The 100,060-nt window shown below is 69.0% G+C and carries 96 protein-coding genes and 1 tRNA gene (1 of these 97 only partly in view); 52 read left to right on the plus strand and 45 right to left on the minus strand.

All coding sequences use genetic code 11. The annotated features are described in order from the left end of the window. The 3 genes from LK09_RS17590 to LK09_RS21635 all read right to left on the minus strand — a co-directional run. Positions 1–131 carry the beginning of a hypothetical protein gene (locus LK09_RS17590; RefSeq protein WP_156138884.1) on the minus strand. 583 nt of this gene lie to the left of the window's left edge, so the window shows 131 of its 714 coding nt (coding positions 1–131); its start codon is at positions 129–131; its stop codon lies off the left edge, out of view. 334 nt (positions 132–465) lie between these two features. Next, positions 466–1,698 carry a serine/threonine-protein kinase gene (locus LK09_RS17595; protein WP_231563141.1) on the minus strand — a complete coding sequence of 411 codons (1,233 nt, stop codon included), beginning with the start codon at positions 1,696–1,698 and terminating at the stop codon, positions 466–468. After that, complete coding sequence (locus LK09_RS21635) at positions 1,695–2,279, minus strand: hypothetical protein (protein ID WP_156138885.1); 585 nt, start codon at positions 2,277–2,279, stop codon at positions 1,695–1,697. The genes LK09_RS17595 and LK09_RS21635 overlap by 4 nt, the downstream gene beginning before the upstream one ends. Before the next feature lie 156 nt (positions 2,280–2,435). On the opposite strand from LK09_RS21635, the gene LK09_RS17605 reads away from it, so the two are divergent. The 3 genes from LK09_RS17605 (at position 2,436) to LK09_RS17615 (ending at position 6,347) form a co-directional block, all read left to right on the plus strand. After that, positions 2,436–3,641, plus strand: coding sequence for a tyrosine-type recombinase/integrase (locus LK09_RS17605; RefSeq protein ID WP_039402507.1), 1,206 nt, complete (start codon positions 2,436–2,438; stop codon positions 3,639–3,641). 201 nt (positions 3,642–3,842) lie between these two features. Then, a complete protein-coding gene (locus tag LK09_RS17610; protein WP_039402509.1) occupies positions 3,843–5,111 on the plus strand; it encodes an IS256 family transposase in 1,269 nt (422 codons plus the stop codon). A gap of 210 nt (positions 5,112–5,321) precedes the next feature. Further along, complete coding sequence (locus LK09_RS17615) at positions 5,322–6,347, plus strand: Shedu immune nuclease family protein (protein WP_039402512.1); 1,026 nt, start codon at positions 5,322–5,324, stop codon at positions 6,345–6,347. A gap of 118 nt (positions 6,348–6,465) precedes the next feature. Here LK09_RS17615 and LK09_RS21215 read toward each other — a convergent pair whose 3' ends face one another. Then, a complete protein-coding gene (locus LK09_RS21215; protein ID WP_082008362.1) occupies positions 6,466–6,873 on the minus strand; it encodes a (deoxy)nucleoside triphosphate pyrophosphohydrolase in 408 nt (135 codons plus the stop codon). 94 nt (positions 6,874–6,967) lie between these two features. Here LK09_RS21215 and LK09_RS17620 point away from each other — a divergent pair, with 94 nt between their 5' ends. Further along, complete coding sequence (locus tag LK09_RS17620) at positions 6,968–7,912, plus strand: thymidylate synthase (RefSeq protein ID WP_039402514.1); 945 nt, start codon at positions 6,968–6,970, stop codon at positions 7,910–7,912. Then, on the plus strand, positions 7,913–8,845 hold the full coding sequence (locus LK09_RS21640; protein WP_156138886.1) for an alpha-glutamyl/putrescinyl thymine pyrophosphorylase clade 3 protein: 933 nt from the start codon (positions 7,913–7,915) through the stop codon (positions 8,843–8,845). Here the strand turns inward: LK09_RS21640 and LK09_RS17625 are convergent. Together LK09_RS17625 and LK09_RS17630 are read right to left on the minus strand one after the other, a co-directional pair. Then, positions 8,829–9,935 (minus strand): ImmA/IrrE family metallo-endopeptidase, encoded by a 1,107-nt coding sequence (locus LK09_RS17625; RefSeq protein ID WP_039402516.1) that lies wholly within the window; start codon positions 9,933–9,935, stop codon positions 8,829–8,831. The two genes, LK09_RS21640 and LK09_RS17625, sit on opposite strands and share 17 nt — an antisense overlap. After that, a complete protein-coding gene (locus tag LK09_RS17630) occupies positions 9,932–10,249 on the minus strand; it encodes a hypothetical protein (RefSeq protein ID WP_039402518.1) in 318 nt (105 codons plus the stop codon). The genes LK09_RS17625 and LK09_RS17630 overlap by 4 nt, the downstream gene beginning before the upstream one ends. Before the next feature lie 307 nt (positions 10,250–10,556). Here LK09_RS17630 and LK09_RS21645 point away from each other — a divergent pair, with 307 nt between their 5' ends. From LK09_RS21645 to LK09_RS17655, 5 genes are all read left to right on the plus strand, one after another. Next, on the plus strand, positions 10,557–10,703 hold the full coding sequence (locus tag LK09_RS21645; RefSeq protein ID WP_156138887.1) for a hypothetical protein: 147 nt from the start codon (positions 10,557–10,559) through the stop codon (positions 10,701–10,703). 777 nt (positions 10,704–11,480) lie between these two features. Continuing rightward, positions 11,481–12,104, plus strand: coding sequence for a hypothetical protein (locus LK09_RS17640; RefSeq protein ID WP_156138888.1), 624 nt, complete (start codon positions 11,481–11,483; stop codon positions 12,102–12,104). 51 nt (positions 12,105–12,155) lie between these two features. Continuing rightward, positions 12,156–12,374 (plus strand): MerR family transcriptional regulator, encoded by a 219-nt coding sequence (locus LK09_RS17645; protein WP_156138889.1) that lies wholly within the window; start codon positions 12,156–12,158, stop codon positions 12,372–12,374. Positions 12,375–12,537: 163 nt separating this feature from the next. Continuing rightward, positions 12,538–14,490 (plus strand): type I restriction-modification system subunit M, encoded by a 1,953-nt coding sequence (locus tag LK09_RS17650; protein ID WP_039402524.1) that lies wholly within the window; start codon positions 12,538–12,540, stop codon positions 14,488–14,490. Next, the gene (locus LK09_RS17655) at positions 14,490–15,716 is read left to right on the plus strand and encodes a restriction endonuclease subunit S domain-containing protein (RefSeq protein ID WP_407939198.1); all 1,227 of its coding nucleotides are present in this window, start codon (positions 14,490–14,492) and stop codon (positions 15,714–15,716) included. Before LK09_RS17650 ends, LK09_RS17655 begins: the two co-directional genes overlap by 1 nt. 109 nt (positions 15,717–15,825) lie before the next feature. Here LK09_RS17655 and LK09_RS17660 read toward each other — a convergent pair whose 3' ends face one another. Then, entirely contained in the window at positions 15,826–16,005 is a 180-nt protein-coding gene (locus tag LK09_RS17660; RefSeq protein WP_039402527.1) for a hypothetical protein, read from the minus strand. Between the two features lie 89 nt (positions 16,006–16,094). Here LK09_RS17660 and LK09_RS17665 point away from each other — a divergent pair, with 89 nt between their 5' ends. The 4 genes from LK09_RS17665 to LK09_RS20945 all read left to right on the plus strand — a co-directional run bounded on the left by LK09_RS17665 (position 16,095) and on the right by LK09_RS20945 (position 23,174). Next, positions 16,095–19,199 carry a type I restriction endonuclease subunit R gene (locus tag LK09_RS17665; RefSeq protein ID WP_052226974.1) on the plus strand — a complete coding sequence of 1,035 codons (3,105 nt, stop codon included), beginning with the start codon at positions 16,095–16,097 and terminating at the stop codon, positions 19,197–19,199. Positions 19,200–19,430: 231 nt separating this feature from the next. Beyond that, positions 19,431–21,953 carry an HsdM family class I SAM-dependent methyltransferase gene (locus LK09_RS21220; RefSeq protein WP_197061097.1) on the plus strand — a complete coding sequence of 841 codons (2,523 nt, stop codon included), beginning with the start codon at positions 19,431–19,433 and terminating at the stop codon, positions 21,951–21,953. 298 nt (positions 21,954–22,251) lie between these two features. Further along, positions 22,252–22,325: transfer RNA gene (locus tag LK09_RS17675), tRNA-Gly, on the plus strand. 156 nt (positions 22,326–22,481) lie between these two features. Continuing rightward, positions 22,482–23,174 carry a M23 family metallopeptidase gene (locus LK09_RS20945; protein WP_197061098.1) on the plus strand — a complete coding sequence of 231 codons (693 nt, stop codon included), beginning with the start codon at positions 22,482–22,484 and terminating at the stop codon, positions 23,172–23,174. 36 nt (positions 23,175–23,210) lie between these two features. Here the strand turns inward: LK09_RS20945 and LK09_RS17685 are convergent, their stop codons facing one another. Further along, a complete protein-coding gene (locus LK09_RS17685) occupies positions 23,211–24,113 on the minus strand; it encodes an alpha/beta hydrolase (protein ID WP_039402530.1) in 903 nt (300 codons plus the stop codon). A gap of 235 nt (positions 24,114–24,348) precedes the next feature. Between LK09_RS17685 and LK09_RS17690 the strand changes: the two genes are divergently transcribed. Then, the gene (locus LK09_RS17690) at positions 24,349–26,121 is read left to right on the plus strand and encodes a glycosyltransferase (protein WP_197061099.1); all 1,773 of its coding nucleotides are present in this window, start codon (positions 24,349–24,351) and stop codon (positions 26,119–26,121) included. A gap of 6 nt (positions 26,122–26,127) precedes the next feature. On the opposite strand, the gene LK09_RS17695 is transcribed toward LK09_RS17690, so the two are convergent. The 3 genes from LK09_RS17695 to LK09_RS17705 all read right to left on the minus strand — a co-directional run bounded on the left by LK09_RS17695 (position 26,128) and on the right by LK09_RS17705 (position 30,052). Continuing rightward, a complete protein-coding gene (locus LK09_RS17695; protein ID WP_039402531.1) occupies positions 26,128–27,078 on the minus strand; it encodes a cytochrome c oxidase assembly protein in 951 nt (316 codons plus the stop codon). 93 nt (positions 27,079–27,171) lie between these two features. Further along, positions 27,172–28,971, minus strand: coding sequence for a glycoside hydrolase family 2 protein (locus LK09_RS17700; RefSeq protein ID WP_039402669.1), 1,800 nt, complete (start codon positions 28,969–28,971; stop codon positions 27,172–27,174). A gap of 76 nt (positions 28,972–29,047) precedes the next feature. After that, positions 29,048–30,052, minus strand: a complete 1,005-nt coding sequence (locus tag LK09_RS17705) for a LacI family DNA-binding transcriptional regulator (protein WP_082008366.1) — start codon at positions 30,050–30,052, stop codon at positions 29,048–29,050. A 157-nt stretch (positions 30,053–30,209) separates the two neighbouring features. On the opposite strand from LK09_RS17705, the gene LK09_RS17710 reads away from it, so the two are divergent. Genes LK09_RS17710 through LK09_RS17725 form a run of 4 tightly spaced genes read left to right on the plus strand, consistent with a single transcriptional unit; the run spans position 30,210 to position 34,300 of the window. Beyond that, a complete protein-coding gene (locus LK09_RS17710) occupies positions 30,210–31,517 on the plus strand; it encodes an ABC transporter substrate-binding protein (protein ID WP_039402533.1) in 1,308 nt (435 codons plus the stop codon). Then, the gene (locus LK09_RS17715; RefSeq protein WP_039402535.1) at positions 31,507–32,484 is read left to right on the plus strand and encodes a carbohydrate ABC transporter permease; all 978 of its coding nucleotides are present in this window, start codon (positions 31,507–31,509) and stop codon (positions 32,482–32,484) included. Before LK09_RS17710 ends, LK09_RS17715 begins: the two co-directional genes overlap by 11 nt. After that, positions 32,481–33,344, plus strand: a complete 864-nt coding sequence (locus LK09_RS17720) for a carbohydrate ABC transporter permease (protein ID WP_039402536.1) — start codon at positions 32,481–32,483, stop codon at positions 33,342–33,344. The genes LK09_RS17715 and LK09_RS17720 overlap by 4 nt, the downstream gene beginning before the upstream one ends. Further along, positions 33,344–34,300, plus strand: a complete 957-nt coding sequence (locus LK09_RS17725; protein ID WP_052226958.1) for a glycoside hydrolase family 43 protein — start codon at positions 33,344–33,346, stop codon at positions 34,298–34,300. The genes LK09_RS17720 and LK09_RS17725 overlap by 1 nt, the downstream gene beginning before the upstream one ends. A gap of 42 nt (positions 34,301–34,342) precedes the next feature. On the opposite strand, the gene LK09_RS20950 is transcribed toward LK09_RS17725, so the two are convergent. From LK09_RS20950 to LK09_RS17760, 7 genes are all read right to left on the minus strand, one after another. Beyond that, positions 34,343–35,314, minus strand: a complete 972-nt coding sequence (locus LK09_RS20950; RefSeq protein ID WP_052226959.1) for a hypothetical protein — start codon at positions 35,312–35,314, stop codon at positions 34,343–34,345. Positions 35,315–35,316: 2 nt separating this feature from the next. Next, positions 35,317–35,601: a WXG100 family type VII secretion target gene (locus LK09_RS17735; RefSeq protein ID WP_039402538.1), complete on the minus strand. Its 285-nt coding sequence runs from the start codon at positions 35,599–35,601 to the stop codon at positions 35,317–35,319. Beyond that, the gene (locus LK09_RS17740; protein ID WP_039402540.1) at positions 35,598–36,317 is read right to left on the minus strand and encodes a hypothetical protein; all 720 of its coding nucleotides are present in this window, start codon (positions 36,315–36,317) and stop codon (positions 35,598–35,600) included. Before LK09_RS17740 ends, LK09_RS17735 begins: the two co-directional genes overlap by 4 nt. After that, entirely contained in the window at positions 36,314–36,547 is a 234-nt protein-coding gene (locus LK09_RS17745) for a hypothetical protein (RefSeq protein WP_039402542.1), read from the minus strand. Before LK09_RS17745 ends, LK09_RS17740 begins: the two co-directional genes overlap by 4 nt. Positions 36,548–36,698: 151 nt before the next feature. Continuing rightward, positions 36,699–37,421: a hypothetical protein gene (locus LK09_RS20955; RefSeq protein WP_052226960.1), complete on the minus strand. Its 723-nt coding sequence runs from the start codon at positions 37,419–37,421 to the stop codon at positions 36,699–36,701. Between the two features lie 224 nt (positions 37,422–37,645). Further along, positions 37,646–38,923 carry a putative T7SS-secreted protein gene (locus LK09_RS17755; protein WP_039402543.1) on the minus strand — a complete coding sequence of 426 codons (1,278 nt, stop codon included), beginning with the start codon at positions 38,921–38,923 and terminating at the stop codon, positions 37,646–37,648. Continuing rightward, the gene (locus tag LK09_RS17760) at positions 38,920–39,210 is read right to left on the minus strand and encodes a hypothetical protein (protein WP_039402545.1); all 291 of its coding nucleotides are present in this window, start codon (positions 39,208–39,210) and stop codon (positions 38,920–38,922) included. The genes LK09_RS17755 and LK09_RS17760 overlap by 4 nt, the downstream gene beginning before the upstream one ends. Before the next feature lie 371 nt (positions 39,211–39,581). On the opposite strand from LK09_RS17760, the gene LK09_RS17765 reads away from it, so the two are divergent. After that, positions 39,582–39,827, plus strand: coding sequence for a hypothetical protein (locus LK09_RS17765; protein WP_039402547.1), 246 nt, complete (start codon positions 39,582–39,584; stop codon positions 39,825–39,827). 309 nt (positions 39,828–40,136) lie between these two features. On the opposite strand, the gene LK09_RS17770 is transcribed toward LK09_RS17765, so the two are convergent. Next, positions 40,137–40,727 (minus strand): TetR/AcrR family transcriptional regulator, encoded by a 591-nt coding sequence (locus LK09_RS17770; RefSeq protein WP_039402550.1) that lies wholly within the window; start codon positions 40,725–40,727, stop codon positions 40,137–40,139. A gap of 98 nt (positions 40,728–40,825) precedes the next feature. On the opposite strand from LK09_RS17770, the gene LK09_RS17775 reads away from it, so the two are divergent. The 3 genes from LK09_RS17775 to LK09_RS17785 are packed head-to-tail and all read left to right on the plus strand — an operon-like array spanning position 40,826 to position 42,764. Then, positions 40,826–41,422, plus strand: coding sequence for a DUF6230 family protein (locus tag LK09_RS17775; protein WP_039402552.1), 597 nt, complete (start codon positions 40,826–40,828; stop codon positions 41,420–41,422). Further along, a complete protein-coding gene (locus LK09_RS20960; protein ID WP_052226961.1) occupies positions 41,413–42,012 on the plus strand; it encodes a DUF6114 domain-containing protein in 600 nt (199 codons plus the stop codon). Before LK09_RS17775 ends, LK09_RS20960 begins: the two co-directional genes overlap by 10 nt. Continuing rightward, the gene (locus LK09_RS17785) at positions 42,009–42,764 is read left to right on the plus strand and encodes a hypothetical protein (protein ID WP_039402553.1); all 756 of its coding nucleotides are present in this window, start codon (positions 42,009–42,011) and stop codon (positions 42,762–42,764) included. Before LK09_RS20960 ends, LK09_RS17785 begins: the two co-directional genes overlap by 4 nt. A 9-nt stretch (positions 42,765–42,773) precedes the next feature. Here the strand turns inward: LK09_RS17785 and LK09_RS17790 are convergent, their stop codons facing one another. The 3 genes from LK09_RS17790 to LK09_RS17800 form a co-directional block, all read right to left on the minus strand. Continuing rightward, positions 42,774–43,526 (minus strand): DUF5808 domain-containing protein, encoded by a 753-nt coding sequence (locus LK09_RS17790; RefSeq protein ID WP_197061100.1) that lies wholly within the window; start codon positions 43,524–43,526, stop codon positions 42,774–42,776. Positions 43,527–43,650: 124 nt separating this feature from the next. Beyond that, positions 43,651–44,262, minus strand: coding sequence for a GNAT family N-acetyltransferase (locus tag LK09_RS17795; protein WP_039402557.1), 612 nt, complete (start codon positions 44,260–44,262; stop codon positions 43,651–43,653). Next, entirely contained in the window at positions 44,259–44,792 is a 534-nt protein-coding gene (locus tag LK09_RS17800) for a GNAT family N-acetyltransferase (RefSeq protein WP_082008368.1), read from the minus strand. The genes LK09_RS17795 and LK09_RS17800 overlap by 4 nt, the downstream gene beginning before the upstream one ends. 30 nt (positions 44,793–44,822) lie before the next feature. Between LK09_RS17800 and LK09_RS17805 the strand changes: the two genes are divergently transcribed. Both LK09_RS17805 and LK09_RS17810 read left to right on the plus strand, forming a co-directional pair. Next, on the plus strand, positions 44,823–45,272 hold the full coding sequence (locus LK09_RS17805) for a GNAT family N-acetyltransferase (RefSeq protein WP_039402559.1): 450 nt from the start codon (positions 44,823–44,825) through the stop codon (positions 45,270–45,272). A 54-nt stretch (positions 45,273–45,326) separates the two neighbouring features. Continuing rightward, positions 45,327–46,025 carry a hypothetical protein gene (locus LK09_RS17810; protein WP_039402561.1) on the plus strand — a complete coding sequence of 233 codons (699 nt, stop codon included), beginning with the start codon at positions 45,327–45,329 and terminating at the stop codon, positions 46,023–46,025. A gap of 264 nt (positions 46,026–46,289) precedes the next feature. Here the strand turns inward: LK09_RS17810 and LK09_RS17815 are convergent, their stop codons facing one another. Both LK09_RS17815 and LK09_RS17820 read right to left on the minus strand, forming a co-directional pair. After that, positions 46,290–47,498: a metallophosphoesterase family protein gene (locus LK09_RS17815; RefSeq protein WP_039402563.1), complete on the minus strand. Its 1,209-nt coding sequence runs from the start codon at positions 47,496–47,498 to the stop codon at positions 46,290–46,292. A gap of 114 nt (positions 47,499–47,612) precedes the next feature. Then, a complete protein-coding gene (locus LK09_RS17820; protein ID WP_039402565.1) occupies positions 47,613–48,545 on the minus strand; it encodes a LysR family transcriptional regulator in 933 nt (310 codons plus the stop codon). 180 nt (positions 48,546–48,725) lie between these two features. On the opposite strand from LK09_RS17820, the gene LK09_RS17825 reads away from it, so the two are divergent. Together LK09_RS17825 and dcd are read left to right on the plus strand one after the other, a co-directional pair. After that, positions 48,726–49,769 carry a YeiH family protein gene (locus LK09_RS17825; RefSeq protein ID WP_052226962.1) on the plus strand — a complete coding sequence of 348 codons (1,044 nt, stop codon included), beginning with the start codon at positions 48,726–48,728 and terminating at the stop codon, positions 49,767–49,769. Positions 49,770–49,930: 161 nt separating this feature from the next. Continuing rightward, positions 49,931–50,536, plus strand: coding sequence for a dCTP deaminase (dcd, locus tag LK09_RS17830; protein WP_039402567.1), 606 nt, complete (start codon positions 49,931–49,933; stop codon positions 50,534–50,536). A gap of 81 nt (positions 50,537–50,617) precedes the next feature. Here dcd and LK09_RS17835 read toward each other — a convergent pair whose 3' ends face one another. Both LK09_RS17835 and LK09_RS17840 read right to left on the minus strand, forming a co-directional pair. Then, the gene (locus LK09_RS17835) at positions 50,618–51,427 is read right to left on the minus strand and encodes an ABC transporter ATP-binding protein (RefSeq protein ID WP_039402569.1); all 810 of its coding nucleotides are present in this window, start codon (positions 51,425–51,427) and stop codon (positions 50,618–50,620) included. Next, positions 51,424–52,131 carry a FadR/GntR family transcriptional regulator gene (locus LK09_RS17840; RefSeq protein ID WP_039402571.1) on the minus strand — a complete coding sequence of 236 codons (708 nt, stop codon included), beginning with the start codon at positions 52,129–52,131 and terminating at the stop codon, positions 51,424–51,426. The genes LK09_RS17835 and LK09_RS17840 overlap by 4 nt, the downstream gene beginning before the upstream one ends. A gap of 161 nt (positions 52,132–52,292) precedes the next feature. Here LK09_RS17840 and LK09_RS17845 point away from each other — a divergent pair, with 161 nt between their 5' ends. After that, the gene (locus LK09_RS17845; protein ID WP_039402572.1) at positions 52,293–53,747 is read left to right on the plus strand and encodes a 2-isopropylmalate synthase; all 1,455 of its coding nucleotides are present in this window, start codon (positions 52,293–52,295) and stop codon (positions 53,745–53,747) included. Between the two features lie 61 nt (positions 53,748–53,808). Here LK09_RS17845 and LK09_RS17850 read toward each other — a convergent pair whose 3' ends face one another. The 10 genes from LK09_RS17850 to LK09_RS17895 all read right to left on the minus strand — a co-directional run bounded on the left by LK09_RS17850 (position 53,809) and on the right by LK09_RS17895 (position 64,995). Further along, the gene (locus tag LK09_RS17850) at positions 53,809–54,780 is read right to left on the minus strand and encodes an NAD(P)/FAD-dependent oxidoreductase (protein WP_082008369.1); all 972 of its coding nucleotides are present in this window, start codon (positions 54,778–54,780) and stop codon (positions 53,809–53,811) included. 12 nt (positions 54,781–54,792) lie between these two features. Continuing rightward, positions 54,793–56,241: an FAD-dependent oxidoreductase gene (locus LK09_RS17855; protein ID WP_039402574.1), complete on the minus strand. Its 1,449-nt coding sequence runs from the start codon at positions 56,239–56,241 to the stop codon at positions 54,793–54,795. Then, positions 56,238–57,011, minus strand: a complete 774-nt coding sequence (cobA, locus tag LK09_RS17860; protein ID WP_039402577.1) for a uroporphyrinogen-III C-methyltransferase — start codon at positions 57,009–57,011, stop codon at positions 56,238–56,240. Before cobA ends, LK09_RS17855 begins: the two co-directional genes overlap by 4 nt. After that, positions 57,008–58,009: an ABC transporter permease gene (locus tag LK09_RS17865; RefSeq protein ID WP_082008370.1), complete on the minus strand. Its 1,002-nt coding sequence runs from the start codon at positions 58,007–58,009 to the stop codon at positions 57,008–57,010. Before LK09_RS17865 ends, cobA begins: the two co-directional genes overlap by 4 nt. Further along, positions 57,999–58,802, minus strand: coding sequence for an ABC transporter ATP-binding protein (locus LK09_RS17870; protein ID WP_052226963.1), 804 nt, complete (start codon positions 58,800–58,802; stop codon positions 57,999–58,001). The genes LK09_RS17865 and LK09_RS17870 overlap by 11 nt, the downstream gene beginning before the upstream one ends. Positions 58,803–58,810: 8 nt before the next feature. Further along, complete coding sequence (locus LK09_RS17875) at positions 58,811–59,878, minus strand: ABC transporter substrate-binding protein (protein ID WP_039402578.1); 1,068 nt, start codon at positions 59,876–59,878, stop codon at positions 58,811–58,813. Positions 59,879–60,213: 335 nt separating this feature from the next. Beyond that, the gene (locus LK09_RS17880; RefSeq protein WP_039402580.1) at positions 60,214–61,500 is read right to left on the minus strand and encodes a sulfate adenylyltransferase subunit 1; all 1,287 of its coding nucleotides are present in this window, start codon (positions 61,498–61,500) and stop codon (positions 60,214–60,216) included. Between the two features lie 113 nt (positions 61,501–61,613). Next, positions 61,614–62,567, minus strand: a complete 954-nt coding sequence (gene cysD / locus LK09_RS17885; RefSeq protein WP_039402582.1) for a sulfate adenylyltransferase subunit CysD — start codon at positions 62,565–62,567, stop codon at positions 61,614–61,616. Next, positions 62,564–63,310, minus strand: coding sequence for a phosphoadenylyl-sulfate reductase (locus LK09_RS17890; protein ID WP_039402691.1), 747 nt, complete (start codon positions 63,308–63,310; stop codon positions 62,564–62,566). Before LK09_RS17890 ends, cysD begins: the two co-directional genes overlap by 4 nt. A gap of 50 nt (positions 63,311–63,360) precedes the next feature. Beyond that, positions 63,361–64,995, minus strand: coding sequence for a nitrite/sulfite reductase (locus tag LK09_RS17895; protein ID WP_231563145.1), 1,635 nt, complete (start codon positions 64,993–64,995; stop codon positions 63,361–63,363). A 467-nt stretch (positions 64,996–65,462) separates the two neighbouring features. Between LK09_RS17895 and LK09_RS17900 the strand changes: the two genes are divergently transcribed. The 4 genes from LK09_RS17900 to LK09_RS17915 all read left to right on the plus strand — a co-directional run bounded on the left by LK09_RS17900 (position 65,463) and on the right by LK09_RS17915 (position 69,598). Then, positions 65,463–66,179: a hypothetical protein gene (locus LK09_RS17900; protein WP_156138894.1), complete on the plus strand. Its 717-nt coding sequence runs from the start codon at positions 65,463–65,465 to the stop codon at positions 66,177–66,179. A gap of 4 nt (positions 66,180–66,183) precedes the next feature. Beyond that, a complete protein-coding gene (locus LK09_RS20965) occupies positions 66,184–68,196 on the plus strand; it encodes a sensor histidine kinase (RefSeq protein WP_052226965.1) in 2,013 nt (670 codons plus the stop codon). Beyond that, entirely contained in the window at positions 68,193–68,798 is a 606-nt protein-coding gene (locus tag LK09_RS17910; RefSeq protein ID WP_197061101.1) for a response regulator, read from the plus strand. Before LK09_RS20965 ends, LK09_RS17910 begins: the two co-directional genes overlap by 4 nt. A 542-nt stretch (positions 68,799–69,340) precedes the next feature. After that, positions 69,341–69,598 (plus strand): hypothetical protein, encoded by a 258-nt coding sequence (locus LK09_RS17915; RefSeq protein ID WP_156138895.1) that lies wholly within the window; start codon positions 69,341–69,343, stop codon positions 69,596–69,598. A gap of 64 nt (positions 69,599–69,662) precedes the next feature. Here the strand turns inward: LK09_RS17915 and LK09_RS17920 are convergent, their stop codons facing one another. Beyond that, positions 69,663–71,006 (minus strand): non-ribosomal peptide synthetase family protein, encoded by a 1,344-nt coding sequence (locus tag LK09_RS17920; RefSeq protein WP_052226966.1) that lies wholly within the window; start codon positions 71,004–71,006, stop codon positions 69,663–69,665. A 103-nt stretch (positions 71,007–71,109) separates the two neighbouring features. On the opposite strand from LK09_RS17920, the gene LK09_RS17925 reads away from it, so the two are divergent. The 3 genes from LK09_RS17925 to LK09_RS17935 all read left to right on the plus strand — a co-directional run bounded on the left by LK09_RS17925 (position 71,110) and on the right by LK09_RS17935 (position 74,307). Continuing rightward, entirely contained in the window at positions 71,110–71,895 is a 786-nt protein-coding gene (locus tag LK09_RS17925; protein WP_039402591.1) for an alpha/beta fold hydrolase, read from the plus strand. 133 nt (positions 71,896–72,028) lie between these two features. After that, entirely contained in the window at positions 72,029–73,297 is a 1,269-nt protein-coding gene (locus LK09_RS17930) for an FAD-dependent oxidoreductase (RefSeq protein WP_156138896.1), read from the plus strand. Positions 73,298–73,797: 500 nt separating this feature from the next. Next, positions 73,798–74,307 carry a hypothetical protein gene (locus tag LK09_RS17935; RefSeq protein WP_156138897.1) on the plus strand — a complete coding sequence of 170 codons (510 nt, stop codon included), beginning with the start codon at positions 73,798–73,800 and terminating at the stop codon, positions 74,305–74,307. 98 nt (positions 74,308–74,405) lie between these two features. Here LK09_RS17935 and LK09_RS17940 read toward each other — a convergent pair whose 3' ends face one another. Continuing rightward, positions 74,406–74,996, minus strand: a complete 591-nt coding sequence (locus LK09_RS17940) for a TetR/AcrR family transcriptional regulator (RefSeq protein WP_039402596.1) — start codon at positions 74,994–74,996, stop codon at positions 74,406–74,408. Positions 74,997–75,216: 220 nt separating this feature from the next. Here LK09_RS17940 and LK09_RS17945 point away from each other — a divergent pair, with 220 nt between their 5' ends. The 8 genes from LK09_RS17945 (at position 75,217) to LK09_RS17980 (ending at position 84,930) form a co-directional block, all read left to right on the plus strand. Next, positions 75,217–75,888 carry a sugar phosphate isomerase/epimerase family protein gene (locus LK09_RS17945; protein ID WP_331454275.1) on the plus strand — a complete coding sequence of 224 codons (672 nt, stop codon included), beginning with the start codon at positions 75,217–75,219 and terminating at the stop codon, positions 75,886–75,888. Further along, on the plus strand, positions 75,888–77,039 hold the full coding sequence (locus LK09_RS17950) for a Gfo/Idh/MocA family protein (protein WP_039402598.1): 1,152 nt from the start codon (positions 75,888–75,890) through the stop codon (positions 77,037–77,039). Before LK09_RS17945 ends, LK09_RS17950 begins: the two co-directional genes overlap by 1 nt. Further along, positions 77,032–78,120, plus strand: coding sequence for a Gfo/Idh/MocA family protein (locus LK09_RS17955; protein ID WP_039402600.1), 1,089 nt, complete (start codon positions 77,032–77,034; stop codon positions 78,118–78,120). The genes LK09_RS17950 and LK09_RS17955 overlap by 8 nt, the downstream gene beginning before the upstream one ends. Further along, on the plus strand, positions 78,117–79,130 hold the full coding sequence (locus LK09_RS17960) for a sugar phosphate isomerase/epimerase family protein (protein WP_039402602.1): 1,014 nt from the start codon (positions 78,117–78,119) through the stop codon (positions 79,128–79,130). The genes LK09_RS17955 and LK09_RS17960 overlap by 4 nt, the downstream gene beginning before the upstream one ends. A 153-nt stretch (positions 79,131–79,283) precedes the next feature. Further along, complete coding sequence (locus LK09_RS17965) at positions 79,284–80,276, plus strand: ABC transporter ATP-binding protein (protein WP_039402604.1); 993 nt, start codon at positions 79,284–79,286, stop codon at positions 80,274–80,276. Beyond that, positions 80,273–81,313 (plus strand): ABC transporter permease, encoded by a 1,041-nt coding sequence (locus LK09_RS17970; protein ID WP_039402606.1) that lies wholly within the window; start codon positions 80,273–80,275, stop codon positions 81,311–81,313. The genes LK09_RS17965 and LK09_RS17970 overlap by 4 nt, the downstream gene beginning before the upstream one ends. Positions 81,314–81,432: 119 nt before the next feature. Next, the gene (locus tag LK09_RS17975; RefSeq protein WP_039402607.1) at positions 81,433–82,716 is read left to right on the plus strand and encodes a M18 family aminopeptidase; all 1,284 of its coding nucleotides are present in this window, start codon (positions 81,433–81,435) and stop codon (positions 82,714–82,716) included. 168 nt (positions 82,717–82,884) lie between these two features. Then, the gene (locus LK09_RS17980) at positions 82,885–84,930 is read left to right on the plus strand and encodes a PKD domain-containing protein (protein WP_039402609.1); all 2,046 of its coding nucleotides are present in this window, start codon (positions 82,885–82,887) and stop codon (positions 84,928–84,930) included. 63 nt (positions 84,931–84,993) lie between these two features. On the opposite strand, the gene LK09_RS17985 is transcribed toward LK09_RS17980, so the two are convergent. Together LK09_RS17985 and LK09_RS17990 are read right to left on the minus strand one after the other, a co-directional pair. Beyond that, positions 84,994–85,677, minus strand: coding sequence for a sirohydrochlorin chelatase (locus LK09_RS17985; protein WP_039402612.1), 684 nt, complete (start codon positions 85,675–85,677; stop codon positions 84,994–84,996). A 121-nt stretch (positions 85,678–85,798) separates the two neighbouring features. Then, entirely contained in the window at positions 85,799–86,332 is a 534-nt protein-coding gene (locus LK09_RS17990; protein WP_052226967.1) for a hypothetical protein, read from the minus strand. A 98-nt stretch (positions 86,333–86,430) separates the two neighbouring features. Here LK09_RS17990 and LK09_RS17995 point away from each other — a divergent pair, with 98 nt between their 5' ends. Next, positions 86,431–87,012, plus strand: a complete 582-nt coding sequence (locus LK09_RS17995; RefSeq protein ID WP_231563143.1) for a MarR family winged helix-turn-helix transcriptional regulator — start codon at positions 86,431–86,433, stop codon at positions 87,010–87,012. Between the two features lie 6 nt (positions 87,013–87,018). Here the strand turns inward: LK09_RS17995 and LK09_RS18000 are convergent, their stop codons facing one another. Together LK09_RS18000 and LK09_RS18005 are read right to left on the minus strand one after the other, a co-directional pair. Further along, positions 87,019–88,341: an MFS transporter gene (locus LK09_RS18000; RefSeq protein ID WP_039402614.1), complete on the minus strand. Its 1,323-nt coding sequence runs from the start codon at positions 88,339–88,341 to the stop codon at positions 87,019–87,021. 35 nt (positions 88,342–88,376) lie between these two features. Further along, positions 88,377–88,619, minus strand: coding sequence for a hypothetical protein (locus LK09_RS18005; protein WP_156138898.1), 243 nt, complete (start codon positions 88,617–88,619; stop codon positions 88,377–88,379). A gap of 150 nt (positions 88,620–88,769) precedes the next feature. Here LK09_RS18005 and LK09_RS18010 point away from each other — a divergent pair, with 150 nt between their 5' ends. The 6 genes from LK09_RS18010 to LK09_RS18035 all read left to right on the plus strand — a co-directional run bounded on the left by LK09_RS18010 (position 88,770) and on the right by LK09_RS18035 (position 95,234). Continuing rightward, positions 88,770–89,888: a class I SAM-dependent methyltransferase gene (locus LK09_RS18010; protein WP_039402705.1), complete on the plus strand. Its 1,119-nt coding sequence runs from the start codon at positions 88,770–88,772 to the stop codon at positions 89,886–89,888. 155 nt (positions 89,889–90,043) lie between these two features. Further along, the gene (gene dnaK / locus LK09_RS18015; protein WP_039402618.1) at positions 90,044–91,921 is read left to right on the plus strand and encodes a molecular chaperone DnaK; all 1,878 of its coding nucleotides are present in this window, start codon (positions 90,044–90,046) and stop codon (positions 91,919–91,921) included. A 2-nt stretch (positions 91,922–91,923) separates the two neighbouring features. After that, positions 91,924–92,553: a nucleotide exchange factor GrpE gene (locus LK09_RS18020; protein ID WP_039402620.1), complete on the plus strand. Its 630-nt coding sequence runs from the start codon at positions 91,924–91,926 to the stop codon at positions 92,551–92,553. Between the two features lie 9 nt (positions 92,554–92,562). Continuing rightward, a complete protein-coding gene (locus LK09_RS18025) occupies positions 92,563–93,546 on the plus strand; it encodes a DnaJ C-terminal domain-containing protein (RefSeq protein ID WP_039402622.1) in 984 nt (327 codons plus the stop codon). Positions 93,547–93,714: 168 nt separating this feature from the next. Then, on the plus strand, positions 93,715–94,218 hold the full coding sequence (locus LK09_RS18030; RefSeq protein ID WP_052226968.1) for a heat shock protein transcriptional repressor HspR: 504 nt from the start codon (positions 93,715–93,717) through the stop codon (positions 94,216–94,218). A 47-nt stretch (positions 94,219–94,265) separates the two neighbouring features. Continuing rightward, entirely contained in the window at positions 94,266–95,234 is a 969-nt protein-coding gene (locus tag LK09_RS18035) for a DUF389 domain-containing protein (protein WP_052226969.1), read from the plus strand. Between the two features lie 15 nt (positions 95,235–95,249). Here LK09_RS18035 and cls read toward each other — a convergent pair whose 3' ends face one another. From cls to LK09_RS18050, 3 genes are all read right to left on the minus strand, one after another. Next, a complete protein-coding gene (gene cls / locus LK09_RS18040; RefSeq protein ID WP_039402626.1) occupies positions 95,250–96,722 on the minus strand; it encodes a cardiolipin synthase in 1,473 nt (490 codons plus the stop codon). Between the two features lie 42 nt (positions 96,723–96,764). Then, positions 96,765–97,274 (minus strand): FHA domain-containing protein, encoded by a 510-nt coding sequence (locus LK09_RS18045; RefSeq protein ID WP_082008373.1) that lies wholly within the window; start codon positions 97,272–97,274, stop codon positions 96,765–96,767. Positions 97,275–97,390: 116 nt separating this feature from the next. After that, on the minus strand, positions 97,391–97,840 hold the full coding sequence (locus LK09_RS18050) for a MarR family winged helix-turn-helix transcriptional regulator (RefSeq protein WP_039402628.1): 450 nt from the start codon (positions 97,838–97,840) through the stop codon (positions 97,391–97,393). Between the two features lie 130 nt (positions 97,841–97,970). On the opposite strand from LK09_RS18050, the gene LK09_RS18055 reads away from it, so the two are divergent. Together LK09_RS18055 and LK09_RS18060 are read left to right on the plus strand one after the other, a co-directional pair. Then, on the plus strand, positions 97,971–99,161 hold the full coding sequence (locus LK09_RS18055) for an MFS transporter (RefSeq protein ID WP_039402630.1): 1,191 nt from the start codon (positions 97,971–97,973) through the stop codon (positions 99,159–99,161). A gap of 36 nt (positions 99,162–99,197) precedes the next feature. Further along, positions 99,198–100,022 carry an aldo/keto reductase gene (locus LK09_RS18060; RefSeq protein ID WP_039402632.1) on the plus strand — a complete coding sequence of 275 codons (825 nt, stop codon included), beginning with the start codon at positions 99,198–99,200 and terminating at the stop codon, positions 100,020–100,022. Positions 100,023–100,060: the final 38 nt, after the last annotated feature.

The following is a 100,060-nucleotide window of genomic DNA, read 5'->3' on the forward strand; positions in this document are numbered from 1 at the left end:
GGCGTGAGTGCATCCTGACCGGCCGCGTAGACGCCAACCGCGACCTTCGATTCGACCGAATGGCTCGATGGTCGCGCTCCACCCGTGGGTACCGCTATCGTGCTGCATCCCGCGAGGGTCAGCGTCGCCACGGAACCAACGGCAACCGCCAGAGCGCGTTTCCAGGCGATGGCCCCTTTCGCTGATCCGGACGCACTTTTCGTTGATGTAGTCATGAGACTGTCGTACGCCGCGCCGTGGCTGTATGGCGGAAGATACGGCGAGATTGAGTAGTCAGATCGGAGTTTTGAGTAGAGGTTGTGCAATCTTTGTGCAAGGGAGCTTGGCTTGTGTGGGTCGGGGCTTTCGTCGTTGCCGCAGACGGCGCCGCGCGCGGAACGGCGGCGGTCGCGAGCCGTGCCGAGCCCTGGTTGCGAGTCGCCTCGACGATGTAGCGGAGCCCACGCGACGAGCGTCGCCGACGGTTCAGGGGCTGGTCGTCGTGGAGACCTGGTGCTCGAGCTGTTGCAGGTGCTCGCCCAACTGGCCGCTGACTGCGGGATAGCTGCCGACCGGGTCGGGGACGCGCTGCGTGCTGCCGGGAATCGCGACCAGGGCGATGACGATGGCAGTCGCCGCGGCGAGCCCGACCCCGATGACCACTGCGACGGTTCTCGAGCGCTTGCGCGTCCGGGGCTGGGCCTGCTGGTCCAGCAGGGTCTGCGCCGGAATCGGCGGCTTGGGCGGAAGAGGCGGGGCCGCGGCGGCCGGCAGGACCTTGGTCGCGGCCGCCGTTTGCGGGCCCAGGGGCTCGGTCATCGCAACTGTGCGCGTTCCATCGGGTGCCTCGGAGCGGGCACCGGGAGAGATGCTCGTCGCGTCAGCCGAAATCTGGGCCAGGCGAGCGCTGACCTCGTCCGCCGTTGGGCGGCCTGCGGGGTCACGTGCGGTCATCCGCTGCAGAAGCTCGCTCCACGCCGGGCCGAGTCGCGCGGGAATCACCGGATCGCGCGCGAGTCGTGCGCTTGCTGCCTCCACGGCGGTTCCGGGGAATTCGCAGTGCCCCGTCAGCAGTTCCAGCAGGACGAGCCCGAGGGAGTAGACGTCGGTCGCGGAATTGAGGGGCCGCCCGACGGCCTGCTCCGGGCTCATGTAGCTCGCTGTCCCGATGACGGAGCCGGTCGCGGTCAGTTTCGACGCGTCGACGAGGCGCGCGATGCCGAGGTCGGTGAGCTTGGCCGTGACTGCGTGACTCGACGCCGGCAGCAGGATGTTTGCGGGCTTCACGTCGCGGTGGATCACCCCCTGACTGTGGATATACGCCAGTGCGCGCGATAGGTCCGCCCCGGCCGCCGCGACGCCGGCGGGATCGATCGGGCCGTCCTGCAGCCGCCGCCGAGCGTCCGTGCCGGCGACGAACTCGAGGACCAGCACGACTCGGCCGTCCGCATCGCTCGTCGAGTCGAACAGCGTCACGAGGCAAGGATGAGAGAGCCGCGCCAGAAGGCGAACCTCCCCGTGCTGGCGAGCCAGGTGCTCCGCCGACCCGTTCCCGGCACGGAAGATCTTCAGCGCCACTTCGCGGCCCAAGGTCTCGTCGGTCGCCCGATAGACCTCGGCCATTCCGCCCTGACCGATCGGCTCCACCAGCCGGTATCGACCGGCGACCAGGCGTTCAGCGCCGGACGAGCCCATCGGAACTGCGTTGGTCCCCGTCATCCGCCGCCGCCGTTGCCGTCTTCGCCGTTGCCCTGTTTGCCGCCCCGCTTCTTCTCGTCTTGGTGGTGTTGCTGCTGCTGCTGTTGCTGCTGCTGGAGGTCCTGGATCTGCTGTTGCAGACGAGCCTTCGCGGCTTCATCCTGCAGCTGCGTGAGATCCGCACGGATCGTCGTGATGGACGCCGCGATCGCATCGTGCCGGGTGCGACTGATCTCGCCCTGCCGCACAGCCTCATTGTTCAGGCGTTCGAGCTCAGTGAGCTTCTGCTGCGCGGCGGCGAGGTCATGCGTGCCGGCGGCCTGCGCCACCGCGAACACCCCGTTCTGCAGCTTCGCGGCTGTCTCCCTGGAGTACGACTCGCCGCTCGCGCAACCACTGAGTGACAGGGCGAGCGCAAGCGCGCCGGCGATCGCCCATCGGGGTCTCATCCTGATCGCTCTCCGCTCCGTCTGGCCGACATCACCACCATCAACGGTAACGCTGACGATGCGGACACCGAGCTCGATAAAGGGGATCGGCATCGGCCTGGCGAGTATGGACGAGACGCCGCAAACCACGACGTCCTCGGGGCTGTCGTTCAATGGCAGAACTTCTACTTCCCAACTCTGTCAGCCATTTCTCGGAGGCTTCAAATTCCGCGGAATTCCGCGGTTTTTGGCACCGGGATCGCACGAAGCGCTACCGCACGGCACAGTCATGTGTATACCGTTGTGTACACCTGATGTGAGGAAGCGATCATGCCGAAGAGTCGCGAGCACGGCCAGGGCGCGTTGTACTGGGTCGAGTCCCGCAAGATGTGGAGAGCGGTGCTCGACGTGGGCTTCGACCCGGTCACGGGGAAGCGGCTGCAGAAGGCTCGCATGTCCAAGACCAAGGACGGTGCGGTCAAGAAGCTCAACACGATGCTTCGCGAGCGCGACACCCAGGGCACGGTGCTCGATCGATCGACGCACATCGCAGAGTTGGCTGCCAAGTGGCTCGCGGATGCGTCGACGCGGACGAAGCCGCACACCATCAAGACCTACCGGTCGAATCTGAAGGCGAATGTGCTGCCGTCGCTGGGTCGTCGCATCGCAGCAGACCTGACGCCTGCGGACGTGCGGCGCATGCACGCCGCGATCCGTGCGCGAGGTCTCGGAGATTCGACGGTCTTGAGTGCGCACCGGACGCTGGTGAGCGTTCTCGAGTACGGGCGAGCGGAGCGGATCATCGCCGAGAATGTGGCCAGGCTCGCGCCGCCCCGACGCACGGGCGGCCGACGGGCACGGTCGTCGCTCACGAGGGAGGAAGCGAAGGCTCTACTGGCGGTCGGCGATGCGCGGTGGACGCTTGCCCTGCTCACTGGGCTGCGGAGCGGGGAGGCGCGCGCGTTGCGGTGGGAGGACATCGATTTGGATGCCGGTGTCGCCGAGATCTCGTGGTCGCTCGCCGAGGGCACGTTCGAGCATGGCTGCAGCGGCAGGTGTGGGAAGAAGACCGCGGGCGGGTGCCCGCTTCGGCGTCTCGAGTTGGCGGCGGGCCTCGAGTGGGTTCAGTTGGAAGGGCGTCACGTTCTCGTCCGACCGAAGAACGGCACGGCCCGGCAGGTCCCGCTCACGACCGCTGCGGTCGCGCAGTTGCGCAAGCTCCGCGAAGAGGATGCCGGCTTGAACCCGCACGGGTTGGTGTGGCATCGTCCCGACGGGGCCGCGAGCACCAACGTCGACGACAACCTCGCCCTTCGTGCCGCGCTCAGCCTCGCGGGTATCGACCAGCCCCGGGCGACCACCCACTGGCTTCGCCACACGTACGTGACCTTGTCCGAGCACGCCGGAATCCCGTGGGCTGCCTACTCGGGCGTCAGCGGGCACAGTAGCCCCGAAGCGTCCGATCCATATCGGCACACGCTGACCGCCGAAGGGCGGCGAGCGGTTGAGCATCTCGCGAACTGGGTGGATGGCTAGGCGCCAACAAGCTGCGGAGGGCAAGAAACCGTGCAAGCCGTATCCGCATTGTTGACCTCGTCGCGCGCCCTGAGAACATCTACGAGGGTGAGTCCCATAGCGTGGTGTTACTTCCCGCGGGGTTCTCGTCGTCGTAGACGTTGAAGGGCCACCGTGGGAGACCCAGTTGTTTCCGGCAAGAAGCAAAGCAGAGATCCCACGATGACCCATACCCAGTCTGCCCTGGCGACCCTCATTTCCGAAGTCCTCGCCGAGCCCGAACTCGCGCATTCCGACGTGTTCCGGCGGATGCTGCAGGCCGGCTTGCAGGACCTGATCGACGCGGAAGCGACCGTGAAGATCGGCGCCGGTCCGCACGAACGCACCCCGGAGCGGACCACGCGCCGCAACGGCACCCGTCCGAAGGTCCTCGCGACCCCGGCCGGGGAAGTCGACCTCGCCATCCCGAAGCTGCGGGAGGGATCGTTCTTCCCCTCGCTGTTGCACCCCCGCCGCCGAGTCGACCGGGCCCTCTACGCGGTGATCTGCCAGGCCTGGATCGACGGCGTCTCGACCCGAAAGGTCGACCAGCTCGTGCGGGCGTTGGGCAACGACTCCGGTATCAGCCGGTCGACGGTGTCGCGGATCTGCTCCGAGATCGACGACGGCGTGCAGGAGTTCCTGCACCGCCGGATCGATCACACCGGGTTCCCGTACCTGTTCCTCGACGCCACCTACCTCGACGTCCGGATCCGGGGCCGGGTCGTGTCCCAGGCCCTGGTCGTCGCGACCGGGGTGTCCGGTGACGGGCGGCGGGAGATCCTTGGGATGGCGCTCGGGGACGCGGAGACCACGGACTTCTGGACCGAGTTCCTCCGCTCGCTGCGCGAGCGCGGCCTGAAGGTCGCGACCGACACCGATCCGCTCGGGGTGGCCCTGGTCACCAGTGATGCGCATGCCGGGATCAAGGCCGCGGTGAAGGCGATCCTGCCGGGCGCGGGGTGGCAGCGCTGCCGGGTCCATTTCGCGCGCAACATCACCCAGCGCCTCGGCTCTGCCCGCTCCAAACCGGTGAACGCGTTGATCTCCACGATCTTCGCGCAGACCACGACCGAGGCCGTGACCGGGCAATACCGGCAAGTCGTGGAGAGCCTTCGCGGCTCGTTCCCTGAGATCGCGGCCATGCTCGAGACCGCCGAACCCGACTTGACCGGGTTCGCGGCTCTGCCTCGCGAGCACTGGCAGAAGGTCTGGTCGAACAACCCCATCGAACGCCTCAACCGTGAGATCAAACGCCGCGCCGACGTCGTGCAGATCTTCCCCGACCGCGACAGCGTGACCCGCCTCATCGGCGCGGTCCTGCAAGAACAACACGAGGAATGGCAATACGGCGAACGCCGCTACCTCTCCGACACCTCGATGCGGAAACTCACCCATGTCCTCCACGAGCACACCGAGAGCCCCACCCTCGGCCTGCTCCTGACCGCCTGACAACCACCCATCACGGAGCAACCGGAGTTACACCACCACACGGGACTTGACCATCTACGAACGCTCGCTCTGCGCGGCAGACCGCGTCGTGGGCATTCCTGCGCAGGTATGGCGAGGCGACGCGACGCGCCGGCCGCTCCCGTTGTCGACACGCTACATGCTTGTGCTCCATGCTGATCATCTGAGCATGAATGGCGAGGTTCGGGAGACATGCAGGGATTTGACGTCGAGGACTACTTCACAGCGGAACTGATTGAGGGTCTTGCCGGGGAACTCGCGGCGCTTTTCGCCGCGGACAGCAGAAGCGGTATTGATTCGGTCGATGGGATCCTCGCACAGCGCGCCTCCGAGCCCCATTCGCGGCACTACATCTATGCCATCGCAGCCGATGCCTACCGGATGGCAGGAGTCGACGGTGTGCGAGCGTTGGCGTCTCAGGTGCGCAGCAACACGCGCGGCACGGCCCGCGCCTACTGCCTGCGGGCGCTCTGGCGCCTCGCCAACGGTAACCTTCCTCGCGTATTTAGCAAGATAGTCCGCGCGCCTGTCGCCCCCGAGGTCCAGGCGGCTTCTCACGTTGCGATCAGCGACCTCGTGGTGGATTCTCTTGGTGATCTGGAGCTCGCTCGTACGTTCTGGGGGGAGTTCAGCAGGACCGATCTTGGAGCGGATCCTCCGCTAGCTCTGTTCTACGTCAAGCTTGCTGGCGAGTCACAGTTCACACTGACCGACAAACTCGTCACGGACCTTGAGTACCTCATCTCGCAGGACCTTCCGGAGGCTGAATATCAGGGCTTTCTGACCAGCAACCCGAGCCTGCTCGACGTCACCGCGGCCGAAGTGCGTCCGCTTGCACCACTGGGCCTCGAGTTCAAGACCGACTTTGTACTCCGTCGCCACGACGGCCGATACATCGTTGTTGAGATCGAGAAGCCTCAAGATCGGCTGTTTACGAAGGGGGCGGACTTCACGAAGGAGTTCACCCACGCCGTTGGTCAGGTCCTGGACTTCCAGCAATGGGTGGCCGAGAACAATCCGTACGCCGCCAAGCACTTTCCGGGGATCACCACCCCGGACGGCATTGTGATCTTGGGGCGAAGGTCAGAACTGGACGAACGCCGAACTCGAAAACTTGAGCGCTGGCAATTCAATAGCCGCGCAATCGAGGTACTGACATTCGATGATCTCGCCGTGCGAGCACGCTACGTCTTAGGCAGCCTTCGCTCTAGCCCCTGAGGGTTCTCCTTGCGCATGCACCTCAAATAGCGACCAGCCACGTAGCGTTGCCCAGCGCTGTGTCTCACGAGCTTGACAAGGAATGGATTTGCCACCGCAGCCGGCCGCCAGAGGCTGGTCATGTCTCCAGCGATTGAAGGTATCGGACGGCTGCCCAATCTGCGGGCGCCCAGTCCAACGTCGGCAATGCGGAGACCGATACCCATCGCATGGCGTCGTGGTCCGTGCTGCGATCGGGCGGGGTGGAACCGAGAAATGCCCGAAAGCAGGTGAGTCGGATCGCGAGGCCCTCCGCGGTGGTTACGTCTGTTGTTAGCTCCTCGCCAACCTCTATCTGCACGTCAAGTTCTTCACGGATCTCACGGACGAGTGCCTCGCTCAGGGATTCACCGGGCTCTAGCTTGCCTCCAGGAAACTCCCACCGTCCACCGAATGACTTGTCGGCATTGCGTCTGCAAGCGAGAACCTCGTCGCCCCTGGTGATCACCGCGGCGACGACGCGGACTGGGTGGTCTGTGCTGGCCATGGACACACTCTAGACACGGTGCACGTCTGATCTCAGGTTGCGCTGCAGACCATCACGAGTCCCATAGGCTTCAACGGGGGAGAGGTGCGCTGGGATGCTTCTGGTTGAGGAGGACTCGGTCGACGACGTGTTGCAGGTCGTGCTTAATCATCTCCTGCGCGCCGGCTCTCGCATCGAACCCAGCAAAGGGCCAGCGAGCGAGCAAGTCGGCGCGGCGATCGAGTTAAGGAACCCTCGTGCGCGGCTGAGTCGGAGTCATAGGCGCAGCCCGATCTTCAGCGCGCTCGGGGAGTGGCTCTGGTACCTGTCGGGTACGGATGAAGTCGGGCCGATCGCGCATTACATCCCGATGTATCTGAAGTTTGCGGTCGAGGGCAGAGTTGAGGGAGCATACGGCCCCCGGCTTTTTGGCGCGGACGACCGGTTGGCAGAGGTCATCAAGAGGCTTCGCGATAAACAGGATAGCCGTCAGGCGGTCATTCAAGTGTTTGCACAGTCAGATCTGTCAAATCAACGGGATATTCCATGTACGACGACACTTCAGTTCCTGCTCCGCGACGGGTTGCTCCACCTGGCTGCCACGATGCGCTCCAACGATGCCTATCGTGGACTGCCCCATGACATTTTCGCCTTCACGATGATTCAAGAGATGGTCGCAAGGAATGTCGGTGTCGAGGTTGGCACCTATCTACACTTCGTCGGAAGCCTTCATCTCTATGACTCGGACGCGGACGCTGCAGCAGCTTTCCTGGACGAAGGCTGGCACAACCTAAAGCCCATGCCCGCAATGCCCGATGGGGATCCTGCGGGCGGCGTGCGCTGGATCATCGAAGTCGAGGAACGTATTCGCCTTGGCGACCCGAGCGCACCCACGCTCGCAGACCTCGGCGAGCACCCGTACTGGGACGACCTCGCCAGGGTGTTGCTGGCATTTCCGGAGAAATCCGGGTCGGGCCTGCGGCGAATCAGGGAGAGTTTCGACGATCCGTTCTACGAAATCTACATTAACGATCGACACGCCCGCTTCGAGGAGGACTAGTTGCGATCAAACTACGAGGATGATGCGCGGCGCATCTCGGCCGCGTTCGAACGATATGAGGCCCAGGTGGGGCCACTTCCCGGCATCGCCGAGCCTGAGTACCGCGCCTCCCTAATTGAGCAGATCATCGACTCTGAGCAGCGCGTCCGCTATTTTGATTTGCTTCAATCCCGCCCCTTGGGCGCGGCAAGTGCTGATCCCCACGACGACGCATTCGACCCGATCAAAGCCTCGATCGTCAGCAGGAATCGCGGTGACATTGATGAAGCAATTTGGCTTGCATACTTGTTCGTCCATTTCGGGCGTCACCGCCGTGCAGGTTGGCGCTATGTGAGGGACGTATATGGGGCACTGGGTGAAGAACCATGGACGTGGGAGCGAACGTCGAACGACATCACATCCTTCAGGTATTGGCTCGACGATCATCAGGATGACCTGCGACGGGACACGGGGCCTCACGGTTTTGGCAACCACAGGAAGTACGAGAGTCTAAAGGCTTGGACATCCACAGGAACCGGCGAGGCCTTCGATAGCTACATCAACTGGGTTCACGCGGCCGGTGGTGACCATGCGACGAGGCTTTCAACATTCGCCGGAGCATCGCCTGAAGCGCGATTCGATGAGATGTACCGATCTCTTGATCAGGTTAAACGACTCGGTCGCATTGGCCGCTTCGATTATCTAATGACGCTCAAGAAGCTCCGACTCGCCGACATTGTGCCCCCGCACTCCTATCTCGTCGGTGCGAGCGGACCGCTTACCGGGGCCCGTCTCTTGTTCACCGCTGGGGGCGGCAATGAGCTAGGCGCTGGCGTCGCGCAAGCGAAGCTGAGTGAATTCTCGAGACTAACTGGCTTGACACCGGATGTCATGGAAGATGCAGTCTGCAACTGGCAGAAGAGCCCGACCGCGTACGTCAGGTTTTCAGGGTAGAACTATCCCACCGGTAGCGTCGCTTGAGCGTGTTGAGCTGGTTGTACTGAAGCGCGCCCGTGTGCTGCAACTGTCCGACAACGATGCCAGGGGCTACTCCGACTCGGGACGCGAGGCGAAGCACGTCCCGCTTCGTCGGCCCGCGCCCGCGCAGGAGCCCGACAAGTTCACCGACGCCTCCCGGCACTAGCGCCTCGAGCGCGAAGTTGTCTGCTTCCTGCTCGACAGCAGCACCGCCGTCGGCGTCGACGCCAACACCAAAGTCGTCGACATACGTTTCATCCACGCCATGTAAGAGCAAGTGCCCAATTTCATGGAATACCGTAAACCAGAGGTGATCGTCGCTGAGATGTCTCGCCGTCAATGCGATCACCCGTCGCCCGTCGTGGCCAGTGAACGCGGCACCACTGAGAGCCGCTCCCTTTGGGGGCCGAACGAGTACGATCGCAACACCCGCCCGGGCGCCGATCGCCTGGAGTTCGGGGAGGAATACTGAAGGGTCGGGCACTTTCGTGAGGGCGCGTATTTCGTCGATTTGATCCCTCAACGCGGGTGCCGACCACTCGTCCAGATGGACCTGGGAGGCGTCAAGTTGAGCCTTTCGGAGCCAGACGGCGAGCGTGAGGCTGTCTGACGAGTATGTGTCCGATGCGCGGTAGTGAGAACCGCGCGTCGCAAGCGCCACACGAGTTGCCGCGTCCTCCGCATTCTTAGCCCCGAGGAACTGGAGTCCCAGCTTCGCCTGCTCGCGCCATGAGTCGCTTTTCTCAATCCAGCCAAGCTGAATCATCTGCGTGATCGGCATCTGCTGGGTTAACGCATCGGCAGACAGGCTGAACAAGCTTTCGCGGTACTGATGTTCGCGAGTCAGCCAAAAGCTCGCCGAGCCTCCAAGGCAGCCGGCGAGCAACGCCGCTAGCTCGGCGGTGAGTTCCGACTCACCACGTATCAGACGGCGGGTCGCGGGGTCCCCAATGCCCAGTCGATCCGCGAGGTCGTCAACAGTCCAACCGCGGCGCTGAAGGATGGCCAGAATCGAGTCGCCAGGGGCGGAGGCCCACCGCGGTTCGAACGTGCTCGCAACTGTCACGCTTCCCCCCTGCGCTCAATGGAGTCCAACCGGATTCGGTACTGTCCCATCCTCGCACCGTCGCCAGTGGCGCCCGGGCCCTGAACCTGCGCCAACCGTGCCACGATGTGCCACCTGTCGTTGACTTCGACACACACTCTTGCTGGATCCTCCGCAGACAATTCAATGCCGATCGGGATCTCGCCCAAGGTGTCTGCCGCGAGCAACTCGGCGAGGCGAGCCTTCAGGTCAATTACATCATCGGCTCCGAGCTGGTCGGTCTGCGGATCGATGCAGAACTCGCGAAGCTGTCGGGTGCTAAAGCTCAGTTCCATAGTCGCGCCAGTCTCTGAAGCGGAGAGAGCCGGCTGAGCTGTGCCCCTCGAAGCCGAAGGCTGTGCCCGACAGACTAGCGGTGGATGGACGGTGCGGCGCGTCACCTGTCATGGTCGGCGCGTCGACCTCGCTGTACTCCTCCCGAAGCGAGAGGTTTCCGCCCACCCAAGCGTTCGACTGGCGTGGTGCCACTCGCCATCGGGAAAGGGGCGCTGAGTGCATCGGTCATCGATTGCTCATCCGCTTCATGAGCGCTTGTCTGCTCAGCCTTGTTCGCGCGCTGAGCATGGCCCAGGTTTGACCCCGATGGTGGAGCCAGAGGACGAGCTCGTCCCGCTGCTGCAGAAGCTTGGTTTCCTCCCGATGGAGCTTCTCGAGATCGCGCGACAGAGCACCGAGGCGGTCGAGGGCGGCCGCATCGCCGCCCCATCTCTGTATCAAGCGGCGGTCTAGCGCGTCGAGTTCCTCGGCACTGCGATGGGCTTGGTCCTCCTGCTCACGCGCTTCAGCCCGGCGCACCTCCGCGGCCTTGCGCTTCAGTTGTTGCCTGCCCCTGACCATGTAACGAGGTTGTCACGCGATGCCGGTCCTTTCAAGGGATCGGGGCGCGTCGCTTCGGAGTGCCTGCGTGCATTGACCTTCTCGCCCCTCCCTCTCGATCTTCATGTCTCATCTCGTTCCGTTGCGTCATTCCGTCCGCTCGATAGCTCGTCCCTTCGCTTGTCTCGTTCTCTCGTTGCCCTGGCCTCCTTCGTCTCGTCTTTAGTGGGGGACATGCACTCCGCAGCGAGTGACCGCGGCCGTGTCGAGGATTGCGACCAGGGCGATGCGCAGACCTGAGGGGCCGCCGGGCTGTGTCTTTCCCAACGAAGTTGGCGGCATCGACTTCACGTACCGCGCGCGCGGGGTTGAAGGCGCGATGGCGAGGAAGTGTCGTGGTCTTCTTCCCGCGCGGTCCTTTCGGTAGCTGCCGGGTTACGCCTCCGCGTACGGCGGTCAAGGGTGCGGCGCAGCCGCATCGCGAAGCGACGCGTCAGCGCCCTTGAGGGCCGGTAGTGGCCGCGTACGCTCTCGGCTCCGAAATACCGCGTGCGAGACGTGGTCGGAGTTGGAGATCGGGAGGGTCGACGGCCCGTGTCGCGGCTAAGCATTGACAGGGTCAGCTCCACGCCTTACTCTGACAATATTCAGCACTAACGGAAGTTTGACGCGATAAGGCAGACTGAGGCGGTGAAGCTCGATGTCCGGACTCCTGAAGGCAACCCAGTGGAGCGTCACGACGCGAGCCGCCGCATCGGCGCCGCGCTGTGGATCGTCCCCCGCTATCGGGTCATCGCGGAGGACGAGCACACCGGCCTCGGCAGCACGCTCGACGTCGAGTATGACGCAATCGAAGGCCGCTTCGTCGTCCGGCAGGCTGGCACGTACTCCCTCTCCGGAGGAGAGATCACCGGAACTGAGTTGCGCCGGGTGCGGCTCGCCGAGATTGTTCAGGCCGCATCCCCGCACTGTGTCGCATTCGCGCTCGATGACGAAGACCTGTTCGTCACAGCTGCCGAGCTGGCGTCGTCCGAAGGACGGATGCTCCCGACTTGGCTCACCAATACGCTCGCCGCAGCACCAAGGCGGGGGAATCTCTCTGAGTCCGCGCGCGCCGAGGCTCGGGAAGCCAGGCTGGATGCCGTCCAACTCGTCTACGGCGTCGCCGTCCTCACGGGACAACCGCCGGCCAAAGCCATCGAGCGCGAGCTCAACGTTGCACCCCGCACCGCGGCCCAGTGGATCCGAGCGGCGCGGGATGCCGGACGACTCGAGGGTCTGGGCTATCCGATGGGCCGACCGGCGCGCCCCTGAGGCGCCCAGGACGATCTCCCGCGTCCCGGATTCACCCGCGGAGGTGTCGCGATGACTGACTCGGTTGTACTCCCCAGCCAGCTCGTAGCCGTGGATCACGCCACGGCCGCGGCGATCCTCGGAATCAGTCCGTCACGCCTGCGTCACCACGTTCGTCTCGGCGACGTAACCCCCCACTTCACCGGCACGAAGCCGCTGTACGCGATCTCGGAGCTCGAGCGATTCGTCGAGGATCTGCCGACGCACCCTGGGCATCTGCCGGTCGTCTGAAGGGTGAACTGTTGAGCTGCCAGTAGTCGCGTCGTGACGGGTATGGGCTGGACAGCTACCCATGCTCGCTCCCCCGCGGACGTCCCCGGGTGGCTGGATGCGCTGAGACGTCTACGCGCCGAGAATAGGATTCCCTTACGCGCAGTCGAGGAGCAGCAAGGTCTTGAGCAACAACCACGCCACGTTCATCTGGTCAATCGCCGATCTGCTGCGAGGCAGCTTCAAGGCGCACCAGTACGGCGACATCATCCTGCCGTTCACAGTCCTGCGGCGCCTCGATGCCGTGCTGGCGCCGACCAAGCAGGCGGTGTTCGCGGCGGTCGAGCAGGCGACCAACGACGGCATCCCGGTCCGCGCATCGCTGTTGCGCAACAAGGCTCGCCACGAGTACTCGTTCTGGAACGAGTCGAAGTTCGAGCTCAAGACCGCGCTCGGCGACTCAGAGAACCTCGCGGCGAACCTGCTCGACTACGTCACCGGGTTCTCCGAGAACGTCAAGGACATCTTCGACAAGTACAAGATCGCCGAGCGGATCGCTGAACTCGATGAGCACGACCTCCTGTTCCTCGTCACCCAGCGGTTCGCGGCGGTCGATCTGTCGCCGGCGGCGGTGCCGAACGAAGAGATGGGTCACATCTTCGAGGAGCTGATCCGCAAGTTCGCCGAGGCGTCGAACGAGACCGCTGGTGAGCACTTCACCCCGCGCGACGTGATCGAGCTGATGGTCGACATCCTCCTCGCCCCCGAGTCCGACACCCTCTCGAAGGCGAACGTGGTGCGGTCGGTGTATGACCCGACGGCCGGCACGGGCGGGATGCTGTCGGTGGCCGAAGACCACATCACCAGCGCGAACCCCTCCGCGACGCTGACGCTCGCGGGGCAGGAGATCAACCCGCAGTCGTACGCGATCTGCAAAGCAGACATGACGGTGAAGGGCCAGTCGGTCGACGCGATCTTCTTCGGCGACACCCTGACCCATGACGGCCATGCCGGCAAGACGTTCAATTACGGGCTGTCAAACCCGCCATTCGGAGTGGACTGGAAAAAGCAACAGAAGGCCGTCACAGAGGAGCACCAGGTACGCGGGTACGCGGGCCGGTTCGGGCCGGGTCTGCCGCGTGTGTCGGACGGGTCGATGCTGTTCCTGCTGCACCTGATCTCCAAGATGCGCACCGCCGAAGACGGTGGTGGACGGGCGGCGATCGTCCTCAATGGCAGCCCCCTGTTCACCGGCGGCGCCGGTTCGGGGGAGTCGAACATCCGCAAGTGGGTGCTCGAACGAGACCTGCTCGAAGCGATCATCGCGCTGCCGACTGACATGTTCTATAACACGGGCATCGCCACTTACGTCTGGGTGCTGTCGACCAAGAAGTCCACCGACCGGGTCGGACGGGTGCAGCTGATCGACGGGTCGAAGTTGTTCCGTAAGATGCGCAAGGGGCTCGGCTCGAAACGCAACGAGCTCGGCCCCAACAACATCGCCAAGATGGTGCGCTTGTATGTGGGCGAAGTGGATGCCGTCCGCTCGAGGATCTTCGCCACCACCGACTTCTTCTACCGCACGATCACCGTCGAACGCCCTCTGCGGTTGAACTGGGCGCTCACGCCGGAACGCCTCGCCGTCGCGGCAGAGTCGAAGCCCCTCGCGAACAGCGACCTGTCCCCGCTGATCGCGGTCGTTGAGCGAGCGCAGCGAGGCGAAACGCCTACGACGGACCTCCCCGCGTTCCGCAAACGCGTCTCCGCCTTGCTCGTCGAGTCAGGCGCTTTGCTCACCGCAGCCCAGATGAAGGCCCTGCTCGTAGGCCTGTCCGAGCGTGACGAAACGGCTCCGATCGTGCTCGACGCAAGGAAGAACCACGAACCCGACCCGTCCCTCCGCGAAACCGAAAACGTGCCCTGGGATGAAGACATCCACGCGTACTTCGATCGCGAAGTGAAGCCGTTCGCCCCCGACGCCTGGATTGACGAGACCAAGACCAAGGAAGGCTGCGAGATCCCCTTCACCCGCCACTTCTACCAGTTCGTGCCGCCCCGCTCGCTCGAGGAGATCGACGACGACCTAGAGGCCGTGCTCGGCCGCATCCGTGCTCGGCTCGAGGCGGTGAGGGTGTGATGGAGAATCGTGCGCATTGGCCTACGCGCAAACTGAAGACGGCGGTACGACTAATCACCGATCGTGCCGCCGGCGATGAATGGAAGGTCGGGCTCGAGAACATCGAGGGATGGACAGGTAGTCTGATCTCGGCCGACGGGTCGTTTGAAGGGGCTGGCATCGCCTTCAGGATCGGCGATGTACTTTTCGGAAAGCTCCGTCCGTACTTGGCCAAGGCATGGGTTGCCGATCGACCAGGGGCTGCCGTCGGTGACTTCCTCGTTCTGCGGCCAAGCCACGAACTCGACTCACGCTTCTTGGCAAACAGTCTTCTCATTCCTGAGCAAATCGAATCGATCACGAGCTCGGTCTACGGCGCAAAGATGCCACGAGCGAATTGGGACTTCATCCGCGAGCTTGAGATCTCCTTGCCGCCTCTCGCTGTTCAGCACGCCGTGGTCTGTGGTCTGGAGCGGGAAACGGCGGAGATCGACGCGTTCATCGCGGATCAGGAGGATCTCATCTCGCTCCTCACTGAGCGGCGAGCCGCGACGATCACCCGCGCGGTCACCAAGGGCCTTGACCCCGCCGTTCGGATGAAGGACAGCGGATTGCATTTCGCCGGGATTATTCCCTGTACCTGGGCGGTGGTCAAGCTTAAGCGTCTAGGTTCGATTCGGTATGGTATCGGCGAACCGCCGCCGTACGTGGGTGACGGCACGCCGCTAATCCGCGCGACCAATGTCTCCGAGGGTCATATTTCGGGGGATCGTATGGTCTTCGTCGACCCGAGTGATATTCCGCAACAGCGGATTTTGTGGCTTGAGTACGGGGACATTATCGTAGTACGTTCCGGTGCTCTGACGGGCGATTCCGCCCTCGTTCCATCGCAATATGCGCGCTCCATCGCTGGCTTCGACATGGTCTTCCGTGCCTCAGCTGGAGTGGAGCCGCGTTTCATTCAATACGCCCTTCTTTCTACCTACGTGAGGATGGCACAGCTCGAAGTCGCTAGCGCTCGGGCCGCGCAGCCTCACCTGAACGCGCAGGAGCTTGGCGACGCACTCATAGCGGTTGGCTCATTCGAGGATCAACGTGCTATTGCTGACTACCTCGACCGCGAGACGGCCGAGCTGGACGCTGCAATCGCAGACGCCCGTGAGGCGATCGCCCTGTCGCGTGAGCGTCGCGGCGCGCTGATCTCGGCGGCGGTGACGGGCAAGATCGACGTCCGCGGCGCAGCCTGAGCGAAGTCCTCCGCGTCAGGCTGCAGAGGTTGAGTCCAACTGAAGGCCGAGCGCCTCGACGACTTAGAGGTCGTGGCGAAGCTGGAGCCTGCCGTCGCGACAGAGCGCCTCATAAAGGCCCCCTCAGCACATGCCGGTACGGCGCGAATTCGTTGGGGCTGCCTGACGGGGCGGTGGTTCCGAGCGCGCTGCCCACGGCGATCGGGCCGGTCGTGTCGTCGAGGTAGGCGGTGGCATCCTCGATGTCGGTGAGGTAGTCGGCCGCCGTCTTATCACCGCCGTGATGCACAGCGGGCGAGCGCGTTCCCGATATGTTGGCCGAAGGTGGCTGACTTCTGCTCGCGAGGATGAAGCCTGCGATAGCGAAAGATGGGGACCGTGGGGATTCAGCACGAGGATGCTTTCGAGACCGGGCTATGCGAGTACCTGGCTGCGCATGGCTGGGAGTACTCGCCGAACGATGACGGGTACGACCGGGAGCGGGCGCTGTTCCCGGCCGATGTGTTCGCGTGGTTGGAGGCGACGCAGCCCGAGCAGCTCGCCAAGCTGGTGAAACCGGAGGCATCCGAGGCATCCCGTGAGCTCGGCCGCAAGCAGATCCTCGACCGGATCGTGGCAGCGCAGACCGCGGATCCGATGAACGCTGGCGGCACTTTGAACGTGTTGCGCAAGCCGGTCGGCGTGCTAAACGCGAAGTTCATCCTGTTTCAGGCGCGGCCGGCGACGTCGCTAAACGCGAAGACCATGGAGTGGTTCGCGGTGAACCGTTTGCGAGTGATGCGGCAGGTGGAGTACTCCGGGAAGAACGGCAACCGGATCGATCTGGTGCTCTTCGTCAACGGTATCCCGGTCACGACGATCGAGTTGAAGACCGACCTAGTGCAGAACCTCGCCGCCGGGCTGAAGCAGTACGCGCACGACCGCAAGCCCGAGGGGGAGCCGCTCCTCACGTTCGGTCGGGGCGCGCTGGTGCATTTCGTCGTCACGAACGAGGAAGTGCACATGACGACGAAGCTCGACGGGTCAAACACCCGCTTTCTGCCGTTCAACCGTGGCAACAACAACGGGGCCGGCAACGCAGCCATCCCGGGCACAAGCCCGACGGCGTACTTCTGGGAAGAGATCCTCGAACGAGAAACGTGGCTCGACCTCGTGGGCAGGTTCCTGCATTTCCGATTCGAGGAGAAGACCGACCCGATCGACGGGAAGAAGTCGTACGCCCGGTCGCTGCGGTTCCCTCGCTATCACCAGTGGCGGGCGGTCACGAAGCTCGAGCGTGCGGTTCTCGTGGAGGGGCCGGGCCACAACTATCTGATCCAGCACTCGGCCGGGTCGGGCAAGACCGACTCGATCGCCTGGACCGCGCACCGGATGGCGCAACTGCACCACCCCGGCGGGGCGAAGATGTTCGAGGGTGTGATCGTGGTGTCCGACCGACAGGTGCTCGACGGGCAGCTGCAGAAAGCAGTCGAGCAGCTGGAGACCACGGCGGGCGTGTTCCAGGCGATCACCCGCGGCGGTGAAGCATCCAAATCCGCACAGCTCGCCGACGCGCTGCTGGCCGGCAAGCAGATCATCGGGGTGACACTGCAGACCTTCCCGCACGCGCTGACCACCATCGAGAACAATGCTGGGCTTGCGGGCCGGCGATACGCGGTCATCGCCGACGAGGCGCATTCGTCGCAGACCGGTGAGGCGGCGGCATCCCTCAAGCAGGTCCTCACCGCGGGTGCGAAGACCGAAGATGACGCGAATGCCGGGGATGACGCATCCATCGATGTCGAAGACGTGCTCGCTGATGTGATGGCCCGCAAGGTGGGCGTCGGCACGATCTCGTTTTTCGCGTTCACTGCGACGCCGAAGGGCAAGACGGTCGAACTTTTCGGACGCGAGGACGTGACCGGGCAGAAGCGCGAGTTTGACCTGTACTCGATGAAGCAGGCGATCGAAGAGGGGTTCATCCTCGACGTGCTGAAGAACTACCTGCCCTACGATCTCGCGTTCAGCCTCGCGCACACCGATTCGGCGACCGGGCTCGACGTCGAGATCGACACCGCCAAGGCGGGCAGTGAGGTGATGCGGTGGGTGCGGCTGCACCCGACGAACATCGCGCAGAAGGTCGCGATCATCGTCGAGCACTTCCGCAGCAATGTCCGCAGCGAGCTCGGCGGACGAGCGAAGGCGATGGTCGTCACCGGGTCACGCAAGGAAGCCGTGCGGTACAAGCTCGCGATCGACGCGTACCTGAAGGAGCAGAAACTCGACAAGCAGCTCGGCGCACTCGTTGCGTTCTCGGGATCGGTGAACGATCTGGATTCGGGGCCCGAGGAGTTCACCGAGGCGTCGATGAACCCGGGGCTGAAGGGCCGGGCGTTGGAGGCCGCGTTCGCTGGCGACGAATTCCAGGTGATGATCGTTGCTAACAAGTTCCAGACAGGGTTCGACCAGCCGCTGCTGGTCGGCATGTACGTCGACAAAAAGCTGTCGGGCATCACTGCGGTTCAGACCCTCTCACGGCTGAACCGTGTGATCCCTGGCAAGGAGAACACGTACATCATCGACTTCGTCAACGACCCCGCTGAGATCCTGGCCGCTTTCCAGACATACTACGAAGATGCCGAGCTGACCAAGCCGAGCGACCCGAACATTATCCACGACATGCTCGGCAAGCTGCGCGCGATGAACATCATCGACGCCCACGATGTGGATGCGGTGGTCGATGCGTGGCTCACGAAGTCCAGTCATAACGCTCTGTACTCGCACATCAAGGCTTCGCGAGATGTGTTCTGGGATCGGTGGCGTGCCGCCGTCGACGACGGCGACGAGTTGGAGAGGGGTCGGCTGGAGGAGTTCCGCGGCACGGTGTTCGCGTTCGTTCGCGCGTACGACTTCCTGTCGCAGATCATGGACTACGGCGACACCGAGATCGAGAAGTGGGCGATCTTCTTGCGGGTGTACCGACGCGCGATCGAACGCGACGAACCCGACGCCGCCGCGATCAACACCGACGACATCGTGCTTACCCATTACCGGCTGCGCAAGCTCGACGCCCAGAGTCTTGGACTCACACCTGGTGCCTCGGGAGAGCTGGCGGGGATCACGGCGGCGGGGTCGGCCCAGCCGCGGGAGGCGAAGTACGGGCTGCTTCAGGACGTGCTCGACAAGATCAACGCATTGTTCGCCGGTACTGACGTCGATGAGGTCAACGGCGTTAGCGCGGCCGAGACGATCCTGCGGCACGTGGTGGACAACCAGAAGATCCAGGCCGAAGCGATGGCGAACACCCCAATCGACTTCGTGAGCTCGCCGACGATCGTGGCGGAGTTGGAAGATGTCATGTACGCGTCGGCTGCCGGTCACAGCAACGCGATGAAGTCGCTGCTGCAGAAGAGCGATTTCGCCGGAATCGTGGACGTGCTCGTGGCGATGGGGCTGTACGAGAAGACCCGGGCGGAGGCGGAGCGGATGGCTGCGGCAGGGTAATCACGTGCCGGCCGGTGGTCGTGGCGAAGAACACAGCCAGCTTGCAGGCGCTGTTCTGGTTCGCGAAAGTCTCTTCTCCCAGTACGCTCTGTCTGCGGGACCGTGCGCGTCCATTCGACAGGAACGAGTTGACCTGGCTCATCGGTCAGTACCTCGACTGGTCGCGCCGACTGTGCACAGTTGAAGAGGTGGACACCGATGAAGTCGAAGCCTCGGAGGGGGACGATTCCAATGGCGGCGACGAATACTCAACACCCGGCGATCGAGCATCTGCTCTCTGACGCGCGGAGCGATCCGCATCCGGGAAACGAGACGGATCGATTCGCCGGAGAGCACACGACGAGCCTCTCTCTAGCGCGCGCCCTCGCCGTCGGCGCCCTCAGCCGAATGGACCCGGGCATGTCGTCTGTCGACGTCTGGGATCCGGCCGCCGGCACTGGCTTCGCGGGATCCCTTCTCCTTGAGGCCCTGCGATCGGCAGGCATGCAGACGCGCTACCGCGGACAGGACATCAATCAGGCCGCAGTCGAGCAGAGCAGGCAACGCTTCGACGCTGACCCTGATGTCGCGATCGCCTTCGGCGATACGCTGACGCACGACGCCTTCGAGGACTTCACCGCCGACCTCGTCATCGTTGACGCGCCCTGGGGCATGGCCTGGGGGCCGTCGGCGCCGGCCGTAGAGGCCCGGCAGCGCGCCGGTGCTTTCGGGTTCGGCCTCCCGCAGCGCTCAGACAGCACCTGGCTGTTCATCTCGTTGGCCCTTGAGAAGCTGCGCCCAGCTGACCAAGGGGGTGGACGTGTCGCCGCGCTGGTGAACCCCGGCGCACTCAGCTCTGGCGGCAGCACCGCTGAGGTGAGACGACGGATCGTCGACGCGGGGCTTCTCGAGTCAGTCACCCGTCTTCCTGAGGGCCTCGCGCCGAACACGGCGATACCCCTCTACCTCCTTACCTTTACCAACAGAGCCAGCGATCTCCACCGGGGCAAGGCGATGGTCGCCGACCTGCAGACGATGTTCACGACGGAGCGCCGCCGCAGGTCGATTCCGATCGAGGCGTTCCACGAGCTCGAGTCCGGGCTCAGGACGATGCGGCCGGGCCCCCGTAATCGCACGGTCAGTACCCGCCAGTTCGTCCGCCGAGACGCCAAGTTGTCGCGCGTAACGCACGAGGGCCGCCGGCTCTCATGGCGGGTCACCACGCACGGCGACACTGCGATCGACGTAGCGTTTCTGCAGAAGCGCTACGGCTCGGACATCCTCGTGTCTGTGGATGAGGAGGCGCGTGAGACCGTCGATCTCGATCCCAGCCGCATCTTCGGGGACGACTCGCGCGAACTGCTGCGAGACATGGCCTCGAAAGGCTGGCCGAGCCGACGTCTGAGCAGTCTTCTCGCGCGAGAGCCCGAGGCCCTGACGGACGCGTCTGGCGAACAAGGTCACCGCGAGTTGTTCGTGCCCACATCTTGGGGCGGCCGAGCTGCCACCGACGCGTCCGACATGAATGCTGGCGGACGGGTCTTGGCGATCCAGCTCGACGACGACGCGCTCCACCCTCCATTCATCGCCGCGTGGCTCAACTCGGAGCAGGGCGTCGCCGGTCGGCTCCGCGCAATCGATGGCAGCAGTTCCGGTCACCACGTCAAGATGTTGCGGTCGGACCCTAACTCGTTGATGAGGTGGGCCGATGAGCTCGTCGTGCCGGTGCCGGACCTCAGCGTTCAACTGGCGCTCGCTTCGGCGGACGAGCAGCTCAGCTCGTTCCAAGCGGAGCTGACCACGCAACGCTCGAGCATCTGGTCGTCTCCGGAGAGCGCTCAGGAGGTAGTGGGCAAGGTCGCGGGCGCGTTCGACGACTCACTGACCGCCTGGCTCGACCAGCTGCCGTACCCCATCGCCTCGGCGCTGTGGACCGCCGAGACGGCCGCATCAGCGGGGGAGCGGCAGCGCGCCTACATCCATGCGTGGGAGGCCATCGTGACCTTCCACGCGACAGTTCTGCTCTCCGCGACTCGCAGCGATCCGGGCAGCAACAGCGAGACCGAGGCGGCGATCCGCCAGACCCTACAAGAGCAGCACCTAGGCATCGAGAGAGCGTCGTTCGGCACGTGGGTCGTTATCGCAGAGAAGGCGTCGAAGAATCTGCGCTCCGCGCTCGAGAACGGTGACGCCGACGACGTCGCCCGCGTCCGACGTGCGTTCGGCGACCTCAGCCGCACTGGAATCGAGCGGCTGATCTCGAAGGATGTCGTCAAGAAGTTCAACGAGCTGAACGTCAAGCGCAACCGATGGCTCGGTCACACGGGATTCACGTCCGAGGAGGAGTGGGGAGCGCAAGTTGACTCGCTCGTGTCAGACCTCAGGGAACTCAGGGGGATCCTCGGGAACGTGTGGTCGCAGCTCCTGCTCGTCCGTCCCGGAAGCGCAAGGCGCGGACGCGACGGCCTCGTCCAGACTGCAGAGGTCGCTGTCGGGACTCGCTCGCCGTTCGCAACGCGCGCCTTCGCCGTGGGTGATCACATGTTCGACGGCGAGCTCTACCTCGTGCGGGACGGATCGCAGACGCCCCTGCGCCTCGGACACTTCGTGCAGCTGCGCGCAGCTCCGAGCAGTGCCCAGTTCACGACATACTTCTACAACCGCATCGAGGGCAGCCGCGTGCGGATGGTCAGTTATCAGTACGGACCGGAGAGTGAAGTGCAGGACGATGTGGAGAGCTTCCGAGCCGAGTTCGGCGACCTGTCGGCTTCTTGATCGACAGGCGGTCTAGCTTCGCTGGCTACTCTCGAATGCAGGGCGCTCGTGCCTTCATCGACGCGTTCGCTCGACGCGATCGTGGGTGACAACCCGCCGAATAGATCGAGCGTTTCCTGTCGAACCACGAGACTCGACCAGGCCGTCGCGACCGCGGCGAAGCACCGATTCAGGACAACCCCAATCTCCCGGCTAGTATGGACGAGACGCCGCATTCCACGGCATCACCCAAATGTGAACACTGATGTGTACACCGAACCTTGATGGGATCCCCGGATCCCAGTCGTTTCAAGGCATCGGGGCTGTAGTTCAATGGCAGAACTTCTGCTTCCCAAGCAGACAGCGCGGGTTCGATTCCCGTCAGCCCCTCCAAAGCCCAGACGCGCGGCCCGGCCGCACGGCTGGGCTTTCGTCTTTCTCGCCGGGCGTTGTATCAACCACGCCCGGGCGGTGCTCTTCAGTGCAGTTCCAGCAACTCGCGGCACACCCATGTCGCACTGCGGACCCATGCATTCGAAGGAGACGATCATGGGAAAGTACACGCTCCCCAGCGCCACCGTCGCCAGCTCCTGGCTGGGCCACCGCCACCGCACACCGCCGAGCCGCGAACCGGGCACGGACTTCGCAGTCGCGTTCGGAACCGTCGTGGTCGCCCCGTTCGCCGGAGTCGTGCGATCCATCCACACCGGCACCGACGGCGCAGCCGGCCGATTCGTCGGCATCGAGCTCGCCGACCGGAACTTCTTCCGCGCCCTGCACCTGTCGTCGATCTCGGTGACGGTCGGCCAGCATGTCACCCAGGGGCATGAGATCGGGCGCTCCGGGGCATCCGGATTCGGGTCGGACCACCACTACGGACCGCACGTGCATGAGTCACTGTGGGTCGGAACCGACCCGATCACGGCCGGATTCGCGGCCACCACCGACATCGTCGCCTTCTCCGCGCAGCACGGCGGCGGGGCGAAGCCGGCCTCCGCACCGCACCTGAAGCCGACCCAGCGCCGCGCCAAGGCCCTCGTGAACCGTCGTGCGAAGCCCACCGCCCTGTCGACGCTTCTGCCCGGCCCGTTGCCCAAGGGGACGATCGGCAACTTCGTCGGGTTCCGGCACGGGCAGAAGGTGGAGGGCAACGACGTCTGGTTCAAAGGAATCAGCGGCAACTGGTTCTGGTCGGGCGGGTTCGAGGGCGGAGCGAACACTGCCGGGCTGAAGCCCGTGTGACAGCCGAGGGATGCCGGTACCGGCATCCCTGCCGCCTCACCTGTGCAGAGCGTCGGCCAGGAAACGGAGATGGGCGGGGGCTTCGCGGCGCCAGAAGGCCATGTCGTGCCCGCCGGCTTCGAAACCTCCGGCCGGCGCCTCGGGGAACCCGGCGACATACGTGCGCACCGCCGTTTGAAATCCGTCGCCGGTGCCGCAGTCGATCCGCACCGGGATGCCGGTCAGCCGCTCCTGCCGCCCGTACGGTGTGTTCGCGGCGTAGTCGGCGGCATCGTCGAAGGCGATGCTCGCGGCCGCCCCCGCGGTGGTCCAGAGCGCCGGGCTCAGCGCCGAGACCGCACGCACCCGGTCGGCGCCCAGCGTCCATCCGAACCGCAGCGCGCCGTACCCGCCCATCGAATACCCGGTGAAGGCCAACCGGCCGGTGTCGAATCCCATCCGCGACACGAGCGGCAGCAACTCTTTCATCACCATTCCGGCGGGATCGTCGCCGTCGCGCCGTGGATGCCAGTACCTGTCGCCGCCGTCGACCGACACGATCGCGAACGGCTTGCCGCCGGCATCCAGATGGGCGGCGAGGAAGCGGTCGAGGCCGAGCTCCTGACCGAACAGCGACGCGTGCGTGCCGCCGTACCCGTGCAGGGCGACCACGACGGGAAGGTCTTTCGCCCCCACGGGCGCCGCGACGGCCCAGCCGGTGCGGATGCCGCCGCGCGCCGCAGACCGGAACGAGCCCGAGACGACGGGGACGCCGCCGACGTGCGGGATGGTTCCCGCCGGTCCGTCGAGCCCGAGCACGCGATACAGGGTGGTGCGGCCGGGAAGGAGTCCGGCGTTCACGGCTTCCGCGGCTCCACCGAGCGCGAGGACCGACGCCCCGGCGGTGAGGAAGGCGCGCCGCGTCACGATCGCCGCACGAGATCGCGTAGGTGTGCTCACAGCCACCGATCATGACCGAAGACGCTGGGCGATGGCCCTGCACAGATTTTTCGGATCACTACTCAATTCGGGCAGATCGACTACTCAATCGCCGCCGAACGCCGATTCGCCGGAGTGCGCGCTGGCAACGTGGTGGTCGCGGCTCTGCATCCCGATGGGCCGGGACTGCGCTCGGGATGCAGAGCCGCTCGCGGCTTGTCCGCCGGTGAATTGGGGCTCACACGAGATCGGACGAATGGCTGTGGACGGCGACCGCACGCAACCGCAACCCACGCGGCGCGGAGAGCGCAATGCGAACCCGCAGGCCAGGGCGCAGCGCGCCAGGGCGCGGGAGTGGGAGCGGGAGTACATCGATCTCGCCCGGCATCCCGCCGACGCCTCGCTCGCCGAAGGGCTCGAACCGGACGACATCGCCGGTCGCGGGTGGGTGCCGTGGCAGCGCACCGACGAGGGGCTCGTGATCGCCGTGTCGGCCGAGCCGTCGCCGGCTCTCGTTCGCAGCGCGGAACGCATCCTCGACGAGCCCGTCGCCGACTGCGTCGTCTCGACCGACCAGGGCGTCGACGAGGCGGTGACGCGCGCCCTCGGTCCGGTCATCGCCGGCGAGGCGGCGGACGGCTTCGCGGATGCGTACCCCGGCGAATCGGCCCGCTCCGGCCTGCGGGTCTGGCAGCGTCTCCTGCCGCTGATCGTCGTGTGCGTGATGGCTGCCGGGTTCTTCGCCGGCCCCGGCATCGGCGTGATGGTGCTGCTCATCGCCGTCAACGCTGCGCTCTTCGGGCTGATCGCCCTGAAGGTCTCGGCGGCGGCCGCGGCGATCGGCAGCGCCCGCGCGTCCGGTACCGAGCCGAACGCGGCATCCGACTCGATGACGGATGCCGACGCCGACGCCCTCCCGATGTACACGGTGCTCGTGCCCGTCTACCGCGAGGCGAACATCGTGCATACGCTGCTTCGCAACATCGAGCACCTCGACTACCCGCGCAGCAAGCTCGACGTGCTCCTGCTCATGGAGGAGGACGACCACGAGACGCAGCAGGCCGTGCGCGACGGGGAGATCCCCGACTGCGTGCGGGTGCTCGTCGTCCCCGGCGGATCACCGCAGACCAAGCCACGTGCCTGCAATTACGGACTCCGCTTCGCACGCGGAAAGTACGTGGTCATCTTCGACGCCGAAGACCGCCCCGAGAGGGGGCAGCTGCGCGCAGCCGTCGCCGCGTTCGAGCGGCCACGCCGGCCTGCCGAACGCGAGATCGGCGCGCTCCAGTGCCGCCTGCACTACTTCAACGCCCGTCACAACGCCCTGACGCGCCTGTTCGCTGTCGAGTACTCGTTCTGGTTCGACGCGATGCTGCCGGGACTGCAGCGCATGGGCCTGCCGATCCCGCTCGGCGGCACGTCGAACCACTTCCGCACCGAGCTGCTCCGCGAGATCGGCGGGTGGGATGCCTACAACGTCACCGAGGATGCCGACCTCGGACTGCGCATCGCGTCGCGCGGCTACCAGGTCGACATCCTGCCGTCCGCGACGTGGGAGGAAGCGTGTTCGCAGGTGCGCGCCTGGATCAAGCAGCGCACCCGCTGGATCAAGGGCTACATGATGACGTCCGCAGTGAACACCCGGCGGCCGATCGCGTGGCTGCGCCGCAACGGCCTGCGCGCGCTGCCCTCGCTCGTGTTACTGATGGCCGGAACGCCGTTCGCGTTCCTCGCGTATCCCGTGCTGCTGCTGGTTTCTGCCGTGCTCCTCATCCCCCCGGTGGGCGCCGCGGTCGGGCTGCCGGACTGGTTCACCGTCACGGCGATCTCGGTGGCGATCGGCTCGCAGGTGCTGATGACCGTGGTGAGCATGATCAGCGCGTGGCGCCGATACGACGCGAAAGTCGCTCTGTTCGCCCTGCTCTCGCCCTTGTACTGGCTGATGCACTCCATCGCCGCGTACCGGGCGCTGTGGCAGGTCTACTCCTCTCCGTTCCACTGGGAGAAGACCCCGCACGGGCTCAGCTGAGCGCGGTCAGGTGTCGGTCTGACCCAGTCGCGTCAGGTACGCGTTGTAGGCATCCAGTTCGGGATCGCCGTGAGCATCCGCGTACCGGCCCGCCGCCGCCGCCCGCGCCGTGTCGTCGCGGAACCAGCGGTGCATGACGTACAGGAGAACGAGCAACGTCGGCGCTTCCCCGTACGACCAGGCGAGGCCGCCGGCGAGCCGCTGGTCTGCGATCGGGTCGAGGCCGAGCGCGATCGTCGGCGCCGAGAACGCGTCGACGAGCACGGTGGTGGCCATCATCAGGAGCACGCCGAAGAAGACGTGCAGAGCGGCCTCCGCGAAGATGTCGACCGCGCGCCCGGCATGCGTGAGCCGAACCGGCACCGGATCCGAGGTCAGGACGGGAATCGTGAACAGGATGCCCGCGGTGAGGAACGCGACCTCGAGGGCGATGTGCCCGGCCGTCGTGGTGAGGATCCTGTCGGCGAGACCCGCGAGGTAGAGCCCGTAGTACGCGGCGAGCGAGAGCGGCAGCGCGAACCACGGGCTCAGCACCCATCGGGCGGCCCGGCTGCGCAGGCCCCCGTGCGCGGCACGCAGAACCGCCCTGCCGAGACCTCGGTGCGGGGTGGCGCGCAGCAGCAAGGTGCCGGGCGACCCGAGCACGAGCAGCGGAGGGATGAGCATCATCAGCGTGAGCTGCTGGAACATGAACACGGACAGCAGGGCGTACCCGTACGACTCCAGGCCGAGCCCGGTGGTCGCGGCCAGGGCGAGGCATCCGAGCAGGAAGCAGGCGCTCCGCCAGACCGGCCAGCGTCGTCGCTGCATCCAGAGCCGCGTCGCCCCCGCCGCGTACGCGGCGGCGAGCACCGATGCGACGAGCGGCAGCAAAGGGAAAAGCCCGGGTGCGAGGGTGAGCAGGTCCGGCAGGGTGGGCGGGCCTTGAGGCAGCCAGACGCCGTCGAACGTCTTCAACGCTCGCTCCCGACCGGATCCTCCCGGTGAAGCGGCGTGATGCTCATGGCCCTTCCAGGATAACGAGCAGCCTGGGAAGACGCCCGGACGGGATCAGCCGAGGATGATCTCCCGCAGCTGCTCCATCGGGATCTTCGGCTCGCGGTCCGCGCGCAGCAGCCCGTTGGTCTCCTGCAGGGTGTCGGTGAGCTGCGTGTAGCAGAAGCCCGCGAGGGCGGTGCTGGCGTGCACCGCAGCGAGGAGCCCGGCGAGGCGCTCCCGGAAGTCGTCGCCGGTCGTGGCGGCCGAGTAGCCCCAGGCGCCGGCAACGGCATCCACCTCGAATGACACTCCGCCGAACTCGGTGAGCATCACCGGGGCGTCGGTCACGTCGCCGTCGAGGATGAGGCGCCGCCCGGCCGGGCCGATGCCGTCGATCATCGTGTCGATGGCGGCGCGATCCGCATAGCGGGGGCCGAGCACGCGGGGGTCGGCCTCGTAGTCGTGGATGGCGACGATGTCGGTGTCGACCTGCTCCCAGCCGTCGTTGGAGACCACCGGCCGGGTCGGGTCGAGCGCCTTGGTCAGCGCGACCAGCGACCGTGCGAACTCCCGCATCCGGCTGTCGTGGGCGATGTGCTGCACGCCCCAGCTCTCGTTGAGCGGCACCCAGGTCACCACGGACGGGTGCGAGAAGTCGCGCCGCACGATCTCGAGCCACTCGCGGGTGGTGCGCTCGACCGACGTCGGTGAGAACGTGAAGCTCGCCGGCGCCTCGCCCCACACGAGCAGCCCGAGGCGATCGGCCCAGTACAGGAAGCGCGGGTCCTCGAACTTCTGGTGGATGCGGGCCGCGTTGAAGCCGAGGTCCTTGATGAGCTGCACCTCGGTGCGCAGCGCCTCGTGCGAGGGCGCCGCGAGGTGCGACTCCGGCCAGTACCCCTGGCTGAGCACCGAGCGCACGAAGTACGGACGATCGTTGAGCAGGAAGCGCCCGCGATCGACCGTGGCGGTGCGGATGCCGAGATACGAACCGACGCGGTCGTCGGCGACCTCGACGACGGCGTCGATGAGCCGCGGATGCTCGGGCGACCAGAGGAACTCCTCGTACGCCTGCCCGTTGAGCAGATCGCGCACGCACAGCGTGACGTCGATCTCAGCGGTGGACACGGACGTCGTGACGCTGCCGAGCGGCTGCCCCTCGAACTCGAGACGCACGGTGGCCTCCACCGGGGCATCCGGCGTGCGTGAGAGTGCGATCCGGGCGTGCACCGAGGCGCTCACCGGGTCGGTCGTCCAGTGGACCGTCTCGATGCTCACCGCCGGCACGGACTCGAGCCACACCGGCTGCCAGATGCCGCTCGTGCGGTGGTACCAGATGACGTGCGGGAGCTCCCGCCAGTCCTGCTTGCCGCGCGGCTGCGCGACGTCGGCCGGATCGTCCTCGGTGCGCACCACGATGCGGTGCTCGTCGCCGTCGCCGAGCGCGTCGGTGAGGTCCACGGAGAACGGGGTGTGCCCGCCTTCGTGCGAGCCGACCAGCGACCCGTCGACCCACACCCGGCACCGGTAGTCGACGGCGCCGAACCGGAGCATCAGACGTCTGCCCGCGGCGTGCCCGGATTCGCGGAGCTCGCGCTCGCCGAACGTGCGGGCGTACCACGCGACGCGGTGGTGGGTGGTGTCGCCGACGCCGGAGGCCGACGACTCGGGCGGGAAGGGGACGATGATCGTGCCGCCGAAGCCGCGCCCGCGCGCCCAGCCGTCCGCGATGCCGACGTCACCGTCGTCGAACGCGAACTCCCACGGCCCGGTCAGGTCCGCCCACGCCGAGCGCAGCAGCTGGGGCCGGGGGTGGATGCCGTCCTGCCGGCTCGCCGTCGGCAGCGGGAGGCACACGTCGTCGTCGATCATGACGACAAGCATGCACCAAAATTCCAGCGCTGTAAATCCGGATCCCTCCGGGGCGCTCTCCCTACGGGCGCTATCTCTACGGGGCGCTCTCGCGAAGGACGAGGCCATGCGGGGCGATGCGGTGGCGGCCCATCCCGTCGAATCCCGCCATCCGCTCGAACAGCATGTCGAGCGCCTGCGAAGCCAGGGCATCCAGATCGGGCGCGACGGACGTGAGGCTCGGGAACATCATTCCGGCGAGGCGGATGTCGTCCCACCCGGTGACGGCGACGTCTTCGGGGATCCGCAGCCCGCGCTCGTGCAGGGCCCGGAGGGCGCCGATCGCCGCGAGGTCGTCGCGGCACACGAGCGCGTCGAACGACGCGCCGCGGTCCAGGGCCGCCCCGACGGCGGCGGCCGCGTCGGCCGCCGAGATGGAGGCCGAGGGGAACAGCAGCCCGGCATCCGGCTGGAGCCCCGCCTCTTCGAGTGCGGACTGATAGCCCATGATGCGCTGGCGCGACGTCTCGGACAGCGCGGGCTCCTCGTGCCCGACGAAGCCGATGCGGCGGCGCCCTGCGGCGATCAGATGGCGGGTGACTTCGGCCGCGGCCGCCACGTTGTCGATCATGACGCGGTCCACCGTCAACGGGGCCGCGGTCTCGCCGAGCAGCACGATCGGCAGGTCGGAGCGGTGGCGCGCGATCTCCGTCGAGCTCATCACGCTGGGCTGGAACAGCATCCCGTCGACGAGGCCCGCCTCAGAACTGGCGAGGATGCCGCGCTCGCCGTCGAGGGTGGCATCCGTCTCCTCGAGCAGCACGCGATAACCGCGCGCCTCGGCGGCACGCGAGACCACGCGGGCGAGTTCGGCGAAGTAGGGGATGCCGACATCGGCGAACGCCAGGGTGAGGAGGCCGGTCTTGCCGGTGGCGAGGCGCCGCCCCATCATGTTCGGCCGGTAGCCCAGCTCATCGATGGCGCGCTGCACGCGCTCGCGGGTGCGGGCCGAGACGTGCGGGTAGTCCCGGACGACGTTGGAGACGGTCTTCATCGAGACGCCGGCGTGCTCGGCGACATCCTGCAGGCGTACACCGCTCATCTGATCCGCCCGCCCGCCGTCACACCCATGCCATGACAGTAATACCCCGTTCGATCCGCCGGCGCCACCCCCTTGACACAAAAATTCCAGCGCTGTAAATTCTGGGATCGTTGTCGAACACAGCCGACGACTCCCACACCTCAAAGGAGAGCAACGCATGAAGAAGGCACTGGCACGGGGGCTCGGGCTCGGGCTCGCCGTCGTGGTCGGCCTCGGGCTGGCCGGCTGCGCCGGATCCGGTTCGAGCGGCGGCGGCGACGTCGGCAGCGGCGGCAAGTACACCGGCCCCAAGGTCGAGATCACCTTCTGGAACGGCTGGACGGGCGGTGCCGCGCCGGTGCTCGTTCCCAAGATGATCCAGAAGTTCAACTCCGAGCACAAGAACATCGTCGTCAAGGACGTCCCGCAGCAGTGGGCCGACATCGGCGCGAAGATGCCGCTGGCCATCAAGGCCGGCAAGGGACCGGACGTCGCCGTGCTGCACGGTGACGACCTCGCCACCTACGCCGCGCAGCACCTGCTGCTGAAGGCCGACACGATCGTCAAGTCGCTCGGCTACACCGCCGACGGCTTCCCGCCCGGCGTCTACGACAAGGGCAACTACAAGGGCGCCCAGTACGCGGTGCCGTGGAGCGTCACCCCGCTCGGACTGTTCGTCAACAAGGACGTGGCATCCAAGGGCGGCGTCTCCCAGGTGCCCACCGACCAGACCTCGTACGCGGCGGCGCTGAACAAGCTCAAGGGCGCCGGCGTTCAGGGCGAGTGGGTCGACGGCTACGTGTTCACGGGTACGTTCGAGTTCGAGAGCCTCGTCTGGCAGTTCGGCGGCGACCTCTACAACAAGGACGTCAGCAAGGCCACGTTCAATTCGGATGCCGGCGTGAAGGCGCTCACCTGGATGAACGACCTCATCTCGAAGGGCTACAGCCCCAAGAACGTCGCGCAGGACGGCAACATCAAGGCGCTGCTGGCCGGCCAGACCGCCTACAACTGGAACGGCGTCTGGCAGACCACCAACGACGCGTTCAAGGGCCTGAACTGGGAGGCCGCGCCGGTGCCGCAGATCGGTTCGCAGAAGGCGGTCTGGTCGAGCTCGACGCACTGGGTGTTCCCCGCCAACAAGGGGCAGGACAAGAACAAGACCGCCGCGGCGGCCACGTTCGTCAAGTGGATGAACGACAACTCGGCCGACTGGGCCTCGACCGGTGAGCTGCCCGCCGACAACACGGTGCGCAACGCGCCGTCGATGGTGCAGAAGTACCCGAACCTGAAGCCGTTCATCGACGAGCTGCCGTACGCCCACTACGAGACGGTCTCGCCCGGCATCAACGAGGCGAACGCGCTCATCACCACGGCGATCAACGAGGCTCTCACCGGCAAGAAGTCGCCGAAGCAGGCTCTGGACGACGCGGCCTCGCAGGCCGACCAGATCCTCACGCAGAACCAGGCCAAGTATGGCGGTTGACACCGCCGTCGGCACCGCGGTCGCCCCCCAGCCCTCCGGGGCCGGGGGGCGCACCCGGCGTCGGTCGGCGGCCACCCGCCGACGGACGCTCATGGCCTACGTCTTCCTGGCGCCGTTCCTGGTCCTGTTCCTGACATTCGTGGTCGCTCCGGCGGTCTTCGGCCTGTGGATCAGCGTGACCGACTGGAGCCCGTTCCGAGACGTCCAGCACTTCGTCGGGCTGCAGAACTACATCGCGCTGTTCACGCCCGGATCGGCGACGTCGGGCGACTTCTGGCAGTCGATGGGCGCCACCGGCATCTTCGTGATCGCCAGCGTCCCCTTCCTCGTGGTCGTGCCGCTGCTGATCGCGATCCTGCTCAACCAGCGGATCCGGGCGGCCACCGCCTTCCGCACCGTGTTCTTCGCCCCGTACGTGCTCGGCGTCGCCGTGGTCGGCGTGATCTGGGGGTACATCCTCGACACGCAGTCCGGCATCCTGAACCACGTCCTCGCCGCGATCGGGCTGCCGGGCGACATCCCGTGGCTCGTGAACGTGCCCTGGGTCTGGATCTCCCTGGTCGGCGTCACGGTGTGGTGGACGATGGGCCTGAACACCGTGATCTTCCTCGCCGGACTCAAGGGCATCAACGGCGACCTCTACGAGGCGGCCTCGCTCGACGGCGCCGGGGTCGTGCGCTCGTTCTGGAACGTAACCATCCCCGGGCTGCGCTCGGTGATGCTGTTCATCACGACGACGACGATCCTGGCGTCGGCGAACATGTTCGGGCAGTCCTTCATCCTCACCCGCGGCGGCCCCGGCAACGCGACCCGCACCGCGATCATGTACATCGCCGATCAAGGTCTGTCGCAGAACAACATGGCTCCGGCATCCGCCATGAGCTACATCCTGTTCGCCTTCCTGGCGATCGTCAGCGTGATCAACTTCCGCCTGCAGCGGGAGCGAGCAGACAAGGCCCTGACATGACCACCCTCGCCCCCTCCACCGCCCACCGCCGGCCGTCGCGCCGCCGCGTCACCTCGACCGCCGTGCTCTACGCCGTGCTGATCGTGCTGGCGCTCGTCATCCTGCTTCCCCTGCTGTGGACCGTGATGACATCGTTCAAGACGGATGCGGATGCCGTCCGCAACCCGTACTCGCTGCCGCACCCGGTCAGCATCGACGCGTACACGACGCTCGCCAGCGGGCAGCAGCCGATCTTCCTGTGGCTGTGGAACAGCTTCGCGGCGGCGACGATCCAGACGATCCTGATCCTCGTCACGGCATCCATGGGCGCGTACGCGCTGGCCCGGATGGACTTCGCCGGCAAGAAGATCATCTTCGGCGTGATCATCTCGACGCTGCTCGTGCCGCCGGTGGTGTTCCTGATCCCGAACTACCTGATCGTGCAGAATCTGGGATGGCTCGACACCCTCCTGGCGATCACCGTTCCGGGCGCCGCGGGCGCGTTCGGCATCTTCTTCCTGCGGCAGTTCTTCGTGGGACTGCCGGTGGAGATCGAGGAGGCGGCGCGCATCGACGGCGCCGGTGACTTCCGCATCTTCCTGCAGGTGGTGCTGCCGCTGGCCCGGCCCGCGCTCGCGACCCTCGCGGTGCTGTCGTTCCTGAACAACTGGAACGACTTCCTGTGGCCGGTGTACGTGCTGCTCTCGCCCGAGAACATGACGCTGCAGCCGGGACTTGCGATGCTGCAGGGCGCGTACCGCACCCACTTCGCGATCGTGATGGCCGGCGCGGTGATCGCCTCGGTGCCGGTGCTGGTGATCTTCGGATTCGCGCAGCGGCAGATCGTCGACTCGGTGGCCGGCGCCGCCGTGAAGGGATGATGCGTCGGCGGGTCGGCGCCGTCGCGGTGCTGGCGTGCGTGGTCGTGCTGCTGGGCGGATGCGCGGGCTCTCGGCCGGGGGTCGGTGCTTCGCCGTCGGGTGGCTCCGCGGCATCCTTCGTGATCGACGCGGACTTCCCGGATCCTGACGTGCTGAGGACGGATGTCGAGTACGTCGCGTACGCGACCGGGACGTACGGGGTGAACCTGCAGAGTGCAACGAGCCCGGACCTGACGTCGTGGACGGTGTCGGGGGAGGACCCGCTGCCGAAACTGCCGGCCTGGGCATCCACCGGGCGCACATGGGCGCCGGACGTCTCGGAGATCGGCGGACGTACCGTCATGTACTTCGCCGCCGAGCACACGGGCTCCGGCAAGCAGTGCATCGGGGTCGCGACGAGCCCCTCGCCGACCGGGGCGTTCACGCCGGCCGGGGGAGCGCCGCTGGTGTGTCCGCTCGCCCAGGGAGGGGCGATCGATCCCAGCACGTTCGTGGACGGCGACGGCTCGCGGTACCTGCTGTGGAAGACCGACGGCAACTGCTGCGGACTCGACACCTGGATCGAGATCGCGCGGCTGTCGGATGACGGACTCTCGCTGGTCGGGCCGGTGCACCGGCTCATCGACCGGTCGCTGCCGTGGGAGGGGAACCTCGTCGAGGCGCCGACCCTGGTGAAGCACGGCGGCCGGTACGCCCTCTTCTATTCTGCGAACGATTACTCCGGCGACCACTACGCGATCGGCGTCGCCTGGGCCGACTCCCTGTTCGGGCCATACCGCAAGCAGGCGCAGCCGGTGCTGTCGACGGCGCTGAGCCACGGGCGCTATCGCGGCCCCGGCGGACAGGACGTGGTGGGCGACACCCTGGTGTTCCACTCGTGGGACGAGCAGTACATCTACCGCGGGATGAACACCGCCCGGATCACGTGGGGCGCGAAGCAGGTTCGTGCGGGCTGAGCTTGTCGAAGCCCATGACCGGGGGGTTGCCCTTCGACAGGCTCAGGGCGCCTGGTCGGGTAGTCCGCGGGGCTCGGAGAGTTCGGTGGAGAGGTCGAGTTCCCGGCGCGAGTACGCATCGGGGACCTCGCCGGTCCGGTAGTAGGTGTCGAAGATGGCGGCGGCTTCGTCGGCCGTGAACACCTCGTTGGAGAACACGCGCACGGCACGTTTGGAGTTGATGGGGATCAGGACGGTGGGGCCGCTGTCCGGGCTGTCGCGATGTCCGAGTGTGAACAGGCGTCCTGATCCGTCGGCGGCGGGGACGGCGAATTCGATGGTCATCTGGTCCTCGGAGCCGCCGGCCTGGATGAAGTAGCCGTCGTGGTCGCGCAGGTCGTCCGGGTTGGTCATCCGCCAGATGGAGTACGTGTACCGGCGTTTCCCGTCGGCCTGGTGCAGGATCTCCGACAAGTGCTCGGCGATCGGCTTCCCCCGACCGGTGAGGTAACCGTACTCACCCCCGTTGAAGCTCTCCGCATGCGACCACAGCGGCGCTACCCGGACGGTGTCCGCGGGGTCGCTCCCACGCAGCTGGTACGGCTGGGCGACGGCGTTGGTGAGGTAGTACGTGTAGAAGATCGCCGCTGCCTCGTCGGCGGTGAAGACCTCGTTGGAGAACACCCGCACCGCGGCCGTGTCTCCGACACGAACCTCGATGCGGCCACCGTCATTCGTGCCGGGCTGACCCACGACATGCAGGCGGACCGCGCCGTCAGCGCAGCGCAGCGTCACCGTGATCACCAGCGCCCCGGCTGACCCGGACGCCTCGATGAACAGCTCGCTCCGGTCCCTCGCACGCACCGCGCTGCTCTCCGGATTCGTCACTCGCCACATCGTGTACGTGAAGTCGTCCCGCCCGTTCAGTCCCCCCAGCACCACCCCGAAGTGATCCGGAATCGGGTGGAAGGTGTCCGTGACGTACCCGGTCATGGTTCGGTCGAAGGTCTCGGCGTGCGTTCCGTGAATCCGCATGATTACATCCAGACGTTCGCGGCTCGGGCGGAGGTTTCCAGGGAGATCTGGTTGGCGGTGTTCAGTCGTCGGGTGGCGTCGGCGAGGGCGTCCTTCATCCGGGTCAGTGCGGTGGTCCATTGCCGGTGGGCGTGGTCGTAGGCGGTGCGGGCTGCGCCGTCCCAGCCGTCGCGAAGCCGAGAGGCTTCGTCATCGAGGGTGGCGAGCTGGTCTTCGAGATTCCGCACAGTCAGGGCGAGGATGCTGACGAGCTCGGCGACCGAGGCATGACTGATCCGGATCCTCATCGCGGCTCGGAGAGTTCGATGGAGAGGTCGAGTTCGCGGCGGCTGTAGGTGTCGGGGATCTCGCCGGTGCGGTAGTAGGTGTCGAAGATGGCGGCGGCCTCGTCGGCGGTGAACTCCTCGTTGGAGAACACGCGCACGGCACGTTTGGAGTTGATGGGGATCAGGACGGTGGGGCCGCTGTCCGGGCTGTCGCGATGTCCGAGTGTGAACAGGCGTCCTGATCCGTCGGCGGCGGGGATCGCGAACTCGATGGTCATCTGCTGGGCGGAGCCGCCTGCCTGGATGAAGTACCCGTCGTGGTCGCGCAGGTCGTCCGGGTTGGTCATCCGCCAGATCGAGTACGTGTACCGGCGTTTCCCGTCGGCCTGGTGCAGGATCTCCGACAGATGCTCGGCGATCGGTTTCCCTCGACCGGTGAGGTACTTGTACTCGCCGCCGTTGTAGCTCTCCGCATGCGACCACAGCGGGGGGACTCGGACGGTGTCCGCGGGTTCGCTCGCCCGTAGCTGGTAGGGCTGGGCGATCTGATCGGTGAGGTAGTAGGTGTAGAAGATCGCCGCTGCCTCGTCGGCGGTGAAGACCTCGTTCGAGAAGACCCGCACGGCGGCCGTGTCTCCGACGCGAACCTCGATGCGGCCACCGTCATTCGCACCGGAACGACCCACGACATATGGGTGGACCGCGCCGTCGGGTCCGCGCAGCGTCACCGTGATCACCAGCGCCTCAGCTGACCGGACGCTTCGATGAACAGCTCGTTCCGGTCCCTCGCGCGCACCACGCTGCTCTCCGGATTCGTCACTCGCGACATCGTGTACGTGAATCGGTGGATGCCGTCTCGCAGGCTCAACACTCGGCGCAGTTGGTCAGGAATCGGCGCGATCCTGTCCGTAATGTAGCCGGTCAGGCTTCCGTCGAAGCTCTCCGCGTGTGTTCCGTGAATCGTCATGGGGTCTCCTTAACTCACCATCCGTCTGTTCGAGGAATTCGACCACGGTGCCGGGAGGGCCGCGTTGACGCCTGTTCTTGCGGGCTGAGCTTGTCGAAGCCCATGACCCGGGGGTTGCCCTTCGACAGGCTCAGGGCGCCTGGTCGGGAAGTCATCGTGGCTCCGACAGCTCGGTGGACAGGTCGAGTTCGCGGCGCGTGTAGGTGTCGGGGATCTCGCCGGTGCGGTAGTAGGTGTCGAAGATGGCGGCGGCCTCGTCGGCGGTGAACACCTCGTTGGAGAACACGCGCACGGCACGCTTCGAGTTGATAGGGATCAGGACGGTGGGTTCGCCGGCCGGGGTGCCGCGGTGTCCGAGTGTGAAGAGGCGTCCTGATCCCTCGGCGGCGGGGACGGCGAACTCGATGGTCAGTTGCCGGGCGGAGCCGCCGGCCTGGATGAAGTACCCGTCGTGGTCACGCAAGTCGTCCGGGTTGGTCATCCGCCAGATCGAGTACGTGTACCGGCGCTTTCCGTCGGCCTCATGCAGGATCTCCGACAAGTGTTCCGGGATCGATTTCCCTCGGCCGGTGAGGTACCGGTACTCACCCCCGTTGAAGCTCTCCGCATGCGACCAGGGCAATGGAACTCGAAACACATCTTCGGGATTCGTCTCGCGCAGCTGGTAGGGCTGGGCGACCGCGTTCGTGAGGTAGTAGGTGTAGAAGATCGCCGCTGCTTCGTCGAGTCCGAACACCTCGTTCGGTGACACGAGGGTGGCTTGCCCTGGTCCGATGGGGATCGTGACCGGGGACCCCGCGTGGGCGCCGGGCCGCCCCACCGTGTACAGGCGGAGCGTGCCGTGCGGGTCCGGCTGACGCACCCGGATCGTCATGGCGTCTGCGGTACCCAACGCCTCGAGATAGACCTCCACAACAGCGTTTGGATGAACGACGGATGCCGAAGGGTCCGGTGTCGGCCAGATCCTGTAAGTCGCCTCTTCCAGTCCGTCCAGGTTGCTGAGCAGCACACGGAGCTCGTCTGGGATCGGGTAGAAAGCATCCGTCACAAAGCCGTACGAACCGTACGGTGTCCTCTGCGCGTGCGAATGCTGAGTGCTCATTTCAGTAACTCCTTGACGACCTTCGTGATACTGATGCGCTCACCGTTCAGCGTCGCACGAGCGGGCGTACCCGCGTTGACAGCATCGTCGAACTCCCGTTGCGTGCTCGACGATGAGCTGTATCGCTCGACCGCGGAACCGGACTTCACCTCGACCGCCGTGTAGGTTCCATCCGGGTTCTTGAAGAGCCCGTCATAGTACCGACCACCCGCCTGAGGCGATCCATCGAAGTTCGCTCGCACCTTGTTCCGGATCACCTTAACCTTGCGGGCCCGAGCGACATTTTCCAGACCTTCCTTCTCTTTGTCCTCCCACGGCTTCTTCTCCTGCCCTTTGGCCCAGTGGCCGCGTTCGTCTCGGCCGTCGCCGCGGTCGATGCCGTGGTTCCGCTCGGCTTCGCTGAGCCAGCGGCCGGTCGCGTCACCGATCATCCCGGCGCCGGCGGCGGCGAGGCCCGCGCCTTGGGCGGCGGCGGGGATGCCGGCGAGGGCACCGGCGCCCGTCACCGACACACCGCCCCCGCCGACGGTGACCGCGGCGCCGCCCACGACGAGGGCGGCCCCGCCGAGCAGTTCGAGGAGGATGTCGGGATGCTGACCGAGCGTCCTCGCTGCGGTGGAGAGGAAATCCATGAGCGACTGGAACGGCTGCACCACGACGTCGACGAACAGCCGCGTCGCCGTCGCCTGGACGGCGGACTGCCGCTCCGTCTGCGTCAACGGCATCTTCGCGGCCGCGGCGGCCTCGTCCAGAGCTGCCGTGCAGTCGCGGGCGAACACGTCCAGCGTCATCCGGGCGTGGAAGAGCACATCGCGTGCGGCCTGGTGCGCCGTCCCGGACGGGTCCTGGAAGGGCACGTCCAGGGTGAGGCTCCGCATCCCCTGCCCGGCCCTCAGGCGGCGCACCTGCTCCTGGTGCGCAGCCATCGCCGCTATGCCCAGCGCCTCGGCCTCGTCCCACATCGTGATGGCCCGGTCGGCTTCGTGCTGAGCCCACTCCAGCGCGTCCGCGTAGGTGTACAGGGCGTGCGCCCCCGCAGTGAGATGCTCGCCGGTGTGCTGCCAGTGCAGCAACTGCCTGTCATAGCGGGCCAGGTACCGGTCGTAGGCGTGCCCCTTCCACGACCCGTCGTCGTCCAACTTCGACAGATCGGCGCGGACCGACTCCGAGGCGTGAGCGCGCGACTTCCATTCCTCCGCCGCCGCCCGAATGCTCGACACCGACCCGGGGACGAGGTCGACAGGGTCACGGGTCTGCCCGAGCTCCCACGTCATGACGACCAGATCTCGCCGTCGAGTTCGGCCTTGGCCGCGTTCTGTCCCTCCTCGAAGAGGCGCGCGGTCGTGTCCAGCCTCCGGGCGAAGTCGTCGATGTCATCCACGCGATCGGTCAATCCCTGCGACCACGCCGTGCTGAACCGGTGCGCCGCCGCGCTAACGCCACGGTCCCCGACCGAGGAGGGGCAGGCGATCCGGATCGAGCCGAACCGGTTGGCGGCAGCTCGCGCGTCGCGCGCCATGGTGCGCAGGACGTCGGTGTCGACCTCGTAGTCAGGATCCAACGAAGACCCCGAACCGATCGCCCGAACAGGGCCGGATGCCAGCGGGCCGGGTGGCCGAAGGAGTGGTCATCGCCTGTCCGATCGCGTCATTCGGAATTCACGTCGGCGCGTCTTTCTGCGAACTCCGACTCATCCGTTCTAACAGGCTCGAAACAGCGACCGTGACCTCTCTCCGCACAGATGCATTCGGCCCTATTGCAGCGGTGCATGCTTCGCATCCGTCCCTTTCCGCGATCAATTCGGGATTGCCGCGGATCACGGTGAATTGGCGCTCGATAAAGGAGGTTGCACCGCCTTGCGTGAATGCACAGAAATCAATGGCGGGAATGTCATCCCCACGCGAGTCGGCCGGCGCGCGTAATGTGAGTCGCATGGTCGATCCACACGGCGGTCCGCGAGACGAGGACGAGCGCATCCCGTTCGAGCCCTCGTCGACACGCGAGCCGTATCTGGACATCGTGGCGCCGCGCCTCGACAGGGTGTCGCCGCGGATCTTCAAGCCGAGGACTTACGAGGGGCGCAGAGCCATCCGCGGGCTCGGTGTCCTCCTGGCGGTGATCGCCGTCGCGGCGGTCATCATCATCGTCGTCGGGCTGACGATCCAGCTGCTCGCCTGACGTCCGCACGAGGCGGCGCGGGGGTGTTGCCCTTCGCTCCCCACGCCCCCTCCACGCATCGCTTCGCGCTGCGCGGAGCCTCCGGGCGCTTGGCCCCAGGCTCAGGGCGCTGGGTTCGCGGGGGAGTTGCCCTTCGCTCCCCACGCCCCCTCCACGCATCGCTTCGCGCTGCGCGGAGCCTCCGGGCGCGTGGCCCCAGGCTCAGGGCGCTGGGTTCGCGGGGGAGTTGCCCTTCGACGGGCTCAGGGCGCCGGTTTCGCGGGGGAGTTGCCCTTCGACAGGCTCAGGGCGCTCGTTTCGCGGGGCGACTCAGCGGGGAACCGCGGCGACCACTCCCGCGGCGGACTGCTCCAGGAACGCGACGACTTCCTCGACGGGGCGGTCGCCGTCGACGACGAGTTCGACGAGCACCTCCTCGGTGAACCCGACCCAGGCGCGCAAGCCGATCCGCAGCAGCTCGGTGTCGGGGATCCCGAGTTCGAGGTAGACGTCGATGATGCGCTGCGCGTTCGCGGCGCGGGACTCCTCGAGGACGGTGCGCACCGCGGCATCCCCGCTGGCGACGCCGCGCACGAGCGAATAGAACGTGCCGCGGTGGTCGCGGACGAACTCCACGATGCGGGTCAGGGTGTCGCGGATGCGCTCGACCGGTGGCAGCTCGGGGCGCGGCTCGCTCGCGACGAGCAGGCTGTCGCGCGCGGCCCCGACGACGTCGCGGTGCAGCCCCTGCCGCGAGCCGAAGTAATGGAAGACGAGCGCCCGCGAGACGCCCGCCTGTGCCGAGAGCTCCTCCATCGTGAGCTCGTCGAGCGGATGATCCGCGAGGAAGTTCACGCCGAGTGCGACCAACTGGGCGCGGCGCTCATCGGGCGTGAGCCGCCGACGACGAGGCGCGGACATGAGGGAAGCCTAATCCAGCCGTTATTGACACGCCGTCAATAAGCCTTATGCTCGTGGACTGGGGCGACAAGGCCGTCGCCCGCAGAACAGGAGGCACAATGACGTTCCGAACCTTCGCCCGCTCACATCGAGGGCGCATCATCCTCACCGCGATCCCCGTCGCGGCCGCGGTCACCGTGCTCACGGCGGGCGTCGCGCAGGGTGCCGTGCCGGTGTCGTTCGCCGTTTCGGGCAGCCAGTTCCAGATCGGGGCATCCCAGCTCGACGGTTCCGGCTTCTCGCAGTACTCGGGTGTCGCGAAGGATGCGAAGGGCGCCTATCACCCGGTCGCGATCGCGAACATCAAATCCGCCAAGCTCTACGACCTGTGCCAGGCCGTGTCCGCCGTCACCCCGCTCGGCAAGGTCGGCGTGCGGATCACCGCCGGCGGCGGCGGGAACCCCGCGACGGCGAGCGACCTGCAGATCGGGATGACCGGCCTCAAGGGCGACGCATCGTTCGGCAACATCCGCATCGGCGTCGACGCATCCACCGTGAACACCTCGGCGAAGGGCTCGGTGGGCGACTTCGCGCAGGATGCCGACACCGTCAACATCAAGGGCGTCGAGCAGACCGCCTGGAGCACCCAGGCATCCGTGTTCACGCTGACCGGCATGCAGCTGCAGCTGACCGACGGATCGAAGGGATGCTTCTGAACGAGGAGCGCCGCAGCACCGACACGAGCGGGTCGGGCTTCGGCGCATGGCGCCGGGCCCGCCCGTTCGTGGGCGGCCTGCTCACGATCCTGTCCGGCGTCGCGATCTTCCTGTCGAGTCAGCTGGATCTCGGCAACATCCGGATCCAGCTCGGCATCGAGGGGTTCCAGGCGACCGTGATCCCGATCGGTCTGGTGCTGCTCGGGGCGCTCGCCATCCTGATGCCGGCCCACCACGTCTTCTACGGGGTCCTGTCGCTGGCCGTCGCGATCTACTCGCTCGTCGGGGTGAACCTCGGCGGATTCGTGGTCGGGATGCTGCTCGGCTGCGTCGGCGGCATCCTCGTCGTGGCGTGGATGCCGCGTGCGGCCCGGGCAGAAGCGGCCGGCGCCGACGACGGCGATGCCCGCGCGTCAGAGGAGGACGAGACGGAGCCCGAAGACGAGGCCGCCCCGTCGATCGAGGCCCTGCTCGGCGCTCAGGAGGCCGCCGAGGCCCAGCCCCGGATGGATGCCGCGCCCCACGCCGGCCCTGCGCCGCTGCGGCGCGACCGCGCACAGGACACCCCGACGACGGATGCCGCCGCATGACCCGGCGTTCACGTCTTCTCGCCGGGGCCGCGGTCGTGGCCGGATGCCTCGTGGCGGGCGGGATCGCCGTGCCGGAGGCGGCATCCGCCCAGCTGTGCATCCCCGTCATCCTGCCATGCTCGACGCCGTCGTCGTCTCCCACGCCGAGTCCGACCCCCAGCCCGACGCCGAGCGCGTCGTTGCCCGCCGGCGTCTCACTGCCGTCGCTGCCGGGTCTTCCGGGTTCGACGGGTGCGGCATCCGGATCGACGCCGCTGCCGACCGCGACGCCGCTGCCGAGCCCGACTCCGACGCCGACGGCCGCGTCGGTGCCGCTGGGGCTGCTGCCGAAGGACGACAGCTTCGTGTTCACCCAGCCGTCCGCGCAGCTCGGTGTCGACTCGCTCTCCTTCACCGGGCTGAAGGGCATCGCGCTGGTGAGCGTCCGGCTCGCGGACGGCCGGCGCATCCCGGCGCTGCGCCTTCGCGCAGACAGCATCACCATGGACGGATTCGCCCTCACGGTGCGCAAGGCGACCGGCCCGATGCTGGTCACCAAGGCGGATCGGATGTCACTCAAGGGCGACGTCACGGTCTATCTGAACTCGCTCACCGCGACGGATTCCGCCGGCAAGTCGCTGACGCTCGGCGCCGACACCCCGCCGCCCAAGGACGGCATCACGCCGTCGCTGGTGCGGGTCACCCTCGGGCTCGTCGGCACCCGCGCCGACCAGATCGTCTACACGAACACCGACCAGCAGCTCACCGGCTGACGCAGTCGGTCAGTTGCCGGCCGTGAGGCCGAACGCGATCAGGGCGCCGATGACAGCGAGCAGGAGGATGCCGATCGCGATGCCGCCGGGATGGCCGAAGTTGACCGTCCATCCGACGCCGAGTCGCTTCGGCACGAACAGCGACCGGTCGGCCGGATCGACGTAGAGGAATCCCGCCTTCCAGTGGTCCGCCTCGTCGGAGCTCCGCGGAGCAGGAGTGTCGCCGTCGGCTCTCGTGAGCTGCCTCCATCGCACCCAGAATGCGACCAGGATGCCCACGATGAGGATGACCACGGCGATCGGGAACACGCTGGTGAGCCAGCCGGCATCCGGCGCGACCCAGCCGAGGACGCTGGACCACGAAGTGAGCAGCGTGACGGCGAACATCACGCGCCCGAAGAAGGAGCTGAGCGCTGCCCGCAACCGTGCGGTGCGGGCCGCACCGACCTCCGGCTCGGCGGCGGGAAGCGGGCGCACCGGCATGGTCCGGTTCACGAACGACACCGCGAACAGGCCGGCGAGCACGAGACCGGAGATCGCGATCGGCATGGCGACCGTCCACGGAGTCTTGGCGCTGTAGACGTCGGGGCCGGTGATGCCCCAGTGCGTCGGGATCATGGCCGGCAGTCCGTCGTAGGCGGCGGCCGTCACGCCTCCTGCGATCAGGAGGACGACGACAGAGGCGACGAACCACCCCGTCGGAACGGGTGGACGGACCCCGGCATCGGGGGTTGAACGGTCGTCTTCCTGAATGCCAGACACGTGAGCACGGTATCGACGGCGCAGGATCCGAAAACGGCTCAGACCGCGGATTGAGTAGTGGGAGCGCCGAATTGAGTGGCGATCGGCGAGAACCGTGCAGCTCGGTCCGGCGGTGTCCGACGCGTCAGCGGCCGGCCCGATCCAGCCCCTCGGCGGCCCATTCTCCGGCCAGCAGTCCGTAGTTCATGCCGTCCACCCACCGGCCCGAGCGGTGCAGCGCGGTCTCGCGGCTGAACTCCTCGCGCCGCATCCCGACCCGCTCCATGAGACGCCAGGATGCCTCGTTCGAGGCGAAGCATCCCGCGTGCACCCGGCGCAGGCCGAGCGGACCGAAGCACAGGGCGATCACGGCGCGCACCGCCTCGGTCGCATAGCCCCGACCGCCGTACGCGGGATCGAACACCCACCCGAGCTCCGCCTGCGTGTTGCGCGCGTGTGCGGCGACCTCGGCCTGCGCCCAGCCGTCCTCGACCGCGACCATGACGTCGCCGATCATCCGCCCGGCATGCGGCCCGTCAACGGCGAGTTCGACGACGAGCATCTTCGCCATCCGTCCCGGCTCGGTGGCGTAGGCGCGAAACGCCTCGAAGGATGCCGGCGCGGCCGAGATCCCGTCGACCACCTCCGGCAGGCGCCGGTACGTCCAGGCGCGGTCGGCATCCTCCGGCCGGTACCGGCGGATGACGAGACGCTCCGTGCGAAGGGGCCACGGCGCGGCATCCAGCAGGTCTGTCATGCACCGAGCCTACGAGGCTCCGATCCGGCGCCAAGGTGCTCCGCTGTCCTGGACTGCACCGAGTCGCGCATTCCAGGACAGCGGAGCAGCGGGCGCGACCACGCGACCTCGCGGTGCAGCTGCCCGGTGCGGACGAACAGGCGCACCTGATGCGTGTCGCGAAGCGCCGCAGCGAGCGCGTCACGATCGGCGGGCACGAAGCCGAGCTTCTGCCAGAACGGTCCGGAGCGCCTCGAGAACAGCCACGCCCGCATCGCACCGGCGCGAGCGGCGGCATCCAGCGCGAAGGATGCCAGGCGCGACCCGGCGCCGGCGGTGCGCCGGCCGGGCGCCACGCCGACGCTGCGGATGAGGGCGTGCTCGGCATCCGCGCTGAGCTCGAAGCCGGTGCTCCCGATCACCGCGCCGGAGGTATCCCGCTCGATCCAGAGCCGGACGGTCGGGGCATCCAGACCGGCGACGGTCAGATCGACGTCGCGGAGGAACGTTCTGAGATCGGCGATGTCCGCCGGGGTGACGGGGAGGAGCACCTCCCCATCGTCACCCCGTAGGGTCGGGGGATGGACATCTCCGTGCGGCGTGTGGCGGCATCCGATGAAGCCGAATGGGCCCGGCTGTACGCGGGGTACCGCGCGTTCTACCGGCTGCCGGAGGACCCGACGGTGGTCGCATCCACGTGGGCGTGGGTGCGCGACGAGCAATGGCAGATGACCGGGCTCGTCGCCGAAGGGGACGGCCGGCTCGTGGGACTGGCGAACCTGCGCTGGTTCGCGCGCCCGTCGGCGGGGCGCATCGGGCTGTACCTCGACGACCTGTTCACCGCGCCCGAGTCCCGGGGTGCGGGCGCCGCGACCGCGCTGCTGCGGGAGGCATCCCGCATGGCCGCCGAACGCGACGCCCAGGTGGTGCGGTGGATCACGGCATCCGACAACGCGACCGCGCGCCGCCTGTACGACCGGCACGCGACCGCGACCGCGTGGGTCACCTACGACATGGCCCCCGCGCTGTAGGCCGACACTCCACCCGCTCTTCCGCGCGCGGGTGCGCGGTGGGACCATGAACCCATGGCCACCGAGGACGACGGCCACGGCGACGATGCCGCACTCGCCCGCCGGCTGCAGATCCTGGCGACGGAGCACTGGGGTCTGCTCGCCGCGCGCAGCACCGCGCAGAGCGAGGTGCTCACGCGGATCACCATCCACCTGACGCTGGTGTCGGCCGGGCTCGTGACGATCGGGCTGCTCGGGCAGGCGTCGCACTTCGCATCGTGGTTTCCGGCGGCGGCCCTCGGCATCCTCGGCTTCCTCGCGGCGATCGGACTCCTGTCGCTGATGCGGGTGCTCGTCGTCTCGGAGGAGGACTTCATGTTCGTCACCGCGATGAACCGCATCCGGGCCGCGTACGAGGACGTCGACCCGGAGATCACCCGGTACTTCCTCGCGTCCACCCACGACGACCTGCGCGGGATGCAGGTCACGTATTCGTTCTTCCGGCGGCGGAGCTCGCTGGAGCAGATGCTGGGGTCGTCGGCGATGCTGAGCGTGCTGGTCAACGGCACGGTCACCGGGATGTTCTTCGGCGGGCTCGGTGCGGTCGCAGGCCTCACGACGCCGGCATCCGTCATCGTCGGTGTCGTCGTCGGCCTGGCGGTCGTCGCGGCGGGAATCGCGTATGCGGGGTTCCGGTTCGTCTCGGCCTGGCGCGGCTACGTCCCGCTCAACCCGAGCGAGGCGCCCCCGCCGCACTGGCCGACTCGCGGCTGAGCCGGCGTGAAGCCCCCGGGGGAGATGCCCGGTCGTCACGAAGTGCTGTTCGAGGCGCGCATCGTGACGAGCGAAGGCACCGAGGCCCGGGAACGCGACGTTCGCTCGTCACGAAACGCGGCGAGACGCGGATTTCGTGACGAGCGAACGGGTGGCAGCGGGATGCCCGGGGCGGGATGCCCGGGGCGGGATGCCGGGGCGGGATGTCCGGGGCGGGATGCCGCGGACGGGATCAGCCGAGGACCGGATCAGCCCCGGACGGGATCAGCCGCGGCAGGTGCCGGAGCCGGCGTCCTCGTAGGACAGGGCCGACGACCCGGCGCCGGCGCCGGCGAGCACCGGCTTGTAGTCGAACGAGTATCCGTGCGGCTTGAGGGTGAAGTTCATCACTCCGTAGCCCTGGTCGTATGCGGTCGCGACGTTCGGGTTCGCGTACGTGCCGTCGGCGTTCACGGCCGTCTTGTCGATCGCCTCGCCGCCCGTGCCGATCACGAATTCGGTGATCCCGTGCTTCGTGTCGACCTGCCCGGCCGGGTCCAGCGGCTTCAGCCGCGCATACGCGTGCTCGTGGCCGTTGAGCACCAGGGTGGCGTTGTTCTTGGCGAGCAGCTTCCACCAGGCATCCGCGGCAAGGCCCTCCTGGCTGTCGACGCCGGGAGCGGATGCCGCCACCGTCGCGGTGCCGGTGCTGGTCGAGCTGAACGTCGGCTGGTGCCAGTAGGCGACCGTGCACGGCTTGGTGTTGTCCTTGAGGTCCTGCGCGAGCCACGCGGTCTCCTGGGCGAGCAGGCCGGTGCCGGTGGTAGAGCAGTCCTTGCCGAATGCGGGCGAGTTGCACTCGATGTTCAGCGAGACGATGTGCCAGTTGCCGAGGTCGTACGAGTACCAGCCCTGGGCGGATGCCGTGTCCGAGCCGGCCTGCCCGGCCTCGTTGGGCGTGCCCGCCTGGTCGTGCCCGTTGAAGTAGGCGAAGTAGCCGGCGCCGTTCTGCCCGGCCTCATTGTCGCCCTTCTTCGTGTACGCGTAGTACTCGTGGTTGCCCGGGGCCGGGTGCTCGAGGAACTTCAGCCCGCCCCACGCCTGCTCGAACGACTCCTCGAAGTCGCTGAGCTTGCCGACCTGGTACTGCTCGTCGCCGAGCAGGGCGACCGCGTCCGGATGCATCGACTCGGCCTGCTTCGCGGTGGCGAACTCGGCGTCGTAGCCGCCCAGCGACGGGCTGCCGCACTTGAGCGCACTCGGATTGGCGGCGTTCTTGTCGTCGTCGGGTTCGCAGGCGATGTCGCCGACGGCGGCGAGCGTGTAGGTCTTGGCGACGGCGCCCTGCGAGTCGCCGTCCTGCCCGGTCGAGGAGGACGCGTACGGCCACGCGTTGTCGAGATTCTGCGCCACGGCGACGCCGGAGACGCCGAGGATGCCGGCGACGACGACGCCGCCGGCGATGAGGGAGAGCTTGCGCGAGCGCGAGACCATGGGTGCTCCTTGTCGGGGTCCGGATGCCGCCGCGGCATCGGCCGCGTGCGAGCCTTCCACCCCGTCGCCACGCCGGGATGAACGGCGGACGTCGGATTCGTGAACGCGGCCCGGTCAGGTCGTCGCGTTCTGCCGCACGGCGGCGACGGCGACATCCAGCAGTTCCCGGCTGGCCGGAGCCAGGTCGCGCGGGCCGCCCCGCCACAGGGCGGTGATCGGCCGGGTGAGGGGATCGGTGGCGATCGTCACGGCCTGCAGCCGGCCCAGGCGGAGGTCGTCGGCGACCGCGAGGCGCGACAGCAGCGCCGGCGCGAGTCCCTCGGCGACGGCGGAGCGCACCGCGGCGGATGCCGGCAGCTCGAGGGCCGGTGTCGCCGGTTCCCGGCCCAGGCGTGCGCGCACGGCGTCCTCCCACGCCCCGCGCGTCCCGCTTCCTTCTTCGCGCACCACCAGCGGGCTGTCGGCCACCTCGTCGAGCCCGACCGTCCGCCCCGCCCAGGGATGCCCCGGTGCCACGACCAGCACCAGCTCGTCGCTCGCGATGCGGGTGCGCGCCAGGCCCGCGGGCAGACGGGAGGACTCGATGATCCCGAGGTCGGCCCGCCCGTCCCGCACCAGGTCGGCGACCTGCGCGCTGTTCGCCGAGATCAGCCGCACCGCGGTCGGCGGCCGCCCCGCGGCATCCTGCCGTGCGCGCAGCGCGACCAGCCACCGCGGCACCAGGTGGGCCGCGACGGTCTGGCTCGCCGCGACCGTCAGCTCGCGGCGGTGCTCGTCGCGGAGCATCTCCACCCCCGACGCGAAATGCCCCGCGGCGACGAGCACCTCCTCGGCCCAGGATGCGACGGTCTCGCCCGCCGCCGTGGGATGCGTGCCCTGCGGGGTGCGGCGGAACAGTTCGAGTCCGAGGCGGCGTTCCAGGCCGCGGATGCGTGCGGATGCCGACTGCTGGGTGATGCCGAGATCCCGCGCGGCGGCCGCGATCGAGCCGCGGCGCACCACGGCGGCGAGGAGCTCGAGGGCATCGATGTCGGGGACGTTCTGCATCGGGGACTCCTTCGGCTGGTGGGGTGGGCCCTTCGTCTCGCTTCGCGGTTCCTGAGCGAGGGAGCGAAGCGACCGAGACGAAGGGCGCTCAGGGACCGGTCTCGGGATACAGGCCAACCCTGTATCCCCATCGACGATAGCCGTCTACCGAGGATCCGGGGAGTGGGGGAGCGTGGAATCATGTTCGTCCCCGCGCGCCGCCCGCTCCGACAGCGTCTCGCCCTGCGCGCTGTCGACCTCGCGCCCGGCGCCGCCGTCTGCCTCGTGATCGCCGCCGTGTCGACCGTCATCGGGCGGTTCGTGCCGGTGATCGGCTCGGCGCTGCCGGCGGTGCTGATCGGCGTCGGCATCGCGATGGTGCGACGCCCGGCCGCTCGGCTCCAGCCCGGCATCCGCTGGTCGAGCACCTTCCTGCTGCAGGTCGCCGTCGTGCTGCTCGGGGCGCAGCTGTCGCTCCCGGTCATCCTGCAGGTGGGCGCCGAGTCGCTGCCGGTCATGCTCGGCACCCTCGCCGTGTGCCTCACCGGCGCCTGGCTCATCGGCCGCGCCCTGCGCGTCGAGCCGCGGCTTCGCACCCTGGTCGGGGTGGGCACCGGCATCTGCGGGGCATCCGCCATCGCGGCCGTGTCGCCCGTGATCGGGGCCGCCAGCGCGGAGATCGCCTACGCCATCTCGACGATCTTCCTGTTCAACGTGCTCGCCGTGGTGCTCTTCCCGCTGCTCGGCCACGCCCTGCACCTGGACCCGCACACTTTCGGGCTGCTCGCCGGCACGGCGGTCAACGACACCAGCTCGGTGGTCGCGACCGCGAGTGTGTTCGGCGCCGGCGCGCTCGGATTCGCCGTGGTCGTCAAACTCGTCCGCACACTGATGATCATCCCGATCAGCCTCGGTCTGTCGGTGATGGAGGCGCGCCGATCCGGACGCGGCATCCGGATGACGCCGCGCCGTGCGCTGCGACTCGTGCCCTGGTTCCTGATCGGGTTCGTCGCCGTCGCGCTCGTGAACTCGACCGGGGTGATCCCGCCCGGCATCCGGCTCGGCCTCGTCGGGGTCAGCCAGTTCCTGATCGCGACGGCGCTCGCCGGCATCGGGCTGTCCGCCGACCTTCCGGCGCTGCGCCGGGCCGGCTGGCGGCCGCTGGCCCTCGGCGCGATCCTGTGGGTGCTCGTCACGGCGACCTCGCTCGCGATCATCGCCGTGACCGGCGGGCTCGGCCAGTAGCCGCCGCGGTCGGCGGGTTCGACCGTGCCGAACGCAGGACCGATCGCCGGCTCTCCGGCAGGAAACCGCGGATTCTCGCGGGCCGCGGGGAAGCGTGCGCCGGTGGATCCTGCGTTCGGCACACAGCAGGCACCCGGCTCGGCCCTCGCTAGGCTGGAATCGTGCTGCTGAGCGACCGTGACATCCGGGCCGAGATCGACGCCGAGCGGATCGGGCTCGATCCCTGGGATGCCACGATGGTGCAGCCGTCGAGCGTCGATGTGCGGCTGGACCGCTACTTTCGGCTGTTCGACAACCACAAGTACCCCTTCATCGACCCGGCCGAGCATCAGCCCGACCTGACGCACCTCGTCGAGGTCGCTCCCGACGAGCCGTTCATCCTGCACCCGGGCGAGTTCGCCCTGGGCTCGACGTTCGAGCAGGTCACCCTGCCCGACGACATCGCCGCCCGGCTGGAGGGCAAGTCGTCGCTCGGCCGCCTCGGGCTGCTCACCCACTCGACCGCCGGGTTCATCGACCCGGGATTCTCCGGCCACGTGACCCTGGAGCTGTCGAACGTCGCGACCCTGCCCATCAAGCTGTGGCCCGGCATGAAGATCGGGCAGCTGTGCTTCTTCCGTCTGTCGTCGGCGGCGGAGACGCCCTACGGGTCCGGCCCGTACGGCAACCGCTACATGGGTCAGCGCGGCCCGACGGCATCCCGCTCGTTCCAGAACTTCCACGTCACCGACGTGGGTGTCACCGACGCGGGCGCCCAGGGTCGGTAGGCCGGGCGTTCGGGTGCCAACTTCCAAGGACGAATCCGCGGAAGTCGGCACCTGAACAGAGCGCGCGGGGCGCGGACCGGGTCAGGATGCCGGAACGCCGGCGGCGGGGCGGCGCACGGTGCGGGCGCTCCACCGACCGTCCATGCGCTCGACCTCGATCGGATGCTCGAACGCGGTGGAGATCGTCGCCGTCGTGAGCGCCGCCTCGACGGGACCGGCGGCCACGGTGCGGCCGTGGGAGATCACGAGGGCGTGACTCGTGGACGTCGGGAGCTCTTCGAGATGGTGCGTGACCAGCACGGATGCGAGCGACGGGTCGTCGTGCTCGAGCTGGTCGATCGTCTCGAGCAGCTGTTCTCGGGCGGCGACATCCAGTCCCGTCGTCGGCTCGTCGAGCAGCAGCAGCTTCGGCCGCGGCATCAGTGCGCGGGCGATCAAGGCCCGCCCGCGCTCGCCCTGCGACATCGTCGGCCACTCGGCATCCCGCCGCGCGCCGAGCCCGACCAGATCGAGCAGCTCGTGCGCGCGGGCGAGGTCGGCCGCCGCGGGCTCCCACCGCATGAGCAACTCGATGCTGCCGGTGAGCCCGGTCAGCACCACCTCCGTCGCGGTCAGCGACGACGTGATCGGATGCCGGGGATCGACGTGTCCGATGCTGCGGCGGAGGTCGTGCAGCGCGACGCGTCCGATCCGGTGACCGAGCACCTCGGCGGTACCGGATGTCGGGTGGATGCGGGCACCGCAGAAGCCGAGGATGGTGCTCTTGCCGGCCCCGTTGGGGCCGAGCAGCGCCCAGTGCTCCCCGGGCTGCACGAGGAGGCCGATGTCGTCCAGGATCACCCGCCCGGCGCGGCGGAAGACGATTGAATCGAGGTGGATCACCGGGTTCACTGCTGCGCCTCCGACAGAGGGACCGCAGCGCCGAGCGCGACGCGCAGCGAACCGAGGTGGGCGCGGCTGAGATCGCGGGCGGCCGCGGCATCCCCCCGCTCCACCGCGTCGGCGAGGTCGTCGTGCTCGGTCTGATCGGAGCCCGCCGCACTGTGGACGCCGCGGATGCGGAGCATCTCGATCATCGCGCGACGCGAGCGCGGCACGAACCCGTCGAACAGGTCGGTGAGCACCTCGTTGTGCGCGGCGGCGACGATGCTGCGGTGGAACGCCGTGTCGGCATCCACGTAGGCCTCGATGCCGAGCGCGACGGCGCCCGCGGCCCGGGCCCGGAGTGCCCGCCGCATCGCCTGCAGATCGTCGGGCGTGCGGCGCTCTGCGGCGAGGCCGGCCGCCTCGGACTCGATCGCGGTGCGCGCCTCAAGCACGGCGACGATCCCGACGCGGCGGAGCACCGCATCCCACTCCTCCGGTGCGTCCAGGGCGATGACGAACACCCCCGCGCCCTGTCGGGATTCGAGGATGCCGCGGCCGGCCAGCCGGCGGATCGCTTCGCGGACGGTGGATCGCCCGACCTCCAGCTGCGCGGCCAGCGTGGTCTCGCCCGGCAGGCGGGCGCCGAGCGCCCATTCGCCGGCGCGGATGCGCTCCTGCAGCACGTCGGCGGCGATCTCGGCGAGTGGAGCGCGGCGTACGGTGTCCATCGGAGTTCCCTCACTTGTCAGCTTGTCTGAGGTGTGCCATCATTCTACTCATGCTGAACGGTGCGCTCCTTCTCGGCCGCCACGGCGGGGCCTGACGACCGGCACCCCGTCGTGGGGTCCGACGTGCGCCGGTCGATCACCGACCGACCGAAAGAGTCACCATGTCCGCCCCGTTCATCCCCGACTTCTCCCGTATCTCCACGCCCGCCGGTCCCGTGCCCGAGGACGCCCCGCACTGGAACCGCCAGCGCGCCTCGCAGATGCCCTCGCACCGGTACCGCGACGTGTTCGCCCGCGTCGACGTCCCGCTGCGCGAGCGCACCTGGCCGGATGGCCGACTCACCCAGGCGCCGCTGTGGGTGCCCGTGGACCTCCGCGACGGCAACCAGGCGCTGAGCGAACCCATGGATCCGGCCCGCAAGCGGGTGTTCTTCGAACTCATGGTCGCGATGGGATTCACCGAGATCGAGGTCGGATACCCATCGGCATCCCAGACCGACTTCGACTTCGTGCGGCTCCTCGCCGAGACCGACCTCGCCCCCGAGCACGTCTCGATCGTGGTGTTCACCCCGGCACGTTCCGACCTGATCGCGCGCACGGTGGAGTCGGTGCGCGGCATCCGCAACCCGGTCGTCATCCACCTCTATACGGCGACCGCGCCGCTGTGGCGGGAGCTCGTGCTGGGTCGCGATCGTGCGCAGCTCATCGACTTGGCCGTGGAGGGAGGCCGCGAGATCCTGCGCCGCGCCGGAGACCTGCCGAACGTGCGCTTCGAGTTCTCGCCGGAGGTGTTCAACCTCACCGAGCCCGATTTCGCGCTGGAGATCTGCGACCGGATGACCGAGCTGTGGGATGCCTCGCCGGAGCGGCCCGTCATCCTGAACCTCCCCGCGACCGTCGAGGTCGCGACGCCCAACGTGTACGCCGACCAGATCGAGTACATGCACCGGCACCTGGCGCGTCGCGACGGCGTGATCCTGTCGGTGCACCCGCACAACGATCGCGGCACCGGCGTCGCGTGCGCGGAGCTCGCCCTGCTGGCGGGCGCGCAGCGCGTCGAGGGATGCCTGTTCGGCAACGGAGAGCGCACCGGCAACGTCGACCTCGTCACCCTCGCCCTCAACCTCCACGCGCAGGGCGTCGACCCGATGGTCGACTTCTCCGACATCGACGAGGTGCGGCGGGTGGTGGAGCACGCCAACCGGATGCCGGTGCCTCCCCGGCATCCCTACGTCGGCGACCTCGTGCACACGGCCTACAGCGGCACGCACCAGGATGCGATCCGCAAGGGGTTCGCCGAGCATCGGGCCCGCGCCGCCGCGGCGGGACAGGATGCCCGGGACGCGGCGTGGCAGGTGCCGTATCTGCCGATCGATCCGGCCGATCTCGGGCGCTCGTACGAGGCGGTCGTGCGGGTCAATTCGCAGTCCGGCAAGGGCGGGATCGCGTACGTGCTCGAGACCGAGTACGGCATCGTGCTCGACAGCGACCGGCAGGCGCAGTTCGCCCGGATCGTGCAGCAGCACACCGACACCACCGGCGTCGAGGCATCCCCCGCGCAGCTGCGCGCTCTGCTCGCCGCGGCGTACCCGGAGTATGCGGGGGTGGATGCCTGACCCGGCCCGTGCCCGGGCGTCATGCCCGGGCGTGATGTCCGATGCTCGACGCAGCGGCGGGTCAGTGGGCGGTGACGACGCCGACGAGGTCGTGGATGATCACGGCGGCGGCGCGGGCACCCTGGCCGGCGGCGACGATGAGCTGCTGCGGGCCCGGGGCCGCGGCATCCCCGGCGGCGTACAGGCCGGGCACGCTGGTGCGCCCCGACCGGTCGGCGGCGAGGTGTCCGTGCGCGTCGACGTCGGCATCCAGCCCGTCCAGGAACTCCACGGCCGGATCCCACACCGGCCGCACGAAGCCGCCCGCCACCGGGATCGTCTCGCCCGAGGCGACGGTGATCCCGGTCAGGACGCCGCGGTCGCCGACCAGTTCGGTGATCGGCTCGCGGACGACGCGGATGCCGGATGCCACCAGCTCCGCCTCGTCGGCGGCGTCCACGACCTCGGCACCGTGCGTGAACACGATGAGGTTGTCGGACCACCGGGCCACGAGCCGCGCGCGCCCGGCCAGGTCCGGCGTCTGCCCGATGAGCGCCAGCGGCTGGTCGCGCAGCTCCCACCCGTCGCAGGCGGCGCAGCTGAACAGGCTGATGCCGTAGAACCCGCGGATGTTGGGCACCTCGGGCAGCGTCTCGCGCAGTCCCGTCGCCGCCAGCACCGAGCGCGCCCGGATGACGGCGGGTGCCCCGCGGCCCTGGACCGACGCGACGAACCCGTCGGCATCCCGCTGCACCGACGCGACCCGCGTGCGCCGGTGCACCACCACGTTCGGGTAGGCGGTGAGCTCGTCGCGCGCGATCGCACGGAGCTCCTGCGGGGGGATGCCGTCGCGGGTGAGGAACCCGTGCGAGCGCAGTGTCGCCGCGTTTCGCGGCCGGTCGGCGTCGATGACGGCCACCGTCGCCCGGGCACGGCCGAGATTCAGGGCTGCCGACAGTCCTGCAGGGCCGCCGCCGACGATGAGGACGTCGACGAAAGGCGTCTCGGCCGCGGGAACATCGGCCCCGGGCGAATTGCGGTGGTGGCTGGTCACGACGGCATCCGTTCAGGCGTTCGCGGGCACGGACGCGCGCGAGATCGCGACCTGCGCGTCGCGATCGACGACCTTGACGCGCTCACGGGTGTACTCGTGGTCGGCGCCGAGGGTGCGCTCGTGGGCGTCGAGCTGCAGCCAGCCCTCCCACGTGGTGTACTCGACGCCGCGCTCGGTCAGCACCTCGAAGATCGAAGGGGACTGCCCTTCGAAAGCCTCAGGGCGCGGGGCGTCCGGCTCAGGGCGCAAGGCCTCCGGCCGCGAGGCGTGGGCCGCGAGGGCATCCGCCACCACGTGGCCGATGGTCTCCAGGGCATCCGACTTGGTGTGGCCGATGAGGCCCACCGGTCCGCGCTTGATCCAGCCGGTGGCGTACAGGCCGGCGATCGGCGTTCCGTCGGCGTCGACCACCCGGCCCTCGACGTTCGGCACCACGCCGCGACGCTCGTCGAACGGGGCATCCACGACGGGCGTGCCGTAGTAGCCGACCGCGCGGTAGACCTGGCCGACCGCGATCTCGCGGAACTCCCCCGTGCCGGTCACCGAACCCGCGGCATCCGGAATCGTCCGCTCGAACCGGACCGCCTCGACACCGGTCTCGGGCGACCCGAGCACCTCGACGGGCGCGTGGTAGAAGTGCAGGTGCAGGCGGCGGGACGCCTCGCCGGTCGGCCGGTCGCGCCACTGCTGCAGTGTGCGCAGCATCACCTTGTACTGGTTGTTCGGCGCCACCCAGTCCTCGAGGTACTGGAAGTCCTCGTCGTGCAGGATGATGTCGACGTCGCGCACCTCACCCAGCTCGCGCAGCTCGATGGGCGTGAACTTGATGTCCTGCGGGCCGCGGCGGCCGAACACGTGCACGTCGGTGACCGACGACTGCGCCAGGCCCGCCAGCACGTTGTCCGGCGCCTCGGTGGAGCGCAGGTCGGGCTCGTGCTTGGCGAGCACCCGCGCGACGTCGAGCGCGACGTTGCCGTTGCCGATGACCGCGACGGATGCCTCGGGCAGGTCCCACGTGCGCGGCACGTCCGGGTGGCCGTCGTACCAGGCGACGAAGTCCGCCGCGCCGAACGACCCCGGCAGGTCGATGCCGGGGATGTCGAGGGCGGCATCCCGGATCGCGCCGGTCGCGATGATGACCGCGTCGTAGCGCTCCTGCAGTTCGGCGAGGGCGATGTCGCGACCCACCTCGACGTTGCCGATGAAGCGGATACTGCGCCGATCCGCAGAGGGCGAGGCCGCGTCGAGCATCTCGTGCAGCGACGTGACGATGCCCTTGATGCGGGGGTGGTCGGGCGCGACGCCGTATCGGATCAGGCCGTACGGTGCGGGCAGCGACTCGAACAGGTCGATCGCGACGGACCCGCCCTGCTCCTTCACGGCGTTGGCGAGGAGGTTCCCGGCGTAGATGCCGGCGGGGCCGGCTCCGACGATGGCGACGTTGAGGTCGAGAGCGGTCACAGGGCGGTGTCCTTTCCGAGGGCAGAGCGGTGCGAGGCGAGCTCGGCGGGTGCATAGGGGCTGAGGCGCACGACGTCGCCCACGACGACGACGGCGGGGGAGCGCACGCCGCGCGCGGCGGCCTGGTGCGCGATGGTCTCGAGGGTGCCGACGGTGACCCGCTGGCCGTCGCCGAACCCGTCTTCGATGATGGCGACCGGGCAGGATGCCCCGCGCTCGCCGCGGCCGAGGGTCATCGCCGCGTGGGCGAGCGTGCCGACGCCCATGAGCAGCACGACGGTGTGGTCGCGTCCGCCGCCGAGCTCCTGGATCTGGTCGTGGCCGGTGACGACGGTGAACGCCGTCGCGAGGCCGCGGTGGGTGAGCGGGATGCCCGCGATCGCCGGCACCGAGATGGCGCTGGTCACACCCGACACGACGCGCACGTCGATGCCGCGTTCGCGGCAGTGGGCGAGCTCCTCGCCGCCGCGGCCGAAGATGTACGGGTCGCCGCCCTTGAGCCGCACGACCGTCTTGCCCTGTTCGGCGAGCTGCACGAGCAGCGCGTTGATGGCATCCTGTGGCACCGCGTGGTGGCCGGGGAGCTTGCCGACGTCGACGATCTCGGCCTTCAGCTGGACGCCCTCGGCGGCGAGCCCGTCGAGCACGCCGCGCGCGCCGAGTCGGTCGGCGACGATGACGTCGGCCGACTCCAGGGCGCGCAGGCCACGCAGGGTGATCAGGCCGGGGTCGCCGGGTCCGGCGCCGACCAGCAGCACGAGTCCGGTCATCGGGATCCTCCTTGCAGCAGGCCCCGGCCGCGCAGCAGGCGGCGTTCGAGCGGGGCGAAGATGACGAGCTCGACGAGGATGCCGATCACGAGGATCACGATGATCGTCGCGAGCACCGACGCGATGTCGGACAGCTGGCGGGAGTTGTCGAGCATGGTGCCGAGGCCGAAGCCCATGGTGCCGCCGGTGGTGATGATCTCCGCGGCCATCAGCGACCGCCACGAGAACGCCCAGCCCTGCTTGAGGCCGGCGACGTAGCCGGGCAGGGCGGCCGGCAGCACGATGAGCGATGCCATCGACAGCTTCTTGGCGCCGAGCACCTGTCCGACGCGGCGCAGCTGCGGCGGCACCTGATCGATGCCCGAGATGAGCCCGTTGATCACCGACGGAGTGGCGCCCATCAGCACCACGAAATACGCGGTGGCATCGGTGAGCCCGAACCACAGGATCGCGGCGGGCACCCACGCGACCGAGGGCAGCACCTGCAGGCCCGAGATGAGCGGACCGAACGCGCGCCGCAGCGGCTTCACCTCGGCCAGCAGCAGGCCGATGGGCGTTCCCACGACGATCGCGATGAGGAATCCGAGGATGCCGCGCTCGAGGCTGGTGAACACCGCCTGCTGCAGCTGGGCCGTCTCCCACGCCGCGCCGAGGGCGGCGGCGACGTCGGCCGGCGCCGGGACGATGTCCGGCCGCGGCTGGGCGATGACGATGTACAGCTGCCAGGCCGCGATGAGCGCGATGACGCAGATGATGGGCGGCAGCACGGACTGGCGGATGCGGCGCCACACGCTCGGGCGGTCTGCGGCATCCGTCTGGAGGGCGTCGAGCCCCGCGGCGAGGGTGCGGAGCTCGTCCGCGGCTTCGGTCGTTGAGCGAGCGAAGCGAGACGAAACGTCAGCGCCGTCCGTGATCTCGGAGGCCAGGTGCGTTTCGTCTCGGTCGCGCTGGCGCGCGTCCTCGCTCAACGACCGGGGGGAGTCGATGTCATGCGGCATTGCGGCTGATCTCCTTGCGCAGGTGCGCGGTGATCTCGCGCGAGAGGGCCGCCACCTCGGGCGATTCGATGCGACGCCCGGCGGTCGCGTTGATGCGCCACTCGCGGGCGATCCGGCCGGGCCGGCTGCCCAGCAGCACGACGCGCTGGCCGAGACGGGCGGCCTCGCGCACGTTGTGCGTGACGAACACGATCGTGCGGCCGGTCTGCCGCCAGACGCGCTCCAGTTCTTCGTGGAGGATGTCGCGGGTGATGGCATCCAGCGCCGCGAACGGCTCGTCCATCAGCAGCACCGGACGGTCCTGCGCGAGCGCGCGGGCCAGGGCGACGCGCTGACGCATCCCGCCCGACAGCTCGTGGGGGCGGCGGTCCGCGGCATCCTGCAGGTCCACGACCTCGAGCAGCGCGAGGGCTCGCTCGGTGCGCTCCGATCGCGGCACGCCGCGCAGTCGCAGTGCCAGCTCGACGTTGCGCCGGGCGGACAGCCACGGCATCAGGGCGGATTCCTGGAACATGACCGCCGACCCCTCATCGGGGGTCTGGATGCTGCCCGCGGTGGGGGCATCCAGACCCGCGATGAGGTTCAGCAGGGTGGACTTGCCGCATCCGGATGCCCCGAGCAGACACACGAACTCGCCGGGTGCGATGTCGAGCGAGATGTCGTCGAGCACGACCGGGCCGGTGCCGAAGCGCTTGGACACGTGGTCGATGCGCACAGCGGGCGGCACGGGCGACGCGGCGGCCGCGGGTGCGGTGCCGTCGAAGCTCGGGAACAGGCGGATGCCGTCGGTCATGATGTCGCCTACTGCTCGCCCAGGCCGTCGGCCGACACCTTGGCGGAGGCGACCTCGTTGAGCAGGCGCAGGTCGAACAGGCCCTGGATGGAGCCCTTCTTCTGCGTGCCGGCGGCGAGGCCGTGGTCGACGAGCTCCTGGAAGGTCTGCGCCTGCGGGTTGGCCGAGAACGTCACGTTCTGCAGCGCGCGGGCCAGCACCGGTGCCTTCAGCTCCTTGCCGGTGGTGGCCTTCAGCTGCGCGTTGATGACGGCGGCGGCATCCTTCTTGTTGTCGTTGAGCCACGCGATCGAGTCGACGTCGGCCTTCACGAGCGCCTTCACCGTCTGCGGGTGCTTCTTCAGGAAGTCGGCGTTCACGACGAGCACCGTGGTGGGGAACTTGCCGTCCTTCCACAGGGATGCCTCGTCGACGAGCACGTGTCCGCCTTCGGCGACCAGGCGCGACGCCCAGGGCTCGGGGAGCCAGGCGCCGTCGACCTTGCCCTGCTGGAACAGGGTGAGCGTCTGCGCGTTGTCGGTCGGCGTGATGTTCACGTCGCCGCCGCCGGACGTGCTGGTCTGGTAGCCCTGTCCCTTCAGCCAGGTGCGCAGCGCGACGTCCTGCGTGTTGCCGAGCTGCGGCGTGGCGAGCGTCTTGCCCTTGAGCTGCTTGGGGTCGGTGATGTCCTTCGCGACGACGAGCTGGGCGCCGCCGGTGGTGGCTCCCGCGACGATCCGCAGCGACTGGCCGTGCGACTGGATGAACGAGTTGATCGCCGGGTTCGGTCCGATGTAGGCCGCGTCGATCGCGCCGGCGCTGAGCGCCTCGATCGTCGCCGGGCCGGCGTTGAAGACCTGGGTCTGCAGCTTGGTGGAGCCGAGGTCCTTCTGCAGGATGCCCTCCTGCAGGCCGGCGAGGGCGGGAGCATGCGTGACGTTCGCGAAGTAGCCGAGGCGCACCTCGGATGCCGCGGTGCCGCCGGACAGGTCGATCGTCTTCTGCGGAGACGCCGACGCCTGAGCGGCACAGCCCGCCAGCATCATCGCGGCCACAGCCAGGATCGTGAGCTTCGCAGTGCGGGTGTTGTACTTCATCGTTCGCCTCCTTCGGGACGGTCGCCAGACGGTTTCTGGCGGGTGTTTGAAAATGACGGTAGGGGTGCGCGGGACGGTGCGCGAGTGTGTCGTCACGGGGTGGAACGGGGCGTCACCGGGCGTAATACGCCTCGGTAACGGGGCGTCACACGGTTGACGCGGGCCGCTCCGGCGCGGGCCGCTCCGGCATCCTGATCGGTCGCGAAAGCACGGTCGAGGTCGCCGTTCGTGACGGAGTCACGGGTGGGCGCCGCCCGGCACCCGCGACGAGTCGCCGGATCGGTCGCGAACGCACGGTTGAGGTCGCCGTTCGTGACGGATTCGGGCAGGGGCCGTCAGTCCAGGACGGTGCCGGCGGCGAGCGTCGCGCCGTCGGCGGGGTTGATCACCAGGAACGATCCGCCCTCGCGGCTGAGCGCGTACTGCTCGACCGGGAGGTCGGCGGCCACGCGCAGACGCGCTCGCCCGATGTCGTTGACCTCGAGGGTCGCGGCGGGGTCGTGCGCCAGGGCGTCGAGGTCGTAGCGGGACTCGATCTGCACGATCGCCTGCACGGTCGCCGTGCCGTGCTTGACGAGCACGCGCGATCCGGATGCGAGCGGGCGGTTGTCGAGCTGGAACAGTTCGGCCCCGAACTCCCGCCGCGGCGCGGGCAGGGTGCCGGCCGCCGCGATCAGCGAGCCGCGGGCGGCGTCGAGGTCGGCATCCAGCTCGAGGGCGACCGACTCGCCGGCGGTGGCCCGCTCGGCGGGGACTCCGGCGACGGTGATCCCGGTGACGGTCGTGCGGATGCCGGCCGGCAGCACCTCGACCTCGTCACCCAGCGCGACGGTGCCGGCCGAGATGCGCCCGGCGGCGGCACGGTAGTCGCGGAAGCGGGCCGCGGCATCCGGGTCCTCGGCGAGGTGCGCGGCGAGCCCGCCCTGCGGACGGAGCACCAGCTGCACCGGCAGCCGGAAGTCCTGCTCGGCGGCGGCATCCCCGGCGGGGAGCGTCTCGAGCAGGTGCAGCAGCGTGGGCCCGGAATACCAGGGAGTCTGCGGCGACGAGTCCACGATGTTGTCGCCCTGGAGGGCGGACACCGGGATGACGTGCAGGTCGCGGATGCCGAGCTCGTCGGCGACGCGGGCGGCATCCACCGCGACCTGGACGAAGGCGTCCTCGTCGTAGTCGAGGAGGTCGATCTTGTTGACCGCGACGATCACGTGCGGCACGCGCAGCAGCGCGACGACGGCCAGGTGGCGGCGGGTCTGCTCCACGACGCCGTTGCGGGCGTCGACCAGCACGATCACCGCGTCGGCGGTGGTGGCGCCGGTGACCATGTTGCGGGTGTACTGCACGTGGCCGGGGCAGTCGGCGAGGATGAACGACCGCGTTCCGGTGGAGAAGTACCGGTAGGCGACGTCGATCGTGATGCCCTGCTCGCGTTCGGCGCGCAGCCCGTCGGTGAGGAGCGCGAAGTCGAAGTCGCCGTGGGCGAACCCGCGGTCGGCGGAGGTGCGCTGCACCTGCGCGAGCTGATCGGCGAGGATCGCCTTCGAGTCGTGCAGCAGACGACCCACGAGGGTGGACTTGCCGTCGTCGACGGAGCCCGCCGTCGCGAACCGGAACAGGGAGGTCATCCCCTCGGTCGTTGAGCGAGCGAAGCGAGACGAAACGGGCAGTGCTTCTTGCGTTTCGTCTCGGTCGCGCTGCGCGCGTCCTCGCTCAACGACCGGGGTCTCGTAGTCACTCATCAGAAGTACCCGTCCTTCTTGCGGTCTTCCATCGCCGCTTCCGAAATGCGGTCGTCGGCGCGCGTGGCGCCGCGCTCGGTCAGGGTGGATGCCGCCACTTCGCGCACGATCGCGGCGACGTCCACGGCATCCGACTCGACCGCGCCGGTGCAGCTCATGTCGCCGACCGTGCGGTAGCGCACCACGCGCTTCTCGACCGTCTCGCCGGGCTTCGCGGGCGAGAAATCGCCGATCGCACGCCACATTCCGTCACGGGAATATACGTCTCGCTCGTGGGCGAAGTACAGCGGGGGCAGGGCGATGCGCTCGCGCTCGATGTAACGCCACACGTCCAGTTCGGTCCAGTTCGAGATCGGGAACACCCGCACGTGCTGGCCCGGCGTGTGGCGGCCGTTGTACAGGCTCCACAGCTCGGGACGCTGATTGCGCGGATCCCACTGGCCGAACTCGTCGCGCAGCGAGAAGATGCGCTCCTTGGCGCGGGCCTTGTCCTCGTCGCGGCGGGCACCGCCGAACACCGCGTCGTGCCGGCCGGCGGCGATGGCATCCAGCAGGGGCTGCGTCTGCAGCGGATTGCGGGTGCCGTCGGCGCGCTCGTGCAGGCGTCCGTCGTCGATGTAGTCCTGCACACGGGCGACCTCGAGGCGGATGCCGAGGCGCTGCGCCGTCTCGTCACGGAACTGCAGCACCTCGGGGAAGTTGTGCCCGGTGTCCACGTGCAGCAGCGCGAACGGCACCCGGCCGGGCGCGAAGGCCTTGGTGGCCAGGTGCAGCACGACCACGGAGTCCTTGCCGCCGGAGAACAGCAGCACCGGACGCTCGAACTCGGCCACGACCTCGCGGATCACGTGGATGGCCTCCGCCTCGAGCAGGTCGAGGGCGTCCGGGGCCGGGGAGCCGTGAGACGGGGAATCTGCGCCCTGAGCCTGTCGAAGGGCAGTCGTGGTGCTCATACGTGGAGTCCGCATTCCGTCTTGCTGGATCCGGCCCAGCGACCGGATCGGGGGTCTTCGCCGGCGGCGACCGGCTTGGTGCAGGGCTGGCATCCGATCGACGGGTAGCCGAAGTTCACCAGCAGGTTCACCGGTACCTTGTGCTGCACGGCGAACGCCTGCAGCTCGTCGAAGCTCCACGCCGCGACCGGATTGACCTTCACCAGGCCGTTCTTCTCATCGAAGGTCACCAGCGGCGTGTTCGTCCGGGTCGGGGCCTCGTCGCGGCGCACGCCGGTGAACCACAGTTCGTAGCCGGCGAGGATGTCGTGCAGCGGCTGGACCTTGCGCAGGTCGCAGCAGGTCGCGGGATCGCGGGCGAAGAGGTCCTTGCCGTAGGCGGCATCCTGCTCGGCGACGGTCTGCTTGGGCTTCACGTCGACGATGTTCACGTCGAGCACGCGCGCGACCTCGTCGCGCGTGGCGTACGTCTCGGTGAAGTGGTAGCCGGTGTCGAGGAACAGCACGTCGACCCCGGGAAGGTGCTCGGCGACGATGTACGGCAGCACGGCGTCCGCCATCGAACAGGCGACGCTCACGGCATCCACGGCGAAGTTGCGGGCGACCCACGCGGCGACCTCGGAGGCGGATGCCTCGTGGTCGGTCAGCGAGCCGAGCTCGGCGTTGCCGGCCTCGGCGAGGGCGCGCAGCTCGTCGGCGCTGCGCTTCGGGGGTCGCGATTCGTCTCGGTCGCGCTGGCGCACGTCCTCGCGGGGCGACCGGGACTCGCTCAGCGACCGGGGTGTGTCAGCACTCACTGCAGGGCCTCCTCGTCGGCGCGGTGCGCCCACTGGGCGAACGTCTCGTCGGCGGCGACGTCGCGCTCGGCGACGAACCGGCGCACCACGCGCTCGACGTAGTCGGCGATGCCGTCGGCGGCGACCTTGAGCCCCCGCACGGTGCGGCCGAGACCCGGGTTCTCGCGGTCCTGGTTGGCCAGCCCGCCGCCGAGGTGCACCTGGTAGCCGGGCACCTGCTCGCCGTCGATGGTGACGAGCTGGCCCTTGAGGCCGATGTCGGCGGTCTGGATGCGGGCGCAGCTGTTCGGGCAGCCGTTCACGTGCAGGCTGAGCGCGTGCGGCACGTCGATGTCGGCGAGTCGCTCCTCCAGCTGCGCCACGGCGTTGGCGGCGTTGACCTTGGTCTCGACGATGGCGAGCTTGCAGTACTCGATGCCGGTGCACGCGATGGTGCCGCGGCGGAAGACACTCGGCTTGGCGCTGAGTCCGAGCGCGCCGAGTTCGGCGACGAGCTCCTCGACCTCGGCCTCGGGGACATCCAGCACGACGAGCTTCTGGTGCGGCGTGGTGCGCAGCCGCGCCGACCCGTGGCGTTCGATCGTGTCGGCGAGGTCGAGCAGCGCCTGACCCGACAGGCGACCGACGGTCGGCGCGACGCCGATGTAGAAGTTGCCGTCCTTCTGCCGGTGGATGCCGACGTGGTCGCCGGGCGTCTTGGGCTTCGGGGCGGCCGGGCCGTCGGCGAGCGCGTATCCGAGGTATTCGTCCTGCAGCACCTGACGGAACTTCTCGGTGCCCCACTCGGCCAGCAGGAACTTCAGCCGGGCCTTGTTGCGCAGTCGCCGGTAGCCGTAGTCGCGGAAGATCTGGGTGACGCCGTGCCAGGCATCCTCCACCTGATCGGGCCGCACGAACGTGCCCAGGCGCTCGCCGAGGCGCGGGGTGGTCGACAGGGCGCCGCCGACCCACAGGTCGTAGCCGATGCCGAGTTCGGGATGCTCCACCGCGACGAACGCGACGTCGTTGATCTCGTGCACGACGTCCTGGCTGGGGTGCCCGGTGATCGCGGTCTTGAACTTGCGGGGCAGGTTCGCCAGCGTCGGGTCGCCGATGAAGCGCTTCGCGATGCCTTCGATCTGCGGGGTCGGATCGATCAGCTCGTCGGCGGCGATGCCGGCGACCGGGGAACCGAGGATAACGCGGGGAACGTCGCCGCAGGCCTCGGTGGTGCGCAGCCCGACGGCTTCGAGACGGCGCCAGATCTCCGGGACGTCCTCGACGCGGATCCAGTGCAGCTGGATGTTCTGCCGGTCGGTGATGTCGGCGCTGCCGCGCGCGAAGTCGACGCTGATCTGCCCGATGACGCGCAGCTGTTCGGTGGTGAGCTGGCCGCCGTCGATGCGCACGCGGAACATGAAGTACTCGTCCTCGAGCTCTTCGGGCGTGAGGGTCGCGGTGCGGCCGCCGTCGATGCCGGGCTTGCGCTGGGTGTAGAGGCCCCAGACCCGGAAGCGTCCGTGCAGGTCGGTCGGGTCGATGCTGTGGAACCCGCCCTTGGAGTACACGTTCTCGATGCGCTCGCGCACGCTCAGTCCGTCGTCGACCTGCTTCCACTCCTCGTTGCCGTTGAGCGGAGTGGTGCCGTCGATCTTCCACTGCCCGTTCGGCTTGGACGACGGGCGTGGCGGCCGTGCACGGTCGCGGGGCGCGGCGTTGGTGGATTCGGTGAGGCTCACAACTCCGAAGGTACGGACGCGTCCGGATGCCGTCACGTTTCGTGTCACGGGATGAAACCACGCGTCACGAAGCGTCACACAGTTGACCGGTCTGGATCGTCCGGCGGGGTCGGGTGCCCGAGAGGCGGTCGTCGGTGTGCCGAACGCAGGACCGACCCGCTCAGGCCTCCGTTCGGCCCGCATGAACCCGCGGTGTGCTGCCGGTGACCCGACGATCGGTCCTGCGTTCCGCACAGGAGCCCGGGTCTGGATGCCGAGTCCCTCGAACACCTGGGAGATCTTCCCGGGTGGGTCGGGAGGGCGCCCGATGTGCGGGGTGCCGCGCGGCGGGACCGTGGATGCACCGGCACAAGCCGGGCATCCACGATCAAGGGGACATCATGACCGACACCATCGCGCGCACCGAGCGTCGCGCGCAGACCGGAAGCCGCACCGCGTGGCGCGTGCTGGGGGCGCTCGTCCTCGTGCACTTCGCGCTGCTTTTCACATCGATCACCTTCGAGGCGATGGTCGATCCCGCCGCCACGCCGGCGCAGGTCGCACACGCCTACGCACATATCGACCCCGCGCTCGCGTCGTTCGGCATGTATCTGGAGACCGGCGCGTTCCTCGTGTTCGCGGTCGCCGCCGCGCTCGCGTTCCGGCTCTTCGCGACCCGGCCGGGCGTCGCACGCCACGCGGCCACCGCGTTCATCGTGCTCGCGACGGCGTACGTCGCAGCGACGATCGCCGTCGGGTTCCCACCTGCGGTCGCGGCGATCCACGCCGCTCACCTCGGCGCCGACCCGGTCGCGATCGCCATGGTGAACAACATCCGCAACGCCGGATACGTGCTGCAGGTCGCGACCTACGCGGCCGCCACCATCGCCCTCGGGGTCTCGTCGATCGCCGGGCGCACGCGCGTCTGGTGGGGGTGGGGTGCGGCCATCATCGGCACCCTCACGCTGATCGCCGGGGCGGTCGACCCGAACCTGCCCGGCATGCTCACCATGGCCTGGTGGGTGGTGCTCGCGGTCTCCGTGCTCGTTCGGCCGCCGGTGGCCCGCGCGGCCGTCGCGACCCCTGATGACAAGGTCGGGGACCAGGGAGCACTCTGATCACATGAACAGGTCCCTGTCGGTGGCGGCCGCGGTCTTCGCGGTCGCCACCGAGGCCGTCGCCGTGGCGCTGTCGCCGGTGGGCCCGGCCCGCTGGAACGAGGTCGCGGTCGCCGTCGCGATCGCGGCCTACGCCGCCGTCGGCGTGCTCATCCTGTGGCATCGTCCGCGGCATCCGATCGGCACGATCGCCGCGATCGTCGCCCCGGTGTGGGCCGTCGGGGAGGCCCTCGTCGCCTGGTCGGCGATCATGCTCGCCCCGTCTGCGGGGTCGGATGCCGCACCGGTCGGCGCCGCGCTCGCCTCGGTGATCGGCTCGACGCTGCGGGGGCTCCCGTGGCTGGTCGTGGTGCTGTGGCTTCCGGTCCGGTTTCCCAGCGGGCTCCCGGCCTCCACCCGACTGCAGAAGGCGACCGAGCGCCTCGCCCTCGTCACGATCGCGGTGTTCGCCGTCGCACAGCTGTTCTCGCCCACCCTCACGGACGTGCGGTTCGCGACGATCCGCAACCCGATCGGGGTGCCGGTCGCCTGGGGCCCGGCCGCCGACCTCGCGCTCGCCGTGGCGCCCCTGCTGGCGACGGTCGGCATCCTGCTGTCCCTCGCCTGCCTGATCTCGACGTACCGCCACGGCGGCCCGCTCGACCGGCAGCAGACCGCGGTGTTCGGCGTCGCGTTCCTGCTGCCTGTTTCGGCGTTCGTCGTCACGTTCGTCGGCGAGACGCCGCCGTGGCTGTTCGGGCTCAGCAGCGTGGTGCTCCCGGTCGCGATCGGTGTGTCGGTGCTGCAGCGCAGGCTCTACGACATTCCACTGCTGGCCGATCGCACCCTGACGTATGCCGGGCTCGTGATCGCGATCTCGGTGCTGTACGCCGTCGTCGTCGGCGGGGTGGGGATGCTGCTGCGCCAGCCCGACGCGCAGTGGCTCCCGTGGCTCGGGGCGGCCGTGATCGCGGTGAGCTTCGCGCCGCTGCGGGACGCCCTGCAGGGCGCCGCCAACCGGCTCGTCTATGGCCAGTGGTCCCGGCCCGAGGAGGTGATCTCCCGCACGGCGGGGCGCCTTCGGGATGCGGCCGGCACCGCGGGGCTGCTGCAGTCGCTCGTGGACGAGCTCGCCGCGGGTCTCCGGCTCGCGCACGTCGGCGTGCGCGACGCGTCCGGCGCGGTGCTCGCCGCCCACGGGCCCGAGACCGCCGAGCAGGACGAACTCGCGCTCGTCGCCTTCGGCGAGCGGGTCGGCACGCTGGTGTGGACACGGCGTCCGCTGCGCGCGCGTGACCGGGAACTGCTGCGGGAGCTGGCCGGCCAGCTCGGTTCGGTGGTGCACGCCTCGGGACTGCTCGACGCGGTCCGCGCTTCACAGGAGCGGATCGTCGTCGCCGGTGAGGAGGAGCGTCGCCGGCTGCGCCGCGACCTGCACGACGGACTGGGGCCGGCCCTGGCGGGCCTGACCCTCCGGGTGGATGCCGTCCGCAACGACGTGCGCGACGGCCGGTCGCCCGTCGACATCGAAGGCCAGCTGCTCGCCGTGCGCGGCGGCATCCAATCGACGGTCGTCGACGTCCGGCGCATCGTCGAGGGTCTGCGTCCTCCCGCGATCGACGAACTCGGACTGGTGGATGCCGTCCGCGAGTTCGCCGCGGGGCTCCGCGGCGGCGGCCTCGACATCCGGATCGACGCCGATCCTCTTCCGCCCCTGTCCGCGGCCGCGGAGGTCGCGATCTACCGCATCATCCAGGAGGCGCTGAACAATGTGGCCGGACATGCGCACGCCGCGCACGCGGACGTCTCCCTCCGCGTCGACGCGGCGGAGGTCGTGGTGACGATCGTCGACGACGGCACCGGCATCCTCGCCCCGCGCGCCGACGGCGTCGGGCTGCACAGCATGCACGAGCGGGCGGCGACGCTCGGCGGCGATCTCACCGTCGACCCGCGCGAGGGCATCGGCACGACGGTCCGTGCCCGCATCCCGCTCGACGAGCATGCCGACAGGCCGCGTCGCGAGGCGGTGGCGCGATGATCCGGGTGCTGATCGTCGACGATCACCCGCTGTTCCGCGACGGACTGGTGGCGCTCCTGCGCACCGTCTCGGACGTCGAGGTGGCGGATGCCGTCGGCGACGGCGAGAGCGCACTGCGATCGGCGGCGGCTCTGTCGCCCGACCTCGTCCTGATGGACCTCAATCTTCCGGGAATGTCGGGTCTGGAGGCGACCCGTCGCCTGCTGGCGAGCGACCCCGACGCCCGCGTGCTCGTCCTCACGATGGTCGACGATGACGACACCGTCACCGCCGCGCTGCGGGTGGGTGCGCGCGGGTACGTGCTGAAGGGCGCCGGTCAGGAGGAGGTCCTCGCGGCACTGCGCACCGTGGCATCCGGAGGAGCCGTCGTCGGAGCCGGCACGGCCGCGCGCCTGTTTCACGGGTCGGAGCGCTACGGCGTCGACCTCACACCGCGCGAGGCCCAGGTGCTCGCGCTGATCGGCGAAGGCGCCGACAACGCCGAGATCGCGGCCCGTCTCGGCCTGAGCGTGAAGACCGTGCAGAACCACGTGTCGCACATCCTGCAGAAGCTCCAGGTGGGGGACCGGACGAAGGCGGCGTTGCGCGCCCGGGGGATGTGAAGCTCCGCGGTGGCCCACGGTTTTCGATCGGCGGTACTCAATTCTGGGATCGGAGTACTCAATCTGACGATTCGGGACGTTGTGCGGGAGCTCGGCTTCATAGCGTCGTGGCGTGGTGACGAACAACTCGGTGGGGGCAGGGGAGCCCAAACAAGTTTGTTCTTCCGTCCCCGATCGCCGAGATGGGCATCGCAGACCCTGTCCAGCTCTTCGCGTTGGGGGCCGGGGGACTCGCGAGCGCGGTGCTGTTCTATCTCGTGGCCCGCTGGACAGGGTGCACGTCAGCCTTGACACAGTGGCTTGACCGTCACGAGGAGGAAGTCGACGGTGAGGACTAGGCGCAGCATCGTCCGAGACGACTCGCGCGACTCCCGATACAAACCAGACGGCCCGGGCAATGCCCTCGTTCCCGAGTCCGACGTCGTCGGATGTGCGTCCCTGATCACCCGCCCGTTCGATCGGTTCGGGGCGCAGAAGCCGCGACCCGAATAGTGATCGCGGTCGTCCTGTGGCTCCTGTTCCTTGTACTCTCCGCTGTGGTCATGGATGCCGCTTTCAAGGCACGAAGCTGGTGGGGCGTTCTTCCGCGACTCATCCTCATCGGGCTCGTGTTCGTCCCCTCGCCGGGAGCGATGCTCCGCCGCGCGGGGGTCCCGGTCGGGACGGTCATCGTTCTCACGATTGTGGCGATCGTCGTGTGCGCATCTATGTTCTTCGTCGCCCGCTGGAGCGGCCTGACGAGCGCCTTGACTAGATGGTTCGACAGTCACGAGTCGGCAGCCGGCGAGGAACTCGAATGACCGACTGCCGAGCTCTCGGCGTGTCTCGCCGATGGCGGCCCCTCGCTTTCGCTGCCGGTCGGGGTCAGGATGCCGCATCCGCCGCGACGGCCGCGGCATCCCGGATCCGGGCCGTGACGGCATCCAGCCACTCCCCGGCGTGGCGCGCCGCGACCTCGCCCGCCGGATAGCGGCAGCGCAGGTGCAGCCCGGACTCGTCGGCGATGAACCAGATCATGACCCCGTCGGTCGGCAGCACCGCGGAGACGAACTGGGGCTCCAGCGACGGGTCGAGGCGCAGCGGCATCCGCCGCACGTCGAGCCACGAGATCGCGAACATGCCCGGGGTCTCGGGCACGCCGCCGAGGGAGGCGAAAATGGGCGCCAGCGGATAGGCGCCGAGGCGCACGGCGTCGTCGACGGCGGCGGCGCACGCTGCCGGGTCGGCATCCGCGACTTCGAGGACGGCGTTGGTGATGTACCACCCGACCGAGTCCCGCCAGCGCGGCTCGTTGCGGGAGTGCACCGGGAAGACGGCGCGCAGCGGGGCATCCCACCGTTCCCGGAAGACGGCCGCGAGCTGCGAGATCACCAGCGCGATCACCCGGACGCCGCGAGCCTGCGCCTCGGCCTCCAGGCGGGCGAAGGCCGCGGCGTCCAGCACGTCGCGCACCTCGACGACGGCCGGCTCCGCCGGGTCGGGGTCGCCGAGCGGGAGGGGGAACACCGGCATCCGTCCGTCGCCGTCGTCGAGGATCCGCCGCCAGCGCGCCACGACGTCGGCCGGGGCGGGCGGCATCGCCTCGAGCGTGCGCGTGTGCAGGGCGAACGGGGCGGATGCCGGCGGGTCGGCATCCGGGTCCCCGGCCAGCGCGGCACGGATGTCGTCGGCGAGCACGAGCAGGGACCACATGTCCACGTGGGCGTGGTCGCTCGCGATGACGAGCACCGGGCGGGAGTCGGCCTCCGCGCGCTCCGGAACGATCAGGCACAGGCGATGCGACGGGGTCGCGAACGGACGGCAGTACGCGTCGAGCAGGTGACGCAGGACGTCCCGCGTGGGGCGGCCGGCGCGCGGATGCCGCACCCATCCATCGCGGGTGACGGTCGCCTCGTGCAGGCGGACCCGCCGCTCGTCCGCCGGGTCGGGCGACTCCGAGAACACGGTGCGCAGCGTGCCGTGCCGGGCGATCGCCGCCTCCCAGGCGTCGGCGATCGCGGCGGCGACCTTCTTGGGCGACGCGAACGGCCCGCTCTCGATCCGGAAGGCGACGCCCATCCACGAGCCGGGCCGGTCACCCAGTCCGACGTGCAGCCGCTGGTCGAACGACAGGGGCAGCTCGCGGGAGGCATCCGGAATCGCATGCGTCTCGAGGCTGTAGACGGTACCCGGCGGCAGCCGCATCTGGTCGACGGTGGTCAGTCGCATGGCCCGGAGTGTATGCACGCCAGGATTCGGGCGCGTTACGGTCGACGACACGTGCCCGAAACACGCCTGCGACACGATGGCGGCACAGCAGAGAGGATGGGTCATGGCGAGGTTCGGCGTACGCGGAGCGGAGCTGGACTACGACATCACCGGCCGGGACGGACCCCTCGTGGTGCAGCTGCACGGCCTGACCTCGAGCCGCGAGCGTGACGAACTGCTCGGGCTGAACCTGGCCCGCGCCCTGCGGGGGCACCGCATCCTGCGCTACGACGCGCGCGGGCACGGGCATTCGACCGGATCGCCGAACCCCGACGACTACGGCTGGCCGAGCCTCGCCGACGACCTTCTTGCGCTCCTCGACCACGTGGCCCCGGGCGAGCGCGTGCACGGCGTGGGTCCGTCGATGGGTACCGGCACGCTGCTGTATGCCGCGTTGTCCGATCCCGACCGGTTCTCGACCCTGACGCTCGTCACCCCGCCGACGGCGTGGAAGTCGCGCGTCGCCCAGGCAGAGGCGTACCGGGCCAGCGCCGCCGCGGTCGACAGGGGCGGCATCGCGGCGTTCACCGAGCGCGACTCGACCGCACCCGTGCCGCCGGCGCTCGCCGACGCGCCGGAGACCCGCAGCAGCGTCCCCGAGGAACTGCTCGCGGCCGTGATGCGGGGCGCCGCGGCCACCGATCTGCCGCCGAAGAGCGCGATCGCGACGATCACCACTCCGGCGCTGATCCTGGCGTGGAGCGGCGACCACGGGCATCCGCTCACGACGGCCCAGTCCCTGCACCGCCGGCTGCCGGGCAGCCAGCTCGTGATCGCGCGGTCCCCCTACGGGATCATGGCGTGGCCCGGCCTGTTCGCCGAGTTCGTCTCGACCGGCGGGATCGTCTGAGCCCGGCGGCGTCCGGCGGTGACCCCGGCCTGGTCCGTCGAGACATGGTCGCGCCGACGACGCATGATCGGCGTGGCCATGTCTCGTCGGCATGACCACGTCTCGCGGGCACGGTGCCTGGTAGCCTCCTGGCGTGGAACCGGCGGCGCGCGGGCGGATGGCGATCATCGGCGGCGGGATCAGCGGGGTCGCGACGGCGTACCTGTGCGATGAGTCCTGGTCGGTGGACCTCTTCGAGGCGGAGGCGCGGCTCGGCGGCAACGCCGCGACCGTCGACGTCGACGGCATCCCGGTCGACCTCGGCGCCGAGACCTTCAACCCGTCGACGCATCCCCTGTATTGGGAGCTGCTCACCCGAATCGGCGTGGATGACACGATCATCGAACTGCCGGGCACGCTGTCGGTGTCGGATGCCGCGACCCGGCGACCGCGCTTCGTGTCGCGGCATCCTCTGCGCACACCGCGGCACGCGCTCGGGTTGCTGCAATTCATCCGCGCGGCCCGCCGATTCATCGCGTCCGATCCGTCGCCCGACCTGACACTCGAGGACTGGTTCGCGCAGCAGCGGTTCGCGCCCCGTTTCGAGCGGGAGGTCCTGCTGCCGTGGCTGGCGTCCCTCACCTCGTCGCGGGTCGACACGCTGAAGACCCAGTCGATGCTCGCGTTCCTCGTGCTGTTCGCACCGGCCTTCCCGGCCAACCTGCTCAGCTCGCCCAAGACCTATGGATCGAGCATCGGTCTCGGCGGAATCATCGAACTGCTCGCCGCGGGGTGCCGCCACCTGACCGTGCGCACCGGCGAACGCGTCGGCCGCGCCGAGCGGATCGACGGGGCCTGGTTCATCCACACGCCGACCGGCCGATCCGGACCGTATGAGAAGCTCGTCGTCACCGCCCCGCCGTACGCGGCCCGCGAGTTCCTCACCGGCATCCCGGATGCGCTCGCCGGCATCCTGAACCGGTACGACTACTACCCGGCGCGGCTGGTGATCCACGGCGACCCGCGCGTCATGCCCGCCGACGAGCGCGACTGGTGCATGCACAACGCCGCCGCCTCTGGCGAGACGTGCGAGGCGAGCTTCTGGCTCGGCGCCTCCCGCACCGATCCGGTCACCGGAGCCCCGGTGCGGCTCTTCAAGAGCTGGGCGACCCACCGATCCGTCGCCCCCGAATCGGTCCGCGCCGAACGCACCTTCCACCATCTGCTGCTCACCCCCGACGCGGTGCGCGCGGCATCCGACCTGACCGAATGGCAGGGTCGCGACGGCCTGTTCTTCGCCGGCCACTTCACGCAGGTCACCGACCTGCAGGAGACGGCGCTCGCTTCGGCGATCGCCGTCGCCGAGGCGCTGGATGCCGGAAGTCCGAACCTTCGTGCGCTCCGGATGCGATGTTGGGTCTGATGGGTCAAGACCGAGCGCGGACATACTGACCCGCTCGCCGGGCCTGACGCGGGCCGCCGCGGTCACCGATTTGCCGCACAACTGCGCGATCGCCTGGTCGCTGTCGGGATCATGGCCTCGGCGGCCTTTTCGCCGAGTTCGTCTCAACCGGCGGCGCCTTCCCCACCGCGTGTGGGATGCCGCCCAGCCGTGCCGCGGGTGCTGCAGAGCGCGTGCACGGTTTTGTGCCGCGACTACTCAATTTCGACCAATGACCACTCAAAGCCCGCTTCGAACGGCATCCGGGCCGCACTGCTTCGTCAAGATCGCTGCATGTGATGACCACGGGGTCATCGCCCGTACCAACGGAGGTCTGAATGTCCAGCATCAAGAATTCGATCGGTGCGGTTGGCGTTGTCACGACCCTCCTCCTTGGCGGTGCCAGCGCAGCGCACGACTGCGTCGTGAGCGCAGAAGACCCGATCCACGGACTGTGAGGGGATGCCATGCGTATTGGGGCTATGACGGCGGTCTCGATATCGCCGGAAGAGCTGAAGAAGATTCAGGTCTCACTTGTCGCACGGGCGAACGAAGCAGACATGGTCGGCTACGCCGTGGTGGGGCCGGAATGGCGGAGCGCATTGGTGAACCTGCCACTCGCGCAACCCGGTATGGCGTACGCGTGGACTCGGGCGTGGAAAGGGGACGAACCTCGTGCAATCGACCGGGGTGATGTCACCGTCGCGGTGGCCCACTTGTCAGAGGCGGGCAACCTGCGTGCGCAATTGAACGTCTCGGCACAGAGCGCGGCGCCGCTCCCACTCGATCTCGCGGACGGCGCAGCTGACGTGACTCTCGTGGAGACGTCCGCGGGTCAGCTGACCGCGGAACTCGTCGACGGTGAGACCTTCATCCTCGTGATCGCGCACACGGGACAGGGCTCGCTGCGAATCGGGCCCGTGACCGATCGGGCGCCCCTGATCGCCAACTGGCTCGCCTTCTTCCCCCCGGCCCCTGCCCCGCGCCACTGAGGCCGCGGGTGGCCGCCACCGGCCCGTCGAGACATGGCCGAGCCGGTGAAACGCGGGCGACGCGCCCATGCGTCGTCGGCGCAGCCCTGTCTCGCGGACTAGGCGACCTCCGTCAGCACTCGGCTGAGGAACGCGCGCACCCGGGCCGGCATGTCGACGGCGTCGGGCTGCAGCAGCCACTGCACCTGGAGGCCGTCCAGAAGCGACAGGAACTCGACGTCCAGCCCGTCGGGCTGCACGTGGGGGCGCAGCATCCCGCGCTGCTCGAGGTCGCGGAACGCGCGCCGCAGCCAGCTGCGCGAGCGCGCGTATCGCTCCTGGAAATACACGTGGGCGGGATGCCCGGGATCGGATGCCTCGCTCGAGAGCACGGCGAACAGGCTCACGATGCCCGGATGGGCGGCGTTGTGCTCGACGAGGCGCACCATGCGCGTCAGGTAGTCCAATCCGTCGTCGGAGGTGCCGCCGGCGAAGAACTGCTCGTTGTCGATCCGGTCGCGCTGCTTGAGCACGGCTTCCAGCAGCGACTCCTTCGTCGGGAAGTGATGCAGCAGCCCGGCTCGCGAGACCCCGCAGTCCGCGGCGATCTGCACCATGCTCGCGTTGCGGTATCCGACGGTGCCGAAGGCGTCGAAGGCCGCCTCGAGGATCTCGGCTCGGCGCCGCTCGCCTTTGGGGTAATTGGGCATATCCCAATAATACCGACAGGGGTGTTGGTTTTGTGCTAGCGTTCCTGAGAACGTCACGTCGATGTGAAAAGGAGCACACCTTGTCCACCCCTCTGCTCTCCATCCAGCTCTACACGGTCAAGGACGCACTGAGCGCCGATCTGCCCGGCACGCTCGCCCGACTGGCCGGACTCGGGTTCCGCAATGTCGAGCAGTACGGCTTCGTCGGTCGGCGGCCGAGCTGCGCGCAGCGCAGGATGCCGCGGGCCTTCGTTCCCCGAGCGGGCACGCCCCGTTCCTCTCCGACAGCGTCGGCCCCGCCGACGACCAGCAGCCCGCTCCCGCCGTCGAGCAGGTGCTGGACGACGCCGCCGCCCTCGGCATCGACTTCCTCATCGACCCGATGACCGCTCCCGAGCGCTGGGCGAGCCGGGACGAGGTCGCCAAGACCGCCGAGCGCATGAACCGGGTGGCAGCGCTCGCCGCCGACCGTGGCATCCGCGTCGGCTACCACAACCACGCGCAGGAGTTCCATCACTCCTTCGACGGCGTCTCCGCGTACGAGACCTTCGTCGCACAGCTGGAGCCGTCCGTGCAGCTCGAGCTCGACGCCTACTGGGCCGCCGTCGGCGGCCAGGACGTGCCCGCCCTCGTCGCGCGCCTCGGTGACCGCCTGAAAGCGCTGCACGTCAAGGACGGGTCGACCGGATACGACCCGTTCAAGACCGGCGAGTTCAAGCCGGAGCTTCTCGGCCAGGTCGTCGCCGGCACCGGCGAGGTCCCTCTCGCAGCCGCGCTGGATGCGGCATCCTCCCTCGAACTCGCGGTCGTCGAGTACGACCACGTCCCCGGCGACGTGTTCGCGGCGATCGCCGGGTCGGTGGCCTTCCTCGCCGAGCGGGGGATCCGCTGATGGGCGCCTTCGCGCCGCGCGGGAGCGGCCCGGTCGGCGTCGGCTTCATCGGCACCGGCGTCATCAGCAACACGTACCTCGAGAACCTGGGCAGCTTCCCCGACGTCAAGGTGCACATCCTCGGCGACCTGAACACCGAGGTCGCCGCCTCGCAGGCCGACAAGCACGGCATCGCGCAGAGCGGCACCGTCGACGAGGTGCTCGCGCACCCCGACGTCGAGATCGTCGTCAACCTCACGATTCCCAAGGTGCACGCCGAGGTCTCCTCGAACATCATCGCGGCCGGCAAGCACGTGTGGAGCGAGAAGCCGATCGCCACGACCCTCGCCGACGCGCGTGCACTGCTCGACCAGGCGGATGCCGCCGGCCTGCGGGTCGGCATCGCGCCCGACACGGTGCTCGGCCCCGGTATCCAGACCGCCCGGCGCGCCCTGCTGCGCGGCGACATCGGGGTCCCGATCGGCGCCCAGACGGTCATGGAGAACGTCGGCCCGGACATCTGGCACCCGAGCCCGGAGTTCCTCTTCGCCGTCGGCGCCGGACCCCTGTTCGACATGGGCCCGTACTACCTGACGATGCTCGCCAACCTGTTCGGACCGATCGCCGCCGTCTCGGCCGTCGGATCCCGCAGCCGAGCGACCCGCACCATCCAGCAGGGCCCCCGCGCCGGAACCGAGTTCCCCGTCGAGGTGCCCACCCACGTGCTCGCCGCCGCGCGCTTCGACTCCGGCGCCGTGAGCCAGAGCGTGTTCAGCTTCGACTCGCCGTTCGCCCGCATGGGGTACGTCGAGATCACCGGCACCGAGGGCACGATGCTCGTGCCCGACCCGAACATGTTCGTCGGCGACGTGAAGATCGTCGGCAAGCCGACCGTCGACACGCTGATGGCGGCCAGCGAACCCGAGTGGCACACCCTCGAGCCGGTCGGCGTGGAGGCCGGCCGCGGACTGGGTGTGCTCGACATGGCCCGCGCGATCCGCACGGGCGTGCCGCACATCGCCACCGGCGAGCTCGGCTACCACGTGCTCGACGCGATGGTCGCGATCGAGGGCGCGGTCGAGAGCGGCGAGTCGGTCGCCATCGAGAGCACGGTCGCCGACATCCCGCTCGTGCCCGAGGACCGCGACCCGCGCGAGGCCACCCTTGCCTGACGCGATCCGGGCCGGCTTTGCCGGCGGCGGCTTCATGGGCGCCGTGCACACCCGCGCCGCGCGCGCCGCGGGCGCCGACCTGGTCGCGATCACCTCGTCCTCCGCCGCCCGCGCCTCCCGGGCGGCGGAGGAGCTCGGCGTGCGCACGGGTGCCGCCACCGTCGGCGAGGTGGTCGCGGCATCCGACGTCGTGCACGTGTGCACACCCAACGAGCAGCACGCCGCCCAGGCGCTCGCGGTGATCGCCGCCGGCCGGCACGTCATCTGCGAGAAGCCGCTCGCCACGACCGCGGCCGACGCGCGGGCACTGGTGCGGGCTGCGGCGGATGCCGGCGTCGTCGGCGCGGTCCCGTTCGTGTACCGATTCCACCCGATGGTGCGCGAGGCGCGTGCCCTGGTCGCGTCCGGCGCGGTCGGCACCGTGCTCACGGTGGATGCCGCCTACCTCCAGGACTGGATGCTGCTGCCCACCGACGGCAACTGGCGCGCCCACTCCGGCGGCGGGGCATCCCGCGCGTTCGCCGACATCGGCTCGCACCTGTGCGATCTGGCCGAGTTCGTCACCGCCGACCGCATCGTGCGCCTGTCCGCGCGCACCCGGACGGTGTTCGCCGAGCGCGACGGTGAGCCGGTGCGCAACGAAGACCTCGCGGCGCTGCTGGTCGAGTTCGACAGCGGTGCCCTCGGCACGCTGCTGGTGTCGCAGATGGCCGCGGGACGCAAGAACGCGCTCACGCTCGAGGTGCACGGATCGAACGAGACGGTGCGGTTCGAGCAGGAGCGCGCCGACGAGCTGTGGATCGGCCGCCGCGACGCGTCGCAGCTGCGCCTGCGGGATGCCGCGACCCTGCAGCCGGACGCCGCGCGCCTGTCGATCGTGCCGTCGGGGCATCCGATGGGGTACCAGGATGCCTTCAACGCGTTCGTGCGGGATGCCTACGCTGCCATGCGCGGGGAGACGCCCGACGGCCTGCCCACCTTCGCCGACGGCCTGCGAGCCGCGGTGCTGACCGAGGCGGTGCTGGCCTCCGCCGCCGCCCGCGGCGCCTGGACCGAGACCCCGATGGAGAACCTCGCATGACCGAATCCACGCATCCCGTCACCCTGTTCACGGGTCAGTGGGCCGATCTGCCGTTCGAGGAGGTCGCGCGGCTCGCGGCATCTTGGGGGTATGACGGTCTGGAGATCGCGGCATCCGGCGATCACCTCGACCTGCAGCGCGCCGATGAAGACCCCGCGTACCTGCAGTCCCGGCTCGACATCCTCGACCGGCACGGCCTGAAGGTCTACGCGATCTCCAATCACCTCGCCGGTCAAGCGGTGTGCGACGACCCGATCGACTTCCGTCATCAGGCGATCGTCCGCCCGTACGTGTGGGGCGACGGGGATGCCGAAGGGGTCCGGCAGCGCGCCGCGGACGACATGAAGCGGGCCGCCCGCGTGGCCCGCAAGCTCGGCGTGGACACCGTCGTCGGTTTCACGGGGTCTGCGATCTGGCCGTACGTGGCGATGTTTCCGCCGGTACCGGCCTCCGTGATCGATGCCGGGTACGAGGACTTCGCGACCCGGTGGAACCCGATCCTGGACGTCTTCGACGACGAGGGCGTGCGGTTCGCGCACGAGGTGCATCCATCGGAGATCGCGTACGACTACTGGACGTCGGTGCGCACCCTGGAGGCGATCGGCCACCGCGAGGCGTTCGGGTTCAACTGGGACCCGTCGCACATGATGTGGCAGAACACCGACCCGGTCGGGTTCATCTGGGAGTTCCAGGACCGCATCTACCACGTGGACTGCAAGGACACCCGCCTGCGGCCGCAGAACGGCCGGGCCGGGGTGCTCGGCTCCCACCTGGCCTGGGGCGACCCGCGCCGCGGCTGGGACTTCGTGTCCACCGGGCACGGCGACGTGCCGTGGGAGGACGCGTTCCGCGCCCTCGAGGCGATCGGCTACACCGGCCCCATCTCGATCGAGTGGGAGGATGCCGGCATGGACCGCCTGCACGGCGCCGCCCAGGCCGTCGGGTTCGTCCGCTCCCTCCTCTGGCCGGTCCCCACCGCCTCGTTCGACGCCGCCTTCTCGAACCAGTAGGTCCGCCGCCGCCCGCCTCGGTCGCCCGTCCCTCCTGTTCCGCTGTCCTGAATCGCAGTCGGTCGCGCGATCCAGGACAGCGGAACGCCGGAGGGCGCATCCCGGCGGACGCGTTCCTGAGTCCGGGCTATGCGACACCCTAGGATTCGGAGTATGGGAAAACTGGGGATCGTCGTCGACGACGTGCGCCGCTCGTTCGGCGAGGTCCATGCCGTCCGCGGCATGAGCTTCGAAGCGGAGGCCGGCCGCGTCACCGGTCTCGTCGGGCCGAACGGGGCCGGCAAGACGACGCTGATGCTCATGCTCGCGTCGCTGCTCGCCCCCGATTCGGGCACGATCCGCTTCGGCGACATCGACCCGATCGCCGAGCCGCACCGCGCTCGCGCGGTCGTCGGCTGGATGCCGGACGCCCTCGGCGCGTGGTCGTCGCTGACCGCCCGCGAGACGCTCACGATGACCGGCCGCCTCTACGGCGCGACCAAGCAGGATGCCGCGTCCCGCGCGGCCGGCCTGCTCGACCGTGTGGGTCTCGCCGACCTCGCCGACGCCCCGGCGCGGGTGCTCTCACGTGGCCAGAAGCAGCGCCTGGGACTCGCCCGCGCGCTGGTGCACGACCCGCAGGTGCTGCTGCTCGACGAGCCCGCCTCCGGCCTGGATCCGCAGGCGCGCATCGAGTTGCGCGGGATGCTGCGCGGGTTCGCGGCCGAGGGGCGCACCGTGCTGCTGTCCAGCCACGTGCTGTCGGAGCTCGAAGAGGTCGTCGACACCGCGGTGTTCGTCGAGGCGGGCACGACCGTCGCCGCCGACCGTGTCGCCGCGGCGGCGCACACGTCGCGCGAGTGGCGCCTGCGGATCGCCGGGACCACGGCCGACGCCGAACGGGAGCGGGTGGCATCCGTCCTCGGCATCCCGGCCGGGGTCGACCGTCAGGACATCCTCATCACGCTGGCGGGGGAGCAGGCCGCGGTCGAGGCGCTGCGCACGTTGGTTCAGGCCGGCGTCCCCGTCGTCGAGTTCGCCCCGGCGACCGGCTCGCTCGAGCACGCCTTCCTCGACCTGCAGCAACCCGGGCCGCCGCCGGCATCACCGCCGAGCCCGGCCCCGCCCGTCGATCCCACCGCGCCGACCGAGGGGGACGCCGCATGAACCTCCGTCGCCTGGGTACCGTGATCGCCCTCGAGCTGACGCAGCGCGTCCGCAGTGTCGCATGGTACGTCCTGCTCGGCGTGTTCGCCGTGCTGCTGCTCGCCGTCACTCTGCTGACGTTCGCCGCCGCCGGGGGCCAGCCCGACTCCGGCGGAAACGTCTACTCGGTCATCGTCTACATCGTGCTGCTGCTGGTCGTGCTCGTCTCGCCGACGCTCGCGGGCAACGCCATCAACGGCGACCGGGATGCCGCCACCCTCGCCCCCGTGCAGGTCACGCTCACGACGACCCCCGAGATTGTGATCGGCAAGCTGATCGCCGCCTGGATCGCCGGACTCGCGTTCGTCGTCGTGGCGATCCCGTTCGTCGTCGTCGCCGTCATCGCCGGCGGCGTCTCGCCGCTCACCGCGCTGGTGTCGGCGCTGGTGCTGATCCTCGAGATCGGCGTGGTCGCCGCGATCGGCGTGGGGCTCAGCGGCATCCTCTCCCGGCCGCTGTTCTCGGTCGCCAGCACGTATCTCGTCGTCGCCGCGCTGGTCATCGGCACGGTGATCGCGTTCGGTCTCTCGGGGCTCGCGTCCCAGACCCAGGTCACCGTGCACAGCAGAGACGTGATCTACGACGACCAGGGCAATGCGACCGACCAGTGCGGCCAGTGGTCCACCGACACCTACGACCAGCCGCGATTCGACAGGGTGTGGTGGATGCTGGCCCCGAACCCGTTCGTCATCCTGTCCGACGCCACTCCGGCGCGATTCGAGTCGGCCGGATACCCGCTCGACGCCTTCTCGGGGCTCAAGCTGGCGGTGCGCCAGGCGCAGATCCCGCCGAAGTCAGTGGAGCACTACGACGGCTGCAAGGCGGGCGGGGACGTTCCACCCGAGACCGAGCCGTTCAAGGTGCTGGCGGAGACCACGCCGAGCTGGGCGGTCGGGGTCGCGATCCAGCTGGTGCTCGCCGGCGGCCTCATGCTGTGGGGCGGGATGCGCACCCGCACGCCGGCCCGCCGCCTCGCCCGCGGGTCCCGCATCGCGTGACGAACGCAGGACCGATCCGTCCGACGCCGACCCGTCCCCGCAGGATTCCGCGGGTCGGCACCACTGGCTCGGCGATCGGTCCTGCGTTCGGTACAGGGATCACGGGCTAGCGTGGCATCGTGACCTCCGCACCGACCGCCGCCGCCCTCGCCCATGCCCAGGATCTCGCCGACTTCGTCGCGGCATCCCCGTCGAGCTTCCACGCGGCCGCCGAAGTCGCCCGACGGCTGACGGATGCCGGTTTCCGGCCGCTCGCCGAAGACGAGGACTGGCCCGAGCAGCCCGGCGGGAAATACCTGGTGGTGCGCGACGGCGCGGTGCTCGCCTGGGTCGTGCCGCCGGGTGCTGGGGCATCCACCCCGGTGCGGGTCTTCGGCGCGCACAGCGACTCGCCCGCGTTCAAGCTGAAGCCGAAGCCGACCACGGGCCGGCTCGGCTGGCTGCAGGCCGGGGTGGAGATCTACGGGGGTCCGATCCTGGCTTCCTGGCTGGACCGGGAACTGCGCCTCGCCGGTCGCCTGGTGCTCGACGACGGCACCGCCGTGCTCGCCGCGACCGGTCCGCTGCTGCGCCTCCCGCAGCTGGCCATCCACCTGAGCCGCGACGTCAACGACCACCTCACCCTCGACAAGCAGACCCAGACGCAGCCGGTGTGGGGGCTGGGCGCCGCCGACGCCGCCGACCTGCTCGGCGAGCTCGCGGCCTCCGCGGGGGTGGATGCCGCCCGCATCCGCGGGTACGACATCGTTACCGCGGACGCCGCCCGGGGCGCCGTGTTCGGCAAGGACGACGTGTTCTTCGCCGCAGGCCGCCTCGACGACCTCGCTTCCGTGCACGCCGGGGTCGTCGCGATCGCCGACGCGGAGCCTGCCGACCATATCGCCCTGCTCGCCGTGTTCGACCACGAGGAGGTCGGCTCCGAGACCAGGTCGGGCGCCGCCGGCCCGTTGCTCGCCGACGTGCTCGAGCGCATCCGGCTGTCGCTGGGCGCGGACCGGGTGCAGCAGCTTCGCGCGCTCGCCGCGTCGTGGTGCGTGTCGAGCGACGTCGGCCACTCGGTGCATCCGAACTTCCCCGAAAAGCACGACCCGGTCGTCAAGCCCGTGCTCGGCACCGGACCGATCCTGAAGATCAACGCCAACCAGCGCTATGCGACCGACGCGCCGGGCGCCGCCGCCTGGCACGGCTGGTGCGAGTCCGCGGGCGTCACCAGCCAGGAGTTCGTGTCGAACAACGCCGTGCCGTGCGGCTCGACGATCGGCCCGATCACCGCGACCCGGCTCGGCATCCGCACGGTCGACGTCGGCATCCCGATCCTGTCGATGCACTCCGCACGCGAGCTCGCCGGCGTCACCGACCTGCACGACCTCACGCGGGTCGCGTCGGTCTTCTTCGGCGGGTGACCGAGGTGGCGCCCGGTCCGGATGCCGCGACCCGGCGCCGGCGCCCGCCGACTCAGCGGTTCCTCGACGACGTATCAGGAAGCGTCCAGCTTCACTCCTGAGGGGCGTGGGTTGCATCGCGCACCCACGCGCCGCGCGGCAGCGCGGTCCTGACCTCCAGGAGGAGACATGCGAACGACAACGCCGCACTCCCGCCGCGCCACGCGGCTGGGTGCGGGAATCGCCACCCTCGCCCTCATCGGCGCGGGCACCGTCATCGCGGCCGCGCCCGCGATGGCGGACACCGGGGGCACCCCGATCACGATCAGCGGAGACCAGCTGATCGGCCAGGAGACCGAGCAGTTCAACACGTCGACCCTGTCGGGGTCGGCCGGGGTCTCCGCCACCGCGCACTGGAGTCAGCCGGCGGCCGTCTCGGTCGACTGGAACCCGGACCTCGTCCGGCAGGGGCGCTCCGTCGACCCGTCCGTCGCGTACCAGCGCACGGCGACCGGCACGCTCAGCATCGACTACCAGGTCCACGCGACCCTCACGCTGCACTCGGGCGACCCCTTCGGCGACGTGGATGCGAGCTTCACCAAGACGCTCACCGCCACCGGGCCGTGCGATCTGCGCGCGGACAGCACGTCGTACACGTGCCATCTCGAGAGCGGGAGCGTCGGCATCCTGGATCCCGGCGAGTGGCTCGGCGTCGGCCTCCCGTATGTGGACGGCAGCCTGCAGTCCGAGGTGACCATCGATCCTCAGGCGCTCGCGACGCACCGCACCGCGACGACCTCCTCGAGCATCGACCTCGGCAGCTCCGATCTTGCACTCGGCGAGAGCCCGCAGACCGACCCGCTGTCGATCGGATGCCGCGTGCCCGCGGGCGACACCGTCGCGTATGCGCACGGAGGCCTGACGGCGAACCCGGGCATCCACGTCGACACCAACCTCGCGCTGACGGTCGGCATCTATCTGCCCAACCCCGTCACCGTGACCCCCGGGATCGCGACCGACCTCTACACCGGAACCACCACCATCGCGCACTCCGACTCGTCGATCGCGATGACCGGTGACGGCGACACACTCAACCTCGGCGCAGTGAAGGCGAACAACATCCCGCCGCAGCTCGGCGCGGTGACCATCTCGCCGAACGCGGTCGAGGGATCTCCGGTGTCGTTCCAGACCAGTGCCACAGGTCCCTGCGCCGCGGGGGCGACCTACAGCTGGGACTTCGGCGACGGCAGCGGGCCGGGGCACACCGCCTCGCCGCAGCACGTCTATTCCGACAACGGCACCTACACCGGGCAGGTGGTCGTGACCGACACGACCGGGCTCACCGACCGGCAGGACTTCACGGTGCAGGTCGCCAATGCGGCGCCGAACGTGACGGTCATCCCGGGAGCGCCCGTCACCGTGCCGTGGGGCAAGCCGCTGACGCTGCAGGCCCAGGCCGTGGATCCGGGTTCGGCCGACCAGTCGACGCTCACGTACGCGTGGAACTTCGACGACGGCGACTCCATCGCGAACGGCGGCACCTCGGCCACGCACCAGTGGGCGAGCCCCGGTGACCGCACCCCGACGGTGACCGTCGCCGACAAGGACGGCGGCGCCACGACGAAGTCGTTCACCGTGCACGTGCGCGCGCACGACACGACGGCGTCGTACACCGGGCCGAACAGCGGGCGCTACAACGTGCCGATGACGCTCACGGGATCGCTCGTCGACGAGTTCGGCGCCCCGGTCGCGGGCGCGCCGATGGCGTTCAGCGTCGACGGCGCGGTCGTCGGAACGGCCACGACGGATGCCGCCGGCCACGCCTCCCTCGGGTACTCCCCGCAGGTGCTCGCCGGTGCGCACACCATCGCGGTGGCATACGCCGGGTCTGCGAAGTACGACGCGGATGCCCCGGCCGCCGAGCCGCTGCAGATCGGCGCCGACCAGACGACCCTCACCTACACGGGTGGTCTGAAGGGGGCTCCGAACAAGCCGGTCGCGGTGTCGGCGACGCTCGTCGACTCGCAGGGGCGGGCGCTCGTCGGCCAGACGATCGTGTTCGCGATCGGCAGTCAGCAGGTGACGGCCTCGACGAATGCGAGCGGCGTCGCCGCGGCATCCATCACCCTCACCCAGAAGCCCGCGTACTACCCGCTGACGGCGAGCTTCGCCGGGCAGACCGGGAAGTACCAGTCGGCTTCGTTCTCGGGTCAGTTCGCACTCAACAAGAAGTGAGCTGAGCGCACCGGCCCCGCGTCGCCCGGCGGCGCGGGGCCGGGTGCTGTCCGTCGTCGCGGATCAGGCGGACGCGGCCGCCTCGTAGCGGTCGACGACGAGCTCGACGAGGGATGCCGGCGGCGCGTCGTCCGGCAGCAGCAGCGGGTCCGCGACCCGGTGCCCGGCGGCGAGCTCCACGGCGAGGTCGTGGAAGTAGCCCGGGGCGAGCAGGTAGTTCGCGACCACGACGTCGCCGTCGCGGGCGGCCTCCGCCACCGCGGCATCCAGCCGGGGCTCCGCGGCGGCGAGGAATCCGACCGTGACGTCGCGCCCGAGCACGTCGGCCAGCAGCTTCGCGGCCGCCCGGCAGTCGTCGTTGGCGCGCTCGTCGCTGGATCCCGCGACGGCGAGCACCACGCGCTGCTCCGGTTCGAGCGGACCCAGCCGCTCGGCGAGGACCTCGGCGAGCCGGGCATCCGGACCCATCGCCGCGGCGATCACGACGTCGTCGCGGTCGCGGATCGCGCGCTGCAGGTCGACCCGCACGTGGTAGCCGGCCGACAGCAGCAGCGGCACGATCACGGCCGGACCCTCGGCGGCCTCCAGGGTGGTTGCGACATCCGGCTCCTGCACGTCGACATGACCGAGGTACACCTCGACGCCGGGCAGGCGATCGGCGACCGCGTCGAAGAGCCGGGAGACGGCGAGCCGCCCCTCGTCGGACGAGGTCCCGTGCGAGATCGCGATGAAGGCAGGTTGCGGCATGCCGCCATTCTGCCGTGCGACGCGGGATGCCGGGTCCCTCATTCCGCTCGGAACGAGGCGAATCGACGAAACGAGGGCCGGATGCCCGGCATCCGACCCTCGTTCGATGTGTCGCCCTCGTTCAGGCGGCGGGGTTGCGGCGCTGGGCGGCGTCGAAGCCGGCCTCGAAGCCGCGCTCGTACGCGCGCTCGCGCTTGGGGTGGTCCCCATCGCCGCGGTGACCGCGGTGGCCGTGGTGGCGGCGCGGATCGAAGCCCCAGCCGCCCCACGGACCCCAGGGTCCGCGACCGGGACCGAATCCCGGGCCGAAGCCGCGCCCCGGTCCGAAGCCGCGACCGGTCTGGCTCTCGTCCCATCCGAGCTCACGAGCGATGGTCTCGAGCGTGCGCAGGGTGGCGGCGAGGTCGTCGGCCGGGACGGAGGCCGTGGCCTGATCCTGAACCGCCTTCACGGCGGCGGCGAGCTTGTCGGCCTCGGGGCTGGGGTGCCCGTGGAACTTGGCGGCCATGGCGGCGCGCATGTCGATGCCCTCGTCGCCGATCTCCTCGGCGACCTTGCGCATGAACGCACGCTGCGTGATGCGCATCCAGTCGGCGAGGGTTCGTTCTTCGGGTGTGGTGCTGCCGGAGTCCTCCGGCGTGTCGGTGTCTGTCATGGACAATCCTCTCGTGGGCGATTTGTATGTCAAACCGCATGTATATGCAGAATGACATGGATTGTGATGCATGTCAACCTGCATGTAAAATTTCTCTCATGGCGAACACACCCCCGGAGTTCCCGGACGACGTCGACCGCATCGCGGACGCCCTCTCGCGCATGCGCGGCGGCCGCCCGCCGTGGGCACGCGGCCCGCGCCCCGAGGGCGAGTCCGGCCCCGACGGCTCGCACGGCGGCGGTCGGGGATGGGGCGGCCCGCCGTGGATGCACGGCCCCGGGCCCGAGGGTCCGCACCACGGCCACCAGCCGCCGCCGTTCGCGCAGAAGATGCACGGCCGGGCCGCGGGGCTCGCCCGGTTCCGGCTGCTCGACGTGCTCGCCGCGGCATCCGGACCCCTCACCGTGGGGGAGCTCGCCGAATCGCTCGAGGTCGATCAGCCGCGGGCATCCCGGCTCGTGCAGGAGGGCGTCGCGCACGGACTCGTCGAACGGCAGGCCGATCCGGAGGATGCCCGCCGCACGCGGGTCGCCCTCACCGAGACGGGACGCCAGATCGTGCAGCGCTTCCGCGGATTCCGGCGGGATGCCGTGGCCACCGCCCTGGAGTCGTTCACCGCCGACGAGCGCGCCGACCTCGCCCGTCTGCTCGCGAAGCTCGCCGCCGCCTGGCCTCGCTGAACCGGGTCAGGAGACCGCGGGCTGGGCGGACTTCACCGGGATGAGCAGCGCAAGACCCGCAGCCAGCACGAACACGATGCCGAGGATGCCCCAGTACGGCTCGCCGCCGATCGTCACCATGATCCCGAACGCGGCCGGCGCCAGGAACGTCGCGGCGCGACCCGTGGTCGCGTAGAGCCCGAAGACCTCGCCCTCGCGCCCGGCGGGGATGAGCCGGGCCAGGAACGTGCGCGAGGCCGACTGGGCGGGCCCGACGAACAGGCACAGGATCAGGCCGAAGATCCAGAACACGGTCTGGCCGCCGTCGTGGAAGAGGAACACCATCGTTCCGCTGACGATGAGGCCCGCGAGCGAGACGATGATGAGCGGCTTCGGGCCGACGCGGTCATCGAGCGGTCCGCTCGCGATCGTCGCGATCCCGGCGACCACGTTGGCGGCGATCGCGAAGATGATCACCTGGCCCGCGCTGAACCCGAACGTGCTGGCCGCGAGCACCCCGCCGAACGTGAAGACGCCGGTGAGGCCGTCGCGGAACACCGCGCTGGAGATGAGGAAGTACACGGTGTGCCGGTTCACCCGCCACAGGCGCGCGACATCCTGTCCGAGCACGCGGTACGAGCCGACGAGCCCGACCTTGGCGCGTCCCGGCAGCCCGGTGTTCTCGGGCACGGCGAACAGCACCGGCAGCGCCGACAGCGCGAACCACACGGCCGCGATGAGCATCGCGACCCGAACAGACCAGCCGTCGGTCGACGTCACGCCGAACAGTCCCACGTCCGGGTGGATGAAGCCGAAGTACACGATCAGCAGCAGCACGATGCCACCGAGGTATCCCATGCCCCAGCCGAAGCCGGACACCTTGCCGACGGACTTCGGCGTCGACACCTGCGCGAGCATGGCGTTGTAGTTGACCGCGGCCAGCTCGTAGAACACCGTGCCCACGGCCAGCAGGCCGAGGCCCAGCCACAGGAACGCGGCATCCGCCTTCACCAGCGACATGAGCGCGAGACACAGCACCACGACGCCCGTGTTGATCGCGAGCCACAGCTTGCGGCGGGCCGAGGCATCCGCCCGCTGCCCGGTGATGGGTGCGATCACGAGCACCACCAGCCCGGCGACGAGCAGCGCGTTCGACAGCGCCACCGTCGTCGCGCTCTTCGGGCCGAACGACGAGCTCGTCAGGTACACGGTGAAGACGAACGTCGTCGCGACGGCGTTGAACGCCGCCGAGCCCCAGTCCCAGAGGCCCCAGGCGACCACCGGCCAGCGCGGGGTGCGGGTCGCGGGCCCGGCCGAGGAGGAGGGTGCTGCGGGCACGGCGTCCGTCATGCGCCCACCGTAGCGCGGAGCGGGTTCATCGCGCGTCAGACAGCGACGATCATCACGGTGCGCTTCGCGGTCTCGGTGACCTGGTGCGCGGGGGCGGGGGATGCCGTGACGGCGACCTCGGCGCTCGATCTGTCGGCGATGGTCGCCACGGTCATCACTCCGATGAGGCTGATCGCGGCCATGAGGGTGACGATGACGAGGCAGATGGCGAGTGTGAGGCGACGCTGCGCACTGCTCGTGCGGGGCGGCACGACGTGCACCGAGTGGGGTTGAGGCATGGGATTCCTCGGACGAAGATCGCGGGGGACGATCGGCGTGATTCGGGGGTGTGGCGGCCGGGAACGCCGCGCGGCACGAGCATATCGGCCGAACGCGAGTTCGGCCAGAGGGTGTACGAACGGCGCGCCGAGAACGCCTACCGTGAAGGGATGGAGTTCGACTTCGCCCGGCTGTCGCGGCATCCCGATGTGGAGGCGCCGAATCTGCACGCGGTGGATGCCGCCGACCGGCTGATCCTCGACGAGGCGGATGCCGGGCGCCCGGCATCCGGCGCGGTCGCCGTGATCGGAGACGCGTACGGCGCGCTGACGCTCGGTGCCGCAACCCGGTGGGGCCTCCCGGTGCGCACCCACCAGGACGGCCTGGTGGGGGAGCGCGCCCTCGCCGCGAACGCCGCGGACGCCGGGCTCTCGGACGCGTACGCCTCGTTCGAGCTGGAGGCCGGACTTCTCGCGGACGTGCAGTTGGTGCTGCTGCGCCTGCCCCGGTCGCTGGACGCCCTCGACGAGATCGCCGCGGACCTCGCGCGCTGGGCGGCGCCCGAGGTCGTGGTGGTCGCCGGAGGCATGGTCAAGCACATGACCCCGGCGATGAACGACGTGCTGCGACGCCGGTTCGCCCGGCTCGACGTGTCGCATGCCCGGCAGAAGGCCCGCGTGCTGATCGCCCGCGACGTGCTGCCCGCGGAGGCGTCGGCCCCTCCGGAGTGGCCGGCATCCCGCGTCGATCCGACCACCGGGCTCACGGTGGTCGCGCACGGCGCCGCCTTCGCCGGGGCGACGGTCGACGTCGGCACCCGGTTCTTGCTTCCCCTGCTCGCTGACGCCGTGCCGGATGCCCGCGACATCATCGATCTGGGCTGCGGGACCGGCGTCATCGCGGCATCCCTGGCCCGATCCCGCCCGCAGGCGCATGTGCGGGGGACCGACCAGTCGGCGGCGGCGGTGGCGTCCGCCCGCCTCACCGCAGAGGCCAACGGGGTCGCGGTCGCGGTGGCGCGCGACGACGGGCTCGGCGCGGTCGCGGATGCCTCGGCCGACCTCATCGTGCTCAATCCGCCGTTCCACATCGGCGCGGCCGTGCACACCGGCATCGCACTCAAGCTCTTCGCGGATGCGGCCCGCGTCCTGCGCCCGGGTGGAGAGCTCTGGTGCGTGTGGAACTCCCACCTGCAGTACCGCCCGCAGCTGGAGCGGATCGTCGGGCCGACGCGGCAGATCGCCCGCAACCGCACGTTCACCGTGACGGCATCCGCTCGCCGCCGCTGAGTGCCGCCTCGTTCAAAGTTGAGTCCACCGCACTCAACTTCATTTGACACGCCTGAGGGGCGAGAGTACAGTTGAGTCATCAGGGCTCAACCCTTCGATGAAGGTTCCGCCCCGATCCACAGACTTCATCTACCCCTATGGAAAGAGGACACAACATGGCACGTGCTGTTGGCATCGACCTCGGTACCACCAACTCGGTCGTCGCAGTGCTCGAGGGCGGCGAGCCCACGGTCATCGCGAACGCAGAAGGCTTCCGCACCACCCCCTCGGTGGTCGCCTTCACGAAGGACGGCGAGGTGCTCGTCGGCGAGACCGCCAAGCGCCAGGCCGTCACCAACGTCGACCGCACGATCTCGTCGGTCAAGCGCCACATGGGCACCGACTGGAAGACCCAGGAGATCGACGGCAAGGCCTACACGCCGCAGGAGATCTCGGCCCGCATCCTGCAGAAGCTCAAGCGCGACGCCGAGCAGTACCTCGGCGACACCGTCACCGACGCCGTCATCACCGTCCCGGCGTACTTCAACGACGCCGAGCGTCAGGCCACCAAGGAGGCCGGCGAGATCGCGGGCCTGAAGGTGCTGCGCATCATCAACGAGCCCACCGCCGCGGCCCTGGCCTACGGCCTCGACAAGGGCAAGGAAGACGAGCTCATCCTGGTCTTCGACCTCGGTGGCGGCACGTTCGACGTGTCCCTCCTCGAGGTGGGCAAGGACGACGACTTCTCCACCATCCAGGTGCGCGCCACCGCCGGTGACAACCGCCTCGGCGGCGACGACTGGGACCAGCGCATCGTCGACTACCTCATCAAGCAGTTCAAGGACACCACCGGTGTCGACGTCTCGGGTGACAAGATCGCCCTGCAGCGCCTCAAGGAGGCCGCCGAGCAGGCGAAGAAGGAGCTCTCCAGCTCCATGTCCACGAGCGTGAACCTGCCGTACCTGTCGCTCACCGACAGCGGCCCGGTGTCGCTGTCCGAGACCATCACGCGCGCCAAGTTCGAAGAGCTCACCAAGGACCTCCTCGACCGCACCAAGAAGCCGTTCGCGGACGTCATCCGCGAGGCCGGCATCAAGGTGTCCGACATCGACCACGTGGTGCTCGTCGGTGGCTCGACGCGCATGCCCGCCGTCGCCGAGCTCGTCAAGGCCGAGACCGGCAAGGAGGCCAACAAGGGCGTCAACCCGGACGAGGTCGTCGCCGTCGGCGCCGCGCTGCAGGCCGGCGTGCTCAACCGCGAGCGCACGGACGTGCTGCTCATCGACGTCACCCCGCTGAGCCTCGGCATCGAGACCAAGGGCGGCATCATGACCAAGCTCATCGAGCGCAACACGGCCATCCCGACCAAGCGCAGCGAGACCTTCACCACGGCCGACGACAACCAGCCGTCCGTCGCGATCCAGGTGTTCCAGGGCGAGCGCGACTTCACCCGCGACAACAAGCCGCTGGGCACGTTCGAGCTGACCGGCATCGCGCCGGCTCCGCGCGGCATCCCGCAGATCGAGGTCACCTTCGACATCGACGCCAACGGCATCGTGCACGTGTCCGCGAAGGACAAGGGCACTGGCAAGGAGCAGTCGATGACCATCACGGGCGGCTCGTCGCTGCCCAAGGAGGACATCGAGCGCATGATGCGCGAGGCCGAGGAGCACGCCGCCGAAGACAAGGCGCGTCGTGAGGCCGCCGAGGTGCGCAACCAGGCCGAGACGCTCTCGTACTCGATCGACAAGCTCATCAAGGAGAACGACGACAAGCTCCCCGCCGACGTCAAGTCCGAGGTGCAGGCCGACGTCGACGCGCTCAAGACCGCGCTCGCCGGTGACGACGACGCCACGGTCAAGACCGCGTTCGACAAGCTGAACCAGAGCCAGGGCAAGCTGGGCGAGGCGATCTACGCCGCGAACCAGGCCGCTCCGGAGGCTCCGGCAGACGCCGCGGCCGGAGCCGACCCGGCATCCGACGAGGATGTCGTCGACGCCGAGGTCATCGACGACGAGGAAGACCCTTCGACGGGTTCAGGGCAGGCGAAGTAATCATGGCGAAGGACTTCGAGAACACCCCCGAACCGGGTGACGACGAGGTCCGTCCGGGCGAAGGGTCGGAGGCGAATGCCTCCGGCCCTGCGCCGCAGGACGGGCAGGATGCCGCAGCATCCGGCGACGACGAGTTGACGGTCGACGACATCCTGGGCGCGGCCCAGACCGCGGATGCCGCGGCGGAGGACGCCGAGGATGCCGCGATCGCCGACCTCGAGACGCAGCTGCTCAACGACCTCAAGCGCCTGCAGGCGGAGTACGCCAACTACCGGCGTCGCACCGAGGAGCAGCGCGCCGTCGAGATCGACCGCGCCAAGGGCACGGCGATCAAGGCCCTGCTGCCGGTGCTCGACGACCTCGATCGTGCCGAGAAGCACGGCGACCTCGAAGAGGGCAGCGCCTTCGCGGCCATCGCCGAGAAGCTCCGGGGCGTGACCGGCCACATGGGCGTCGTCAGCTACGGGGCCCCCGGCGAGGCCTTCGACCCGCAGCAGCACGAGGCGATCGTGCAGGTGCCGAACCCGGCCGTGTCCGAGGCGACGATCCTCGAGGTCGTCGAGCCGGGGTACCGGCTCGGCTCCGTCGAGCTGCGTCCCGCCAAGGTCGTCGTCGCGGTTCCCGCGGAGTAAGGAGAGCCTATGGCCAGCCAGGACTGGTTCGACAAGGACTTCTACAAGATCCTCGGGGTCGACAAGTCCGTGAGCGACGCGGACCTGAAGAAGGCCTACCGCAAGCTCGCACGCCAGTACCACCCGGACTCCAACCAGGGTGACGCGGCGGCCGAGGCGCGCTTCAAAGAGATCAGCGAGGCGTACGCGGTGCTCTCCGACAAAGAGGAGCGCGCCGAATACGACCAGGTCCGAGCCATGGGCGGCGGCGCCCGCTTCACCGCGGGCGGCGCCGGCCAGGGCGGATTCGACGACGTCTTCTCGGGCATGTTCGGCGGCGGCGGCCGTGGCGGCCAGGCCAACATGGACGACATCTTCGCGATGTTCAACCAGCAGGGCGGCAGCTTCGGCTCCGGCCGGTTCGGTCAGCCCTCCGGCGGCTTCCGCGGGTACGGCGGCCCGACCCGGGGTCAGGATGTCACCGCCACGGTGACGCTGGACTTCATCGACGCCACCAGAGGCGAGACGATGACCCTGCAGGGCGCCACCGGCAAGCCCATGAAGGTGAAGATCCCCGCCGGCGTCACCGACGGCCAGAAGATCCGGCTGCGCGGCAAGGGGCATCCCTCGCCTGACGGCGGCCAGGCCGGCGACATCGTCGTGCAGGTCACGGTGCGGCCGCATCCGGTGTTCACCCGAGACGGGCTGAACCTCCGGGTGACGGTGCCGGTCACCTTCACCGAGGCGGCGCTGGGCGCCACCATCGAGGTGCCCACGCTCGGCGGCGCCCCCGTCAAGCTGCGCGTCGCCCCGGGCACTCCGTCCGGTCGCGTGCTGCGGGTCAAGGGCCGCGGCGTCGAGACCGCCAAGGGCACCGGCGACCTGCTGGCCGAGGTCGAGGTCGCCGTGCCGGCGCACCTCGACGAGCGCGCCAAGGAGGCCCTGGAGCGATTCCGGGAGGTCGAGCCCAAGGAGAACCCGCGCGCCGAGCTGATGGCGAAGGCGCGCGGCTGACACGCCTCGGGTGCGTGGCGACCGGCTGCGGTCTGGATGCCTCTCCTTCGCAGAGTGGGGCCCCTACCCCAATGCTCAGGAGAGCCATCCAGACCTTCGCCTCCAGCCTCGGACGGTGAGGCGGCCGGCCGCGCGAGAATATGGGAGAGAAGAAAGGGGTGGGTCCGAATGATCGACGGCGATGAGCTGGACCAGGAGGCCCCGATCCTCGCGATCGCGGCCGCGGCCGAACTGGCCGGAATGCATCCGCAGACCCTGCGCCAGTACGACCGGCTCGGGCTCGTGGTCCCGGCGCGGACGCAGGGCGGGTCGCGACGATACTCGCTGCGGCACGTCCACCAGCTGCGCGAGGTCGCGCGCATGTCGGCCGACGGCATGAGCCTGCCGGCGATCGCGCGCATCATCGAGCTCGAAGACCGGGTGCGCGAACTCCACGTGCGCGTGCAGACCCTGGAGATGCAGATGCGCGTCGAGGTCGAGAATCGGCCCGGATCCCGCGTGTTCGCGGCGGAGTCCAGCGGTTCGGTGATCTCGCTGCGCCGCGGCACCCGCCTGCGCCGCACCCGCGAGGTGGTGCTCTGGCAGCCGCGGGCCCTCCCGGGCGGGGATGCCACCGAGGCATCCGCAACCCCACCCGAAACCTCCCAGACGCCGTCCTCCGACGCATCCTGACCCGGTCACGCTAGCCTGCCCTCGGGGGACCCATGGGGAGGGGCAGGATGAACACCGTCACGGACATGCGCGACGCGGTCTTCTTCGAGGGCGACGAGCAGCGCACGCGGCTGAGCCGGTTCTGGATTCTGCTGCCCCTCGCCGCCGTCATCGCGAGCGCCGGGGTCATCGGCGACTCGGACGCGACCGTGATCGGTGCGATGATCGTCGCACCGCTGATGACTCCGATCCTCGGCATCGTGCTGGCCACGGTGCTCGGCGACCGGCGCAACCTCCTGTGGTCGTGGATGCTGGTCGTCACCGGCGCGCTGGCCGCCGTCGCGGTCGGCTACGCGATGGGGCTCGTCGACCCCTCACCGGTCGTCGCGGCGAACAACCCCCAGGTCGCCCAGCGCGTGTCGCCGGATCTGATCAGCCTGGTCGCCGCCCTCGCGACCGGCGCGGTGGGAGCGGTCGCCCTCGTGCGCAAGGACATCTCCGACACTCTCCCCGGCGTCGCGATCGCAATATCGCTCGTGCCGCCGCTGTGCGTCGTCGGCCTCACCCTGCAGTCGCAGGCGTGGGATCAGGCGCTCGGCGCGCTGCTGCTGTTCGTCACCAACGTGACCGCGATCCTCGCCACCGGGGTCGTGATCCTCGCCGCGTACCGCGTGGGGCCGGGGGTCGACAAACTCGACGAGAGCACGCTGGCCCGTCGGCGCCCGCGCGCGATCGTGTTCATCGTGATCACACTGGTGATCATCGGCATCCCGCTGGTCTCCACCTCGCTGCGCGTCACTCAGCAGTCGGTGCTCGAGAGCGACATCCACACGGCCGCCGACCCGTGGGCGCAAGCGCACGGGTGGCAGGTCGCGTCGATCACCACGAACGGGCCGGATGCCGTGGTGCGCCTTACCGGCCCCGAGCCGATTCCCGACACGTCCGATCTCGAGACGGCGCTCGAGCAGCAGGGCGTCGACCCCGCGGACATCACCGTCGAGTTCGTCCCCGCCGTGGTTCAGAAGCTCGGCGACTGAACCGGCTCGACCGCCTCAGTTCAGCGCGGACGTGAGCCGGGCCAGGCCGTCGAGGAAGGTGGCCTTGGCGGGCTCGTTCTTCCACTGCTCCAGGGTGAGTTCGCGGCCGGCATCCCGGTAGTCCTGCTCGACCGCGCGCATGGCGGCGACGAACGATTCCCCGCGCACCATCAGCGACATCTCGGAGTTGAGGCTGAACGAGCGGATGTCCATGTTGCTGGATCCGATCACGGCGATGTCGTCGTCGATCGAGAAGTGCTTCGAGTGCAGGATGTAGGGCGCCGGGTACAGGAAGATCCGCACGCCCGCCTTCAGCAGCGTCTCGTAGTACGACCGCTGCGCGTGGTAGACGAGACCCTGATCGCCGATCTCGGACACGAACAGCTGCACGTCCAGCCCCCGCTGGCACGCGGTCGTGATGGCGTAGACCATGGCCTCGTCGGGCACGAAGTACGGGCTCGTGAGGATGACCCGCTCGGTGGCGCCGTGGATGAGCGAGAGGAACAGCCGCAGGTTGTTCTCGGTCTCGTACGCGGGGCCGGACGGCACGAGCTGGCAGGTGAGGTTCTCCGCCGCGGGCGTCAGCGCGGCCACCGGGAGATGCTCGGTCGTGGACAGGTCCTCGCCGGTCTCGATCAGCCAGTCCGACAGGAACACCACGTTCACCGCGGCGACGATCGGACCGTCGAGCCGGGTGACGAGCTCCTGCCACATGAGGCCGCGCTTGATGTTCTTCGGGGAGTCGTAGTCGCGCGAGATGAGGTTCTGCGACCCCATGAACGCGACCCGGCCGTCGACGACGACGAGCTTGCGGTGGTTGCGCAGGTCGGGGCGCTGGTACTTGCCCTTGAAGGGCTGCACGGGCAGCATCCACGACCACTTCACGCCGATCCGGTCCAGTTCGGCGAAGGTCTTGTCGGAGTCCTTCACCTTCTTCGAGGAGATGTGGTCGGCCAGCAGGCGCACCGACACGCCGCGCTTCACGGCGCGCTCCATCGCGGAGAAGAAGCCGCGCGTGGTGTCGTCCCAGGCGACGATGAAGAATTCGACGTGCACCCACGCGGTCGCCTCGTCCACGGCGGCCGCCATGGCGTCGATGGATGCCTGGTAGTCGGGCAGCAGCGTCGCGCCGTTGCCGGTGACGGCCGGCAGGCTGGTGAGCGTCTCGTTCTGCTGGATGACCCGGCGGAACCAGCGCGGCTCGGCGGGGTCGTCGAGGGCACGCTCCTCGGCCGGCGTCACCTGCTCCCGGATCAGGCCGTTGATGCGCGCCTGCTCGTCGCGCCGCTTCGCCGGCAGCCGGAAGTTGCCGATCAGCAGATAGATCAGCACCCCGAAGATCGGCAGGATGAAGATCAGCAGCAGCCAGGCCATGGCCGCGGTCGGCTTGCGGTCGCGCGGGATGTAGATCAGGGCGACGATGTCGATCACGACGACGATGAGCCAGGCGAGACCCCAGGACAGGTTCGACAGCAGAAGCGAATCCATACCCGAAACACTAGGGGTACATGAGGCGCCTCTCACGCACCGCTACGCGGCGGACTGATGCCCGCGATAGTCGGGTCGGGGCGGCTGCTCCGGGTCGAGTGCCCCCTCGCCGCCGGCGCGGCCTCCGTACGGGCGGCCGTGGTCGGCGAACTCGTCGCGCTCGAACACCAGCCGCCACGGGCCCATCACGATCTGCGCACCGCTGCGCAGCACCTCGCCGAGCACGTGCAGCGACGGGATCTGCGCCTGCGCGTGGCTGGTGCTGGCCGGTCCGTGCAGGATCAGCACGTACTCGTCGTTCTCGTCGTGCGTGATCTCGGCGTGCATCGGCTCGATCTCGCTGAGCTGCAGTTCGCAGTGCGCGGCCGATCCGATGCGGGCGTGGTCGCCGTTGATCAGGAACGTCTCGTGCAGGCCGTCGCGGGTGATGATCAGCCGGGGGGATCCGGCGCCCCAGCGTGCGTGCGTCGTCGTCGGTCCGTGCGCGGCGCCCTCGTGCCGGGATTCGGGTTCGCGGCCCTCGAGTTCGGTGTGGGATCCATGCGTGTCCATGGTGCGCTCCTCGGTCCGGTCCGGAGGCACCCTGACCCGAGTCGGGGCGAACCCCGGGCGTCCCTCCATTGTCCCTCCGGCTCGGGTCCCGGGGCCCGTTCTGCGCGCGTTCGAGGTCAGACCACCGCGACGGTCTCCTGCAGCGCGTGCACCACCGGTGCGAGTTCGGGTTGGGCGGATGCCTCGCCCAGCACGCGCTCGAGGGTCTCGTCGTTGACCGGGTGCGCCTGGTCATAGAGCGCCCGGCCCGCGGGGGTGAGTTCGGTGTAGATGCCGCGCCGGTCGTCGGCGCACAGGATGCGGGTGAGCAGGCCGCGGTCTTCGAGTCGCGTGACCAGGCGCGTGGTGGCGCTGGGGCTGAGCGCCGTGGCGCGGGCGAGCTGCTGCATCCGCATGTGCCAGCCGTCCTGGCGGCTGAGGGCGTCGAGCACCGTGTACTCCACGACGGACAGGCCCGCGGATGCCCCGAGGGACCGCTCGAGCTCGGCCTCGATCAGGTTGTGGAGAGCCGCGAGGGTGCGCCAGCCGCGCGCGCGGATCTCGACGGCGTCGTCTGCGATGCCCATGGGGGCCTCCTGGTCTCGGATCGTCCGGGGACGAAAGTAGTTGCTTGCGCTGGTTACTTGCGTGTGCAATGATTGTTCCTGCTCACGCAATATCCCGCGTCTGCAACTACTTTACCACTGGAGCGATCACATGCCACTGGGACTCGTCGCCCTCGCCATCGGGGCATTCGGCATCGGACTCACGGAGTTCGTCATCATGGGCCTGCTGCCCGAGGTCGCGACCGACTTCGGGGTCAGCGAGGCCGCGGCCGGCTGGCTCATCTCCGGGTACGCGCTCAGCGTCGTCGTCGGCGCCCTGGGCATCACGGCCGCCACGATCCGCCTGCCGCGCAAGCCCGTGCTGCTCGGCCTCGTGGTGCTGTTCATCGTCGGCAACGCGCTCACCGCGATGGCGCAGGACTACGGCGTCGCGATGACCGGGCGCGTCATCGCCGCGCTCTGCCACGGTGCGTTCTTCGGCATCGGATCGGTCGTCGCCGCCGGACTCGTCGCCCCCGACAAGAAGGCCCGCGCGATCGCCATCATGTTCACCGGGCTCACCGCCGCCAACGTCCTCGGGGTGCCGTTCGGCACGTTCCTCGGGCAGCAGTACGGGTGGCGCGCGACGTTCTGGGCGATCGCCGGCATCGGCATCCTCGCCTTCATCGGCATCGCCGCACTCGTCCCCGCCGTGCGCGATTCCGCCCAGCCGGTGAGCCTGCGGCGGGAGCTGCGCGCCTTCCGGTCCGCGCAGGTGTGGCTCTCGCTCACGGTGACGGTGCTCGCCTATGGCGGCATGTTCGGCGCGTTCACGTACATCGCCTACACCCTCACGCAGGTCACCGGCTTCGCGACGACGGCGGTGCCGTGGCTGCTCGTGCTCTTCGGCGCCGGCCTCGTCGTCGGCAACTGGGTCGGCGGGCGCCTCGCCGACCGCTCGATCGACGGCACCCTGATCGCCTTCATCGCCGCGCTCGTGGTGGTGCTCGCGCTGTTCGGGATGCTGGCCGGCTCCAAGCCCGCCGTCATCCTCATCCTCGTGCTCATGGGCGGGTTCGGCTTCGGAACCGTGCCCGGTCTGCAGAGCCGCATCATGCGGTACGCTGACGGCGCGCCCACCCTGGCCTCCGGCGCCAACATCGGCGCGTTCAACGTCGGCAACGCGCTCGGCGCCTGGGCCGGCGGACTCGGGATCGCCGCCGGACTGGGTTTCACGGCACCGATCTGGATCGGAGCCGCCATCACCGCCGCCGCCCTCGTCGTGATGATCGCAGTGGCCGCCGCCGCCCGCGCCCCCCGCCGCGAACCGGCCGCCTCCACCCGCCCGATCACCGCCCTCTGACCGGCATCCTCCCGGCCGCCCCAAGAAAGGACCCCCATGACCGTCCCCCTCATCACCCTGAACAACGGCATCCCGATGCCCCAGCTCGGCTTCGGCGTCTTCCAGGTGCCCGACGACGAGACCACCGCCGCGGTGGCCTCCGCCCTCGAGGTCGGCTACCGCAGCATCGACACCGCCGCCCTCTACGGCAACGAGGCCGGCGTCGGCCGCGCGATCGCCGACTCCGGCCTCCCGCGCGACGAGATCTTCGTCACCTCGAAGGTGTGGATCACCGACCACGGGTACGACCAGGCGCTGCGCGCGTTCGACGCGTCGATGGACCGCCTCGGGCTCGACGTGCTCGACCTGTACCTGATCCACTGGCCGGCACCCGGGCTCGGCACCTTCCCGGACACCTGGCGGGCGCTCGAGAAGCTGTACGCCGACGGACGCGTGCGCGCCATCGGCGTCTCGAACTTCGAGCCCGAGCACCTCGACGCGATCGCCTCCGAGACCGGTGTCGTGCCGGCCGTCAACCAGGTCGAGCTGCATCCGGCGCTGCGCAACCGTGCCGTCGAGGCGGCGAACACCGCGCGCGGCATCGTCACCGAGGCGTGGAGCCCGCTCGCGCAGGGTGCCGTGCTCGGCGACGACGCGATCGTGCAGATCGCCGAACGGCACGGGAAGAGCCCCGCCCAGGTGGTGCTGCGCTGGCACCTGCAGCAGGGCCGCGTGGTGATCCCCAAGTCGGTGACGCCCGCCCGCATCGCGGCGAACCTCGACGTCTTCGACTTCGACCTCGACGACACCGAACTGGCCGCGATCGACGGCCTCGACCGCGACGGCCGCACGGGCCCGCACCCGGCTCGCTTCAACGGCTGATCGGGATGCCGGCGGGGCGGATGCACGGGGTTCCGGCA

The organism is Microbacterium mangrovi (assembly GCF_000802305.1).
In the GTDB taxonomy this organism is placed as follows: Bacteria; Actinomycetota; Actinomycetes; order Actinomycetales; family Microbacteriaceae; genus Microbacterium; species Microbacterium mangrovi.

Coding starts and splice junctions, on each gene's coding strand:
- LK09_RS17595 (WP_231563141.1), bottom strand. CDS start 1,698: ATGACGGGGACCAACGCAGTTCCGATGGGCTCGTCCGGCGCTGAACGC.
- LK09_RS17605 (WP_039402507.1), top strand. CDS start 2,436: ATGCCGAAGAGTCGCGAGCACGGCCAGGGCGCGTTGTACTGGGTCGAG.
- LK09_RS17610 (WP_039402509.1), top strand. CDS start 3,843: ATGACCCATACCCAGTCTGCCCTGGCGACCCTCATTTCCGAAGTCCTC.
- LK09_RS17615 (WP_039402512.1), top strand. CDS start 5,322: ATGCAGGGATTTGACGTCGAGGACTACTTCACAGCGGAACTGATTGAG.
- LK09_RS21215 (WP_082008362.1), bottom strand. CDS start 6,873: ATGGCCAGCACAGACCACCCAGTCCGCGTCGTCGCCGCGGTGATCACC.
- LK09_RS17620 (WP_039402514.1), top strand. CDS start 6,968: ATGCTTCTGGTTGAGGAGGACTCGGTCGACGACGTGTTGCAGGTCGTG.
- LK09_RS17630 (WP_039402518.1), bottom strand. CDS start 10,249: ATGGAACTGAGCTTTAGCACCCGACAGCTTCGCGAGTTCTGCATCGAT.
- LK09_RS21645 (WP_156138887.1), top strand. CDS start 10,557: ATGGTGGAGCCAGAGGACGAGCTCGTCCCGCTGCTGCAGAAGCTTGGT.
- LK09_RS17645 (WP_156138889.1), top strand. CDS start 12,156: ATGACTGACTCGGTTGTACTCCCCAGCCAGCTCGTAGCCGTGGATCAC.
- LK09_RS17655 (WP_407939198.1), top strand. CDS start 14,490: ATGGAGAATCGTGCGCATTGGCCTACGCGCAAACTGAAGACGGCGGTA.
- LK09_RS21220 (WP_197061097.1), top strand. CDS start 19,431: ATGGCGGCGACGAATACTCAACACCCGGCGATCGAGCATCTGCTCTCT.
- LK09_RS20945 (WP_197061098.1), top strand. CDS start 22,482: ATGGGAAAGTACACGCTCCCCAGCGCCACCGTCGCCAGCTCCTGGCTG.
- LK09_RS17690 (WP_197061099.1), top strand. CDS start 24,349: ATGGCTGTGGACGGCGACCGCACGCAACCGCAACCCACGCGGCGCGGA.
- LK09_RS17700 (WP_039402669.1), bottom strand. CDS start 28,971: ATGATCGACGACGACGTGTGCCTCCCGCTGCCGACGGCGAGCCGGCAG.
- LK09_RS17705 (WP_082008366.1), bottom strand. CDS start 30,052: ATGAGCGGTGTACGCCTGCAGGATGTCGCCGAGCACGCCGGCGTCTCG.
- LK09_RS17710 (WP_039402533.1), top strand. CDS start 30,210: ATGAAGAAGGCACTGGCACGGGGGCTCGGGCTCGGGCTCGCCGTCGTG.
- LK09_RS17715 (WP_039402535.1), top strand. CDS start 31,507: ATGGCGGTTGACACCGCCGTCGGCACCGCGGTCGCCCCCCAGCCCTCC.
- LK09_RS17720 (WP_039402536.1), top strand. CDS start 32,481: ATGACCACCCTCGCCCCCTCCACCGCCCACCGCCGGCCGTCGCGCCGC.
- LK09_RS17725 (WP_052226958.1), top strand. CDS start 33,344: ATGCGTCGGCGGGTCGGCGCCGTCGCGGTGCTGGCGTGCGTGGTCGTG.
- LK09_RS20950 (WP_052226959.1), bottom strand. CDS start 35,314: ATGCGGATTCACGGAACGCACGCCGAGACCTTCGACCGAACCATGACC.
- LK09_RS17735 (WP_039402538.1), bottom strand. CDS start 35,601: ATGAGGATCCGGATCAGTCATGCCTCGGTCGCCGAGCTCGTCAGCATC.
- LK09_RS17745 (WP_039402542.1), bottom strand. CDS start 36,547: ATGACGATTCACGGAACACACGCGGAGAGCTTCGACGGAAGCCTGACC.
- LK09_RS20955 (WP_052226960.1), bottom strand. CDS start 37,421: ATGACGATCCGGGTGCGTCAGCCGGACCCGCACGGCACGCTCCGCCTG.
- LK09_RS17755 (WP_039402543.1), bottom strand. CDS start 38,923: ATGACGTGGGAGCTCGGGCAGACCCGTGACCCTGTCGACCTCGTCCCC.
- LK09_RS17765 (WP_039402547.1), top strand. CDS start 39,582: ATGGTCGATCCACACGGCGGTCCGCGAGACGAGGACGAGCGCATCCCG.
- LK09_RS17770 (WP_039402550.1), bottom strand. CDS start 40,727: ATGTCCGCGCCTCGTCGTCGGCGGCTCACGCCCGATGAGCGCCGCGCC.
- LK09_RS17775 (WP_039402552.1), top strand. CDS start 40,826: ATGACGTTCCGAACCTTCGCCCGCTCACATCGAGGGCGCATCATCCTC.
- LK09_RS20960 (WP_052226961.1), top strand. CDS start 41,413: ATGCTTCTGAACGAGGAGCGCCGCAGCACCGACACGAGCGGGTCGGGC.
- LK09_RS17785 (WP_039402553.1), top strand. CDS start 42,009: ATGACCCGGCGTTCACGTCTTCTCGCCGGGGCCGCGGTCGTGGCCGGA.
- LK09_RS17795 (WP_039402557.1), bottom strand. CDS start 44,262: ATGACAGACCTGCTGGATGCCGCGCCGTGGCCCCTTCGCACGGAGCGT.
- LK09_RS17805 (WP_039402559.1), top strand. CDS start 44,823: ATGGACATCTCCGTGCGGCGTGTGGCGGCATCCGATGAAGCCGAATGG.
- LK09_RS17810 (WP_039402561.1), top strand. CDS start 45,327: ATGGCCACCGAGGACGACGGCCACGGCGACGATGCCGCACTCGCCCGC.
- LK09_RS17815 (WP_039402563.1), bottom strand. CDS start 47,498: ATGGTCTCGCGCTCGCGCAAGCTCTCCCTCATCGCCGGCGGCGTCGTC.
- LK09_RS17820 (WP_039402565.1), bottom strand. CDS start 48,545: ATGCAGAACGTCCCCGACATCGATGCCCTCGAGCTCCTCGCCGCCGTG.
- LK09_RS17825 (WP_052226962.1), top strand. CDS start 48,726: ATGTTCGTCCCCGCGCGCCGCCCGCTCCGACAGCGTCTCGCCCTGCGC.
- LK09_RS17840 (WP_039402571.1), bottom strand. CDS start 52,131: ATGGACACCGTACGCCGCGCTCCACTCGCCGAGATCGCCGCCGACGTG.
- LK09_RS17845 (WP_039402572.1), top strand. CDS start 52,293: ATGTCCGCCCCGTTCATCCCCGACTTCTCCCGTATCTCCACGCCCGCC.
- cobA (WP_039402577.1), bottom strand. CDS start 57,011: ATGACCGGACTCGTGCTGCTGGTCGGCGCCGGACCCGGCGACCCCGGC.
- LK09_RS17865 (WP_082008370.1), bottom strand. CDS start 58,009: ATGCCGCATGACATCGACTCCCCCCGGTCGTTGAGCGAGGACGCGCGC.
- LK09_RS17870 (WP_052226963.1), bottom strand. CDS start 58,802: ATGACCGACGGCATCCGCCTGTTCCCGAGCTTCGACGGCACCGCACCC.
- LK09_RS17875 (WP_039402578.1), bottom strand. CDS start 59,878: ATGAAGTACAACACCCGCACTGCGAAGCTCACGATCCTGGCTGTGGCC.
- LK09_RS17880 (WP_039402580.1), bottom strand. CDS start 61,500: ATGACCTCCCTGTTCCGGTTCGCGACGGCGGGCTCCGTCGACGACGGC.
- cysD (WP_039402582.1), bottom strand. CDS start 62,567: ATGAGCACCACGACTGCCCTTCGACAGGCTCAGGGCGCAGATTCCCCG.
- LK09_RS17900 (WP_156138894.1), top strand. CDS start 65,463: ATGACCGACACCATCGCGCGCACCGAGCGTCGCGCGCAGACCGGAAGC.
- LK09_RS20965 (WP_052226965.1), top strand. CDS start 66,184: ATGAACAGGTCCCTGTCGGTGGCGGCCGCGGTCTTCGCGGTCGCCACC.
- LK09_RS17910 (WP_197061101.1), top strand. CDS start 68,193: ATGATCCGGGTGCTGATCGTCGACGATCACCCGCTGTTCCGCGACGGA.
- LK09_RS17915 (WP_156138895.1), top strand. CDS start 69,341: ATGGATGCCGCTTTCAAGGCACGAAGCTGGTGGGGCGTTCTTCCGCGA.
- LK09_RS17920 (WP_052226966.1), bottom strand. CDS start 71,006: ATGCGACTGACCACCGTCGACCAGATGCGGCTGCCGCCGGGTACCGTC.
- LK09_RS17925 (WP_039402591.1), top strand. CDS start 71,110: ATGGCGAGGTTCGGCGTACGCGGAGCGGAGCTGGACTACGACATCACC.
- LK09_RS17935 (WP_156138897.1), top strand. CDS start 73,798: ATGACGGCGGTCTCGATATCGCCGGAAGAGCTGAAGAAGATTCAGGTC.
- LK09_RS17940 (WP_039402596.1), bottom strand. CDS start 74,996: ATGCCCAATTACCCCAAAGGCGAGCGGCGCCGAGCCGAGATCCTCGAG.
- LK09_RS17950 (WP_039402598.1), top strand. CDS start 75,888: ATGGGCGCCTTCGCGCCGCGCGGGAGCGGCCCGGTCGGCGTCGGCTTC.
- LK09_RS17960 (WP_039402602.1), top strand. CDS start 78,117: ATGACCGAATCCACGCATCCCGTCACCCTGTTCACGGGTCAGTGGGCC.
- LK09_RS17965 (WP_039402604.1), top strand. CDS start 79,284: ATGGGAAAACTGGGGATCGTCGTCGACGACGTGCGCCGCTCGTTCGGC.
- LK09_RS17970 (WP_039402606.1), top strand. CDS start 80,273: ATGAACCTCCGTCGCCTGGGTACCGTGATCGCCCTCGAGCTGACGCAG.
- LK09_RS17980 (WP_039402609.1), top strand. CDS start 82,885: ATGCGAACGACAACGCCGCACTCCCGCCGCGCCACGCGGCTGGGTGCG.
- LK09_RS17985 (WP_039402612.1), bottom strand. CDS start 85,677: ATGCCGCAACCTGCCTTCATCGCGATCTCGCACGGGACCTCGTCCGAC.
- LK09_RS17990 (WP_052226967.1), bottom strand. CDS start 86,332: ATGACAGACACCGACACGCCGGAGGACTCCGGCAGCACCACACCCGAA.
- LK09_RS17995 (WP_231563143.1), top strand. CDS start 86,431: ATGGCGAACACACCCCCGGAGTTCCCGGACGACGTCGACCGCATCGCG.
- LK09_RS18000 (WP_039402614.1), bottom strand. CDS start 88,341: ATGACGGACGCCGTGCCCGCAGCACCCTCCTCCTCGGCCGGGCCCGCG.
- LK09_RS18005 (WP_156138898.1), bottom strand. CDS start 88,619: ATGCCTCAACCCCACTCGGTGCACGTCGTGCCGCCCCGCACGAGCAGT.
- LK09_RS18010 (WP_039402705.1), top strand. CDS start 88,770: ATGGAGTTCGACTTCGCCCGGCTGTCGCGGCATCCCGATGTGGAGGCG.
- dnaK (WP_039402618.1), top strand. CDS start 90,044: ATGGCACGTGCTGTTGGCATCGACCTCGGTACCACCAACTCGGTCGTC.
- LK09_RS18020 (WP_039402620.1), top strand. CDS start 91,924: ATGGCGAAGGACTTCGAGAACACCCCCGAACCGGGTGACGACGAGGTC.
- LK09_RS18025 (WP_039402622.1), top strand. CDS start 92,563: ATGGCCAGCCAGGACTGGTTCGACAAGGACTTCTACAAGATCCTCGGG.
- LK09_RS18030 (WP_052226968.1), top strand. CDS start 93,715: ATGATCGACGGCGATGAGCTGGACCAGGAGGCCCCGATCCTCGCGATC.
- LK09_RS18035 (WP_052226969.1), top strand. CDS start 94,266: ATGAACACCGTCACGGACATGCGCGACGCGGTCTTCTTCGAGGGCGAC.
- cls (WP_039402626.1), bottom strand. CDS start 96,722: ATGGATTCGCTTCTGCTGTCGAACCTGTCCTGGGGTCTCGCCTGGCTC.
- LK09_RS18045 (WP_082008373.1), bottom strand. CDS start 97,274: ATGGACACGCATGGATCCCACACCGAACTCGAGGGCCGCGAACCCGAA.
- LK09_RS18050 (WP_039402628.1), bottom strand. CDS start 97,840: ATGGGCATCGCAGACGACGCCGTCGAGATCCGCGCGCGCGGCTGGCGC.
- LK09_RS18055 (WP_039402630.1), top strand. CDS start 97,971: ATGCCACTGGGACTCGTCGCCCTCGCCATCGGGGCATTCGGCATCGGA.
- LK09_RS18060 (WP_039402632.1), top strand. CDS start 99,198: ATGACCGTCCCCCTCATCACCCTGAACAACGGCATCCCGATGCCCCAG.